This window comes from Saliphagus sp. GCM10025334 (assembly GCF_042663485.1).
Classification (GTDB): Archaea; Halobacteriota; Halobacteria; order Halobacteriales; family Natrialbaceae; genus Natronosalvus.
Genome location: NZ_JBHTAF010000001.1, coordinates 907,819 through 1,020,102 on the forward strand (window position 1 = coordinate 907,819; position 112,284 = coordinate 1,020,102).

Annotated in this window: 107 protein-coding genes and 1 pseudogene (2 of these 108 cut by a window edge); 44 read left to right on the plus strand and 64 right to left on the minus strand. The window is 64.1% G+C overall.

Features of this window, described 5'->3' with window-relative positions:
* Positions 1-690, minus strand: partial view of a transcriptional regulator gene (locus ACFQO4_RS04210; protein WP_500259722.1) — the 5' portion only. The gene continues 279 nt to the left of window position 1, outside the view; the window shows 690 of its 969 coding nt (coding positions 1-690); the start codon lies at positions 688-690; the stop codon falls past the left edge of the window.
* Between the two features lie 216 nt (positions 691-906).
* Here ACFQO4_RS04210 and ACFQO4_RS04215 point away from each other — a divergent pair, with 216 nt between their 5' ends.
* Positions 907-2,247: a TiaS agmantine-binding domain-containing protein gene (locus tag ACFQO4_RS04215; protein ID WP_500259723.1), complete on the plus strand. Its 1,341-nt coding sequence runs from the start codon at positions 907-909 to the stop codon at positions 2,245-2,247.
* A gap of 1 nt (position 2,248) precedes the next feature.
* Here the strand turns inward: ACFQO4_RS04215 and wecB are convergent, their stop codons facing one another.
* The 3 genes from wecB to ACFQO4_RS04230 all read right to left on the minus strand — a co-directional run bounded on the left by wecB (position 2,249) and on the right by ACFQO4_RS04230 (position 4,984).
* Positions 2,249-3,370: a non-hydrolyzing UDP-N-acetylglucosamine 2-epimerase gene (gene wecB / locus ACFQO4_RS04220; RefSeq protein ID WP_500259724.1), complete on the minus strand. Its 1,122-nt coding sequence runs from the start codon at positions 3,368-3,370 to the stop codon at positions 2,249-2,251.
* Positions 3,370-4,455, minus strand: coding sequence for a DUF354 domain-containing protein (locus tag ACFQO4_RS04225; RefSeq protein ID WP_500259725.1), 1,086 nt, complete (start codon positions 4,453-4,455; stop codon positions 3,370-3,372). The genes wecB and ACFQO4_RS04225 overlap by 1 nt, the downstream gene beginning before the upstream one ends.
* A 325-nt stretch (positions 4,456-4,780) precedes the next feature.
* Complete coding sequence (locus ACFQO4_RS04230; RefSeq protein WP_500259726.1) at positions 4,781-4,984, minus strand: VNG_1110C family protein; 204 nt, start codon at positions 4,982-4,984, stop codon at positions 4,781-4,783.
* Positions 4,985-5,157: 173 nt separating this feature from the next.
* Here ACFQO4_RS04230 and ACFQO4_RS04235 point away from each other — a divergent pair, with 173 nt between their 5' ends.
* A complete protein-coding gene (locus tag ACFQO4_RS04235) occupies positions 5,158-6,267 on the plus strand; it encodes an OBG GTPase family GTP-binding protein (RefSeq protein WP_500259727.1) in 1,110 nt (369 codons plus the stop codon).
* A 150-nt stretch (positions 6,268-6,417) separates the two neighbouring features.
* Here ACFQO4_RS04235 and ACFQO4_RS04240 read toward each other — a convergent pair whose 3' ends face one another.
* Positions 6,418-6,648: a DUF8151 family protein gene (locus ACFQO4_RS04240; protein ID WP_500259728.1), complete on the minus strand. Its 231-nt coding sequence runs from the start codon at positions 6,646-6,648 to the stop codon at positions 6,418-6,420.
* A gap of 26 nt (positions 6,649-6,674) precedes the next feature.
* Positions 6,675-7,571, minus strand: a complete 897-nt coding sequence (locus tag ACFQO4_RS04245; RefSeq protein WP_500259729.1) for a DUF8155 domain-containing protein — start codon at positions 7,569-7,571, stop codon at positions 6,675-6,677.
* A gap of 54 nt (positions 7,572-7,625) precedes the next feature.
* Here ACFQO4_RS04245 and ACFQO4_RS04250 point away from each other — a divergent pair, with 54 nt between their 5' ends.
* The gene (locus ACFQO4_RS04250) at positions 7,626-8,336 is read left to right on the plus strand and encodes a lipoate--protein ligase family protein (protein ID WP_500259730.1); all 711 of its coding nucleotides are present in this window, start codon (positions 7,626-7,628) and stop codon (positions 8,334-8,336) included.
* On the opposite strand, the gene ACFQO4_RS04255 is transcribed toward ACFQO4_RS04250, so the two are convergent.
* From ACFQO4_RS04255 to ACFQO4_RS04270, 4 genes are all read right to left on the minus strand, one after another.
* Entirely contained in the window at positions 8,333-9,037 is a 705-nt protein-coding gene (locus ACFQO4_RS04255; RefSeq protein ID WP_500259731.1) for an energy-coupling factor transporter transmembrane component T family protein, read from the minus strand. The genes ACFQO4_RS04250 and ACFQO4_RS04255 overlap by 4 nt on opposite strands.
* 6 nt (positions 9,038-9,043) lie before the next feature.
* Entirely contained in the window at positions 9,044-9,772 is a 729-nt protein-coding gene (locus tag ACFQO4_RS04260) for an energy-coupling factor ABC transporter ATP-binding protein (protein ID WP_500259732.1), read from the minus strand.
* Positions 9,773-9,775: 3 nt separating this feature from the next.
* On the minus strand, positions 9,776-10,357 hold the full coding sequence (locus ACFQO4_RS04265; RefSeq protein WP_500259733.1) for a biotin transporter BioY: 582 nt from the start codon (positions 10,355-10,357) through the stop codon (positions 9,776-9,778).
* Positions 10,358-10,575: 218 nt separating this feature from the next.
* Positions 10,576-10,866, minus strand: a complete 291-nt coding sequence (locus ACFQO4_RS04270) for a DUF7545 family protein (RefSeq protein ID WP_500259734.1) — start codon at positions 10,864-10,866, stop codon at positions 10,576-10,578.
* A 69-nt stretch (positions 10,867-10,935) separates the two neighbouring features.
* Between ACFQO4_RS04270 and ACFQO4_RS04275 the strand changes: the two genes are divergently transcribed.
* On the plus strand, positions 10,936-11,079 hold the full coding sequence (locus tag ACFQO4_RS04275; RefSeq protein WP_312912111.1) for a DUF7557 family protein: 144 nt from the start codon (positions 10,936-10,938) through the stop codon (positions 11,077-11,079).
* A gap of 45 nt (positions 11,080-11,124) precedes the next feature.
* Here ACFQO4_RS04275 and ACFQO4_RS04280 read toward each other — a convergent pair whose 3' ends face one another.
* The 6 genes and pseudogenes from ACFQO4_RS04280 to ACFQO4_RS04305 form a co-directional block, all read right to left on the minus strand.
* On the minus strand, positions 11,125-11,568 hold the full coding sequence (locus tag ACFQO4_RS04280) for a DUF5799 family protein (protein ID WP_500259735.1): 444 nt from the start codon (positions 11,566-11,568) through the stop codon (positions 11,125-11,127).
* 149 nt (positions 11,569-11,717) lie between these two features.
* The gene (locus tag ACFQO4_RS04285; RefSeq protein WP_500259736.1) at positions 11,718-12,758 is read right to left on the minus strand and encodes an NAD(P)-dependent alcohol dehydrogenase; all 1,041 of its coding nucleotides are present in this window, start codon (positions 12,756-12,758) and stop codon (positions 11,718-11,720) included.
* 84 nt (positions 12,759-12,842) lie between these two features.
* Positions 12,843-13,247 (minus strand): tRNA-binding protein, encoded by a 405-nt coding sequence (locus ACFQO4_RS04290; protein ID WP_500259737.1) that lies wholly within the window; start codon positions 13,245-13,247, stop codon positions 12,843-12,845.
* A 209-nt stretch (positions 13,248-13,456) separates the two neighbouring features.
* A complete protein-coding gene (locus ACFQO4_RS04295) occupies positions 13,457-14,722 on the minus strand; it encodes an outer membrane protein assembly factor BamB family protein (protein ID WP_500259738.1) in 1,266 nt (421 codons plus the stop codon).
* 247 nt (positions 14,723-14,969) lie between these two features.
* Positions 14,970-15,767 (minus strand): annotated as a pseudogene (thiD, locus tag ACFQO4_RS04300) (bifunctional hydroxymethylpyrimidine kinase/phosphomethylpyrimidine kinase); the annotation flags it as partial.
* Complete coding sequence (locus ACFQO4_RS04305; protein ID WP_500259739.1) at positions 15,764-16,861, minus strand: AIR synthase family protein; 1,098 nt, start codon at positions 16,859-16,861, stop codon at positions 15,764-15,766. The pseudogene thiD and the gene ACFQO4_RS04305, both read right to left, overlap by 4 nt.
* A 339-nt stretch (positions 16,862-17,200) precedes the next feature.
* Between ACFQO4_RS04305 and ACFQO4_RS04310 the strand changes: the two genes are divergently transcribed.
* Positions 17,201-18,697 carry an outer membrane protein assembly factor BamB family protein gene (locus ACFQO4_RS04310; protein WP_500259740.1) on the plus strand — a complete coding sequence of 499 codons (1,497 nt, stop codon included), beginning with the start codon at positions 17,201-17,203 and terminating at the stop codon, positions 18,695-18,697.
* Positions 18,698-18,791: 94 nt separating this feature from the next.
* Here ACFQO4_RS04310 and ACFQO4_RS04315 read toward each other — a convergent pair whose 3' ends face one another.
* Positions 18,792-19,832, minus strand: a complete 1,041-nt coding sequence (locus ACFQO4_RS04315) for an AIR synthase family protein (RefSeq protein WP_500259741.1) — start codon at positions 19,830-19,832, stop codon at positions 18,792-18,794.
* 212 nt (positions 19,833-20,044) lie between these two features.
* Between ACFQO4_RS04315 and ACFQO4_RS04320 the strand changes: the two genes are divergently transcribed.
* The 3 genes from ACFQO4_RS04320 to ddfA all read left to right on the plus strand — a co-directional run bounded on the left by ACFQO4_RS04320 (position 20,045) and on the right by ddfA (position 24,723).
* Positions 20,045-20,914: a dihydrodipicolinate synthase family protein gene (locus ACFQO4_RS04320; RefSeq protein ID WP_500259742.1), complete on the plus strand. Its 870-nt coding sequence runs from the start codon at positions 20,045-20,047 to the stop codon at positions 20,912-20,914.
* Between the two features lie 132 nt (positions 20,915-21,046).
* On the plus strand, positions 21,047-24,283 hold the full coding sequence (locus tag ACFQO4_RS04325; RefSeq protein ID WP_500259743.1) for a PAS domain S-box protein: 3,237 nt from the start codon (positions 21,047-21,049) through the stop codon (positions 24,281-24,283).
* A 119-nt stretch (positions 24,284-24,402) separates the two neighbouring features.
* Positions 24,403-24,723 (plus strand): DdfA family disk-determining factor, encoded by a 321-nt coding sequence (gene ddfA, locus ACFQO4_RS04330; protein WP_500259744.1) that lies wholly within the window; start codon positions 24,403-24,405, stop codon positions 24,721-24,723.
* 43 nt (positions 24,724-24,766) lie between these two features.
* Here the strand turns inward: ddfA and ACFQO4_RS04335 are convergent, their stop codons facing one another.
* A complete protein-coding gene (locus tag ACFQO4_RS04335; protein WP_500259745.1) occupies positions 24,767-25,462 on the minus strand; it encodes a helix-turn-helix domain-containing protein in 696 nt (231 codons plus the stop codon).
* A 180-nt stretch (positions 25,463-25,642) separates the two neighbouring features.
* Between ACFQO4_RS04335 and ACFQO4_RS04340 the strand changes: the two genes are divergently transcribed.
* Together ACFQO4_RS04340 and ACFQO4_RS04345 are read left to right on the plus strand one after the other, a co-directional pair.
* A complete protein-coding gene (locus tag ACFQO4_RS04340) occupies positions 25,643-25,843 on the plus strand; it encodes a hypothetical protein (RefSeq protein ID WP_500259746.1) in 201 nt (66 codons plus the stop codon).
* Positions 25,836-26,309, plus strand: a complete 474-nt coding sequence (locus tag ACFQO4_RS04345; RefSeq protein ID WP_500259747.1) for a DUF7384 family protein — start codon at positions 25,836-25,838, stop codon at positions 26,307-26,309. The genes ACFQO4_RS04340 and ACFQO4_RS04345 overlap by 8 nt, the downstream gene beginning before the upstream one ends.
* 70 nt (positions 26,310-26,379) lie before the next feature.
* Here ACFQO4_RS04345 and ACFQO4_RS04350 read toward each other — a convergent pair whose 3' ends face one another.
* The gene (locus tag ACFQO4_RS04350; protein WP_500259748.1) at positions 26,380-27,381 is read right to left on the minus strand and encodes a DUF3179 domain-containing (seleno)protein; all 1,002 of its coding nucleotides are present in this window, start codon (positions 27,379-27,381) and stop codon (positions 26,380-26,382) included.
* An 85-nt stretch (positions 27,382-27,466) separates the two neighbouring features.
* Here ACFQO4_RS04350 and ACFQO4_RS04355 point away from each other — a divergent pair, with 85 nt between their 5' ends.
* Positions 27,467-27,916, plus strand: a complete 450-nt coding sequence (locus ACFQO4_RS04355; protein WP_500259749.1) for a universal stress protein — start codon at positions 27,467-27,469, stop codon at positions 27,914-27,916.
* Between the two features lie 6 nt (positions 27,917-27,922).
* On the opposite strand, the gene ACFQO4_RS04360 is transcribed toward ACFQO4_RS04355, so the two are convergent.
* The 3 genes from ACFQO4_RS04360 to rocF all read right to left on the minus strand — a co-directional run bounded on the left by ACFQO4_RS04360 (position 27,923) and on the right by rocF (position 30,744).
* On the minus strand, positions 27,923-28,540 hold the full coding sequence (locus tag ACFQO4_RS04360; RefSeq protein WP_500259750.1) for a small multi-drug export protein: 618 nt from the start codon (positions 28,538-28,540) through the stop codon (positions 27,923-27,925).
* An 18-nt stretch (positions 28,541-28,558) separates the two neighbouring features.
* Positions 28,559-29,713: an NAD(P)/FAD-dependent oxidoreductase gene (locus tag ACFQO4_RS04365; protein WP_500259751.1), complete on the minus strand. Its 1,155-nt coding sequence runs from the start codon at positions 29,711-29,713 to the stop codon at positions 28,559-28,561.
* 110 nt (positions 29,714-29,823) lie between these two features.
* Positions 29,824-30,744, minus strand: coding sequence for an arginase (rocF, locus tag ACFQO4_RS04370; protein ID WP_500259752.1), 921 nt, complete (start codon positions 30,742-30,744; stop codon positions 29,824-29,826).
* A 142-nt stretch (positions 30,745-30,886) separates the two neighbouring features.
* On the opposite strand from rocF, the gene ACFQO4_RS04375 reads away from it, so the two are divergent.
* Positions 30,887-31,576 carry a metal-dependent transcriptional regulator gene (locus ACFQO4_RS04375; protein ID WP_500259753.1) on the plus strand — a complete coding sequence of 230 codons (690 nt, stop codon included), beginning with the start codon at positions 30,887-30,889 and terminating at the stop codon, positions 31,574-31,576.
* A gap of 123 nt (positions 31,577-31,699) precedes the next feature.
* Positions 31,700-32,233, plus strand: coding sequence for an Rrf2 family transcriptional regulator (locus ACFQO4_RS04380; RefSeq protein ID WP_500259754.1), 534 nt, complete (start codon positions 31,700-31,702; stop codon positions 32,231-32,233).
* 206 nt (positions 32,234-32,439) lie between these two features.
* On the opposite strand, the gene ACFQO4_RS04385 is transcribed toward ACFQO4_RS04380, so the two are convergent.
* Positions 32,440-33,351 carry a DNA-3-methyladenine glycosylase family protein gene (locus ACFQO4_RS04385; RefSeq protein ID WP_500259755.1) on the minus strand — a complete coding sequence of 304 codons (912 nt, stop codon included), beginning with the start codon at positions 33,349-33,351 and terminating at the stop codon, positions 32,440-32,442.
* 152 nt (positions 33,352-33,503) lie between these two features.
* Here ACFQO4_RS04385 and ACFQO4_RS04390 point away from each other — a divergent pair, with 152 nt between their 5' ends.
* Positions 33,504-34,025, plus strand: coding sequence for a DUF555 domain-containing protein (locus ACFQO4_RS04390; RefSeq protein ID WP_500259756.1), 522 nt, complete (start codon positions 33,504-33,506; stop codon positions 34,023-34,025).
* A 278-nt stretch (positions 34,026-34,303) separates the two neighbouring features.
* Here the strand turns inward: ACFQO4_RS04390 and ACFQO4_RS04395 are convergent, their stop codons facing one another.
* The 4 genes from ACFQO4_RS04395 to ACFQO4_RS04410 form a co-directional block, all read right to left on the minus strand.
* Positions 34,304-34,540, minus strand: a complete 237-nt coding sequence (locus ACFQO4_RS04395; protein ID WP_500260456.1) for a UPF0058 family protein — start codon at positions 34,538-34,540, stop codon at positions 34,304-34,306.
* A gap of 512 nt (positions 34,541-35,052) precedes the next feature.
* The gene (locus ACFQO4_RS04400) at positions 35,053-35,232 is read right to left on the minus strand and encodes a DUF7836 family putative zinc-binding protein (RefSeq protein ID WP_254159800.1); all 180 of its coding nucleotides are present in this window, start codon (positions 35,230-35,232) and stop codon (positions 35,053-35,055) included.
* A 96-nt stretch (positions 35,233-35,328) separates the two neighbouring features.
* Complete coding sequence (locus tag ACFQO4_RS04405) at positions 35,329-36,294, minus strand: transcription initiation factor IIB (protein WP_500259757.1); 966 nt, start codon at positions 36,292-36,294, stop codon at positions 35,329-35,331.
* Positions 36,295-36,501: 207 nt separating this feature from the next.
* On the minus strand, positions 36,502-36,786 hold the full coding sequence (locus tag ACFQO4_RS04410; RefSeq protein ID WP_500259758.1) for a DUF357 domain-containing protein: 285 nt from the start codon (positions 36,784-36,786) through the stop codon (positions 36,502-36,504).
* 115 nt (positions 36,787-36,901) lie between these two features.
* On the opposite strand from ACFQO4_RS04410, the gene ACFQO4_RS04415 reads away from it, so the two are divergent.
* Positions 36,902-38,266, plus strand: a complete 1,365-nt coding sequence (locus ACFQO4_RS04415; protein WP_500259759.1) for a DUF389 domain-containing protein — start codon at positions 36,902-36,904, stop codon at positions 38,264-38,266.
* Positions 38,267-38,290: 24 nt separating this feature from the next.
* Positions 38,291-39,655, plus strand: coding sequence for an FAD-dependent oxidoreductase (locus tag ACFQO4_RS04420; protein ID WP_500259760.1), 1,365 nt, complete (start codon positions 38,291-38,293; stop codon positions 39,653-39,655).
* 76 nt (positions 39,656-39,731) lie between these two features.
* On the opposite strand, the gene ACFQO4_RS04425 is transcribed toward ACFQO4_RS04420, so the two are convergent.
* Positions 39,732-40,154 (minus strand): thiol-disulfide oxidoreductase DCC family protein, encoded by a 423-nt coding sequence (locus ACFQO4_RS04425; protein WP_500259761.1) that lies wholly within the window; start codon positions 40,152-40,154, stop codon positions 39,732-39,734.
* Between the two features lie 268 nt (positions 40,155-40,422).
* On the opposite strand from ACFQO4_RS04425, the gene ACFQO4_RS04430 reads away from it, so the two are divergent.
* Complete coding sequence (locus ACFQO4_RS04430; RefSeq protein WP_500259762.1) at positions 40,423-41,916, plus strand: HTTM domain-containing protein; 1,494 nt, start codon at positions 40,423-40,425, stop codon at positions 41,914-41,916.
* Between the two features lie 1,050 nt (positions 41,917-42,966).
* Here the strand turns inward: ACFQO4_RS04430 and ACFQO4_RS04435 are convergent.
* Both ACFQO4_RS04435 and ACFQO4_RS04440 read right to left on the minus strand, forming a co-directional pair.
* Positions 42,967-45,423: a DUF7827 domain-containing protein gene (locus ACFQO4_RS04435; RefSeq protein WP_500259763.1), complete on the minus strand. Its 2,457-nt coding sequence runs from the start codon at positions 45,421-45,423 to the stop codon at positions 42,967-42,969.
* A 666-nt stretch (positions 45,424-46,089) separates the two neighbouring features.
* Positions 46,090-46,854, minus strand: a complete 765-nt coding sequence (locus ACFQO4_RS04440; RefSeq protein ID WP_500259764.1) for a VOC family protein — start codon at positions 46,852-46,854, stop codon at positions 46,090-46,092.
* Between the two features lie 109 nt (positions 46,855-46,963).
* Between ACFQO4_RS04440 and ACFQO4_RS04445 the strand changes: the two genes are divergently transcribed.
* The 8 genes from ACFQO4_RS04445 to ACFQO4_RS04480 all read left to right on the plus strand — a co-directional run bounded on the left by ACFQO4_RS04445 (position 46,964) and on the right by ACFQO4_RS04480 (position 55,810).
* Positions 46,964-47,584 (plus strand): non-canonical purine NTP pyrophosphatase, encoded by a 621-nt coding sequence (locus tag ACFQO4_RS04445; protein WP_500259765.1) that lies wholly within the window; start codon positions 46,964-46,966, stop codon positions 47,582-47,584.
* Positions 47,585-47,754: 170 nt separating this feature from the next.
* The gene (locus ACFQO4_RS04450; RefSeq protein WP_500259766.1) at positions 47,755-48,765 is read left to right on the plus strand and encodes an NAD-dependent epimerase/dehydratase family protein; all 1,011 of its coding nucleotides are present in this window, start codon (positions 47,755-47,757) and stop codon (positions 48,763-48,765) included.
* A 223-nt stretch (positions 48,766-48,988) separates the two neighbouring features.
* On the plus strand, positions 48,989-49,348 hold the full coding sequence (locus tag ACFQO4_RS04455; protein WP_312912037.1) for a hypothetical protein: 360 nt from the start codon (positions 48,989-48,991) through the stop codon (positions 49,346-49,348).
* 272 nt (positions 49,349-49,620) lie between these two features.
* Complete coding sequence (locus tag ACFQO4_RS04460; protein ID WP_500259767.1) at positions 49,621-50,136, plus strand: helix-turn-helix transcriptional regulator; 516 nt, start codon at positions 49,621-49,623, stop codon at positions 50,134-50,136.
* A 177-nt stretch (positions 50,137-50,313) separates the two neighbouring features.
* Positions 50,314-52,131 carry a DUF7282 domain-containing protein gene (locus tag ACFQO4_RS04465; protein ID WP_500259768.1) on the plus strand — a complete coding sequence of 606 codons (1,818 nt, stop codon included), beginning with the start codon at positions 50,314-50,316 and terminating at the stop codon, positions 52,129-52,131.
* A 177-nt stretch (positions 52,132-52,308) separates the two neighbouring features.
* The gene (locus ACFQO4_RS04470) at positions 52,309-52,614 is read left to right on the plus strand and encodes a MazG nucleotide pyrophosphohydrolase domain-containing protein (protein ID WP_500259769.1); all 306 of its coding nucleotides are present in this window, start codon (positions 52,309-52,311) and stop codon (positions 52,612-52,614) included.
* Between the two features lie 167 nt (positions 52,615-52,781).
* Entirely contained in the window at positions 52,782-54,305 is a 1,524-nt protein-coding gene (locus tag ACFQO4_RS04475; protein WP_500259770.1) for an MATE family efflux transporter, read from the plus strand.
* A 308-nt stretch (positions 54,306-54,613) separates the two neighbouring features.
* Positions 54,614-55,810 carry a tyrosine-type recombinase/integrase gene (locus ACFQO4_RS04480; protein WP_500259771.1) on the plus strand — a complete coding sequence of 399 codons (1,197 nt, stop codon included), beginning with the start codon at positions 54,614-54,616 and terminating at the stop codon, positions 55,808-55,810.
* An 82-nt stretch (positions 55,811-55,892) separates the two neighbouring features.
* On the opposite strand, the gene ACFQO4_RS04485 is transcribed toward ACFQO4_RS04480, so the two are convergent.
* From ACFQO4_RS04485 to ACFQO4_RS04535, 11 genes are all read right to left on the minus strand, one after another.
* Positions 55,893-56,972 carry a DUF354 domain-containing protein gene (locus ACFQO4_RS04485; RefSeq protein WP_500259772.1) on the minus strand — a complete coding sequence of 360 codons (1,080 nt, stop codon included), beginning with the start codon at positions 56,970-56,972 and terminating at the stop codon, positions 55,893-55,895.
* Positions 56,969-58,228 (minus strand): glycosyltransferase family 2 protein, encoded by a 1,260-nt coding sequence (locus ACFQO4_RS04490; protein ID WP_500259773.1) that lies wholly within the window; start codon positions 58,226-58,228, stop codon positions 56,969-56,971. The genes ACFQO4_RS04485 and ACFQO4_RS04490 overlap by 4 nt, the downstream gene beginning before the upstream one ends.
* 224 nt (positions 58,229-58,452) lie before the next feature.
* Entirely contained in the window at positions 58,453-60,276 is a 1,824-nt protein-coding gene (locus ACFQO4_RS04495; RefSeq protein WP_500259774.1) for a Na(+)/H(+) antiporter subunit D, read from the minus strand.
* Positions 60,273-62,189 carry a proton-conducting transporter transmembrane domain-containing protein gene (locus tag ACFQO4_RS04500; protein ID WP_500259775.1) on the minus strand — a complete coding sequence of 639 codons (1,917 nt, stop codon included), beginning with the start codon at positions 62,187-62,189 and terminating at the stop codon, positions 60,273-60,275. The genes ACFQO4_RS04495 and ACFQO4_RS04500 overlap by 4 nt, the downstream gene beginning before the upstream one ends.
* On the minus strand, positions 62,189-63,796 hold the full coding sequence (locus ACFQO4_RS04505; protein WP_500259776.1) for a proton-conducting transporter transmembrane domain-containing protein: 1,608 nt from the start codon (positions 63,794-63,796) through the stop codon (positions 62,189-62,191). Before ACFQO4_RS04505 ends, ACFQO4_RS04500 begins: the two co-directional genes overlap by 1 nt.
* On the minus strand, positions 63,789-64,151 hold the full coding sequence (locus ACFQO4_RS04510) for a cation:proton antiporter subunit C (RefSeq protein WP_497902832.1): 363 nt from the start codon (positions 64,149-64,151) through the stop codon (positions 63,789-63,791). The genes ACFQO4_RS04505 and ACFQO4_RS04510 overlap by 8 nt, the downstream gene beginning before the upstream one ends.
* Entirely contained in the window at positions 64,144-64,641 is a 498-nt protein-coding gene (locus ACFQO4_RS04515) for an MnhB domain-containing protein (protein ID WP_500259777.1), read from the minus strand. Before ACFQO4_RS04515 ends, ACFQO4_RS04510 begins: the two co-directional genes overlap by 8 nt.
* Complete coding sequence (locus ACFQO4_RS04520; RefSeq protein ID WP_500259778.1) at positions 64,641-65,180, minus strand: DUF4040 domain-containing protein; 540 nt, start codon at positions 65,178-65,180, stop codon at positions 64,641-64,643. The genes ACFQO4_RS04515 and ACFQO4_RS04520 overlap by 1 nt, the downstream gene beginning before the upstream one ends.
* Positions 65,177-65,518, minus strand: coding sequence for a monovalent cation/H(+) antiporter subunit G (mnhG, locus tag ACFQO4_RS04525; RefSeq protein WP_500259779.1), 342 nt, complete (start codon positions 65,516-65,518; stop codon positions 65,177-65,179). The genes ACFQO4_RS04520 and mnhG overlap by 4 nt, the downstream gene beginning before the upstream one ends.
* Positions 65,515-65,796: a cation:proton antiporter gene (locus ACFQO4_RS04530; protein WP_497902828.1), complete on the minus strand. Its 282-nt coding sequence runs from the start codon at positions 65,794-65,796 to the stop codon at positions 65,515-65,517. Before ACFQO4_RS04530 ends, mnhG begins: the two co-directional genes overlap by 4 nt.
* Positions 65,793-66,932, minus strand: a complete 1,140-nt coding sequence (locus tag ACFQO4_RS04535) for a monovalent cation/H+ antiporter subunit E (RefSeq protein ID WP_500259780.1) — start codon at positions 66,930-66,932, stop codon at positions 65,793-65,795. The genes ACFQO4_RS04530 and ACFQO4_RS04535 overlap by 4 nt, the downstream gene beginning before the upstream one ends.
* Before the next feature lie 276 nt (positions 66,933-67,208).
* Here ACFQO4_RS04535 and ACFQO4_RS04540 point away from each other — a divergent pair, with 276 nt between their 5' ends.
* Positions 67,209-68,273: a quinone-dependent dihydroorotate dehydrogenase gene (locus tag ACFQO4_RS04540; RefSeq protein ID WP_500259781.1), complete on the plus strand. Its 1,065-nt coding sequence runs from the start codon at positions 67,209-67,211 to the stop codon at positions 68,271-68,273.
* 36 nt (positions 68,274-68,309) lie between these two features.
* Here ACFQO4_RS04540 and ACFQO4_RS04545 read toward each other — a convergent pair whose 3' ends face one another.
* From ACFQO4_RS04545 to ACFQO4_RS04555, 3 genes are all read right to left on the minus strand, one after another.
* Positions 68,310-70,760 (minus strand): thermonuclease family protein, encoded by a 2,451-nt coding sequence (locus tag ACFQO4_RS04545; protein WP_500259782.1) that lies wholly within the window; start codon positions 70,758-70,760, stop codon positions 68,310-68,312.
* A gap of 239 nt (positions 70,761-70,999) precedes the next feature.
* On the minus strand, positions 71,000-71,413 hold the full coding sequence (locus ACFQO4_RS04550; protein WP_500259783.1) for a DoxX family protein: 414 nt from the start codon (positions 71,411-71,413) through the stop codon (positions 71,000-71,002).
* A 184-nt stretch (positions 71,414-71,597) separates the two neighbouring features.
* The gene (locus ACFQO4_RS04555) at positions 71,598-73,193 is read right to left on the minus strand and encodes an alkaline phosphatase family protein (RefSeq protein ID WP_500259784.1); all 1,596 of its coding nucleotides are present in this window, start codon (positions 73,191-73,193) and stop codon (positions 71,598-71,600) included.
* Between the two features lie 317 nt (positions 73,194-73,510).
* Between ACFQO4_RS04555 and ACFQO4_RS04560 the strand changes: the two genes are divergently transcribed.
* Positions 73,511-74,494: a polysaccharide deacetylase family protein gene (locus ACFQO4_RS04560; protein WP_500260457.1), complete on the plus strand. Its 984-nt coding sequence runs from the start codon at positions 73,511-73,513 to the stop codon at positions 74,492-74,494.
* Positions 74,495-74,663: 169 nt separating this feature from the next.
* Here the strand turns inward: ACFQO4_RS04560 and ACFQO4_RS04565 are convergent, their stop codons facing one another.
* Positions 74,664-75,626, minus strand: a complete 963-nt coding sequence (locus ACFQO4_RS04565; protein WP_500259785.1) for a glycosyltransferase — start codon at positions 75,624-75,626, stop codon at positions 74,664-74,666.
* Between the two features lie 291 nt (positions 75,627-75,917).
* Between ACFQO4_RS04565 and ACFQO4_RS04570 the strand changes: the two genes are divergently transcribed.
* Together ACFQO4_RS04570 and ACFQO4_RS04575 are read left to right on the plus strand one after the other, a co-directional pair.
* Positions 75,918-76,121: a hypothetical protein gene (locus ACFQO4_RS04570; RefSeq protein WP_500259786.1), complete on the plus strand. Its 204-nt coding sequence runs from the start codon at positions 75,918-75,920 to the stop codon at positions 76,119-76,121.
* A gap of 52 nt (positions 76,122-76,173) precedes the next feature.
* Complete coding sequence (locus ACFQO4_RS04575) at positions 76,174-76,920, plus strand: Lrp/AsnC family transcriptional regulator (RefSeq protein ID WP_500259787.1); 747 nt, start codon at positions 76,174-76,176, stop codon at positions 76,918-76,920.
* Positions 76,921-77,017: 97 nt separating this feature from the next.
* On the opposite strand, the gene ACFQO4_RS04580 is transcribed toward ACFQO4_RS04575, so the two are convergent.
* The 5 genes from ACFQO4_RS04580 to ACFQO4_RS04600 all read right to left on the minus strand — a co-directional run bounded on the left by ACFQO4_RS04580 (position 77,018) and on the right by ACFQO4_RS04600 (position 82,963).
* Entirely contained in the window at positions 77,018-78,535 is a 1,518-nt protein-coding gene (locus ACFQO4_RS04580; RefSeq protein WP_500259788.1) for an alkaline phosphatase family protein, read from the minus strand.
* Positions 78,536-78,760: 225 nt separating this feature from the next.
* Entirely contained in the window at positions 78,761-80,278 is a 1,518-nt protein-coding gene (locus tag ACFQO4_RS04585; protein WP_500259789.1) for a nucleotide sugar dehydrogenase, read from the minus strand.
* Positions 80,275-81,261, minus strand: coding sequence for a Gfo/Idh/MocA family oxidoreductase (locus ACFQO4_RS04590; RefSeq protein ID WP_500259790.1), 987 nt, complete (start codon positions 81,259-81,261; stop codon positions 80,275-80,277). Before ACFQO4_RS04590 ends, ACFQO4_RS04585 begins: the two co-directional genes overlap by 4 nt.
* The gene (locus ACFQO4_RS04595; protein ID WP_500259791.1) at positions 81,258-82,370 is read right to left on the minus strand and encodes a DegT/DnrJ/EryC1/StrS family aminotransferase; all 1,113 of its coding nucleotides are present in this window, start codon (positions 82,368-82,370) and stop codon (positions 81,258-81,260) included. The genes ACFQO4_RS04590 and ACFQO4_RS04595 overlap by 4 nt, the downstream gene beginning before the upstream one ends.
* Entirely contained in the window at positions 82,367-82,963 is a 597-nt protein-coding gene (locus ACFQO4_RS04600; RefSeq protein ID WP_425499336.1) for an acyltransferase, read from the minus strand. The genes ACFQO4_RS04595 and ACFQO4_RS04600 overlap by 4 nt, the downstream gene beginning before the upstream one ends.
* 395 nt (positions 82,964-83,358) lie before the next feature.
* On the opposite strand from ACFQO4_RS04600, the gene ACFQO4_RS04605 reads away from it, so the two are divergent.
* Positions 83,359-83,895 carry a DUF7344 domain-containing protein gene (locus ACFQO4_RS04605; RefSeq protein ID WP_500260458.1) on the plus strand — a complete coding sequence of 179 codons (537 nt, stop codon included), beginning with the start codon at positions 83,359-83,361 and terminating at the stop codon, positions 83,893-83,895.
* Between the two features lie 227 nt (positions 83,896-84,122).
* On the plus strand, positions 84,123-84,641 hold the full coding sequence (gene gvpH, locus ACFQO4_RS04610; protein ID WP_500259792.1) for a gas vesicle protein GvpH: 519 nt from the start codon (positions 84,123-84,125) through the stop codon (positions 84,639-84,641).
* Positions 84,642-84,722: 81 nt separating this feature from the next.
* Here gvpH and ACFQO4_RS04615 read toward each other — a convergent pair whose 3' ends face one another.
* Positions 84,723-85,226 (minus strand): DUF7344 domain-containing protein, encoded by a 504-nt coding sequence (locus ACFQO4_RS04615; RefSeq protein ID WP_500259793.1) that lies wholly within the window; start codon positions 85,224-85,226, stop codon positions 84,723-84,725.
* Between the two features lie 194 nt (positions 85,227-85,420).
* Positions 85,421-85,612, minus strand: coding sequence for a DUF7563 family protein (locus ACFQO4_RS04620; RefSeq protein ID WP_253433255.1), 192 nt, complete (start codon positions 85,610-85,612; stop codon positions 85,421-85,423).
* A gap of 473 nt (positions 85,613-86,085) precedes the next feature.
* On the opposite strand from ACFQO4_RS04620, the gene ACFQO4_RS04625 reads away from it, so the two are divergent.
* The 3 genes from ACFQO4_RS04625 to ACFQO4_RS04635 all read left to right on the plus strand — a co-directional run bounded on the left by ACFQO4_RS04625 (position 86,086) and on the right by ACFQO4_RS04635 (position 88,754).
* Entirely contained in the window at positions 86,086-86,463 is a 378-nt protein-coding gene (locus ACFQO4_RS04625; RefSeq protein WP_500259794.1) for a helix-turn-helix domain-containing protein, read from the plus strand.
* A gap of 197 nt (positions 86,464-86,660) precedes the next feature.
* Complete coding sequence (locus tag ACFQO4_RS04630) at positions 86,661-86,936, plus strand: PadR family transcriptional regulator (RefSeq protein WP_254159748.1); 276 nt, start codon at positions 86,661-86,663, stop codon at positions 86,934-86,936.
* 489 nt (positions 86,937-87,425) lie between these two features.
* Positions 87,426-88,754 (plus strand): DUF8471 domain-containing protein, encoded by a 1,329-nt coding sequence (locus ACFQO4_RS04635; protein ID WP_500259795.1) that lies wholly within the window; start codon positions 87,426-87,428, stop codon positions 88,752-88,754.
* 1,123 nt (positions 88,755-89,877) lie between these two features.
* Here ACFQO4_RS04635 and allB read toward each other — a convergent pair.
* A complete protein-coding gene (gene allB, locus ACFQO4_RS04640; protein ID WP_500259796.1) occupies positions 89,878-91,242 on the minus strand; it encodes an allantoinase AllB in 1,365 nt (454 codons plus the stop codon).
* A gap of 362 nt (positions 91,243-91,604) precedes the next feature.
* Positions 91,605-91,994: a hypothetical protein gene (locus ACFQO4_RS04645; protein ID WP_500259797.1), complete on the minus strand. Its 390-nt coding sequence runs from the start codon at positions 91,992-91,994 to the stop codon at positions 91,605-91,607.
* A gap of 341 nt (positions 91,995-92,335) precedes the next feature.
* Between ACFQO4_RS04645 and ACFQO4_RS04650 the strand changes: the two genes are divergently transcribed.
* The gene (locus ACFQO4_RS04650; RefSeq protein WP_500259798.1) at positions 92,336-93,226 is read left to right on the plus strand and encodes a mechanosensitive ion channel family protein; all 891 of its coding nucleotides are present in this window, start codon (positions 92,336-92,338) and stop codon (positions 93,224-93,226) included.
* 83 nt (positions 93,227-93,309) lie between these two features.
* Here ACFQO4_RS04650 and ACFQO4_RS04655 read toward each other — a convergent pair whose 3' ends face one another.
* Complete coding sequence (locus ACFQO4_RS04655; protein WP_500259799.1) at positions 93,310-94,509, minus strand: redox-regulated ATPase YchF; 1,200 nt, start codon at positions 94,507-94,509, stop codon at positions 93,310-93,312.
* Between the two features lie 65 nt (positions 94,510-94,574).
* Here ACFQO4_RS04655 and ACFQO4_RS04660 point away from each other — a divergent pair, with 65 nt between their 5' ends.
* On the plus strand, positions 94,575-95,036 hold the full coding sequence (locus ACFQO4_RS04660; protein ID WP_500259800.1) for a DUF7987 family protein: 462 nt from the start codon (positions 94,575-94,577) through the stop codon (positions 95,034-95,036).
* A 34-nt stretch (positions 95,037-95,070) separates the two neighbouring features.
* On the opposite strand, the gene ACFQO4_RS04665 is transcribed toward ACFQO4_RS04660, so the two are convergent.
* A complete protein-coding gene (locus ACFQO4_RS04665; protein WP_500259801.1) occupies positions 95,071-96,045 on the minus strand; it encodes an ArsA family ATPase in 975 nt (324 codons plus the stop codon).
* Between the two features lie 5 nt (positions 96,046-96,050).
* Positions 96,051-96,347 carry a DUF7990 family protein gene (locus ACFQO4_RS04670; protein WP_312911972.1) on the minus strand — a complete coding sequence of 99 codons (297 nt, stop codon included), beginning with the start codon at positions 96,345-96,347 and terminating at the stop codon, positions 96,051-96,053.
* 118 nt (positions 96,348-96,465) lie between these two features.
* Here ACFQO4_RS04670 and ACFQO4_RS04675 point away from each other — a divergent pair, with 118 nt between their 5' ends.
* Positions 96,466-97,746 carry a CobW family GTP-binding protein gene (locus ACFQO4_RS04675; protein WP_500259802.1) on the plus strand — a complete coding sequence of 427 codons (1,281 nt, stop codon included), beginning with the start codon at positions 96,466-96,468 and terminating at the stop codon, positions 97,744-97,746.
* Positions 97,747-97,783: 37 nt separating this feature from the next.
* Here the strand turns inward: ACFQO4_RS04675 and ACFQO4_RS04680 are convergent, their stop codons facing one another.
* The gene (locus ACFQO4_RS04680; RefSeq protein WP_500259803.1) at positions 97,784-97,987 is read right to left on the minus strand and encodes a hypothetical protein; all 204 of its coding nucleotides are present in this window, start codon (positions 97,985-97,987) and stop codon (positions 97,784-97,786) included.
* Between the two features lie 146 nt (positions 97,988-98,133).
* Entirely contained in the window at positions 98,134-98,451 is a 318-nt protein-coding gene (locus tag ACFQO4_RS04685; protein WP_500259804.1) for a hypothetical protein, read from the minus strand.
* A 57-nt stretch (positions 98,452-98,508) separates the two neighbouring features.
* Here ACFQO4_RS04685 and ACFQO4_RS04690 point away from each other — a divergent pair, with 57 nt between their 5' ends.
* Entirely contained in the window at positions 98,509-98,730 is a 222-nt protein-coding gene (locus tag ACFQO4_RS04690) for a DUF8107 family protein (protein WP_500259805.1), read from the plus strand.
* A gap of 87 nt (positions 98,731-98,817) precedes the next feature.
* Here the strand turns inward: ACFQO4_RS04690 and ACFQO4_RS04695 are convergent, their stop codons facing one another.
* Complete coding sequence (locus ACFQO4_RS04695; RefSeq protein WP_500259806.1) at positions 98,818-99,036, minus strand: DUF8007 family protein; 219 nt, start codon at positions 99,034-99,036, stop codon at positions 98,818-98,820.
* Between the two features lie 129 nt (positions 99,037-99,165).
* Between ACFQO4_RS04695 and ACFQO4_RS04700 the strand changes: the two genes are divergently transcribed.
* Positions 99,166-99,555: a cupin domain-containing protein gene (locus ACFQO4_RS04700; protein WP_500259807.1), complete on the plus strand. Its 390-nt coding sequence runs from the start codon at positions 99,166-99,168 to the stop codon at positions 99,553-99,555.
* The gene (locus ACFQO4_RS04705; RefSeq protein ID WP_500259808.1) at positions 99,552-100,169 is read left to right on the plus strand and encodes a DUF8052 family protein; all 618 of its coding nucleotides are present in this window, start codon (positions 99,552-99,554) and stop codon (positions 100,167-100,169) included. Before ACFQO4_RS04700 ends, ACFQO4_RS04705 begins: the two co-directional genes overlap by 4 nt.
* A 176-nt stretch (positions 100,170-100,345) precedes the next feature.
* Here the strand turns inward: ACFQO4_RS04705 and ACFQO4_RS04710 are convergent, their stop codons facing one another.
* The 4 genes from ACFQO4_RS04710 to ACFQO4_RS04725 form a co-directional block, all read right to left on the minus strand.
* Entirely contained in the window at positions 100,346-102,199 is a 1,854-nt protein-coding gene (locus tag ACFQO4_RS04710) for a carbon starvation CstA family protein (protein WP_500259809.1), read from the minus strand.
* 286 nt (positions 102,200-102,485) lie between these two features.
* A complete protein-coding gene (locus ACFQO4_RS04715) occupies positions 102,486-103,556 on the minus strand; it encodes a pyridoxal-phosphate-dependent aminotransferase family protein (protein ID WP_500259810.1) in 1,071 nt (356 codons plus the stop codon).
* A gap of 120 nt (positions 103,557-103,676) precedes the next feature.
* Positions 103,677-106,751, minus strand: a complete 3,075-nt coding sequence (locus ACFQO4_RS04720) for an oligosaccharyl transferase, archaeosortase A system-associated (RefSeq protein ID WP_500259811.1) — start codon at positions 106,749-106,751, stop codon at positions 103,677-103,679.
* Positions 106,752-107,035: 284 nt separating this feature from the next.
* Complete coding sequence (locus ACFQO4_RS04725; RefSeq protein WP_500259812.1) at positions 107,036-107,950, minus strand: NAD-dependent epimerase/dehydratase family protein; 915 nt, start codon at positions 107,948-107,950, stop codon at positions 107,036-107,038.
* 134 nt (positions 107,951-108,084) lie between these two features.
* Here ACFQO4_RS04725 and aglG point away from each other — a divergent pair, with 134 nt between their 5' ends.
* The 4 genes from aglG to ACFQO4_RS04745 form a co-directional block, all read left to right on the plus strand.
* Positions 108,085-109,005, plus strand: coding sequence for a glucosyl-dolichyl phosphate glucuronosyltransferase (gene aglG, locus ACFQO4_RS04730; protein ID WP_500259813.1), 921 nt, complete (start codon positions 108,085-108,087; stop codon positions 109,003-109,005).
* A 503-nt stretch (positions 109,006-109,508) separates the two neighbouring features.
* A complete protein-coding gene (locus ACFQO4_RS04735; RefSeq protein WP_500259814.1) occupies positions 109,509-110,219 on the plus strand; it encodes a glycosyltransferase in 711 nt (236 codons plus the stop codon).
* A complete protein-coding gene (locus ACFQO4_RS04740; RefSeq protein ID WP_500259815.1) occupies positions 110,219-111,733 on the plus strand; it encodes an alkaline phosphatase family protein in 1,515 nt (504 codons plus the stop codon). Before ACFQO4_RS04735 ends, ACFQO4_RS04740 begins: the two co-directional genes overlap by 1 nt.
* A gap of 29 nt (positions 111,734-111,762) precedes the next feature.
* Positions 111,763-112,284 carry the 5' portion of a polysaccharide deacetylase family protein gene (locus ACFQO4_RS04745; protein ID WP_500259816.1) on the plus strand. 240 nt of this gene lie beyond the right edge of the window, so 522 of the gene's 762 nt are visible here — the first part of the coding sequence; it begins with the start codon at positions 111,763-111,765; its stop codon lies beyond the right edge, outside the window.

Sequence of the window (112,284 nt, forward strand, 5' to 3'; positions counted from 1 at the left end):
GCGAAGCGTCGGGTGCACCCGGTAGCCCGCTCGCGTGAGGACCGCGACGACCTCCTCGTCGTCGGGGTCAGCGTCCGGCTCTTCGGGCGTCGCGTCGGGATCGCGCACGTCCTCCGTACCCTCGAGAACGTCCACCGGGCTGGTCAGGGGCGCGTCGAAGAGGTCCTCGAGCGCCATCGCGACCTCGATGGAGGCGTTCATGCCGTCTTCGTACTTCGAGACCGTCCGGCGGGATACCCCGAGTTCGTTCGCGAGCTGCCCCAGGCTCCACTCGCGAGCCTCGCGTTCGTCGGCCAGCAGGTCGCCGTCGATGTTGACGTAGAGACCGCCGGGGGCCGCGTAGATCAGCGGCGGGACGTTCTCGATGAACAGGTTGTACGCCGTGTCGGGGCTGAACACCGGAACGCCGTGGCGGAAGTAGACCACGTCGGGTTTCAGGTCCTCGTCGCGACTGCGCAGGCCGATGACCAGCGGCGTCGCCTCGAGGTAGGTGCCGAGTCGGCGCATCTCGTGGCCGGTCGCCTGGTTGAAGGCGTCGACGTTGCCGAGGATCTTCACGAGGATCAGATCCTCGCCGCGGCGGGCCGCGATGTCGAAGCTCTTCGGGCGAATTGCACACCGGTCGCTCACCGTAAAGCCCGCGTCTTCGAGCATCGCGGTGACGTTGCCGACCAGTGCGGATCGGGACATAGGGAAAGGTAAGTCACTCCTGGTATATGAGCGTTTCCCCGATGACTCCGTGCCGTCCGGTCTTTTTGGGTTTTGGCCGGATCGTCGCCACCCCTCGAGATCCGAGCACCCGGTTTTATAACTGGACGAACCAGTCCGGCCGATCGGAATCGACCCGATTGGCTCGTGAAATGACGAGACGAAACCGGTTAACGACTCGCGGTCCAACGAACAGCGATGACCGTCGTCGGCCTCGACGATACGGACTCGCGCGAGCGCGGGATGTGTACGACCTACGTCGCGACTGAGGTGGCCAGCCGCCTGGCCGAACGGACGAGTGCGACCGCTGAGCGCCTGCTCCTCGTCCGACTCAACCCCGCCGTCGAGCACAAGACTCGCGGGAACGCCGCCCTCGCGATCCACCTCGGCCACGACCAACAGTGCGATCCAGAGACGGCCTTCGAGGTCGCCCGGGCGACACTCGAGGACCTCGCAGAGACGGCCGACGACCGGACGAATCCGGGACTGGTCGTCGCCGACCACCACCCCGACGAGGTTCCCGACGACGTGAGTGCGTTCGCGCTGTCGGCGATCCGTGACCACCTGTCGATCGACGAAGCCACGACACTTGCCGACGACCGCGGCTACCGTCGGTGGGGTGCGGGCAACGGCCGCGGACAGATCGGCGCGCTGGCCGCCATTGGCGCCTGGGGTGCCCTCGAGGACTGGACCTGGACCCACGAGTACATCTCCTACCGCGACCCGGAACGGTGGGGAACGTCGCGAACGATCGACGAAGAGAGCGTCTTCGCGGCCGCCGAGGCGGGCTATCCGACCGTCTGGGACACCGTCGACCGCGTCGAGGGCGAGACGGTCTGCGTACCGCACACGCCCGGACCGATCCTGCACGGGATTCGCGGCGACGATCCGGAGGCCGTCCGGACCGCGTCCGAATCTATCGGAAGCGAACCGGTCGACCGAACCCAGGGGTTCGTGACCAACCAGGGAACCGACGTCCACCTCCGGGACGGATCGACCCTCGAGTCGCTATCGGCGGCTCGAGACGGCCGGGCCTACCGCCTCGAGGGTCGGGTTGCCAGCGAGCCCGAAACGCGACGGGGTGGGCACGTGTTCTTCGAGCTGGCCGATCCGAATGGCGATGGCAACACGGACACCTCGAGCGCGAACTCGACCGAGACGCTCACCTGCGCCGCCTTCGAGCCCACTAAACGCTTCCGCGACCGGGTTCGCGCCCTTCGGGTCGGCGACCGGCTCACAGTCTGCGGCGAGATCTCCCGCGGCACCCTGAAGCTCGAGAAGTTCGCAGTTCGCGAGCTCGTCGAAACCGAGCGCGTGACACCGACCTGCAAGTCCTGCGGCCGACGGATGAAGAGCGCCGGCCGGGGACAGGGTTACCGGTGTCGCGACTGCGGGACGACGGCGGCGGCGAAGGTCGACCAACCTCTCGAGCGCGACCTCGAGGTCGGGTGGTACGAGGTGCCCCCGTGCGCGCGACGTCACGTCGCGAAACCGCTGATCAGAGGAGGGTTCGACGGGCCGACGCACCCGGAGCGATAACTCAGGTCCGTCCGGCCGGCCGTCGGTCACCGACGAGAGTAGGTTCGTCTCCGGTACCGTGGACGGCGGTCTCGAGCAGGTCCGCGATTCGCTCGGCCGCGTTGCCGTCACCGTACGGTTCCGGCCTCGAGTCGTGAGAGCGATCCCGCTCGAGCGCGCGCTCGATTCGAGGACGGCTGGGACCAACGAGTTCGTTCCAACCGCAAGCTACCGTCTCCACCCACTCTGTCTCCCGCCGGAGGGTGACACACGGCGTCTCGAGGAAGAACGCTTCCTTCTGGACGCCTCCCGAATCGGTCGCGACTCGCTCGGCGGCCTCGACGAGTCGGATGAAGTCGAGGTAGCCGACGGGATCGATGACCTCGAGTTCGTCGGTCGTACGTTCCCAGAGGCCGAACGACTCGAGCCGCGACACCGTTCTCGGGTGCGCAGGGAACACGACCGGGTACGGGGCGCTCGCGAGGCCGTCGACGATCGACTCGAGCACGTCTCGGTCGTCGGTGTTGCTCGCCCGGTGAACCGTCGCGAGGACGAACGAACCGGGCTCGAGGTCGAGCGTCTCGAGCGCAGTCGAGCGCTCCCGTGCGCGGTCGATCGCCTGGAGGAGAACGTCGTACATCACGTCGCCGGTGACGTGGACGCCGCCGGTCACCCCTTCGGCTGCGAGGTTGTCCTCGGCTCGCTCGCTCGGCGCGAACGTGAGGTCGGTCGTGTGATCGGTGACGACCCGGTTGACCTCCTCGGGCATCTCCCGGTTGTAACTGCGCAACCCGCCTTCGACGTGGGCGACCGTGACGTCGGCCTTCGATCCGACGATGGCGCCGGCGAGCGTCGAATTCGTGTCGCCGTACAACAGGAGGACGTCTGGCGAGACACGCTCGAGAATCCGCTCGATGCCGGTGATCATCTCGGCAGTCTGTGCGCCGTGGGTTCCGGAACCCACACCGAGATTGTAATCCGGCGTCGGGATCTCGAGTTCGTCGAAGAAGACGTCGGAGAGCTCCTCGTCGTAGTGTTGTCCCGTGTGGATCAACGTCTCCTCACCCCGTTCCCGGACCGCAGGCGAGACGACGGCAGCTTTGACGAACTGCGGTCGAGCACCGACGACCGTGCAGACGTGCATCAGGCCACCACCTCCGTCACCTCCTCGACGGCGGACTCGGGAGACTCGTAACCTGCCTTCGAGAGCGCGAGGTCGGTCAACAGGTCGGTGAGATTGGTCATGTCCGCGACGTACTCGTCGCGGCGAGTCTCCCACTTCGTCGCCACGGAGTCGTCCGCGAGCAACGCCGTCGCTCGCTGGAGTACCTCCTCGAGGGCTGCACAGTTGTAGATGAGTCCGTTCGACTCGAGTTCGAGAAAGTTCCCCATGTCGTCGTCGCCGACGAACGAGTTCGATCGGATCGCCGGGGTTCCGAGTAGCGCGGCCTCCGTCACCATCGTCTGCGTGTCCGCGACCAGTAGCTCCGCCTCGGCCAGGGCGTCGTGAATCCGCGCCGGATGGAGCGAGAACGGTCGGACGTCGAGCCCCTCGAGGTCGGCATCTCCCCCCTCGTCCGAGACGAACACCGTCGCGTCCTCGGCGAGCCTGGAGAGCAACCGCCGGCGAGCGTCGCCAGTGAACCCCTGCTTGCCGATGTCGTGGTGCGAACCGAATGCGTTCAGCCGCACGATGACGTAGGGCTCGTCCCGGCCGACGCCGAGTTCGTCCCGGACCTCCGGGTCGGCCTCGAAGACGTCGGGGTGAAGGTACGCCGATTCCTTGAAGCCGCGAAATCGGTAGTGGTTCGACCCGAGGTCCTTCCGGAACGCCTCCGGAGTCAGGAACGTCGAGACGAACGGTCGCGAAAGCCAGTGGTCGATCGAGGTCGGTTCGGTGTCGAGCACGACCGTCACCGGCGTTCGGGTCATCGCCCCCGCGTGGGCTGCGTAGGAACCGATTCCGAAGATCCAGTCGGGATCGTACGCTCGAGCGAGTTCGAAGATGGTGCGATACTGCCGTGGGAGCTCGCGAAACAGCGATCCCTTGGTCGTGCCGCATCGTCCGTACATTTGGTACGGGAGGTCGTAATACTCGAGAAGCGGTTCGGTGCACGCGTACTCACGACCGAGGACGAGTACGTCGTGGCCGTGCGCTTCGAGTCGTTCGACCGTGTGCCTGTAGAGATGGACGTGTGCTGGCGTATTCGTGAAAAAGAGGTACTTCATGCGATTCACCTCGGCACTTGAGGTCGAGCAGCCGGTTCGAGGTCACGAGCGTATACAATCGGCGCCCGTCCTGGTACAGGGTTGTGTGGTCTTCGTCTCGACGTTGGTGGTTGTCTCGCCTTCATGACAACCACGAGTAGTTGAGTATTTTGTATTGTTATTCAGCGTGTACTTTCGAGTTGGTACTGGTTACCGATATCGATGGCGCGTCTCACAATTGAACAAGGGATGCGGTAGCGAGCCGATTTCAGCACCCGTTGGCGTTCATAACAGGAGCAACACGTGTCCAGGCGCGGTCGCTGATCCAGGGGACGAGTAGACAAGACTATGGCAAGCTAACGCCCTGGCGCACCAGAAACTGACTCGCTTCCTTGATCTCGACCGGACTGCCGATGATCCGGCAGTACCGATCGCCTTCGGGGAAAATGGTGATCGTGAACTCCTCGTCGAGTTGCGCCTCGAGGCCCGCGAGGGACTCCTGCGGGAGGACGATTTGTGTGCTGTCGCGCAGACTCGACGGATCTGGCATTCGTTCGGCTAAACGATGCGTTGCCGGTCGTTTATGTGTGTCGAAGTTACCTTCAGATCGATCCGCAATCGGCGGACCCGAGACGACCACTCACCGCCTGCCGTTGGGAACGCAAATCGCCACGCGCCGAGGTCGAAAGGGTTTTTCGCGACGCCCGGGTGAAACTAGGTAGAATGGGGCTCGAGGAGGACATCCAGGCAATCGAGGAGGAAATCGCCAACACGCCCTACAACAAGTCGACCGAGGCACACATCGGTCGGCTGAAATCGAAGCTCGCCGAGAAGAAAGAGAAGCTCCAGAACCAGTCCTCGGCGGGCGGCGGGACGGGCTACTCCGTCGAGAAGACCGGCGACGCGACGGTCGGTCTCGTCGGATTTCCGAGCGTCGGCAAGTCCTCGCTGCTCAACTCCCTGACGAACGCCGAGAGCGAGACCGGCGAGTACGAGTTCACGACGCTCGACGTCAATCCCGGGATGTGCAAACACCGCGGCGCGAACATCCAGCTCCTCGACGTACCCGGGCTGATCGAAGGGGCGGCGACCGGGAAGGGCGACGGCAAGCAGGTGCTCTCGGTCGTCCGGAACGCTGACCTCATCCTCTTCGTCCTCTCGGTATTCGAGATCGAGCAGTACGACCGCCTGCAGGAGGAGTTGTACGACATCAACATCCGGGTCGACAAGGAACCGCCCCGGGTGACCGTCCGGCCGAAGATCAAAGACGGGATCAAGATCACCTCGAGTGCCGACCAGGACTTAGACGAGGCCACAATCAAGGAGGTCCTGCGCGACCAGGGCTACGTCAACGCCGACCTCAACCTCGGCGAGAAGGTCGACATCGACCGCCTGATCGACGGCCTGATGGAGAACCGGGAGTACATCCCGTCGATCACCTGCGTCAACAAGGTCGACCTGATCACCCCGGAGTACAAGGAAACCGTCGACGAGCAACTCCGCGAGCGCGGCCTCGACCCTGAGGAAGTCACGTTCATCAGCGCCGAGGAAGAGAGGGGCCTCGAGGCGCTCAAGGACCGAATGTGGGACAACCTAGATCTGATCCGTGTCTACATGGACAAGCCGGGACGAGGGGTCGACTACGAGGAACCGCTCGTCATTCCGGCGGGGTCGACCATCGAGGATGCCGTCGACAAGCTCGGCGGCGAGTTCGAGGAGCGATTCCGGTTCGCACGGGTGTCCGGACCCAGTGCGACCCACGACAAACAGCAGGTGGGCGATCAGCACGTGCTCGAGGACGAGGACGTGTTGAAGCTAATTCTTCGCCGGTAGCGGCGTTGTCTAATCGGTGGAATTTCCGGACCGCGATCGTTCATCAGCGATGAGTCGACGGCGGCTCGACGGTGGCTCGAGGATGGCTCGACTCCGCCAACAACGCCGCCGCTGATTAGACGACGATCACCCGAAGAACTGACAGGCGCCTCAGATCACTCGAGTCAGCAACTTCTGGTAGCCGATGCCGTAGAGGCCAGCGTACAGCAGGACGAAACCGAGCACTCCCGCCCAGACGGCCACGGACAGTTCACCGGCGCCGAAGTTCTGGACGCTCAGCAACTCCGCGGCGGCCCCGGCCACCGTCAGGGCGGCCGCGATCAGTGAGTAAAGCAGTAGCGTCGCCACCTCGAGGACGACATCCGTATTCAGTGCAGCCATTACCGGCCACGAGTATCTCGAAGGACCTAACCCTTTCTGTTGGCGCCGAAACCACCATTTCGGATCTCGACTGCGACCCGGGATCCCAGGGCGAAGTCGTGATCCGGGCAGATGAGCTTCGCGCCGAAGTCGGCGTCGCGGGCACAGAAGAACGAGAGCCCGGTGATCGGCGTGCCGTCGACGGTTACCGTGAGTGGGCCCCATTCGACGGTTCGACCGCCGTCCTCGAGTGTGCCGAGTCGGGTTCCACCGAGTCGAACTTCGGACTTGGCAGCGGATCCGAGGACGCCTCCGCCCTCGTAGTGGGGCATCCCGCCGTCGAGGACGCCCCCGTTGTCCGCCGCGATTCCGACGAACTCCGCTCCAGGAGACGGGTGCGCCGGGGCGTCGAGCACCGCGTACGTCTCGCCGACGTCGACCACCGTACCGGCGCCGTCCCACGCGAGCGGCCGAACCTCCAGGCCGAGCGCCAGCGGGATCGACCCCGACGCCCGATAGCGGTTCTGGTCGGGTCGACGAAAGCCGACGTGGAGGTGGTTGTCAACCCAGGGGGCGAAGAAGCCGGCCCGGACGAGCCGACCCAGCGAGTCTCCGGCCTCGACCGTCTCGCCCGCCTCGACGGACGGATCGACGTGGAGGATTCTGGCGATCAATCCAGCGAACGGCTCGTCGCACTCGAGGAGGATCAGGTGGTCATGATCGGGCGCGTACGGTTTCGAAGGCGCTCGGACGGTTCGCGTCTCGAGGACGGTCCCCGAGACGGGGCTCGGCGCCGCGGTCGTCCGGCCGTCCCGGAGCGTCCCGGGATAGAGGTCGATCGCACAGCCCTGGTCGTGGGCGGGGTACGGCGAGTTGTACAGCGAGAAGCGAGCGTAGCCCTCGAGCACCGAGGGTCCGAGCGTGACCGGTTTCGGCGCGTCCATCGCCTGCGAGTCGGAGTCGCGAGGATTTAGATAGTTCGGCTCCACGCTCCGGGTATGCCAGCGACTCCGCCGGTTCGCGTCCTCCGAGGCCGGAAGCCGACGATCGACGCCGATCGGGCGGCGAGCGAACGCCTCCTCGAGGTCGCCGCCGATGGCCAGCGGGCGGTTCGCGTCTGGACGCCCCACCGACAGGTCGCGTTCGGCCGCCGCGACGCCCGACGCGAGGGGTACGAACGAGCCCGCGAGGCCGCCGACGAACGCGGGTTCCCACCGGTCGAGCGCAACGTCGGTGGTCGGGCGGTCGCCTACGACGGCGTCCAGGTGATGGCGTTCGCCCGCACCGAACCCGTCGCGGACTTTCGGCGAGGGACCGACGAGCGTTACGAACGGCTCACGGCCGACGTCGAATCGGCCCTCGCAGCCCTCGGCGTCGAACCGGTTCGCGGCGAGCCCGACGACTCCTTCTGTCCGGGGGCCCACTCCCTCTCGCTCGAGGCGGGCGGGGCGTGTCGCAAGGTCGTCGGCATCGCCCAGCGAGTGACGAGCGACGCCGCCCTCATCTCGGGCATCCTGCTCGTCGAGGCGACCGACGAAATCCGAGACGTCCTCGCGGCCGTCTACGACGCGCTCGAGGTGCCGTTCGATCCGAAATCAGTGGGTGGCGTCGCGGACAATTCGGGTGCGTCCGTCGAGACCGTCCGGTCCGCCCTCGAGTCGGCACTCGTCGGCGAGCGGGAACGCATTCTCGAGGAACTCGACGCCTAGAGGAACGCCGATACCGTTAGCGCGACGGCAAGCCCGAACACTGGCACGTCGAGTCGCGTGAGCGCGAGTTCCGGGAGCGTCGGGTTCCAGGCGAAACACCGCGCCTGCATCGCGATCGCCAGTCGGTCGGCCCGGAGAAACGCTCGCTCGAGGGCCGTCACCCCGAGGTGGGTCACCCGCTCGAGCAAGCCCCGTTCGGTCCCCAGTCGAGCCGCAGAGGCGTCCCGGATCGGCCGCAGATCGGCCCGGAGCACGGGGAGAAACCGAAAGACGAGCGCGACGCCCATTCCCAGCACCTGGCCGAATTTCCCCGGAATCGTTCGCTGGATAGCCGCCCGAGAGGCGCGAACTGGCGTCGAGCGCACGTAGGCAGCGCTGACGAGGACGATCAACAGGACGCGGTAACTCGCGAGCATCGGCTCGATCGCGTCGCCAGGCTCGAGCCACGGCGGGCCGAACGAGAGCGCGGCGACGACCGGGGCCGCGAGCAGAAACGGCAGCGCGAACCGGTAGGCGACGAGCGCACGAAGCGGCGAAACGTCCGCAGACCACAGGAACCCCAGCGCGAGGACGGTGAGTGCCGCGAGCGGTCGCGGCGAGAGGTGAGCCAGCGCCGCGACGGAGAACCCGATCTGGACGGCGAGTTTCGACCGCGGATCGAGGCGGTGGGCGAGCGTGTCGTCGGGTTCGTAACCGAGCATCGATCGTCAGTCCCTAACTCGCGAACCGCTGCCGGGCGCGCGAATGGCAAACGATTTGCCCTCGAGGGAGTCGCGAGCGTCGGCCGGTGGTTTATCGATCGCGATCGCGCCGTTTCGCATAACGATCACCCGGTCGGCCAGTTCGAGGACGTCCCGCAGGTCGTGAGTCGCGAGGACGATTCCGGTTCCCTGCCGGGAGAGGGCAGTCAGGCGCTCGAGGACGGCCGTTCGGGCAGGGTCGTCGAGGCCGGTGAACGGTTCGTCGAGGACGAGGTGGGTCGGCTCCATCGCGAGCGCGCCGGCGATGGCGACGCGGGACTGTTCGCCCCCGGAGAGGGTGTGGATTCGGTCGTCCTCGCGACCCTCGAGTCGGACGGCTTCGAGCGCGTCCGCTACACGGCGATCGATTTCGGCCCGCTCGAGGCCGAGGTTCTCGGGTCCGAACGCGACGTCCGCGCCGACCGTGGCGGCGACGAACTGGTCCCGTGGGTGCTGGAAGACCATCCCCACGGCCGTTCGTGCGGCCACGAGGTCGTCGGTGACCGGCGTGCCGTCGACGAGGACCGTCCCCGTCGTCGGCGTCAGCAGACCGTTGCAGTGACGCAGGAGCGTCGTCTTCCCGCTCCCGTTCGCCCCCGCGAGGACGACGAACTCGTCGCTCCCGATCTCGAGCGAGATGGACTCGAGGACGGTGACGCCCTCGATCTCGTAGCGAACGTCGCGAAATTCGATCATCGACTAGGCGACGGGAATCCGTTCGCTCCGAACGATCGCGATCGCGGCGGCGAGTTTCACGAGGTCGAGGGGGACGTAGTACGCCATGCCGATGATGGCCGCCTCGGCGAGCGAGAGGCTCTGGACCCAGGCGAGCCACGGGACGCCGAGGCCGTAGATGATACCGAGGCCAACCAGCAGCGCCGCGGCGAGCGTCGTCTTCTGCACCGTCGCGGGGTCTCGAACCCGCCAGCCCCGGTGGACGAGGAGGCCGATAACGAACGCCGCGATCGGGTACGACCAGAGGTATCCCCCGGTGTAGCCGAACAGGTGACCGACGCCGCCTACGCCCCCGGCGAAGACGGGAACGCCGATCGCACCGGCGGCGAGGTACAGCACCATCGAGACGGCGCCCCAGACGGGCCCGAGCACCAGTCCTGCGAGGAAGACGAACAACACCTGGAGCGTGAACGGGACCGGCGAGACCGGCAGTGGAATCGATACGTAGGCGCTCGCGCCGATCAACACCGCTAACAGGGCAGCTCGAGCGAACGAACGCACGACGTCGCCGCCGACGAGGTCGACGTTTTCAGTTGACGTAGCCATACCTCGAGTCACTCGTAAACCCGATTTAATGCTTCGGTTTACGTCCGTCGCCATACGAGTACCGTCTCCGAATCTCGGTCCCTCGAGACTCGAGCCGTCGGCAGAATCGCCGGCGACGTAGCTCGAGGTGGCGGCAGGACTCGAGGTGGCAACGCGGCTCGAGAGTAGCGTCGAAAACGCGAAAATCGGCTCGAGGCCGCCCGAGCTCGAGCGCCGCCTCAGTGGTGGTGGCCCGTCGCTTCCGCGAACGAGACGCCGAAGCGCTCCTCGAAGAGCTCCATGACGCGCTCCTCCTGGGCCTCGAGGTCCTCGCCTGGATCCTCGCCGTGGTGGACGAGGTGGTGGGCGCGGCTCGCGAACGAGAGCAGGGTGATGTCCGCGACGGTCTCGGCCTCGCCCTGACCCTCCTCCGCGAGGAGGTCGACCAGGCCGGTCGGGAGCGTGACTTCGTCGTCGTCGCCGTCGACGGCTTCGATCGAAAACGTGGTCGTCTCGATGTCGTCTGTCATCGATTGCCCCTTGGCGGGCCACGTTAAAGGTACTGTGCCTTTATTGCCGTCGGCGTCTAACGTTCGACCATGCCCCAGGTCGAACTCGACGAGGAAACGATCGAGCGACTGGACGCCCTGCGGATCGAAGACGAGTCCTACGACGAACTCGTGACCGAACTGATCAACATCTACGAATCGAGCGAGCGGACGCTGTTTCACGCGGGCGATTGATTCGACGGAGCGACGCGCGGGCTGAAGCGAGTCACTCGAGCGACGTCACTCCGCCGCGGTCGCACAGATCCCCTCCCAGCGGCCGTTCTCCTCGAGGCGGGCTTGCAGTTCCTCGGCGTACTCCTGGGTGAGCGCCTCTGCGGCCTCGCGCTCGGCGTCGTGAGAGCCACCACCGCCCATCCCGAGGGCACCCTTGATGGAGTCGAGGAACCCGCCGCTGGAGTCGTTACCGCCGCCGGGCGCGCCGCCCATCGCCCCCACCTGGGAGCGGACGTTCTCGAGTTCCGGCAGGATCTGGTTGATCTTGTCGGTGTTGGCGACCATGCGCGCGGTCTCGGGGTCTTCGGGATTCTCGATTTCGAACTCGGTCGCGGTCATGATCAGGCTCCACTCCTGGCTCGAAAAGCGCGAGCTCTGGACTCGCGTCGAGAACTCCCGGTCGACGGTCATGCGCTCGCTGACGATCCGGTCGGTCCACTCGGTTCCCATGCATGACGATTAGGCGACGGCAGTATCAGGGTTTCCCTCCTCCGGTCGTGCAGGGTATCCTCCGGCCGACGTTCAACCGCGCGCTCGAGGAGGACGACTTGGCCACCGACACCGACGTCGAACGCGTCGAGTCGCCACCGCGCGAGCGATCACGGCGAAATCACCGCCCGGCCCTCGATTTCGCCGTGCTCGAGGCGTTCGGCGACCGTGTTGATCTCCTCGAGATCGTAGTGTTCGGTGTGGAGCGATACGTCGCCGCGGTCGACGAGCGCGACGAGTTCCTGGAGTTCGGGGTAGGTCCCGACGAGGTTGCCCCGGAAGGAGAACTCGCCGTTGACCAGCGCCTGGGCGGGTTCGTGGACGTGACCGCCGTAGCCGACGATGTGGTGGTCTCCGCCGGCGGCCGTGATCTCGGGGGCCAGGGCCGTCGTGTCGTCGCGGCCGACGAAGTCGAGGACCTGCCGTGCGCCGACCGCCTCGGTGATCGAAGCGACGACGTCGGCGACGTCCGCCTCGCTCGAGTCGATCGTCTCGTCGACGCCGAGGTCGCGGGCCAACTCGAGCGCCTCCTCCTTCACGTCCACGGCGACGACGGTGGCGGCTGACATCGCTTGCAGGCACTGGACGCCGATGTGGCCGAGCCCGCCAATCCCGATGACGACCGCAGTGTCGCCGGGGACGAGTTCGTCGGCGGCCTTCTTCGCGGCGTGGTAGGCCGTGATACCCGCGTCGGCGTGTGGCGCGATTTCAGCAGGGTCGACGCCTTCCGGGAGCGGGATGACGGCGCGGTCGGAGGTCTCGAGGTACTCCGCGAAGCCCCCGTCGGTCGTGAGCCCGTTGAAGGCCGAGTTCTCGCAGTACATGTCCTCGCCGAGGCGACACGGGCGACAGATACCACAGGTCTGGACGGGGTGGCAGATGATCGGGTCTCCTTCCTCGACGACCTGGACCTCGTCGCCGACTTCGGACACGATTCCGGCGTTTTCGTGGCCGAGGGTCATCGGCAGCGTCTGCTCGACGTAGTCGGTCCACATACCCTCGACGATGTGGTTGTCCGTCTGGCACCAGCCGGCACCCGACACCTCGACGACGACGTCGTGCGGACCGTCCGCCGTCGGTTCGTCGACTTCGTCGATCGAGAGGGCGTTCGTCATATCGTCCGTGTACTCGTGGAGTCGTGCGGCGTCCATGTCTCGAGCTATCACACCCCATTCCATAATGGTGTGCCAGGCTGATTCCTGTTCGACTACGCTCGAGGCAACGGCCCTGAACCGTCAGTACAGGATGCCGCCGAGTGGCACGTCGGCGTCGACTTCGGTGTCGGGATTCACGAGCACTGGATACCCGTCGTCGCTGGGGACGCCGACGGTGAGCGCTTCCGATTTGAAGCCGGCTATGCGGACGCTTCCGAGGTTCGTGGCACAGAGGACCCGTCGGCCGACGAGGTCCTCAGGATCGTAGTGGTAGTCGTGCTGGCCGGCGGACTGGACGAGGTTGCTCTCGTCGCTCGAGTCGTCGTTCGCCCCGTCATCCTCCGTACCGTCGTCACCAGACCCGTCGTCATCAGCACCGAGGTCGATCCACAACTTCGTCATGTGCGACTTTCGCGCCTCGGGAAACGATTCCGCGCGGACGATCTCGCCGACCCGAATCTCGACGTCGAACGGACTCTCCGGCATTGGCTCGAGACAGGGGCGCCAGTCAGATATAGGTCGGTGGTCCGCTCGAGGCAGCGTGTGAAGTCGGGGTCGAAATCGAGATCAGGATCGAGGGAATCGTTGACGAGTCGAGGGTCAGGATCGAGGGAATCGTTGACGAGTCGAGGGTCAGGATCGATGAAATGGCTGACGAGTCGGGTTTGGAGGGATACGACGCGTTCTCGAGATCTTCAGCAGCCCTCCTCGGGCGCACCTTCTCTGAACGCGACCAGTTCCCCGTCGTGGTCGACGTACAGCGTGTCGCCGCTGATCGCTCGAACGTATCCCACTGGCGCCTCGTCCGTCGAAATCGCCCACTTTTCGCTTCCGTCGTCCTTGGACAGCGCGACGAGTTCCTGGTCGTAGTCGCCCCGGTCCCCCCTGGCCTGTCCGAAGTAGACGTAGATGGTCTCGCCGCAGATAACGGCCTGTCCGAGGTTGTACGCACAGGGGACTTCCCACTCGCGCTCACACTCCTCGACGGAGCCGCCGTAGAGGTTGAAGGAGTCACCGGTGATGTACACGTCCTCGCCGAGCGTTATCTCGTGGTCCGTCTCCGACGTGATGACGCCTTTCACCTCACCCGTCTGCGCATCGTGTACACCCTGGTCGATGTCGGACCACCAGTCGACGACGACCGCGCTCGCGTTCGCGTGAATTGGGCTCTCGACGTCCTGGTAGACCTCCTCGTTTCGCCAGACTTCGTCCCCGGTTTCGGGCTCCAGTGCGAGCACGGTCCGGGGGGTCGCGGCGTAGACCACGCCGTTCGCCACGGCGGGAGCCCTGGCGAATTCGAACGTCCCGTCCGGGCTAACGGGCGATTCGAGCGTGACCGACTCTCGTTCCCACCGAATCGAGCCGTCGTCGACCTCGAGGGCGTAGAGGGTTCCGTCGACGACGACGAACGTGGCGTCGTAGGCTACCGCATGGCGGGTAACCGAGTCCGCCGGATCGAAGGACGACTCCCAGCGGACGCTACCGTCGGACCGGTCGAGCGCCACGACGCCCGTGTCCGTGGTCAGACAGACCACTTTGTCGGCGACCGCGGGGTCGTGTGCGAGGATTTCCGTGTTCTCCCAGACGAGTGTCCCGTCCTCGGCGTCCAGCGCGACGACGCCGTCGGCGGTCGAGGTGTACACCGTATCGTTAGCGACGGCGACCGAGCCGTCGTGGTCGGCCGTCCAGACGGGGGCGAGTGCCTCGCCGTCGAAGTCGTGTCCGTCAACGACGTACCTGGTCTGTCCCGCGTCACCGCGGTAGGATGCCCAGTCTTCGTTCATAGTAGAGTTCGGTCGACGTGTCGGGTCTGGGAGGTCCGTATCGAGCGCTGCGTTGACATTGGAGGGTCCGTCACCGTCGCCGACATCGGCGTCTCCCGCCCCGCTCGAGGCGAGTCCGACACCGGTCGTCAGTGCTGCACCAGTTGCGAGGAAGGAACGACGTTTCCATTTTCCCATACCTGTTCAGGGTCGAATCATCCCATTACTATCGACGTACTATCCCACAGTTGTATGCTGAGCAACTGTTCAAACTGATCTAATGACTGGGTAAAGACGCGGCTGCCGGTGATTTCGAACGGCGCCCGCCAGCAGCAGTCGGCCCGCGCTCTCGACGGGACTCGACCGCTGGCACCGTCCGTCGAACGTCGGACGTCGCCCCCTCCCTCCTCCCGAGTCGACCTCCGTATTACACCCAAACTCACTCGAGTTCCGCGGTCGGGTTCACCGCACCCGCTCCGCGACCCACGTCGGCGTAGCGAGTCAGCGCGGCCTCGACGAACTCGATCCCCCCCTCGACGGCCGCCTCGAGGCCCTCGCCTCGAGCCAGGTTCGACGCGATCGCGGCGGAGAGCGTACAGCCGGAGCCGTGGGTCGCCTCCGTGTCGATTCGCGGGTGGTCGATCGCTACGATTCCGTCGTCGGTACAGAGGAGGTCCCGAACCGTCTCGCCGGGGACGTGACCACCCTTCACCAGTACGGCGTCGGTGCCGGTCTCGAGGAGCGCCCGTCCCGCTTCGCGCGCCGCGGCGTGGCTGTCGACGTCGATTCCCGTCAACACGCTCGCCTCGTCGGCGTTGGGCGTGACGAGCGTCGCCCGGGCGAACAACTCCCGGTAGGCGGCCTCCGCGTCGGCGTCGAGCAACCGGTCGCCCGAGGTGGCGACCATGACCGGGTCCACGACGAGCGGTGCCTCGAGGTCGGCCGCGTGCTCGGTCACCAGGTCGACGACGTCGGCGGTCGCGAGCATCCCCGTTTTGACCGCACGAACGTCGAAGTCGTCAAGGACGGCCCGAATCTGGGCATCGATTTCCTCGAGCGGGAGGACGTAACTCGACTCGACGCCGCGGGTGTGCTGGGCGGTGACGGCGGTGATCGCGCTCGTTCCGAAGACGCCGTGGGCGGCCATCGTCTTCAGGTCGGCCTGGATGCCGGCGCCGCCACCGGAGTCGCTGCCCGCGATAGTGAGGGCAACGGGTGGCGTCTCGGGCGAAGGAGCGATCATCGGTCGTCGCCTCCGTTCGTATCCCTTTCTCCCGATCCGTTCTCGCCTCCTACTCTCGATTCGTCTCCGCTCGAGGCCTCCTCGGCCAATCGCTCGAAAGTTCCCCAGAACGGGTCCGTCCCGGGGTGGTCGATCGTCTCGCCGTCGACGACCACACCCTCACCGTCCGTGACCTCGCCGACGACCGCCGCCGGAATCCCCTCGGCCTCGAGCGCCTCGAGCACCGCATCGACGCCATCCGGAGCGACCGTCGCGAGCAGCGTCCCCTCGCTGATCGAAATCCAGGGGTCGATTTCGACGGCCTCACAGGTCTCGCGGACGCCGGGCATGATCGGCACGCGATCGCGGTCGATCCGCATCCCGACGCCCGCCGAGCGCGCCATCTCGAACAACCCGCCGTAGACGCCACCCTCGGTCGCGTCGTGCATCGCCGTGACGGCGTCGCCGCCGACCTCTGCTGCGAGCATCGCCTCCCGGATGGGGCTCATGTCGTAGTAACGGTCTTTCGCGGCCTCGAGCGCGTCGAGATCCATCCGCTCTGCGAGCAAGGACTCGTACTGAATCGCTAGCAGGCCGGTCGTCTCGATGGCCGGCCCCTTCGTCACCAGGACGCGGTCGCCCGGTCGAGCGCCGTCGGGGCGAATCAGTTCGTCGTGATCCCCGACCGCGACGACGGTCGCGCCGCCGACCATCGGGTAGTTGCACCCGGCATAGCGAGCAGTGTGCCCCGTGACGACCGAGACGCCCAGGTCGCGAGCCTCCCGGTCGAACGTCTCCCAGACGGTGGCGAACTGCTCGTCGGTGATCTCCGGCGGGAGGTTGAAGTCGACGCTCAGGTACGCCGGCTCAAGCCCCGAGACGGCCACGTCGCTGAAGAGGATGTGGAAGGCGAACCACGCCGCCCGTTCGAAGCCCAGCGAGGGCATGAGGAAGACGGGATCGGTCGCCATCGCCACCGCTTGCCCGCCGACGTCGACGACGCCGAAGTCGACGCCGTGTTGCGGTGCGAGTCGCACGTCCTCTCGCTCGGCACCCAGGTTCGGGTAGAGGTACTCCTCGAAGAACTCGCGGTCGGCTTTGCCGAGGTCGTCCATACGTGTGGTATTCGTCGGTTGTACAAATGGATGTTGCTCGCTCGAGCGCGCAGACAGATCACGTCGAAAAATGGGACTCAAACGCTGCCTATCGCGTATGGGCTCGCTGATGTTGCATCCAGGCTAGAACGGACCAATACGTACACCAACGAGTGAAACGCCGGAAAGTCTATCAAGTACAGATAGTGCTCGGTGAGTCGTACTGAATACAAAGCGCGAATGTGGCACGAGCTTCGGGTTGATCAACGAAGGATGATAGATTTCGAGCAAGCCGTTCGTTGGTAGGATACTTGAAACCAAAGGAAGATTTTGGTCTTTGCAAGAGTTGACAGGAGTCCTATGAGACTGTTTGGAGGAGAAGAACTGTCTATTTACCTTCTAATAATAATCGACAATGATTTCTGCGAGCGTATGGGTGAACACGATAGTGGGTCACTCGGAGAACAGGCGTTCGAATCAACTCCTCGCCGCAGGTTCCTTGCCGGTGCTGCGGGTACGTGCCTCCTTTCGGGAATCGGCACCGGGATAGCTACCGGTGGCCAAAGTGACGGAAGCACGGAATCGAGTGCAGGTGAGGAACTGTGGCACGTCGATTACGAAACTCCAGATCCCCTTGGTAAACCGTATTTGTCATCCGTAGCGGATGGTTCCCTCTTTGTGAGTAACCTCGATACCGTCCATGCACTGTCCGCATCGACGGGCGACGAAGAGTGGCAATTCGGCGTTGACGACACGAGGTTTCACGAAGCGCCCATCGTGGTCGATGGCACCGTCTATGCTACGACTCACGTGTACTCCGATCGGGACGTAGAGGACACTGCAGTGTACGCGCTGGATGCAGACACGGGCGAACAGAAGTGGCAGTTCGACGACTACGATGAGACCGTCGCACCGATACACGTGGCGGAGGAAACCGTCTTCATCCCCAAGCAATTTTGCGTCACCGCAGTAGACGCGGACACCGGAGACCACCGATGGGACTTCAAGGTTGGGTACGGGATAGAAACCCAGCTCAAAGTCAAAATGGACTCTTTCGCCAAGACGGACTCCGGCACGTTCTACGTCGCTGATGGCGACGGGAACGTGTTTGCCGTGGACGTGGCCAGCGGCGAGGAAGAGTGGCGCGCCGACGTCGGCAGTCGAGTGTATACCGAACTCTCGGTGGTCGATGACACGCTGTTCCTCGGAGCGTTCGACAGTGAAACTGACCAGCCGGACAACTTCCAGTACTACGTTTCCGCGCTGGACACGACCACCGGCGAGGAACGGTGGCGGTTCTTGGTGAATCCGGATCCCGGTACCGAAAAGCCGAGACCCGAGTTCGTGACGGTTTTCGACGACACCCTGTATGTCGGGACGGACGATTGCTACGACCATCCGACGTGTGCAAACCTGTACGCCGTCGACGCGGCGTCGGGCGAGAAAAAGTGGCAATTCGAGGCGGACAATTCCGTCGACACAGTGACCAGGGCAGATGGCACGCTCTATGTCGGAACGGCGCTCGGGCAAGGCGGCGACGGCGTCGTTCACGCACTCGAGCCGGAGACGGGCACGGAACTGTGGAGTTTCCTCGCCGGTAATCTATTAGTCTCACCGATAACCGTCATCGAAGATACCCTCTTCGTCGCCAGCAGAACTGACACGGACTACGAGGACGCCTACCGGTTAAACGCACTGGATGCGACCACCGGCGAGGAGAGATGGAACTTCGTTACCGATTCCGACATAAGCGAGCCGAGATTCGCCGGTGGTTCCGTCTTCGTTTCAGCTGACCGTGCAACAGTGCACGCACTGGATGCGGGCGTAGAGGGGTCGAGCGGAGATACCTCGAACTGACTCGAAAACAACGTTCTATTCAGTGCGTTCTGTTGAACCGATCACTGGTCGAAGAGACTGTAAACCCATTTCGAGTGTTACTCGTCTGCGTGGCTCACTTCTCGGCGAAGCGTTCGAACGCTTCCCACGAGGAGTCGACGCCGGGGTGCTCGAGCACGGCGTCGTCGACGCGAACTTCGGGAGCATCGCCGGCTTCCTCGACGTGCCCGATTTCAGCGACGGTCGTTCCACGACTCTCGAGCGCCGCGACCACCGGCGAAACGTCCCCCGGATCGACCGCGATCACGAGCGAGCCACAGCTGGTCGCCCGCCAGGGGTCCATCTCGAGGGCGTCACAGACCGCCTGGACGGCCGGCCGGACCGGGACCGCCGACCGATCGATCTCGAAGCGAGTTCCCGAGCCCTCCGCCATCTCTACGAGCGCGCCCGCGAGGCCACCCTCGGTCACGTCGTGCATCGCGTGGACGGGGGCCGACGCGGCGGCGGTTAGCGCATCGCGGACGGCGAAGCTATCGTCGAGGCAGGCTCGGGCGTCCTCGAGCGTCGATTCGGAGACGTCGATCTGGTCGCCGAAGAGGGTGCTCAGGAGGGCAACAGCCTCGACGGCCGGCCCAGTGGTGAGCAAGAGTACATCGCCGGGTTGGGCGCCATCGGGGCGGACGACGGCCTCGTGGTTGCCGACGCCGAGCACCGTCGCGCCACCAACCCACGAGTACGAGATGCCGGCGTAGCGGGCGGTGTGGCCCGCCGTGATCGCGATTCCGAGGTCGACGCACTCCTCGTGGATCGTCTCCCAGATGGTCGCGAACTGCTCGTCTGTCATCTCCGGGGGCAGGGTGAACGAGATCGAGAGGTGCGACGGCGAGATGCCGCTGACCGCGACGTCCGTGAGCACGATGTCCAGGGCGAACCTGGCGGCGCGCTCGAGGCCCAGATCCGGAAGAATCGACACCGGATCGGTCGCCACCACGACGGCACGGCCGCCGACCTCGAGCACGCCGAAATCGACGCCGTGGGTGGGCCCGAGCACGACGTCGTCGCGGTCGGCACCGAGCCGGGGGGCGATCTGTCGCTCGAACACCGTCCGGTCGATCTTGCCGAGCGCGGGGTCGGAGTCGGGCGAGGGGTCGGTCACGGTCGAGCGTTCTCGAGGCGGGCGCTTAGACCTGCTGATGCTCGCTTGAGGCGTTCTCGATTCTTCTAATACGATAGATACTATAGTTATTCGATATAATTTCGATAGTAAATCACGGAGACGCGCTCGAGGCTCGACCACGTCGGCGCCCGTGCAGAATCACTGGCGTCCGAACGGCCACAGCTATTACCCGTCATCACTCAGGAACCGCCATGCACGGAACTGGCGTGCCGCTGGTGACGCCGATCGCCGACGATGGACGCGTCGATCACGACCGCCTCGAGGCCCTCGTGGACTGGTTCGCGAGCGCGGGCATCGACTTCTTCGTCCCCTGCGGATCGACGGGCGAGGCACCGCTGTTGACGGCCGACGAACGGACACAGGTCGTCGAGACGGTCGCCGACGCGACCGAGAAACCCGTCCTCGCGGGCACCGGCCACGAGGGGTACGAACCGACGCTCGAGGCGACCGAGGACGCGGCCGCGGCAGGTGCCGACGCTGCCCTCGTCGTGACGCCGTCGTACTACGGCAGCGACGACGCCGCGCTCGGGCGCTACTACCGCGACCTGGCCGAGGAATCGCCGATACCCATCTACCTCTACAGCGTGCCGAAGTTCACCGACTACCCGCTGTCGCCGCGACTCGTCGAGTCGCTCGCGACCCACGAGAATATCGCCGGGATCAAGGACTCGAGCGGCAGCCTCGAGTCGATCCAGCGCCTCGTCCGGTTCACCGCCGGTGCCGACTTCTCGGTGCTCGTCGGCCACGGCAGCGTCTACGCCCACGCACTCGACGCCGGCGCCGACGGCGGGGTGCTGGCGGTCGCGAACGCCGTCCCCGACCTGGCGAGCGAGATTTTCGAGACCCATCAAAGCGGCGACGATGCCGCCGCTCGCGACCTGAACGCCGCTATCGTGGAACTCAACCGGACGCTCACGGCTCGCTACGGCGTCCCCGGCATCAAGGCGGCCCTCGCCCACCGCGGCCTCGAGGTCGGGCCTCCGCGCCGACCGCTCGAGCCGGTGGACGATGACGCCGCAGCCGAGGTCACGGCGGTGCTCGAGGCTGCTTTCGAGGCCTAACGGTCGTTTGCCGCGCCCGCTCTCGACGCTCGAGGATCGTTCGCCACGAGGCGCTCGAGCTATGTTCGCTACAGGGCGCCCTCACGAGGAGCATGCCAGAGAATTTATCCCATCGAGCCCTCATTACGACGTATGAGCGACCGGTCGATAGGCACACGAACGACCTTCTGGGAGGGGGTGACCGACGACGTGGCGAGGGACCGATACCGGACGCTCGTCGACACGGTCGACGACGGGCTCTACCAGCTCGACGCCGACGGCCGCTTCGAGGCCGTCAACGAGGCGATCGTCGAGACGACGGGATTCGCCCGCGACGAACTCGTCGGCGAGCACATCTCGATGCTCCTCGAGGACGAAGACGTGGCTCGAGGGAGACGAGAGATCAGGAGACAGCTCGAGGAGGGAACCGACGACGTGTCGACGATGGAGTTCTCGATCCGGACAGCGGGCGGCGGCGCGGTTCCCTGCGACGTCCGGATGACGGTGCTGATCGAGGACGGCGAATTCGCCGGAACGATCGGCGTCGCGCGTGACGTCTCCGAACGCGAACGCCACCGCGAACGCGCCGAATCCGCCCGGGAGACCTACCGGTCGATCACGAGCGTCCTCGACGACGCCGAGATTGGTGTCATCGTCCTCGACGACGAGTTCACCGTCGCCTGGGCCGACGAAACGATCGAGGAGTACTTCGAACTCTCGCGAGCGGAACTCGTCGGTCGCGACAAACGCACCGTCGTCGACGACGTCAGTCAACGCGTCGCCGACTCCGAGACGTTCGCGGAACGCGTCCTCTCGAGCTACGAGGAAAACGACGCGGTCGAACGCTTCGAGTGTCGCGTTACCGAAAGCGGGGAGCGGACCGGCCGCTGGCTCGAGCACTGGAGCAAACCGATCGAGACGGGCCAGTACGCCGGCGGTCGGGTCGAACTCTACTCCGACATCACCGAACAGAAGCGCTCGGAGGGCGCCCTCCTCGAGAGCGAGGCCGAGTTTGCCTCGCTGGTCGACGCCGTCGAGGAGTACGCCATCTTCCGACTCGATCCCAAGGGGCACGTCGTCTCCTGGAACGAGGGCGCCTCGAAGATCAAGGGATACGACCGCGAGGAGATCGTCGGCGAGCACTTCTCGAGGTTCTACACGGCCGACGACAGGAGCGAGCGCGTCCCCGAACGAAACCTCGCTACCGCCCTCAAGCGGGGGTCGGTCGAGGACGAGGGATGGCGCGTCAGGTGCGACGGCACGACGTTCTGGGCCAACGTCACCATCACGGCGATCTTCGACGGCGACGGTACCCACCGGGGGTTCCTCAAAGTCACTCGCGACATGACCGACCGGCGCGAGCACGAACAGCAACTCCAACACGAGCGGGACCTGATAAACCGGGTCCTGGAGACGAGTCCGGTCGGGATCATGGTCGCGAATCCGGACGGGACGACCATGCGGGCGAACGACCGGTTGGCAGAGATCTTCGACCGATCGGTGAAGACGATGGAAGCCTACAGCGCCGGTCAGCGGGACATGTACGACGCGACCGGCGAGTACATCCCGCTCGAGGACCGGCCGATCAGCCGGGTGCTCGAGACCGGCGAGGCGGTGACGGGCACGGAAATCTGGATCGAAGACGCCGACGGCCAGCCCCGGTGGCTCTCGATCAACGCCGCGCCCGTCACGCGAGACGACGGCACCGTCCGCCACGTCGTCGCTGCAGTGACGGACATCACGCAGCTGAAAGTACAGGCCGAGCGCATCGAGCGACAGCGCGACGACTTGCGAACCGAACTCGACGACCTGTTCGAGCGGATCGACGACGCCTTCTTCGCGGTCGACACCGACTGGCACGTCATCTACGCCAACGAGGCGTTCGCCGACCTGGTCGACGTTTCGGGGCCGGAACTGCTCGGCGCGCCGATCTGGGATGCCCTCCCCGAACTCGAGGCGACCGCGTGTTCCGACGCGGCCCGCGAGGCGAAGCGGACCAGGACCACGGTTGAGTGCGAAGTGTTCTACGAGCCAGCCGACGCCTGGCTCCAGGTGACGATCTACCCCTCCGAGACCGGCCAGTCGGTCTACCTCACGGACATCACCGAACGCGTCCGGTCGCGAAATCGACTGCAACGCCGCGCCGTCCAGCAGGCGGTCATCGCCGACCTGGGACAGTTCGCCATCGAGACGAACGACATCGACGACCTCATGCACGAGGCGACCCGGCAGGTCGCCGACGCGCTCGAGGCCGACTACTGCAAGGTCCTGGACCTCGATCCCGTCGCCGACGAACTGCGCCTCCGACAGGGCGTCGGTTGGCAGGCGGGAATCGTCGGCACGGCGAAGGTCTCCGCCACCGACAACTCCCAGGCCGGGTACACGCTCATCGCGGAGGAACCCGTCGTCGTCGACGATCTCGGGTCGGAGACCCGATTCCAGGGTCCCGATCTGCTGACCGACCACGACGTCTCGAGCGGAATTAGTACCATCATCGGCTCCGCCGACGATCCGTGGGGCATCCTCGGCGTCCACGACACCGACCACCGATCGTTCACCGACGAGGACGTGAACTTCGTCCAGAGCGTCGCCAACATCCTCGCGGAAACGATCGAGCGCACCGACTACCGGGCGGAACTCGAGGGAACGATCGACCGCCTCGAGGACTCGAACGAACGCCTCGAGCAGTTCGCCTACGCCGCCAGCCACGACCTCCAGGAGCCCCTGCGGATGGTCTCGAGCTACCTCCAATTGATCGAGCGCCGGTACGGCGACGACCTCGACGAGGACGGCGAGGAGTTCCTGGAATTCGCCGTCGACGGCGCCGATCGGATGCGCGAGATGATCGACGGCCTGCTCCAGTACTCGCGTATCGACACCCAGGGAGCCCCGCTCGAACCGGTCGACGCCGGTGAGGCCCTCGAGGAGGCACTCGCCAATCTCGAGGTACGAGTCGTCGAGACGGACGCGGTGATTACCGCCGATCCGCTGCCGTGGGTTCGGGCCGACGGCAGTCAGCTCAGGCAAGTCTTTCAGAACCTGATCGCCAACGCGCTCACCTACGCTGGCGACGCCCCGCCACGCGTGCACGTCTCGGCCGAGCGCGACGAATCGGACTGGATCATCTCGGTGCGAGACGAGGGCATCGGCATCGATCCCCGGGAGGCGGATCGAATCTTCGACGTCTTCAACCGCGCTCACTCCCGCAAGGAAGATACCGGCACCGGCATCGGCCTGGCGATCTGCCAGCGCGTCCTCGAGCGCCACGGGGGCAAGATTTGGGTCGACTCCGAACCGGGCGAGGGCGCGACCTTCTCGTTTACCCTTCCGGCCGCAGCCGACGTCGGTGTCGATGTCGGCGGCGACGACGACGGCGACGTCGACGAGTGAAGAGAACCGGATACTCGGTGGACGGTTCGAACCCAACCGCGGCCCTCGAGATGTAGGGGCCGAAACTAAGACATCGCCCCTCGTCGTGTCCGGTAATCGATCACCACTTCTGTCCTCCAATGTCCTCAGACCACTCACCCGACGACAGGATTGGGTACGATCCGGAGACTGACACGTACACCGTCTCCTACGACTGGGCGAGCGACGAATTACCCTCGGAGGCGGTAGTCGAGGCGGTCGCCGCCGCCACCGGGTCGACGTCGGAATCCATCCCTCCGCTCTACGAGGTCGTCGACCCCGAGGCCCTCGATCAACTGTTCGTACCGACAAGCCAGGGGACATCGCTGCGAACGGGCGTCGTCGAGTTCCAGTTTCACGGGTGTGACGTGACCATCTCCACCTGCGGTCGGACGACCGTCACGGTTTCCGAGTGCGATTGACGACGCGTTCCGTCGTGTTCCGGATCGGCCCCAGGCCTCACCTTCACGAGCCGCCGAAAAGCATCGTGAGCAACTTTCGCTCGGCGGTGTGGATGTGCTCGGAGAACGTCGCGGAGGTAATGTCGAGTCGGTCGGCTACCTCCTCGCCGGTACACGTTCGCGGCCAGTCGTAGTAGCCCGCCTGGTACGCGACCTCGAGCACCTCGTGCTGGCGGTCGGTGAGCTGGGCCTCCAGAACTTGCTCGAACGATGATTCCGTAAAGAGGGGCGTGACGGACCCCGTTTCGCGCTTGGAGACGAGCGAGGCGCCGGCGGTCTCCTCGAGAAACGTCTCGATGACGTCGCCGGCATCGTACGGCGACGGAATTTCGGCGACGATCCGTCCTTCACCGTCGACGCTGCGAACCTCCCTGGGGAGCGCGCCGCACGTCGCCAGCGTCACGGCGGGACAGTCGGCGGAAACCAGAAATTCGAACAGCCCACCACGGTCATACGTCTCGAGAAGCGAAACGCTCACGGAGGCGTGGTCAGCAGCGAGGTCGTAGATTCGACTCGTCTCGGTGCCGGTAACGGTGAAGTACTCCGCGAACCGGCCGTCGTCCCGGGGAAGCAGTTTCGCTAACTCGATTTCACAGCCGTCGATGGTCGATGCTGCGACGAACGGGTACGAATCATCAGATATCGAAAATATAACTTCGACGGCGGAGGCGCTCTGTTGCGCGTTGGGGGACCGATGCATTTTTCTCACGGAAAATTACACATAGGTGAATTACAATTCTACCTCCTATATAATTTGGTTACTAACTGTCGAGATCGCTGCCTGGCTCGGTTCACCTCGAACTCAGCTCCCCTCGAGCAACCGCGACCGTCGAGCGCCGTCCCTCGAGAACTTTTGAGGCTCGACCCCCAACCTCGAGTGATGACCGAACGCTGGCAAGCGCTATTCGACCGGGGGGAGTCGTTCGCGGTCGACCTCGAGACGATTCGAAACGAGCTAGCGAGGCGACGCGAGTCGGCTGCCGACGATTCCGAATCGAGTTCGGGGTCGAAGCCGGACCCGGCCTCGGAATCGGAATCGGAACCAGCGCCCGAATCGACCCCGGAGGACGAAAATGCCTGACCGGCCGAATCCAGCGCGCATCGTCGCCGACGCGGACGTACTCGCGGCGGACCTCCTCGTCGGCGGGGCGGCCAGGGACGCCCTCGACCACGTGCGTCGCCACTCCTGGATGGATCTGGTCGCAAGCGACGAACTCCTCGAGGCAACCGAATCGCTCGTGGCCGCGCTGGCCGACACTGACCTCGCGCGAAGCCACCGCGACCGACTCGAGCGCGAGCGCGTTCGCGTCGAGCACCCGCCCGAGGACCATCCGGCACTCGCCTCGGCCTATCGGGGGAACGCGGCGCACCTCCTCTCGTTCGACGAGCGCCTGGGGTCGGCAAAAGCCGGGATGACCTTGCAGCCGCGGATCGCCGTGAGCGTGCGGACGCCGGACGCGTTCGCGACGGTGTTCGACGCCGAGAGTCTTTACGAGGCCGTCGAGGGCGGCACCTATCCGGGACCGGACCAGGATCCTCGAGCGTGAGGTAACGCGGCGTTCGTCGCCGAGCGGCGCGTTCACCGGCACCGGCGCCAGGGGTACACTCGCTGCCGACTCACCGATCGACGAGCGATTCCTGCCCGTGGTCGTCACACCAGGCGAACGCGAACAACCGCTTTGCGGGGACGGTCTCGAGGCGGCGCCCGTCCTCGCTCTCGCCGGTGATCGGGTCCCAAGTTGTGCCGTCGCCGACGAGTGGCGGGCCATCGGTTGCATCCGCGCCCACGTCCGCCGCTCGCGCGAACTCGAGGGAGAAATCGGGCGCCTCGAACGCGTGAACGCCGGCCTCGCCGGCGGCGACGACGACGTCGCTCTCGCCGACCGACGCCGTCAGGACGCCGCCCGCCTCGCGAACCCACGGGACGGGGATTCCGAGCGCGTCGCCGGCGCGCTCGATACCGAGGACGACCGCTTTGGGCTCGAGATCAGTTCGGTTCCAGGTCCGACCGCCGTCACTGTCACCGTCGCCATCGCCGCGAAGACCAGCGAGACCGATCTCGCCGCTCGCGAAGTATCCTGCGTACGGCCGTTCGTCGTAGTCGACCGGCACCGGGTCGTCGTTCTCGCTCGCGGCCTCGCTCTCGGCGTCGGGGACGGGCTGGAGGACTCGACCGTCGGGGTAGCGCTCGAAGAAGTAGTCGACCGTCGTCAGCGAGGACGCCCGCGGCGACAGTCGCGCTCCCTCGAGGGGGCCGTCGATGCAGACGCCCGCGGATTGTTTCCACTCCGAGTCCGTTTCTCGATCGTAGAGGACGAGGTCGTCGTCGGCGAGCTTTCCGCTCACGCCGAACGTGAGCCAACGACCGTCGACGACGGCGTCGTAGACGACGGCACTGGCACAGAGCGGACACCAGGTGACGGCTACCGGGGCGCCCGACACCTCGTCGTTGACCACCTCGTGGTAGTCGATAATCCGGAGCGGGTACGCCCGTGCGGGGCCATCCTCGGCCTCGAGAACCACTGCTTCGTCGGAAGCCGGTCCCCGGTGGTCCGGGCCGAACCGGGGATCGTCGATGCTGGGGATCGCGTCCCGGGGAATAACCTGTCTGACGTTCATACGAGGCCCTCGTCCGGATACGAGAAAAATCCAGGGCTCGATTCAGGGGGTGAATCTTCTTTCCGATCGGCCACCAAGGCCAGGTATGTACGAGTCGATCCTCGTCGCCACCGACGGCAGCGACACGGCCGAGCGAGCGGTGGATCACGCCGTTTTCCTCGCCGAGACGCTCGCAGTCCCACTGTTCGCCATCTCGGTGCTCGAGGACCGAACGGCCTACGATTCGGGAATCGTCGACCCAGAAGAAGTCAGAGCACGACAGCGGTCTCGCGCCGACGACGCCCTCGAGCGAGTCGAGGCGGCGGCGAGCGAGTCCGACGTCCCCGTCACGACCGCCCGGAAACGAGGGACGCCTCACGAAGAGGTCCTCGACTACGCCGACGAGCAGGGCTGTTCGGTGATCGTCGTCGGCGCACAGGGTCGGTCGGCGTTTCGCGACGCCCTGCTCGGGAGTACGGTCGACGCGCTGATTCGCCTGTCCTCGAGGCCGGTGCTGGTCGTCGGCGACGGCGAGGCAGACAAAGTGAGCCCGTAGAAGCGATTAGAAGGCGCCCGTGAGCGCCGACCGTCCGACGACGCTGACGAGCGTGATGAGGACCGTCCAGAGCGCGATGCTTCCGGTCATCCACGCGAGCGTGTCCCGGCCGCGGGCGCCCAGCGAGAGCGCGATGACGGCCGCGAGGTGGACCCCGGTCGTGATGGGCGAGAGCAGCGCTAGCCCCGGTAGCCCGTAGCGATTCCAGATGCGGACCGCCCGTTTTCGGCGCTTAGAAGGCTCGTCCGAGCGACGGCGCTCGAGCCACGCCGCGACCCGGTCGGCCGCGAGGACGATGCCGTAGATCGGGAGGACGTTCCCGGCGAACGCCGTCGCGGCGACCGCGATCGGATCGAGGCCGAGGGCGACGCCGAGTGGAATCACGACCAGGATCTCGAGCAGGGGAGTCGCCGCGAGCGCGAAGACGAGGGCGTACTGCCAGGGGCCACTGGCGGCGTCGAGGAGGTTTCGAGCCCACTCCTCGACGCTGGCGAGTTGGGCCTGAGCGAATCCTAAGAGCAGGTTTGGGTCTGGAACCAGAACGGCAGCCGAAACCGATCCGTCGGCAAGGCTACCGAGAGCGCCCTCGAGCGAAACTAACGCGTCGAAAACGATCGGGTCCACGGAACGCTCGAGCCTCGATCAGAGTACGGACCAGGCCTTGCGGGCCCGATTCCAGGAGGTCAGGTCGGCGATCCAGCGGGCGGCGATGAGCTTCTTGAGGTTCTTCGCGGGGAAGCCGCCGAAGGTATCGACGGGGAGCATCTTGACGCCGTGGGCGACGGCCTCGTCGCCGACGGAGACGACCGTCCCCTTGTCGTCGTACTCCCAGGTCTTGAGCGGGCGGTTGTCGATTGCGCGGGCGATGTTCTCGCCGACGACCTCCGCGGCCTGCCAGGCGGCCTGTGCGGTCGGCGGAGCGGGCTGGCTGCCCTGGTCGACGATCGCCGAGTCGCCGATGGCGAACACGCGCTCGTCGGAGGTCCGGAAGTTCGCCTTCGCCTCGACACGGTTGTGCTGGTTCTCGAGGTCGGTCCCGTCGAGGGCCTCTCGCCCCGTGATGCCGCCGGTCCAGACGAACACGTCGTACTCGAGGGGGTCGCCCTCGTCGAAGTGGATGACGCCGTCCTCGGCCTCGGTAATCGGGTCGTCGGTGTGGATCCTGACGCCGGCTTCCTCGAGCAGGTCGCGCAGGGCCTGCTGGATCTCGGGGTCGTTGCCGGGGAAGATCTCGTCGAGCGCCTCGACCAGGTGAATCTCGAGGGGCGCGCGGTTCTCGTCGCGGAACGCGGCAATCTCGCCGGCAGTCTGGATGCCCGAGAGGCCGGCGCCGCCGATGACGACCTGAGCCGGCTCGCCGCGGGTCGCATCGCGACTCGCCTCGGTGATCTGTTCGTTGATCTCGAGGGCGTCGTCGAGGCTCTTGAGCGTCAGGGAATGCTCCGCGAGGCCGGGGATGCCGTAGTAGGCGGTACTGCTTCCGAGCGCGACCAGCACGTAGTCGTACTCGACGTCCTCACCGTCTGCGAGTTCGACGACGCGTTCCTCGGTGTCGAGGCCAGTGACGGTGTCGGTGATGAACCGGGTCCTCGGGTCGGCGATGTCGGCGACCGGGATGGTGATGTCGGCGCGAACCGAGGGATCTCGAACGACGCGGTGGGACTCGTGCAACACGAGGTGGTAGTCGGTGTCGGAGATCCAGGTCAGTCGAGCGGTCTCGTCGAGTTCCGATTGGAGCGACTTGATCGCACCAGCGCCGGCGTAGCCGGAGCCGAGCACGACGACGTTCTCGGTCATATACGCCAACCTCCGTAACACACCGATACAAAGGTGTTGAAACCCGGATAGGCGTGCGCACCGTTCGCATGTAACAGAACTCGACAGAAATGATCAATTGGCCCACATATCTACAGAATCCGCTTTCCGAAGACGCTCGCCGCCAGTTCGGCGGCCAGTTCGGCCGTCTCGTTCTGTTCGTCGAGGATCGGATTGACCTCGACGACGTCCATCGACCGGAGGATTCCCTCGTCCTGGTCGCGTTCGTAGACAGTCTCGAGCGCCGAGTGGGCCTCCCGGTAGGTGACGCCACCGCGGACGGGGGTCCCGACGCCGGGGGCTGCGTTGGGGTCGAGCCAGTCCAGATCGAGGCTGACGTGGACGCCGTCGGTACCTGCCGTCGCCACGTCGAGGGCGTCCTCGACGACCGCCGTGATGCCCCGCTCGTCGATGTCAGACATGGTGAACGCGGTCATCTCGCTCTCGCGAACGAGTTCGCGCTCGCGTTCGTCGATACTCCGGAGGCCGACGTAGGCGATCGATTCCTCGCTGACCCGCGGGGCGTGAGCCCACTCGAGCCCCTCGAACATGCCGTGACCGAGCGTCGCGGCCAGGGGCATTCCGTGGACGTTCCCGCTCGGGGACGTCGCGGGCGTGTTGAGGTCGGCGTGGGCGTCGAACCAGACGACGCCGAGGTCGGCGTCCCTCGAGGAGCCGCCCATCGACCCGATGGCGATGGAGTGGTCGCCGCCGAGGACGAGCGGGAACGCGCCGGTCTCCAGGGTGGCCGCGACGGAACTGGCGACGCGCGTGGTCACGTCTTCGACCTCGCGGAGGAACTTGGCATTGCCCTCGACCGGCTGGTTGGCGTCGGGGTCGCGCTCCTCAGCGCGGGGCATCGGGAGGTCACCCTGGTCGAGAACCTCGACGCCGGCGTCGGCGAGTTCGTCGGCGAGGCCCGCGTACCTGATCGCGGAGGTTCCCATGTCGACGCCGCGTCGGTCGGCCCCGTAGTCCATCGGTGCACCGATTACGTGGACAGCTCGATCCATACCTGCAGTTCTCCACCCGACGTTTAGAGTGACCCGATTTCGGATTCGAGTACCCGATTCCACGAAACCGCTGAATACGTGGCGCTCGCGGTCGGATTCGATCGTCGGAACCTTTAGGAATAGACGCACCTAAATTCAGACGATGATGCTGAGTGACGTCATGGAAGACTACCTCAAGGCGATCTACCAGCTTCAGGCAGGACGCGACGAGCGGGTCAAGACCTCCGCTATCGCCGATTCACTCGAGGTCACCTCGCCGACCGTCACCAGCATGCTCTCGAAACTCGAGGAGCGCGGCCTCGTCGACCGCGAGAAGTACCGCGGCGTGGTCCTCACCCCAGAGGGCGAGACCGTCGCGCTCGAGGTAATTCGCCACCACCGCCTGCTCGAGGCCTACCTGACCGAGCACCTCGACTACGACTGGTCGGAGGTCCACGCGGAGGCCGACCGCCTCGAGCACCACATCAGCGAGGACTTCGAGGCCAGAGTCGCTGCCGCCCTCGACGACCCCGACGTCGACCCCCACGGCGCCCCCATTCCGAGCGCCGACCTTGAAGCACCGGAGACGCCGACCGGCGACGCCATCTCGGCGTTCGAGGCGGGCGACCGCGTCGTCGTCCGGGAAGTCGCCGATCACGACCCCGAGATCCTGTCGTATCTGGCCGAACACGGCGTCGAACCCGGGGTCGAACTCGAGATCGTCGAGGTCGCCCCCTTCGGGATGGTGACCGCACGGCCACTGGAGCCGGGAGATACCGAAACGCAAGTCTCGCTCCCACAGGAGGTGGCCCGCCACGTCCGCGTCGCGACCCCGGTGGATGTCCGGTCGTGATCCGTCGGTGAACGGACGGGCGGGAAGCGGAATTGATTACTACGGTCGTGAAGAAATTCGAGATAGCTATCGAAACCGTACCTGACCATCGGATTTAAGCAAATCAATTACCAAGGATTCACCATGTCATCAATCGAGCTTACCCCGAGCCAAAAGAAAATTTTGCGCGCGCTCACCAATCTTCACTCCGAGGACGAAGATGCGATCAAGGGCGAGGACATCGCCGAGCAGGTCGACCGCAACCCCGGCACCATCCGCAACCAGATGCAGAGCCTGAAGGCCCTCCAGCTGGTCGAGGGCGTACCCGGCCCCAAAGGCGGCTACAAGCCGACCGCGGCCGCCTTCGAGGCCCTCGAGATCCAGCAGATGGACGAACCGGCGGCCGTCCCGCTCACGCACGAGGGTACCCCGCTCGAGGGCATGATCGTCGAGGAGATCGACCTCTCGAGCGTCCACCACCCGGAACTCTGCCGGGCCGAGATTCACGTTCAGGGCTCGACCGGCGACATCCACGAGGGCGACAGCGTCACCGTCGGGCCGACGCCGCTGTCGAAACTGGTCATCGAGGGAGTACTCGATGGAAAAGACGATACGAACAACATCCTGATTCTGCGGATCGAGGACATGGTCGCGCCGGCGGAAGAGCCGGCCCACTGACGCCAACCCATCGTCTTCGACTCTCGCTGTAACTCTCGACTCACACTGTGGCTCTCGAGTCGCGGGTGACTCCCGACTCGCGTTGTGACTCTCGAGCAACCTCGAGAGTTCGTCGGCATCTCGAGAGACAGCATCACCACTCGTGTCACGCGTCGTCGCCAGCTCGAGGGGCCGAATCGGTTGCGGGACAAGTTTCTCGCGAACCGCTACGCGTCGACCGCACCCGTTCGCAGGTGATGGAAGAGGTACGTCTGGGCGTACCCGGCGTACTGACCGCCGAGTCGCTCGCGAATCGCTCGAGACGTCTCGCCGTACGATCCGCGGTCGCAATCGGGGTAGTACTCCGCGATCGCACTCCTGATCCACGTGTCGAGGGGGACGGCCTCGTCGAACCCCAGCGAGAAGAGCAGGACGCAGTCGGCCACCTTGTCGCCGACCCCGACGAACCGCGTGAGGTGCTCGCGGGCGGCCTCGTACTCGAGGTCGCAGGCGTCCTCGGGGCGGGCCTCGCCGTTCGCAACCATCTCGGCCGTGCGCTGGACGTAGGGGGCGCGATACCCCAGGCGCAGGTCCCGGAGGTCGGCTTCGGTGGCGGTCGCGAGCTGTTCGGGCGTCGGGAAGGCGTAGATAGTCTCGCCACCGAGCGCGTAGGCGTCGCCGTACTCCCTCGCGAGCGTCGAGACCATGCCGTGGATGCGCCCGACGCGCATCTGCGCCGAGCAGATGAACGAGATCAACGTCCCGAAGGGTGGGTCGTCGACCAGTCGCATCCCGTCGTGGGCCGCGTATGCCGCTCGGATCAGCGGGTCGTCGGGCGCGTCCGCGGCGATCGCCTCGAGGTCGTCCTCGAGACGCAACAGCTCGCGGATGAGCGGGTCGGCGTCGACCGTCGACTGCCACTCGAGGTCGCCACCGGGGCCGTCGGGCTGGCGCACCCGGATCGGAACGTCGTCGACGACAGTCCGGTACCACGCTTCGGGCGCTCGACGGTCCGTGTACATCTCGCCATCGCTTCGCGTCCAGAGGTAGCTCTGGCCGCTCTCGAGGGTGAGGTACAGGTCGAAGCCGCCCGAGAGGGCTTCGACGGCAATCGTGTCGCTGACAGTGGCTGTCGCCATCGCTCTGGTCGTGGCCTTCGTGGGTGCGGGTATGGGCCTTCTGATTTTGACCTGGTTCGAAAATCCGGTACGAGAGTACGAGCGAGAGCGAGACAACGCCTGTGGCCCACTACGGGCGAACCTTCATACCGAATGCGATACAATAGCTCACTATGCACTGCAGGGTTGTCGTCGAAGCTGCCGTGCCGGTGTTCGACGTCGAAACGGAAGACGAGGCAATCCGTATCGCCATCTCGAAAACTGGCGAGATGCTGAACCCTGACCTGAACTACGTCGAGATTAACATGGGCGAGCGCACCTCCCCCGGCGGCGAGGAACTGCCCCCCGCGTTCATCGCTGCCGACGAAGCCCTCGTTGCCCTCGAACTCGAGATGACCGTGTTCAACGTCGAACGCGAGGAACACGCCTCCCGCATCGCCCGCAAGGAGATCGGCCAGCGCCTCGAGAACATCCCGCTGGAGGTGCTTTCGGTCGAGGTGCTCGAGGACGAGGAGGACGACGACAGCGACAGCGACGCCAACGACGAGGACGACGACAGCGACAGCGACAACGAAACGTCGACCGACGAGTCGGCTCGAGACGACGACGAGACTCCCAGCGAAGACGTGGTTGACGATCAGACCTCCGAGACGGACGACGACGTCCTCCCAGAGTTCGAAGATTTGCTCGAGTGACGATCACGAACCGGACGCAATAGTCGACCAGTCATCGCACAAATACGAAGCCAGCGTACGCCTCGAGCGAAAGCAGCACAGTCCGTCGCCGAGAGCGCTCGAAGAACGAATTTGGGTAGTGAAACGGAAAGAGAGACGGCAAAACTGGAATTTGCGTCGAAGTCGGAGGTCGGGGTCGAAAACGAACGTCGAGAGTCGAAAACGAAATCGAAATCAAACGTCAGATAACGCCAGTCTTTCCAGTCGGTGGTGTCGTTGATCAGGGTATCGCAGGAAACTCAGTCGGCCGTGGCTGCGACTGCTTCCGCCTCCCCCTCTCGCATCGGTTTCGTAATTCCCCCAGCCAGCGCAAAAACAGCAGCTTTGTGATCGGTTTTCGATTTGTGGATCGATGTCGGTCGAATCCCAAGAGACTCGTACTCGTCGAGCGAAACCGAACAGTCCTCCCAGTTAGCACAGTGGTTCGATACTTCGGCAAGAAGGCCGTGAAGGTGAATGAGCTCTTGTTTCTTCATAACCATGCAATCATACCCACTGCAGGGTTATATTATTATCTTGAGTCTCGTTAACACGCTCCAGGTGACGATTGAACGAAATTTCGCCGTTCGAGACCATCTCGAGGGGAAATCGCTCGTCAAAAACCACTCGGAAGGATCGGCCTAACGAGGATTTGAACGACGTAATCTCCGGTTTCTGACGGAATCCAACGAGGTTTCCCACGGACGCCGATCGGAGTGGCTGTGTTGACGAAACTGGTCGCCAGTGGGGTGAAGAAACCGGCACGAACGACGGAACGTGTCGCTCGTTGACATCAAGTCGATACCCGAACAAATCGGTCGGAGACCGGGGTCGAAAACCGACGCGTGGTCGCGTTCCGGTCGTCGACGGTCGAGACCGGAGCCAACCCGGACTCGACGCGAACCCGGACTCGACGCGAACCCGGACTCGAGCATCGACTTCTCGTTCACCCTTCGAGCTGCGGCGCTCTGCACGAGCGCGATCGAAAAAAGCTCGACGGACGTCGCAGTCACCCGAGTTGTTTCAACGTCCGCAGATCGCGATCCGTCCGAGTAAATTCGGCCATACGCCGGGAAGCGTGGCAGTTAGGACAGTGAAACATCGAGGTGGAGTCGGGCAATTCAGCCGGCGTCAGTTGCCATTCTTTGACGCATTCAGGGCAGACGAGTTGGACGGTCGTTTCGACCATGCTATGGCAATACACACCCACCGTCAAAAACGTTACCGCGCAGCTGAAACGACGAGTCGATCGACACCGAACCGACGGACGCGCTGTCGACCGACCTTAGACCGTCATCGTGTCGCTGGCCTCGAGCAGTTCCTTGTACCGGTTTCGGATGGTCACTTCGGAGATGCTCGCGACCTCACTGACGTCGTTCTGGGTGACCTTCTCGTTGGTCAGCAAGGCGGCGGCGTACACCGACGCGGCCGCGAGGCCGACCGGTGACTTGCCGCTGTGGACGCCCTGGTTGCGGGCCGACTCGAGCAGGCTCCGGGCCCGGCGCTCGGTCTCGTCCGAGAGGTCCAGATCACTGATGAACCGGGGGACGTAGCTCTCGGGGTCGGCCGGCTTGATCTCGAGGTTGAGCTGGCGGACGATGTAGCGGTAGGTCCGAGTCAGCTCCATCCGGTCGACGCGGCTGACGGCGGCGATCTCATCGAGGCTGCGCGGCGTCCCGGCCTGTCGCGCGGCAGCGTACAGCGCCGAGGTGGCGACGCCCTCGATCGAGCGTCCCGGGAGCAGGTCCTCGTCGAGCGCTCGCCGGTAGATCACGCTGGCGGTCTCCCGGACGTTCTCCGGGAGGCCGAGCGCGCTGGCCATGCGGTCGATCTCGCCGAGGGCCTGCTTGAGGTTGCGCTCCTTGCTGTCGCGGGTGCGGAAGCGCTCGTTCCAGGTGCGCAGGCGCTGCATCTTCTGGCGCTGGCGACTCGAGAGCGAGCGCCCGTAGGCGTCCTTGTCCTGCCAGCCGATGTTGGTCGACAGGCCCTGGTCGTGCATCATCTTCGTCGTCGGTGCGCCGACGCGGGACTTCTTGTCCTTCTCGGCGGAGTCGAACGCGCGCCACTCGGGCCCGCGGTCGATCTCGTCTTCCTCGACGACCAGCCCACACTCCGAGCAGACCGTTTCGGCGTGCTCGCTGTCCGAGACCAGTCGGCCACCGCACTCGGGGCACTGCTCGTCCTCGCTGGCTCGTGGTTCTTGTTCCCGCTGTGTCTCGCCACTGTAGGTTCGAATTGTCGTATCTGTCATGGTGTATCGACTCGGTTACTCAGAGCTCCCGGGTGGGGGGAACCAGAAGAAAACCCGGACGCTCCAGCTAACATACGGTAAGGGCGAAAGGCATATAAAGCTTTTGCCTTCTTTATAAAGAGTCACGCGAGCAGTTATGTACGTTTCGGTTAGTACATGATCGTTCGTTGAGTATCGAACGGCCGAGCGCCGAGGTGGTCGGCGGCGTCAGACAGTGAAGAGGTGACCCTCGGTCGGCACGTCGAACAGGCCGATCCGGGCTCCGGCATCGAGCCAGGCGTGTCCGTAGGAGAACGCCGCGAGCGCGTTCACCAGGTCGTCTTCCTCCCGAAAGTGGCGGCCGTCCTCGAGGTACGACCGGGCCATTTCGTCACACTCCGCGGCGGCCTCGGCCATCGGGGTTCCCTCCGGCGGCGCGATGGTCGCCGCCTCGAGCGCTTCCGCCAGCAAAGTTCCGTACCGATCGGTCTTCTCCTCGAGATCAGCGGACATACGCGGTGGTCGGCGGGAACGGCCGTAAACGCATCGTCATCGATCCATGACGGTCCACTCACAGCGATTGTCAGGTCGATAAAGACGTAACTAGTGGGCCGTGGTATCGCCGGCGATGCGATTGATACAGGCGCTCGTCCCCTCCGCCGTCCAGGACGACGTGCTGTTCGCGCTCGACACCGAGGGAATCGACTACGTGACCCTCCGGGAGAACACCGACGGAGAAGACAGCGTCATCGTCCAGTTTCCGTTGCCCACACAGGCCGTCGAGGAGGTCCTCGACACGCTCGAGGACGCCGGCGTCGACGACGACTTCATCGTCGTCAGTTCGATCGAGACGGCACGGACGCCGGGCCTCGAGTCCCTCGAGAAGCGCTTCGTCAGCGGGAGCGAGTCCGACGACAGCATCTTCTACGAGGAGATTCGGACGCGGGCGCTGAACATGACGCCGAACCGCCTCACCTACTACGCGATGACGCTCTTGAGCGCAATCGTGGCGACGGCCGGCCTCCTGCTCGATTCGCCGGCAATCGTCGTGGGATCGATGGTCATCGCCCCGCAGGTGAGTGCCGCGCTGACCGGCACCGTCGGGATGGTGCTCAACGACCGCGGCATGATCGTCGACGGCATCTCCTCACTCGTCGGCGGACTAGTAGCCGCGATGGCCGGCGCGTTCGCGTTCGCCTGGCTCATCCGCACAGGGGCCATCGTCCCCTCGACCATCGAGATCACCGCTATCCACCAGGTGAGCACCCGGATCTCTCCCGACCTCCTCTCGCTGATCATCGGTATCTGCGCCGGTGCTGCGGGCGCGTTCGGCCTGGCGACTGCCCTGCCCGTCTCGCTGGTCGGCGTCATGATCGCCGCGGCGCTCATCCCCGCCGCGGCAGCCGTCGGCATCGGCCTGGCCTGGAACGCGCCCCTGGTCGCGGCCGGAGCGTTCGTCCTGCTGACGATCAACGCCGCGTCTATCGTCCTCTCCGGCCTCGCCGTCTTCTGGTATCTCGGCTACCGGCCCGGCGACTGGGTGCCAGGGGACCTGCGACAGAACCTGACCCGCGACCGCCTCGGCGCAATCGTTCCCGCCGTGCTCGTCCTCTCGCTCGTCTGCCTGCTCGCCGGCGGCGTCCTCTTCCATCACGTCTCCTTCGAGAACGACGTCAACGAGGAGATCCGTACCGTCCTCGACAACTCCGAGTACGACCGGCTCGAGCTCGTCGAGCTTCGAACGGAGTTCGCCGGGGGCGACCTGTCCACCTCGTACGAGGTGACCGCCGTGGTTCGTCGCCCCGACGGCGTCGCCTATCCGGACCTCGTCCCTACGCTCGAGGACGCGCTCGAGGATCGGACGAGCCGCCAAATCGAGGTGACCGTCGAGTACGTCGATCGGGACACCGGAGCGAACCGTGGTGACGCTCGGTTCGACTCGGTGAATCGACACGCGGTCGACCGCGGAATGCCAGGAACGCAAGGCGTTTAGGTCGCCTGTGCGTAGTACGGACACATGAGCGACGCCCCTCGAGTCGAAATTTACACCAAAGAGAACTGCCCGTACTGCGAGAAGGCGAAGGACCTCTTCGATGCCAAAGAGATCGCCTACGAGACCTACAACGTCACGGGCGACGAGGATCTGTTCGAGGAGATGGTCGACCGCGCCGAGGGACGCAAGACCGCGCCCGAGGTGTTCGTGAACGACGAGCTAATCGGCGGCTGGGACGAGACCAGCGCCCTCGACGAGACCGGCGAACTCGACGAAATGCTCGGCATCGCCCGCAACGACGACTGCGAGGTCGTCGAGCACCGTCGTCTGATCATCGCCGGGACGGGAATCGCCGGCCTGACGGCGGCTATCTACGCTGGCCGGTCGAACAACGAGCCCCTGGTCATCGAGGGCGACGAACCCGGCGGCCAGCTCACCCTGACCACCGACGTGGCGAATTACCCGGGCTTCCCCGAGGGGATCAGTGGGCCCGAACTCGTGAACAACATGAAGGAACAGGCCCGGCAGTTCGGTGCCGAGCTCAAAAACGGCATCGTCGAAAACGTCGAGCGGCTCGAGGATCCCTCGGTCGTGGAGGAGGCCACCGAGGACTCCTTCTGCGTCGACCTGACCAACGGCGACAGCTACACCGCCGACGCCGTCATCGTCGCCTCCGGCGCCAGCGCCCGGACCCTCGGCATCCCTGGCGAGGACGAGTTGATGGGCTACGGGCTCTCGACGTGTGCGACCTGCGACGGCGCGTTCTTCCGCGACGAGGACATGCTCGTCGTCGGCGGCGGCGACGCGGCCATGGAGGAAGCCTCGTTTCTCACGAAGTTCGCCGACACGGTCTACCTGGCCCACCGCCGCGAGGAGTTCCGCGCAGAAGACTACTGGATCGACCGCGTCCACGAGCACGTCGAGGACGGCAACATCGAGATCATGAAGAACACCGAGTTGATCGAGATCCACGGCTCCCAGGAGGAAGGCGTCGACCACGTCACCCTCGTTCGCAACGAGAAGGGCCACCCAACCGACCGCCTCGACGACCCCGAAACCGAGGAGTTCGACTTCGACGTCGGCGCCGTCTTCTTCGCCATCGGCCACACGCCCAACACCGACTACCTCGAGGGACTCGGCATCGAGACCGACGACGAGGGCTACCTCAAGACGAAAGGTGGCGACGGCAGCGGCCAGACCGAAACCGCCGTCCCCGGTATCTTCGGCGCCGGCGACGTCGTCGACTACCACTACCAGCAGGCCGTCACCGCCGCGGGCATGGGCTCGAAGGCGGCGATCGACGCCGACGAGTACCTCGAGGACCTCGAGCGAGAGCGCGAAGAAGCCGTGCTCGAAGAGAGCGAGGAAGTTCCGGCGGCCGACGACTGACGGCTGTCGGCTGACGTCCTACAACTGGCGGTTGGAGGCAGGCAGCTGACAACTGACGTCTATACGCTGGTTTCGATCACTCGAGGAACCGCGACTGCACGTTCCCCGTCGGCATCATACACTGCTCTTTCTTCCCGAACCAGCGATAGCGCCGGTTCGCGACGAAGTCGTACGCCCAGTCCCGAATCGGGCGCGGAACGAATCGAAACGGCGACAGGAGGGCGTAGATTCCACCAAGGTGACTCGCCGTGCGGACGATCGCCCCCGACTTGACGTAACTGTCCTCGCCCTCGATCAGAACGACCGACTCGAGTTCGTCGGTCGGGAGGCCGTGCTCGGCACACAGGGCCTTGCCCACGTCGGACTGGAGGGACGCGAAGTAGAACTGCTCCTCTGTATCGCGGGGCACGACGAACTGGACGAAGCCGTTACAGAGGTTGCAGACGCCGTCGAAGAGGAGGATCGGGGCATCTGCGGGAACCTCGAGGTCGACGCTCATTGGTCGATTTTCGTTCGGCGTGTAGTTCAGCATTCCGATGGCGGTGATCAGGGTCGATGGCCCCCGCTCGGGATTTTCGCGGATTCGCGGGTACAAGGACCTCCAATTCGAGTATGCGTCAGGAAGTTCCACGAAACCACGCCGATCGAAACTGAGCGAAAAAAGGAGACAACAAACTTATGCGTCATTGCGCGTGACACCTCGGAAACGGTCGACCCAAACGATGTCCTCGCAATCCACCTCCACTCTGGACCGGCTGTCAGCAGCCATGGATCGGTTCGCCGTCGCCCTCCAGCGGCGGTTCGAGATAGACCTCCGGGCGCTCGCCGCGTTTCGGATCGCGCTCGGGCTCCTCATCATCCTCGACCTGCTGAACCGCGCTCGCAACCTCCGCGCGTTCCACACCGATACAGGGGTCCTCCCGCTCGAGGCGTTGCACTCGGATTACGGCGACGTGTACTCGATACACGCGATTTCGGGAGACGCCTGGGTACAGGCACTCCTGTTCGGTATCGCGGGCGCGTTCGCGCTCGCGATGGTCCTCGGGTACCGAACTCGACTCGTAACGATCGTCTCCTGGTTCTTGCTCGTCTCCTTGCACGTTCGAAACCCGATGGTAACGAACGGCGGCGACATCCTCCTGCGCCTGCTGTTGTTGTGGGGGATCTTTCTCCCTCTCGGCGAACAGTGGTCGATCGACGCCAGGCGAATCAACCGGGAACGTTCGACGATTGCTAGCGAGGCGACGATGGCCGTGCTCTTACAGGTGTTCCTGATGTACTTCACCAACGCCATCCACAAGTGGCGAAGCGACGTGTGGATGGAAGGGGAAGCGCTCGTCCGTATCTTCCAGGCCGATCAGTTTACGATCTTGCTCGGCAACGTCCTCGCGGACCAGGTCTTCCTGTTGCGACTGTTTTCGTACGTTTGGGTCGCGCTGATTGTGCTCTCGCCGCTCCTGATCGCACTCACGGGCTACCGCCGCGCTCTGCTCGCGACGCTGTTCGTCGGAATGCACCTCGGCATGCTCGTCACGCTTCGCATCGGCCTGTTTCCGCTGATCGTCATCGCCGGCTTACTTCTGTTCTATCCACCAGTGATATGGGACCACACGACCGCCCTTGCCGCCCACGTTGGCATCGCGGCGCCGCTTCGTGCGCGACTAGCACGACTGCAGGCGGTCGTCCCGCGATTCCCTGCAGCGGACGTCCCGATGCCGTCGCGCTCGAGCGTCCTCGAGCGTGGCCGTGGTGCGTTCTTCTCGGTCGTCCCGGCGCTCCTCCTGCTCCTGGTCCTCTTCGCCAACGCCGAGGCCGTCGACTACACCGAGGTTCCCGACCCTGCAGATGAGGTCATCGACACTGCGATGATCGACCAGCAGTGGCGGATGTTCGCACCGAACCCCACCTCGAATGCCAAGTGGTTCGTCGTCCCCGGCGAACTCGAGGACGGGTCGGAGGTCGACGCCATGCGCGGCGGGGAAGTCGACTGGGATCGGCCGCCGAGCGTCGACGCGACCTACGACGATTCGCGGTGGCGGAAGTACCTCAGTAACATGCGCTACGCCGGCAACGAGAATCACCGCTCCTACACGGCGAACTACCTCTGTCATCGCTGGAACGACGAACACGACACCCAACTCGAGACCGTCACCATCTACGGACTGACGGATCGTGCCGACAGAGGAGAAGAGCCGGATATCGCCCGGTTCGAACTCATCGAGTACGACTGTTCGGGTGAGTTCATCCAGGAGCCCAGCTGAGACGTTCAGTTACGAGGTCCACGGTCGGAGACCGTTGAACTCAAGCGTTTTCGGTCGAGTTCGAATGCCATCTGCACACGTTTTTTCACTGTACGTGCCTCGAGCGACCAGTGGCTGTCTGACCGACTCGCACCTGGATCTGCCGGACTCGACCACGGATGCCCGTCGTCCGATTCGACGAATCGGCCTCGAGAAAGACTCGAGTACGAAGTACCACAGAATAGCGATGCCGTGATTCGCGAGCGGTGAGCCGGGTACGTCCAGAAGGGGTGAGGCCGAGAACGGGAGAGCAACAGCGACGAAAAACGCCGTTTACGCTGGCGACTGGTTGATCGAGCGGAGGCGGTGACCACCACTCAATCGTGACGAGGCGAAGCGCAGCGTCAGGTCCGAGTCGCAGTCGCCACGATTGGGTGTGGTGTGTGTCGAGCGCCGGACGTAGCCATCGATCGGCCCACGAAGGGAACCTGCGCGATCTCACAGAAACGATGCTGTTTGCGACGAGGTGAGACCGAGGAACGTTTTGATATGCTTCGTGGACGGCGCGCCTTCACCACCAGTGGTGTTGCCTATCGTCTCCCGAGTAGCGCCGTCTACGATGACGATTTCAGGACGGCACAGAATTGGCCGTGTGGTACCGGACGTTTTCGTGAGAACCGGACAGCCCCACCGTCAACTCTGACGACCAGCAGCGACGATCATCGAAGCAGGTCCTCACGTCGGCAGTCGTCGGCGTCGGTGAGGATGCAGTAGACGCAGTGGGACACAAGAGAGTAGAGAGGGACGACGCACGAGCTGGCATGGACTGTGACAGTGAATCGAAAGCCGTGGTAGCTGTCGAAGGGCCGCCAGGACGGCCGTGCGATCGTGGGGACTTTTCGTGGACGTGGAACGCGAGTGCTCGAGCGGTCGGCTACGTTCACGGTAGTGAAATCGATCGTCGCCTCGATTGGTTCTGAGCGAGGGTGGACGGAACGCCGTCGCTGGTCGGTGTAGCGTTCGATAAAATGAAAACCGCGGGACCGGAACTGCTCCGGTTAATTCAGCTGCTTAGTCCTGGCGGCGGAGTGCCAGCATCGCAGCGCCGAGGAGTGCGACGAGAGCGACAGCGACGCCGAAGCCGGGCGTACCGTCATCGCCTTCGTCGTCATCGTCTTCGGTGTCGTCGGTCTCGGTGTCGTCACCGTCGGTGTCGTCACCGTCAGTGTCGTCACCATCGGTGTCGTCACCGTCGGTGTCGTCACCGTCAGTGTCGTCACCATCGGTGTCGTCGCCGTCAGTGTCGTCACCGTCAGTGTCGTCACCGTCGGTGTCGTCACCGTCGGTGTCGTCACCGTCAGTGTCGCCTTCTTCGACAGTGAGTTCACCCTCATCGATCGTCGTGCCGTTCACGACGAGCGACCAGTTGTAGGTGTCAGCGGTGGCTTTCTCGTCCGTGCCTTCGAGCGTCACGGATTCGCCAACGCCAACGGTCTCCTCAGCGTCGATAACGTTCTTCCCGTCGAAGACGAGCTGAACGGTGGTCGTGCCTTCGGCGTCACCGTTGTTCTCGAGATCAACGGAGAACTCGAGGACGTCACCTTCGACAGCGTTCTCAGGGAGGGTTGCGGTTGCCTTCCAGGCAGCGCCGGACTCGTTGTCCTCGTCCTCATCGGTGCCTTCGGCAACAACTGCCTTGTTGTTGATCTGGTCGTCACCAAGCGTGGTTCGGATATCGAACTCCTCTCCAACATCGCGGTCGCTGAGGTCGAAGGTGTCCGAGAAGGAACCATCGTCGTTGACTTCTGCGGAGCCACGCATGACGGAGTCAGCGAAGCGGACACGGTAGTCGACAGAGTCGCCACCGGGTGCGATGTTCGTCTGACCAGCGATCACGGCCTCGTCGGACTGTTCGACGAGGAGTCGGTCGTCGTCGTCGGTGTCACCGACGAGTTCGACGTTACGCTCTTCAACCGAGAAGGAGTCAGCGGCTTCGGCGTCCTCCTCGTAGTAATCGTTGTTGTCAGCGGTGACGCTGAACGAGACGTCCCACGTCTCGTCAACGTCGATGTTGTTGCTAGCGGACTGGTCAACGACGACGTAGAACGTGCCGTTCTCTTCGTCCGTGTGGAGGTCAGCCCAGCCCTCATCGAGAGCCGTCTCGAGGGTTGCCGAGTCAGGCGAACCGAATCGCGGTTCCTCGGTGTCATTGAACGTCATCGAGAGTCCCTCGTCGTTCGGATCGAAATCGGTGCCGTCGGTGGTGAGGTAGCCGTAGAAGCCGGACGCCTCAACCTCGAAGACCAGGTAGTCGCCCTGGGCGACGTGGTTACGCTGGATGGAGTTACCGAGGATGTCCTCGATTTCATCGTCGCCAGCGGGTTCGGAGGTGATCCACGTGTTCAGGTCGCCAACCGAGCCGGTCTCGAGCGTGAGGAATGCGATGTCGTCCTCGTCTTCCGTCTCCGTGTCGGGGAAGACCTGCATCTCGTAGATGTCAGCTGGGAGGCGCGCTTCGACGTCGTATTCCGTCAGACTGTCGTCGTCCTCAACGGTAACGGAGTCCTGGCCGTCGGTGTCGGGATCCTGAACAGCGGAGTACGCGCCGTCTTCGTTACCCTGGCCAGCCTCGTAAGTGTTCAACTGGACAGTGACTTCACCGTCGTTGTCACCGTCTTCGACGGTAATGTTCGCGGTGTAGAACTCCTGTCCGTCGTCGAAGATCTGGACTGCGGCGGTGCTGCCACTGTTGATCTCGACGGTGAACTCAGCGTGGTCACCAGCAGTTCCTTCGTACTCGTCAGCGCTGAACTGAGTCGCGAAGTCAGCTGCCTCTTGGACCGTGATCGTCGCGGACGATTCAGCGGTCGTGTCAGCGACATCGATGGTGAACGTGTAGTCGCCTACAGCCCAGCCCTCGAAGTCAGTCTCGAGGTCTTCACCAGCGTAGCCCTCGATGAGGACTGCGTTGTCAACACCCTCGTGAACCTCGGCGCTGTCACCGAGTGCAGCGGAGAGGTCTTCGGCGCTGACAGCGTTGCCGTCAGCGTCCTCGGCACTCACGTACACGTCGACGGAGTCGCGGGGGATGTCGCTAACGTCCTCGTATTCGAGGGTAGCGGAGTCCCCAACGCTGATCGTGCTGGTGCTCCACGAAGCACTGATCTCCTGTTCGTTGACCCAAAAGGTGCTCGTCGATTCGTCTTCACCGTACTCGATGTAGTATCGACCTTCGTCGAGGCCTTCCGTGCTGAAGGTAGCGGAACCGTCAGAAACACGGAGGTTCTGGACCACATCGCCGCCCTGCATTAGGTCAGCGGGTTCAGAGAGTCCGGTCACTTCTACTTCCTGTCCAATATACGTGTCGTCCCCTGAGATGTCGCCCGCGTTCAGGGTAACGTCAGGTCCGTCGTTGTGCGCCGCGGTTGCGGAGCCCGCAAGGGCCGCGCCACCGATCGCGACAACGGAGAGGACCATCAGCGTAGCCATGAGGACTGCGCTGAACTTATCCTTGTAATTGCCTGTCATTGTTATCGTTGTATTCTGTTACGGCAACAGTATCGTTCCTGCCAATCACACATTACCGTGCGTGAGGCCATACTTACTACTGTCACCCTGGGTAGGGGTATTAGATACCGAAGAGCCATTGTTATAAATGCTTTGTGGTGGTCTCGGGGTATGCCAACCCGGCACAATCTCCCTCAGACCCCGCTCAGTCCGGTATTAGCGCCGAACGCGATCGACGTACAATTCGAGAATACATATAAAGGTCAGTAACTGTCACGGATTGGTGAGGGTCACGGTTTGGCGCAGGATCGACTCCAACACTGGTGGTTAGACCGAACTATTCGCGGAGAGTGAGTGTCCAGGATTGCCGAGAGGATGGAGTATTCGGGCGATCGTAAGACCGGATTACCGCGTCAACGATCCAACCAGTCACGGGAGGGGTGGCGAACGTGATGACGACACGACGACGATTTGGCCAGTTCGAAACGAGTCGTGCGCAGCGTGGTCACTGGGGCCCGGCTCTCGAGGGTCGCACTGCTTGAGTCGCTTGAGTCGCTCGAATCACTCTAACTTCTCGAACTACTCGAGCCAGACGAAACTGTGACACTACACCATCGATCAGCGAGAAGATTCGATACCGCGGAAGCACAAAAGGAGCGTCCGTGACTGTCGATCGCTCTCGAAAACTCAGTCTCGAGTCACGATCTCGATCTCGTGGCCATCCTGGTCTTTGGTAAACGCGTAGCGGTCGTCACACGACTCCGGGTCCCGGTAGTCCTCGGTCTCGCGCTTGAGCATCTGGTCCCAGGCGTCGTGCAAATCGTCGACGGAAACCGCGAGGTGGCCCCAGGCGTCGCCCATCGTGTACTCACGGCCGTCGTAGTTGTACGTGAGTTCGAGAGTCATCTCCTCCCGGGAGGCCCCCTCCCGCTGGACGAAGTAGTTCGCGAACGTGTCGGACTCCCAGCGACCGATCTCGTCGTACTCGAACTTCCGCGTCCAGTAGCCCAGCGCCTCGTCGGCGTCCTCGACGCGGATCATGGTGTGGTCGAGGCTCCACTTCGCCCCGTAGTCGCGCTTGACGATTTCGATCTCGTGACCGTCCGGGTCCTTCACGAACGCGTAGCGGTTCCCGCAGGACTCGGGATCGCGGTAGTCCTCGACGCCCTCGTCCATTAGCTGCTGGTAGCTCGAATCGAGTTCGTCCTCGGGAACCCGGACCGCGATGTGGCCCCAGGCGTCGCCCATCTCGTAGCTCCGGTCGTCGTGGTTATACGTCAACTCGAGGACCGCGCCGTCCTCGTGGTCGTCCTCGGGACCGAGGTAGACGTTGGTGAAGGTGTCGGCCTCCCAGCGTCCCTTCTCCTCGTAGTCGAAGTGGGTGCCGTACCACTCCAGGCTCTCCTCGAGGTCCTCGACGCGCAGCATGACGTGATCGAGCGTAGCGTCCATGCCCAGAAACTCGACCGCCGGGAGGAAAAGGCTAGCGGAGGCGGCGACCGGCGGGGGAGGAAACGGAGAAATCGACGGCGCTTTCCCGCTCCCGTGCGCGCCCACGCGTATGGACACACTCTATTTCGCCACCGGCAACGCGGGCAAACTCGAGGAGGCCCGCGAGTACCTCGACGGGCAGGCGACCCTCGAGCAGGTCGAGTACGACTACACCGAGATCCAGAGCGACGATCTGGGTGAGATCGCCGCGACGGGTGCTCGAGAGACCCACGACGCGTTAACGACTGGCGACGCGTTGGCCGGAGACGACGAGCTAGCGGGAGACGACGAGCTGGCGACCGAGAAAGCCGACATCGACGGCGTCCTCGTCGACGACACCGGCCTCTTCGTCGACGCCCTGGGCGGCTTCCCGGGGCCGTACTCGGCCTACGTCGAGACGACCGTCGGCGTCGAACGCATCTGGCGACTGCTCGAGGCCGAGGACGAATCCAACCGTCGCGCACACTTCCGCACGGTCATGGCCTACGCCGACGCCGAGGGTGTCGAGACCTTCGAGGGGTCGGTCGCCGGAACGATCGTGGCCCCGCGCGGCGAGGCGGGCTTTGGCTACGATCCGATCTTCGAGTACAACGGGCAGACCTTCGCGGAGATGACGGCCGCGGAGAAGAACGCCATCTCCCATCGCGGGCGTGCGCTGGCCGCGTTCACCGACTGGTACGCGGATCGGTAGCGCCTCGGAACCCGCTCGAGCGACGTGAACGACTTAGACGGTGCGAACGACTCAGGCGGCGTGAATGGCACGAACGACGCGAACAACTCGAGCACCCTGCTCTCGTAGGAATCGGATACGTTGGGGTACGTCGTCTATACTAAACCGCGGGCGACTGGTTGGCCTCCCCGATGGAGCACCACCCACTCGCCGACCGCCGCGTCCTCGTCACCGGTGGCGCCGGCTTCATCGGCAGCCACCTCGTCGACGCGCTGGCTCCCCACGCGGAGGTTCGCGTCCTCGACAACTTCGTCAACGGTACGCGCGAGCACGTCCACGACGACGCGACCGTGATCGAGGGCGACCTCCGCGATCCGATCGCCCTCCAGCGTGCGGCCCGCGGCGTCGACGTTATCTTTCACGAGGGCGCCATCGTCAGTGTCACCGAGAGCGTCGACGAGCCCCGGCACACGAACGACGTCAATCTCGAGGGGACCCTGGGCGTGCTCGAGCAGGCCCGCCTCGAGGATGCCCGGGTCGTCCTGGCCTCGAGCGCGGCGATCTACGGCCATCCCGAGAGCGTTCCGGTCGCGGAGACGGACTCCCTGCGTCCGACCTCGCCCTACGGGATCCAGAAGCTCGCCATCGATCACTACGCACGCGCGTACAACCAGTTATATGGGCTCGAAACCGTCGCCCTGCGGTACTTCAACGCCTACGGCCCCCGCCAGCAGGGCCCCTACAGCGGCGTGATCGCGACGTTCCTCGAGCAGGCTCGCGCCGGCGAGCCGATCACCATCGAGGGCGACGGCGAGCAGACGCGCGACTTCGTCCACGTCTCGGACGTCGTCCAGGCGAACCTGCTGGCGGCGACGACCGACGCGGTCGGGCGAGCGTACAACGTCGGAACGGGTACGCGGACGTCGATTCGAGACCTCGCCGAGACGATCCGGGACGTCACCGATTCGGACTCGGATATCGTCCACGTCGAGCCCCGTCCGGGCGACGTCCGCCACAGCGTCGCGTCCGTAGCTCGAGCGCGCGACGAGCTGGACTTTACGGCACGAACCGACCTCGAGTCGGGGCTCGAGCGCCTCGTCGAAGCGGGGACGGACTCCCGGGCGGTACAGCGGACAGAGGGTCGCCCGACGAACGAGGTCGGCGGCGAGCGGGGAACGAGCGGGAGCCGGCAGGACGCGTAGACACCTGGGACGACCGCGCCCACGATTTGGACTCGGTGTCCCTCTCGTGCGTGGTCTCTTTTTCGTCTCCGGTGACCGTCACGGAAGGGACGACTTACTGCGACGAGAATCCGGCGATGCTCTCACCTGAGAGAGACGCGAGACAGCCACGGCTTCTTGGGAGTCACGCTCGCGTGCGTGTAGGGCGCCGATAACTAACGAGGGAGCGGCCCTACTCCCTGGTATGGCTACAATCGACAGCATCATCGTGTTCGCCGTGAGCTTGCTCATCGGAGCCCTCGGAATTTACGTCGGGGCCAAAGTCATCGTCGACACGGAGGACTACACCTACGCCCTGGTCACGGCCCTCATTGGGGCGATCGTCTGGGGCGTCGTCGGGTTCTTCCTCGGCTGGATTCCCCTCCTGGGTCCAGCGATCGTCCTCATCGCGTACCTCGCGGTGATCAACGCTCGCTATCCGGGCGGCTGGATTCAGGCGGCGGCGATCACGCTCGTGGCCTGGTTGAGCGTACTGATCGTGCTCTACATCCTCGCGTTCCTCGGCGTGACGACGTTCGACGCGGCGGGGGTCCCGGGCGTCTGAGCCGTGTTCGTCGGGTCGAGCCATTGGGACCGTACCGTCAGACTCGAGTCGCCAGGGTCGACCCCTCGACCACACACCTCGACGAACGTCACGCGCCAGAACCCCGCGCTGGACGCGGGTATCGAGCCGACCTCTCGAGTCGCCTGAGTGTCGCCGAACACAATATCACTTGTACTCTTATAAAAACTACTTTAGCGCCGCGCGTCGATGATTGCTGACAGACCCCCACAGAACGGCGTTTCGACCAGTTGCAACCGATTTACACTCGTCGTATGAATCCAGCCACCATCTCCAACCCGGTCGTATCTGCCCCGGCCGAGTGGTCGACCCTCGAGTGGTCGGTCACCGGTATCGGTGTCCAGACACGTGCACAGGTGTTCGCGCTCCAGACACACCTCCAGGCCCAGACCCAGGGTGGCGAGGAGTCCCACCTGGCCGCGATCGTCGGCATCCTGGCGCTGGCGTTTCTGGCCGGTGGCCTGGTTCTCCGGAAGCGACTCGCAGTGGGCAAGGAAGCGGACTCGAGAGATTCTTCGGAGGGTGAATCGATGCTCACCGACCGCGAGCGGGTGTGCTCGCTGATCCAGCGAAACGGCGGGCGGATGAAGCAGTCGGCGATCGTCGACTCAGTCGACTGGTCGAAGGCGAAGGTGAGCCGCCTGCTGGCCGACCTCGAGGACGAGGGCGAGATCACGAAGTTGCGGATCGGTCGCGAGAACCTCGTGTGTATTCGGGGGAACGAGCCCACCGCGACCCGATCGCACGAGCCGCCGCGCGATCCCCAGTAGGTATCGAGTACACGACGCGGTGTCCGACGCAAACCCAAACGAAATGCCTCATTTCTGGCGCGGGCGCCGGTTGGAACGACGTCGGTAAGGAGCAGTTTGTCGTTTCCCGTCGAAAGCGTTGGGCCGGTTTATGCCCGCCTTCGTCAAGTTTCGTACGCCTTTACGGCACGAGATGACATGAGCACACGAAAACACGTAGTCGTCGTACTCGTCGCCCTGATGATGCTGACGAGCGGTGTTGCCCTGGTGGGGGCGGCATCCGCATCTTCGGGGACGAGCCTGTCAGTACAGGACGACGAGACGAACGACACAGAGAACGACACTGAGAACGACACGAGCGAGGCGGACGACGAAACAGCACAACCGTCCGCGAGCGTGACGTTCAGTGACCAGACTACCGACGGAACCTCCGTCGTCGTCGACGAGGTGACGATGGAGGAGGGCGGCTTCGTGACAATCCACGATAGCTCGCTGCTCGTCGGCAACGCACTCGAGAGCGTCCTCGGAACCTCCGAGTACCTCGAGGCGGGCACGCACGAAGACGTCGAGGTCCAACTCGACGCCTCGCTCGAGGAGAGCGAGACGCTGATCGCGATGCCCCACCTCGATACGAACGACAACGAGGCCTACGACTTCGTCGAGACCGAGGGCGAAGACGACGGTCCCTACCTCACCGAAGACGGTGAGCCGGTGACCGACGAGGCTGCAGTGACCCTCGAGTCGGCAGAAGAGCCGGCTAACGAGACCGACGACGTCGAGGACTCGGAAGCGGACAACGAGACTGACGACGCCGAAGCTGAGAAGCCGTCTGAGTGCCCCGTCGAGGAGGAGGATGACGGCGACGACGCCGAAGCCGAACCACCGGCCGACGATGCTGACGAAGAACCGGCCGACGACACCGATGAGGAACCGGCTGACCACGCCGACGAAGAACCAGCCAACGACAGCGACGACGCTCCCGTCATGGAGCCCGACGCTGACGCCGTCGAAGACGGCGTAACGATTATCAACGCGAACTTCTCCTCGGTGACGATCGAGCAAGTCACGATCGAAAACGTCTACATCCTCGTCCTCGACGACGAGGAGGCGCTCGACCGGCTCGAGGAGATGCTGGGAGACGATGAGAACGTGACCGTCGTCGACGGTGAAGACGAGATGGATGGCGTCGACGACAACGAGACCGACGACGACTACGACGACAACGAAACCGACGTAGGTGACGACGATGACATGGACGACAACGAAACCGATGCCGGTGTCGATGACGGTGTCGACGACAACGAATCCGACATCGGTGACGACAACGAGACCGACGTCGGCGATGACGACAACGAATCCGACATCGGTGACGACGAAACCGACGACGCAGACGACAACGAGACAGATACCGACGTCGGTGACGACGATGACATGGACGACAACGAAACCGACGCTGGTGTCGGTGATGGCGACGACATGGACGACAACGAGACGGATACCGGCGTCGACGACAACGAGACAGACGACAACGATACCGACGTCGGCGACGGCGACATGGAATCGTTCACCGTCGAAAATCTCGACGCACCGGAGAACGCGACCGTCGGTGACACCATCACGGTCAACGCGACCGTCACCAACCCCAACGACGAGGAGGCCACCCAGGACGTCGAGTTCAGGGTCGACGGCGACCTCATCGAGTCACAGTCGGTGACGCTCGACGCGGACTCGAGTGACACCGTCGAGTTCGAGGTCGAAACCGGCGAGCTGGAAGCCGGCGAGTACGTCCACATGGTCCTCACCGAGGAGTTCGGCGAGGTTGCCTTCCTCGAGCTGACGGAGGAAGACGAGATGGACGACACCGAGACTGACGGAGACGATGCGGACGATAACGACACTGACGACAACGACACTGACGAGACCGACGACTACGACGACAACGAAACCGACGACAACGAAACCGACGACACGGATACGGACTCCCGTATTCCGATCGGCGTCGTCGGACTGGTCTAGGCACGACCGGACGTCGAGTCGCTATTTTTCAGTCGCCCGTCACCAGACCCATAGACGTGCGCCCGCTCGAGTGACTGGCGAGGTGCTAAACGGACGATCGACGGAGGAGAACGAGCGACTCGCTCGAGTAGTCACGAAACCGACGCCTTTTTCGATCGATCGCCACACGTCCCAGTCATGGACGCCCAGGACGACGTCGCGGCGTTTCTCGAGCGACACGACCTCGAGACGGATCCGGCCTACCGCGCCCTCGACCTCGCTTCCGAGGTCGGCGAGGTGGCGAAGGAACTCACCGAGTCGACGGCCTACGGAGCTGACCCCGAGGCCGCCGCCATCGCTCGAGACGAACTCGGGGACGCACTCTTCGCCCTGCTCGCACTCTGTACCGAAGCCGACGTCGACGCCGGAGCGGCCCTCGAGGAATCGCTCACAAAGTACGAACAACGGCTCGAGACGTCCGGGAGCGCCGGCTCCGGGAGTTGACGGGCGAACGTAACGGCCGAGAGGTGCGATGAGCCAGGGCCAGGGTCGCGAACGAGGATAGAGTATGCGAGCCCCAGCCGTGGTAGATGGTTTCGATTCGAAACCGGTCGGCTATGCCGCGTCGGGAAGTGCTTTTAAGCGGAGGCTGCTAGGCTCGCGTGATTCCGGTGGTCCGTCGCGTCCCAAATCCGTTTCGATTGCTGATTCTCTGGATCGGCTTCGCCCTCGCTCGAGCGGGGCTGATCGAGCGCGAACGGGCCCGGCGGACGACCGACCTCGCGTGGCCGCGCATCGTCACCGGCATCGCCCGCATGTCCAAGAGCGCCGTCGACGTCGCGATGGTCGGTATCGCGGTGGGTTCGTCGGCCATCGCCGGCGTCGGGTTCGCCGGCCCGTTCTGGGGGCTCGCATTCTCGGTCGGCGGCGGAGTTGCTGGCGGCACCATCGCGCTCGTCTCCCAGCGCTACGGCGCCGAGGCCTACGACCAGCTCGGACAAGCCGTTCGCTCGAGCGTCTTCCTCGTGGTCGTCGTCTCGCTCCCCATCACGGCTACCTTCTGGCTGTACGCCGAGTCTTTCATCGGACTGATCACGGACAACCCGGACGCGATTCGGTACGGGTCCGCCTACCTGCAGGTCGTCGCCCTCGGCATTCCCTTCGCAGGGCTCAACCTCATCGGGAGCCGCGTGTTCGTCGGCATGGACGACGCTTGGACCCCGATGGTCGTTCGGGCCGGCGGCGCCGTCGCCAACATCGGGATCAACGCCGTGTTGATCTTCGGCCTCGACCTGGGCGTCGTCGGCGCCGCCCTCGGGACCGTCCTCTCGAACGTCGTCGTCACTGCGGTCTTCGCGGTGGGACTCACCGCCGGACGCCTCCCTGGGGCGAGGGCGTTCCCCGTCCGCGTCGATCCCGTCGGGAGCTACGTGGACGCCCCGACGCTGCGGGACCTGGTCACCATCGGCCTCCCCGTGTTCGGCACCAACCTCGTCTGGACCCTCGCCGAGTTCCCCATGCTCGCCATCGTCGACGTCTTCGGCGAGGACACCGTCGCCGCCTACGTCATCGCCCGACGCATCTGGGGCGTCATGAACACTCCCGGCTGGGGCTTCGGGCTGGCCTCCTCGAGTCTCGTCGGGCAGGTACTCGGCTCCGGCGACGAGGGGACGGCCGAGCAGTACGGCCGCGAGATCATCCGCTTCGCCGTCGCCGTCTACGCGGTCTCGGCGTTCCTGGTCTTCGTCTTCGCCGAGCAGATCACGCTGCTGTTCAGCAACGATCCGACGGATCCCGCGATTCCGATCGCCGTCTCGCTCGTCCACGCCGCCTGCGTGGCCGTCGTGCTTCGCGGCGTGTCCGGCGGTGCCTCCGGCCCGCTCAATGCCAGCGGCGACACCCGTTGGCCGTTCTACAGCCAGTTCCTCGGGATGTTCGGCTTCGCGATCCCGCTCGCGTACCTCGGCGCGAATGGTCTCGAACTCCCGCCGCTCGAGGCCGCCGTCCCCCTTCTCGACGCCACGGTCGCGGTCCCCGGCGTCTCGATACCCGCGATCGGGCTGATGGGGCTGTACCTCGCGTTCGTCGCCGAGACGGCCGTCCCCGCAGCGGTCAACTACTACCGGTTCTCGACGGGGAAGTGGAAACAGATCAGCCGGTCGTACCGCCCGGAGACGCCGACGGCGGACGACTGACGGCCGAAGCGGTAACTTTCTTTCCGTTTCTCGAGACCGAAACGCAGATGTACGAGGCGCGAGTAGGAAGCGACGAGAATGACGGTCGAGTCCTGCTCGGCAAGGGGTGACGTCGAGGGAGACGCGTCGATCGTCGCGTCCTCTGTCCAACTATTCCAAAGCCGTTTCTCGAGCGCTCGACGTCGCATCCAGCGTGAGGGGCGAGTGGTGTCCCGCGAGGGGGAAGAACGTGACCGATACGAGCGACCAGAGGAATGTGAGGAACGCGACGAATCAGACGAAGGCGACCGACGCGAGGTGATCGCCACGTGAGCGAGGTCCGCGTTCGCGTCGCCGACGCCGTCGATGCCTACCTCCAGCGCAAGGCCGTCGGGAACCCGGACGGACCCGGCGCCGGCACCTACGCCTCGAACGCCGAGTCCGTCCTCCGTCGGTGGGCAGAGTGGCTCGAGCGCGAACACGCCGTCGCCTCGCTGTTCGACCTCGACGTCGAACACATGCGCGCCTACGCCGAGGAACTCGACGGCAGAACACGCCGGGGCGACTACACCGCCTCGACGGCCGGCACTTACTTCGCCGTCGTCAGGGCCTTCCTCTCGTGGTGCGTCCGCGGCGGCATCCTCGAGACCAATCCGGCCGCGACCGACGCCGCCGAGGGAGCACTCCCGGTCGACGACGGCGCCGACGCCAGCGACCGGTCCTGGACCCGCGACCAACGCGACGCGCTCGAGGCGTTCGTCCGCGAGCGATCGCTCGAGGCCGAAGACGCCCCCAGAACCGAGCGCCTTGCCCGACTGCGCGAGTACGCGATGGTCGCCGTGCTGGCCCACTCGGGCGTCCGTGGAGCCGAACTCTTCCGGGTTCCGGAGGACGACCGTCGCACCGGTGCGACCTGGGCCGACGTCGACTTCTACTCCGGGACGATCCGCGTCCTCGGACGCTCCCAGCGACTCGAGGACGTCCCGTTACCGGCCTCCGCTCGAACCCCGCTCCGGCGCTACCGCGTCGTCCAGGACCCGCCTTCGAACGAGTGGCCGCTGTTCCCGACGCGACACGCCCCCTCGGTCGCCCGGCGGGTGCGGACGGTCCTCGAGGAACGAGGGTTCGGGGACGACGAGATCGAATCGCTCTGTGAGAAACACACGTCCGCGGAGCTCTCGCGACGGTTCGCTATCGCGCCGCCGGCGATCACCACCGAAGGCGCGCGTTCGATCCTGAAACGGCTGTGTACGGCCGCCGAGATCGACGTCGATGGCGACTACCTGACCCCGCGGGGAGCCCGGACGGGACTGGGCGAGCGAACCTATCCAGGCGAGCAAGCCTCGGTGGAGACGGCCCTCCGCCAGCAGTCCTCGGAGCAATCGATCGCCATCGTCGAGGATCGGCCCGACCTGGGGCTCGGCGGCGTCGACGATCTGGTGGACGTGGAGATGGGAGTGGATGTCGACGCGAACGCGGATACGGATGCGGACGTCGACGCTGACGCGGACGCAGACGAATCCTGATCGACCCGAACGGGCACCCCGAGCGCCCGGCGGCTCGAGGCTGGAGGCTGGAGGCTCAGGACTCGAGGTCCAATCCCCCTGATCAATCCGCCGAAACGGCCCGGTGCTCGACCGTTTCCACCGCCGCCCCGCCCTGCTCGCAGAGCAGTTCCGTGACGTACGCCGCGACGTCGATCTTGTCGTCGAACAGCCGTTCCCGGCGCGCTCGCCAGCGCGTCCTCGTCTCGGGATCCTGGACGATCTCCCGAACCAGCTCGAGTCCCTCCTCCTCGTCGGGCGTCGACCGGAGCAGGTCGTAGGTCTCCTCGAGTTCGACGAAGTTGGTCATGTCCTTCTCGCGGGCGGCAAACGACTGGATGCGAACGGTCGGCGTCCCGAGTAGCGCCGACTCGGTCGCCATCGTCGCCGAATCGCCCGCGTAACAGTCGGCGAAGTAGAGCAGGTCGTGGATCAACGTCGGCGGAACTGGCAGCTTGTAGGCCTCGAGGTCCGACGGAAGCGAATCCGTACTCGTGATGTAGACGTCGCCGTGCTCGTCGAGCATCGAAACGAGTCGACGCTTGCCCTCGAGCGAGAGGCCGCCCTCGCCGACGTCGTGGAGCGCGTCCCACCGGCGAAACCGGAGGACGAAGTAGGTGGCGTCGGGGTCGACGCCGTGGGCGACCAGCGCGTCCGGGTCGGGTTCGAAGTACTCCGGGTGGAGGTAGGCGAGTTCGTGGAAGCCCTCGTAGCGGACGTGGTTCGCGCCGTAGTCCTCGTCGTAGTGATGCGGCGTGGCGACCACGTGGGCGAACGGGGTCGTGATCCGGTGGGAGGTCGTCCCCTCGTTGTCGACGAAGACGACGCTTCGGGCGCCGACGAGCGGGGCGACGTGGGAAACCGCCACGCCGCCAATGGCGGTCATCACGTCCGGACCGATCGTTCGCGCCCGCCGGAGCAGGCGGAGTTCGTAGGCCAGTTGCACCTTCGCGAGTTCCGACAGCGAGTCCTGGGGGCCCGTCAGCACCTCGTGGGGGATGCCGTAGGCGTTGAGCAGCGGCACCGCCAGGTCGTTCTCGCGGGCGAAGACGAACACTTCGTGGCCCCGCGCCTCGAGTTCGTCGATGACGTGGCGGTAGAAGTGAACGTGGGCGGGGTGCTGGATGGTGACGACGGCCTTCATTCCTCGGTCACCACCGTCACCGTGCCGACGTTGGCCTCGTGGTCGAGCGTCATCGCGAACGCGAGACACATCGCCCCGAGGAAGGCGTAGAGGACGGTCCAGCCGATTCGACCGGTCCGCGTCTCGGCACGGGCGCGATTGGCCGCCGCCCACCCGAACGCCGCGGTTGCTAGCAGCCAGCCCGCGACGCCGAGCCCGTAGAGTACCACCAGCGGGTGGAACTCGCGGACGACGTACCGTCGGCCGAGACGGCGCAGAAAGCCCGTCAGGAGGAGTTTCGAGAGCCGCGGCACGAAGGTCCGGTACTCGATGTGGCTCCGCTCGTCGCCGTACACTGCCGGCATCGACACGTCCGCGATTCGGTAGCCGGCCGTGTTGAGTTCGACGAGCAGGTCGTTCGCGAAGCCGTACTCCTCGTAGAGGGCGTCGAGATCGACGGCCTCGAGCGCGTCCCTCGAGATGGCCGTGTAGCCGTTCTGGGGGTCCATCATCTCCCAGTAGCCGCTGGCGACCTTCGTCAGGACGGTCAGGGTGACGTTGCCGAAGAGCCGCCAGTTCGACATCGACTCGCGGTGGTCGTGGCCCGCGAGACGGTTACCCTTGGCGTAGTCGGCCTGGCCCTCGACGATGGGATCGAGTAGTCGGTGGAGCTGGTCAGGGTCCATCTGGGCGTCTCCAGCCATGACCGCGGTGACGTCCATTCCGTCCTCGAGAGCACGGCAGTAGCCCGTCTTGATCGCGCCGCCGACGCCACGGTTTCGCTCGTGGCGGATGGGGACGACCGTCGTCGAAGCGTCCTCGCTGGCCTCATCGTCACGCTGGCCCGAGCGGTCGGCGTCCCTGAGGGAGGCGTCGGACCGCTGTGCGTGGTCGTCCATCGGACGATCGAGTTCGCGTTCTCGCTCGATACTGCTCAGATCCGTCTCTGGGAGGCGATCCGTCTCGGCGTCGGTACTGGAGGCGACGCTCGAGCCGCCGTCGGGGGCCGTCCGATCGGGTTGGTCAGAACTGCCGGCCCGACCCCCTCCATCGCTCGAGGCCTGGACGACGCTCGAGGAACCGTTTCCATCCGTCACCAGTTGCGGGGTCGCCCGCTCGGCGTAGCGCGTGATCTCGTTCCAGGTGCCGTCCGTCGAGCGGTCGTCGACGACGTACACCCGGTCGACGAACGCGGGCATCGTCTCGATTACTCGGCCGACGAACCCCTCCTCGTTGTAGGCGGGCACCACGACGCCGACGCTGTGTGCTCGGTACACAGTGCTCACCTCTGTGCAGGCGACGTGCTCGGAGGGCGAGCGTCGGACTCGCGGGGAGCCGATATCGGTACGTGGGTAGAAGTGCGTCTCATCTACGACTGAGATTCGTCCGTTCGCCCATTGTTATGCGACGCTTGCGGGAACTGTAGTCTCGAGCTATCGCAATCGACGTTCCGGCGGGCCTCGAGCGTCGTCGATGGCCGCTCGGAATCGGTCGACTCCGGTCAGAGCACGAGCGCCAGCACGACTGTCAGGGCGAGCGTAATGAGGAGGACGCTGGTTCCGATGGTCGCCCGCAGCGAGAGCGTCGAGGGTCGGCCGCCGTCGGTTCGTCCCGTCTCCTCGAGGTCGACGAGCCACGACGGAAGACCTCGCGTCGCTCGCTCGACGGCGAGTACGGGGTTGTTTCCGACCCAGTAGCCCGACCGTACGAGCGAGACTGCGGCCCGGTCGACGGCGGCGAACAGTTCGGTGACGGCGAGGGTCGACCATCGCCCGACGGCGTAGCCGACGGGGTAGACGACCGTCGCGGGGTCCGCGAGGTCGAGTTTCGAGAGCGGCTTGCGAACGAGCGCGAAGCCGACGACCGAGATGCCCAGCAGCAGGGCCGAATCGGTCAGGTGACTCTCGCTGTAGGGGTGGAGGTGACTCTCGCCGCCCGGATACTCGAAGGCCGTCCCCTCGATCAGCGGCAGGAAGTCGACGAAGCCCTGCCACCAGACGCCCAGGACGAGACACGCGCCGCCTACCGACAGCATGGCGACGGTCTGGCCCGGTCGTGCATCGGCCACCTCGAGGTCGTTCTCTCCGTGGAGGAAGGCGTAGTAGCCGAGCTTGATGAACGAGAGGAAGGTCCCGATGGCGCCGAGCCAGAGCAGGTAGTACAGCGCCTGGTACTCGGGCGCGCCGTAGTAGCCCGGATCGGCCGCGTCGAGGATCATCCCCTTGCTGATGTAGCCGTTGAACCCGGGAACGGCGGTGATCGAGAGCGCGCCGAGGCCGAACGCGGCGGCGGTCAAGGGCATCTCACGCCAGAGGCCGCCGAGCTTGTACAGGTCCTCCTCGCCGGTCCGGTAGATGATGACGCCGACGGCCATGAACAGCAGGCTCTTGTAGAGGACGTTGTTGAACAGGTGGCCCATCGCACCCGCGACGGCCAGGTTCGAGGCGATGCCGATGCCGGCGACCATGTAGCCGACCTGGGCCTGGATGTGGTAGGACAGCAGCGCGCGCATGTCGTGCTGGAGGAGCGCGAAGGTGGCACCGTAGACAGCCATCAGCCCGCCCATGTACGCCAGCGCGAGGTCGCCGTCGCCGGGGAACGCCCGGTAGAGGACGTACGCGCTCGTCTTCGTGGTGAACACCGAGAGGAACACCGACGCGGCGATGTGCGGGCGGGGGTAGGTGTCGGGGAGCCAGGTGTGCAGGCCGATGAAGCCGACGTTGACGCCGATACCGACCATCGCCAGGATCGTCGGGATGCCGTCCGCGATGCCGCCCTCGTAGGCGAACGTCCCCGTCTGGGCGTAGTGGGCGGTGACGGCGAACAGCACCAGCACGCCGCCGATGCCGTGGAACAGCGCGTACCGAAAGCCCGCGCGGACGGCGTCGTCGCCGTGGAGCCAGACCAGCAGGGTGCTGGTCATCGCCATGAGTTCCCACATGAAGACCAGCGCGAGCCAGTCACCGGCGAACGCCGCGCCGAGACAGGAGGCGACGTAGAACAGCGCGAGTGCGAGGAGCCGTCGGCTGGCCTCGCTCGAGTAGGCGTAGACGACGGCCATGCCCCCGAGGAAGCCGATTCCGGTCCCGATCATCCGGCTGAAGTCGTCGACGAAGAACGGCTGGACGTCGGCGAACCCGAGGAACGTCGTCGTCAGGTGCTGGCCCTCCGGAACGAGCAGGGAGACGGCGAGGACGCCGAACAGCGAGAGCGCGCCGACGGCGTAGCCGAGGGCACGGGGCAGGACGAGCGCGAGCAGCGCCGCCGCCAGGATGAGCAGGGGCGGGTAGACGTAGACGAGCGTCTCGACGCTGGTGGCAGTCATCCGAGGACCACCTCCCCGGAGACGTTCTCGACGATGGTTCCCGCCAGCTCGAGGAAGATCGCGTAGTCGGGGACTACGCCGAGAACGACGGCCCCGGTGGCGATCACGGTGATGGGGACGAGCATGAGCCACGTGCTCTCGGTGAGGGGGGTGTGACGCGCCCAGCCGTCGGCGGGCGGGCCGCCGTGGTGGCCGTGGTCGTGGTCGCTATCGATGGGGACGGGTTCTCCGCGAGGTCCGCGCCGCGTTCCGGCCCCGAACGGCACGTCGGCGTCGCTCGGGTTCGCGTCGACGGCGTGGTTCGCGTGATCGTCGGCTTCGGCGTCGGTCGTACCCTCGCCCTCGAGGCTCCCGGCGTCCGCATCAACCTCGTTCCGGCCGCCGTCGGGCTGGATGGGATCGGCTACGCGCCCGGTGTAAGACCGGAACTGTCCGCCCATCGGGAACTCGACGAGCGGCTTTGCGTCGTGACGATCCTCGCGCTCGAAGAACGCGGTGTAGACGATAGGCCAGAAGTACGCGATGTTGAGCACGCCCGAGAGCAAGAGGGTGGCCGCGAAGAGCCAGCCCCAGCCGTCGATGTAGATCCACTCGGATCCCTCGAGTCGGACCGAACCGATCAGCATGTAGAACTTGCTGACGAAGCCGGCGACCAGGGGCATGCCGGCCATCCCGGCCGCACCGATGGTGAACGCCGACAGGGTGAGCGGCATCCGCTTGCCGATGCCCGCCATCTCGCTGATGTAGTCGGTGTGGGTCTCGACGTGGATGGCCCCGGCGCAGAAGAACAGCGTGAGCTTGCCGAACGCGTGGGCCGGGATGTGAAAGAGTGCGCCGAAGATGGTCCACGGATGGAGCAGGGAGAGCCCGAGGACGATGTACGAGAGCTGGGCCGTCGTCGAGTACGCCAGCCGTCGCTTGAGGTGATCCTTCCGCATGGCGATGATGCTCGCCGCGGTCAGCGTGAACGCGGCCATGATCGCCACGGGGATGTTGAGGCCCACCTCGCCGACGCCGGGGACCGACAGGGGCAGGTCGCGGATGGTCTCGGGGCCGTACACCTCGAGGATGACCCGGGCGACGCCGAAGGCGCCGGACTTGACGACGGCGACGGCGTGAAGCAGGCCGGAGACGGGCGTTGGCGCGACCATCGCGTCGGCGAGCCAGGAGTGAAGCGGCATCACCGCGGCTTTGACGCCGAAGCCGGCGATCAGCAGGTAGAAGGCCGCCTGTGCCATCGCGGGATCGGCCGCGGCGGCGTCGGCCAGTGCCGACATGCCGCCAGACTCGAACGCGAGCGTGGGTTCCCCGACCCCTGAGGTGAGCCAGTAGACCAACACCGTGCCCGCGAGCAGGAGGACGCCGCCGCCGAAGAACGTGTAGAAGAGGTACTTCCGGCCGGCGACCCGGGCCTCGTCGTCCTCGTTGTGCGCGACCAGCGGGTAGGTCACGAGCGAGAGGAGTTCGTAGAAGACGAAGATGGTGACCAGGTTGCCCGCGAACGCGATCCCGACGGCCGTCGAGAGGCTGGCCGCGAACGCGGCGAAGAATCGCGTCTGGGCGTGCTCGTCCAGCCCGCGCATGTAGCCCGCGGCGTAAAAGGAAGTGAAGATCCACAGGAAACTCGCGAGCAGGGCGAAGAAGAGACCCAGCGGGTCGGCCCGCAGGGTGAAGTCGATCCCCGAGACGAACGTGTGGCCCGTCGCCTCGCTGAGGCGCCACTCGTAGACGGTGCCGTCCATCACGCCGGGGAGCATGCTCGCGACGATGGCGAACTTCGAGAGGGCAGCTAAGACGGACCAGCCCTCGCGGACGTTCGGATGGCGATACGAGGCGATGATCAGGGCGACGGTGACGGCCGAGACGAGGACGGCCGCCAGCGGTCGCGGGTCGGCAACGGCATGTTCTACCATCAGGAAGACACCTCCAGAACGCTCTCGAGGAACGGCTCGAGCACGTCGACGAACAGTTCACCGGCGAACCCGAGCGCGACGGCCAGGAGCGCGGCGAAAACGAGAACCGCGAGGGTGCCGAGCGGGACCCACTTCCGGGTCGTGATCCCGGCGCGCTCGAGGCCGGGGCCGTGGTTGGATCCGGTGCCGGCACCGGCGTCGGAACCCGGGCGCCCCCCGTCGGTCGCTGCCGGGGTGTCGTGTGCGGGTTCGCTCGTCGAATCGAGGGGTGGCGTAACGTACATGGTCTCGAGCAACCGGGCGGCGTAGGCGAGAGTGAGCATAGTGCTGAAGAGGATGACGGCGGCGACGGGCCAGGCCTGGGCCTCGACGGCGCCGAGGGCGATGTACCACTTGCCGACGAAGCCGACCGAGGGCGGGATGCCGACGAGCGAGAGCAAGAGGACGGCCATCGCTCCGGCGACGAACGGCTGTCGACCGGCGAGTCCGGCGTACTCGTCGACCGTTCGCGCGCCGTGAGCGATAGCTATCCAGCCGACGGCGACGAACAGGCCGGCCTTCGTCAGGCCGTGACCGACGAGGTGGATGAGCGCGCCAGAGAGCGCCTGCTCGGTGAGCACGCCGTACGCGGCGACGATCAGACCGAACTGAGACACCGAGGAGTACGCGAGCAGTCGCATGACGTCGCGCTGGATCACCGCGAGGGTGCTCCCCGCGACGACGCTGAGACAGCCAATGGTCACGACGACTGCCGACGCGTTGGGCGTCGAGGCCATAAACTCGGGGCCGTAGACCCCGAAGAGGACGCGCCCGAGTGCGTACGCCGAGGCCGTCGAGACGAGCGCACCGATCACCGGCGTCACGCCGTCGGGGGCGTGCTGGTAGGCGTCTGGCTGCCAGCTATGGAGGGGCCACTGGGCGACCTTGATCGCGAAGCCGATCACGATGAACGCCAGCCCCGCGCGAGCGAGGGTGACGCTCTGGCCCTCGAGCGCCGGAATCGTCGCGGCCAGGTCGGCCATGTTGAGCGTCCCCGTCCCCATGAACAGGAGGCCGACGCCCATGAGGTACAGCGAGGCCGCGACCGTCCCCAAGATCAGGTACTTCAGGGCGGCGACCGCCGACTCGGGGCCGTCGCCGCTGGCGACCAGTGCGTAGGTCGCCAGGCTCGTGATCTCGAGGAAGACGAACAGGTTGAATACGTCGCCAGTGAGCGTGATGCCCAGCAGGCCGCCGACGAGCAGCAGGTAGGCGGTGTAGAACGTGTTCCCCCGTGGGCCGTTCGTCCGGGTGTGGAGGAGGACGCCGAACGCCGTTCCGGTGATCAGGAGGGCGATCAGGGTCGAGAGCGGGTCCGCGACGAGTTCGATCCCCACCGGGGCCTCGAAGTTCCCGAGGACGTGAATCCGGGCGACCTCGCGGTTCGTTCCCTCGGCGACGAAGACATCCGACGCCAGCGCGAGAGCGGCGGCGAACAGCCCCGCCGTCGTGATCGTCGCGACCGGCCAGCCGACGCGGTCGAACTTGAGACCGAGCGCGATCGGCGCCAGCGACAGCAAGATGGGCGCGACGATCAGCAGGACGACGACTGTCTCGAGACTACTCATCGCTGCGCACCTCCCGGAGGGTGTCCTCCCGAAGCGTCCCGTACTCGCCGTGGATGCGGACGATGAGCGCGAGGCCGACCGCCGTCAACGCGATGCCGACGACGATGGCGGTGAGCACGATCACCTGCGGGAGCGGACTCGCCAGCGGCGCGTCCGTCCCCGTTTTGAGAATCGGCGCCCGGCCGCCCTCGACGTAGGCCGTGGCGACGAAGAACAGGAAGATCGCCGACTGGAACAGATTGACGCCGATCAGCTTCTTCACGAGGTTCTGGCTGGCGATGGTCATGTAGAGCCCGATGCCGAGCACGACGAACACCAGGACGTAGGCGTAGTGGCTTGCGAGTAGCTCAATCATCGGTGGATCCCTCCGTCTCGTCGAACTCGTTGGCCGCGAAACCGGCCGCCGTCGCGAAGAACAGCGTGACGATCACGCCCGAGACGATCAAGGCGATGCCGCCGACCTCGATGGCCTCCATTCCCCACTTTTTGGCGATGCCGATCGACTCGAAGCGCGCGTACTCGAGGAACGCCCCGTCAAGCGCGATGGTCGCGAGGCCGATCCCGACGAAGACGGCGACGCCACCGGTCACGAGGGCGACGATGACGCTGTTTGCGAGCCACTGTCGGGTCGGCTCGATTCCGAACGCGAAGGCGATCATGAGGATGGTGACGCCGACGATGGCACCACCCTGGAAGCTCCCGCCGGGCGTGTTCGCCCCGTGGAGAGTCATGAACAGACCGTAGGTGAGCGTGAACGGGGCGATGATCCTGACTGCCACGAGGATCACCTGGCTCTCGGTGTAGGTGTCCTCGAATCCACCGTTTACGGGTTCCCGATCGCTCATCAGACGAACACCTCCCGTTTGAGGACGAGCAGGGTGGCGACGCCGGCCGCGAAGACGACGACCGCCTCCCCGAAGGTGTCGAACCCACGGTAGGCGGCCAGGACGGCCGTCACCGTGTTTTCGGCCCCCGTGTCCTCGTACGCCGACTCGAGGTACGCTTGGGTCACCTCGGTGTTCGCCCAGATGGGCGCCTCCTGGGAGCCGACGGCGTACATCTCGGGCAGGACCGCCGTCACGAGCACGAGGACGAACGCGCCGACGACGACGAGCGAGGGTACGTGAATCGACTCGAAGCGGTCCTCGGTCGTCGGGCGGGCCGTCCGAGCAATGGTGAGCAACAGGAGCACCGTCGTCACGCCGGCGCCGATGGCGGCCTCGGTCATGGCTACGTCGGGCGCGAGCAGGAAGGCGTACAGAATCGCCATTCCCAGGCTGTAGGCGCCGAAGACGACGATTACCGAGAGGACGTCCCGGAACAGCGCGGTCGCGACAGCCGACAGCAAGACGAAGACGGCGAGCGTGTAGGCGACGGTGCTCATCGTGAGTCACCTCCCGTGTCTTCGCGGGCGTCGTCGGCCGTCCACGGCTCGATACCGACGTCGGAGGCCGAGCGCGCGATGGCGTGGGCCGCCGTCGGGTTCGTGACGAAGACGAAGAACAGCAGGAGGACGGTGTACGCCGTCGCGTGTTGCCATCCCAGCGCCAGCGCGACCGCCGCGAGCGTGAAGCCTGCACCGAGGGTGTCCGTCTGGGAGGCCGTGTGCGCGCGCGAGTAGACGTCTGGAAGGCGGATGACGCCGACCGCCGAGACGAACGTGAAGAACACGCCCGCGCCGACGAGCGCGACGATGGCCCAGACGCGGATCGTTTCGATCACAGCACCCCACCTCGCTCGACGGTGAACTTCGAGATGGCGATTGCCATCAGGAAGTTCAACAGGGCGTAGATCAGCGCGATGTCGAGGTACCACGGCTGCTCGAGCGCCACCGAGAGGAGCGCGAGGATGACGACCGTGTTCGTCCCGAGGACGTTGACCGCGAGGAGTCGGTCCTGGGTCGTCGGGCCGGCGACCGCGCGGTAGAACATGACGATGGCGAGCACGACGAACACCGCGGCGGCGGCGAGGAAGATCTCGCTGAGGTCGGTCGGCATCATCGCTCGTCACCTCTTTCGGTGGAAGACCTGGAGTTCGAGTCCGAGTTCGAGTCTGGGTCAGCGTTAGTGTCCGCGTCAGCGTCCGCGTCGAGAGCAGACTCCGGATAGACGACCTCGGCATCACCCCGTTCTCGAGGCGACGCGATGGCCGCGGACCCCCGGCCGTAGAAGACGAACCGGATCGCTCGCTCGAGGCCGCCGTCGAACAGATCGTCCTGTGCGGCAGGGATCAGCGTGTGGACGATCAGCGACTGGTCGTTCGCCCGGACGGTCAGCGTCCCTGGCGTGAGCGTGATGCTGTTGGCCAGCGCGAGCAGCGGCAGGCCGCTCTTGACGCGGGCGTCGACGCGCGTCAACGTGGGCTCGATCGGCATCGAGGGCCGAAGGATGGCGATCGAAACCGCCACGTTGGCTTTGACGATTTCGTAGAGGAGGTAGGGAATGTAGAGGAGAAAGCGAACCAGCAACACAGGGCCGCGCGTGATCGACGGCTCGCGGATGAACGTGACGTGTGAGAGCGTCAGCGAGACGATTCCGGCGACGGCGACGCCGGTGACGAGGTCGAACCAGTAGGTCGGGTCGCCGAGGACCAGGTAGAAAATGAACGAGATGCCGAAGAGGCCGAAGAAGCGACGCCAGCCGCCGGTACTGACGAATCTCGCGTGCTGGGCTGGCCGGTCGACCGGCGCTTCGTCGAAGGGCAGGTCGATCCGTGTAAGTTCGCGCTCGAGCGGTTGCAACAGCGGCGCGGTCGCCCCGGGCTGGTACTCCGGATCGAGGACGAGTCGGTTCAGGTCGTGTGCTTCGGCGTAGGCCGCGAACGCGTCGGCGTAGTCCTTCGGGCCGAAGAGGTACTCGTCGGCGCCGATGATGGCCGTCTCGACGGTGACGGTCGCGTCGACATCCTCGGTGTCCTCGCCGACCCACGTCGCCGCCCGCTCGAGCAATCCCTCGGCGGCCTCGAGTTCCGCACGTTCCTCGGGGACGTCGGCCTCGAAGGGGACGGCGACCACGAGGTGACAGACGAGTTCCCCGGGGCCGGACGCGGACTCGAGACTCGACTGGACCGCATAGGCAACCGTCTGGCGGACGGTGGACGACTCAGAGAGCGGGACGAGCAGGCGGTCAGCCGCCACGGCGGCTCCCTCCGGTCGAGCGCACGTGCAGGTGACACGCTCGAGTCGCCCGGGTTCCGGCCCCCGATCCGCCTCCGAAAACGACGCTCGAACGCGTGCGATATTCGTTACTCATGGCGCTGGTGTCTGATAGTCGACTCAAGCGGTAGCCGCAGGAAAACTATTTCGTTATCCGCCAGATGGAACGGGGATTTTTTCGGGTTCCGGAACGCGTTTCCTGAATTGGGGTTTCGAGTCCTTTAGGTGTTTTCCCACTGGAGGACTAGGCGATACTCGATGACGCTGTACTCGCAGCTCCGGCCGCTGGCGTTCGCGCTGCCGCCCGAAACGGCTCACGACGCCGGGAAGGCGGCCCTCCGGGCGGCCCAGTCGACGTGGCCGACCAGATGGGCCCTCGAGGCCGCCTACCGGTACGAACACCCGGCCCTCGAGGTCGAGCGGTTCGGGACGACGTTCCCCAGTCCCGTGGGCGTCGCCGCGGGCTTCGACAAGAACGCGGAGTGTACGCACGCTTTGGCCGCCCTCGGATTCGGCTTCGTCGAAATCGGGACCGTGACGCCGTACGCCCAGACCGGCAACGAGCGCCCGCGCCTGTTCCGCCTCCAGGAGGACGAGGCGATGGTCAACCGAATGGGATTCAACGGCGACGGGATGGATCGAGTCCGAAAACGGCTAGAGGCTGACGGCACGCCCCGGATTCCCCTCGGCGTCAACGTCGGGAAGATGAACACCTCGAGCGAACGCGAGGCGATCGAGGACTACCGCCGCGTGTTTACCAGACTGGCGCCGTTCGCCGACTACGTCGTCGTCAACGTCTCCTGTCCGAATACACCCGACGAGTTCGACGAGAGTTCGCCCGGGCACCTCGAGGCCATCTTCGAGACCCTCCACGCCGAGAACGACGCCGACGTCCCGCTCCTGGTGAAGATCGGCCCCGATTCGCCCGAGGAATCGGTCCTCGAGTTGCTCGAGATCGTCGAGGGCCAGGGGATCGACGGGATCATCGCGACAAATACGACGACTGCGCGCGAGGGCCTGCGCTCGCCCGCGCACGACGAGTGGGGTGGGCTGAGCGGCGCGCCGCTGCGGGATCGCTCGACGGGCGTGATCCGGTTGCTCGCCGAGCACAGCGGGGTGCCCATCGTCGGCGTCGGCGGCGTCGACTCCGCCGAGCGCGCCTACGAGAAGATCCGCGCCGGGGCCTCGCTGGTGCAACTCTACACCGGATTCGTCTACAACGGGCCGTCGACGGCGAGGGAGATCAACCGTGGACTCCTCGAGTTGCTCCGCGAGGACGGGTTTTCGTCGGTCGAAGAGGCTGTTGGGGCCGACCTCGATTGACGCCGGTCATCGCGAACGGGTCACTCTAGAGGCCGACTAGTCCACGACGAATTCGGCGTCCACGGAGAGGTAGTCCTCCCCGTCGAGCGTCTCGTTGGTGACGTACTCTCCTGAATCGGGATTGGTCACACCGTCGATCTCGACACGAACCTCGCCCTCGACCGACGTATTGTAGACGCCGTTGAGGTCGAAGGTCGTCGCGCTTCCACCGTACTCGTCGGAGTTGACGGCGATCTCATCGACCGTGCCGTCGCCGTCGCGATCCAGGTAGACGGTCACGTCGTCGTTCGTGAGGCCGTCCAGACTGGTTCCGTCGGGGTAATCGACAGCGATGGTGTCCACCTCGCCGTCGAAGTCACTCGAGGGGTCCGCGAGCGTCCAGGTGTGATAGGACTCGGCGCCGGCCGTGTTCGGATCGGCCTCGAGGACGTCGGACCGAACGTCGCTCTGGGCTGTGAACGACCGCACGGAGCCGTAGGCCGTGTAGCCGTGGTTCGATTCGACGACGGCGCGGAACTCGTACTCCCGACCGGCCTCGAGACCGTCGATATCTTCGCCGAACGATCCCGTTTCCTCGAGTAAGCGGGAGGGAGTGGTGTTCACGAAGTCGCCCGCCGGCCCCCACTCGAAGTACACTTCGCCCCAGTCCGCGCCGTCGAGGTCGTCGAGCGTTCCGTTCAGCGTCGCGGACGTCTCACCGACACGGGTGGCCGAATCCGTCGCGACCCGCAACTCGGTGACGTTGTACTCGACGTCGACCGAGAGGGAATCGTCGCCCTCGAGCGTCTCCGTCGCGACGTACTCGCCCGACTCCGGATTCGTGACGCCGGCGATCTCGACGCGAACCTCGCCCTCGACCGAGGTATTGTACCGACCGTCGAGGTCGAAGGTAGCGGTGCTCCCAGCGTAGGAACCGGAGTTAACCGGAATCTCGTCGACCATCCCGTCGCCGTCGCGGTCCAGGTAGACGGTCACGTCGTCGTTCGTGAGGCCGTCCAGACTGGTCTCGTCGGGGTAGTCGACGGTGATCGTATCGAGCTCGCCGGCGAACTCGTCGGCGGGGTCCGCGAGCGTCCACTCGTGATCTGCGTCGGCGCCGGGATCGTTCGGCGATGCACGCAAGACGTCCGTTCGAATGCCCTTCCCGCTCTCGTAAGCCGACCAGAGGTCGAAGTCGGTGGTGTTCAGCTGACTCGTTTTGAGAAGCTTTCGGCTATCGCCGGCGTAGTTCGCGTCGTCGCGAACGTCGTCGTAGTTGAGCCGAAGGTCCGACCCGAGACCCGCGGCGAGGTCGTCAAGGTTGGCTCGCTCCCCGGCGGTCTCGCTGCCGCTGCCCATCAGGAGGACGACACCGCCCTCGTCGACGAACTCCTGGACGACCGATATCTCGTCGGCGGTCCACGCCTCCGGGCTACAGGAGGCGACGAGCGCGCGGGCCTCCGACAGGCTGTACCCGTATCCGTTCCCGTACCAATTGATGCTGTGGAGTTCGATACCCAGCCCCTCGAGGTGGCGCTGGTAGTACGCGGTGTCCTCCGCCGAAACCGCGTTGTCCTGCTCGAAGGTTCGGTGGCCGCCATCGACGAGCACCGGCCCCGAGGGCTCGTCGCTCCCGTGCAGGTGGTCGATCAGGTTCGTGACGAACGTAAAGTGGTTCAGGTCGGCCGACTCGCCTTCCCAGCGCTCGTTGATCGTACAGCCCCCGAAGTACGCGAGGTTGCACGACTCGTCGACGCCAACCATCGGGATCGCGTCGTAGTCGACGGTGCTCGCGGTGGTATTTTCCTGCACGGCGGTGTCCTCGGCCCAGACCGGCACTCGCGAGTCGGGAACGGGGCCGTCCGTCGTCCTGACGCTCGAGGTGTGCGGGTGAAACGTCGCCGCGACGTCGTCGTTTCGCCACTCCGAGACGTAGCCGTCGTAGGCGACCCAGAGTCCGCGCCCGGCCGCCCGGGCGGCCTCCTGGGCCTCGAGGTACTCGTCGGTGTTCGTCAGGCTCGCGGCGTACACACGGGCGTACCCCTCCTCGAGGGTGAGTTTGTTGTACACCGTGTAGGCGCCGTCGCCGTTTCGATCGTACCGGATCTTCGCGAGGAGACGGCCGAACTGGTCGATTTCCTCGGAGGCGCAGTCGACCTGCACCTGGCAGGCCGAACCCGCCGGGAGTTCCGTCTCGGCAAAGTTGGTGGCTTCGTTACCCCAGTGCTCGAGGTGAGTCTCGTCCTCGATGAACTCCCACTCTTCGATCTTCTCGTAGCTCGTGTTGCCGGTTTTTTCGGGGGTATCGTGCCCGAGCGTACGGACGTTGTACTCCTCACCGGTCTCGTAGACGTAGACGTCGAAAGTGTCGCCGTCGACGACGCGGGTGATCTCGGCGTCGTACCAGACACCACAGTCGAGGGCTGAATCGGCAGCCTGCGTCGGTTGCGTCGCCGCTAATCCCGCGAGGGAGCTCGTGACAGTTTTAATGAAGGTGCGCCGTTTCACTGTGTAACACGATAGTGATTGTCTGACGGCCAAGCATCAATATTCCGCCAGATAATACTGTGTTGTTAAGTATCGTTCTTATTTAATCCGCATACAGTCACTCCTGAATTACTTCTAGAGCAGCGTGAGAACAGGTGTCAGTTACCCATCAATATGGCTCTGCTCGAGTTCGGCGGACGTGCTCGGAACGGGATCGACCAGCACATCCGAGGAACGTCGTACCCGTCGCCCTCGAGTGCCTAGAACCCGACGTTCAGCGCGTAGGGCCAGGCAGCGTTGCTGACCGCGAGGAACGCGAGGGCCGCGCCCGCGCCGTAGACGTTCTTGAGGAACGCCGTCATCTCGTTCTGAGCTTCTTCGCCCTCGGCGTTCCAGAAGTCGTGCATCTTCAGCGCTGAGACGACGAGGAACACCGCGAGCGCGCCGGCGCCCACCGCAGGGAACACGCCCACGATGAGCGAGAGTCCGCCGAGAACGAGGAGGACGCCGCTCAGGACGACGGACGCCTTCGGTGCTGGCAGGCCCTTGAACTCCGCGTAGCCGGCCATCCCCTCGACGTCGAGGAAGTGGTTGAATCCCATGAACGCGAGGACGCCACCGAAGATTACGCGAGCGAGCAGGAACGCCACGTCGGCGCCGGCAGACTCGAACATCAGGCGCTCACCTCGAGGCCGCGGGCGGTCGTGGGGCGATTCGATTCGTAGCTGCAAACTGGTTTCATTGCGTTACCAGGTACGAATTGGAACCTATATATCGGTTCCCGGACATGCATGCAACCGGGTTACGGTGACGTTACCGACGTTACGTTCCGATGACTCGATTCGATTCCGAGACCGGTCACTCCATGTAGCCGAGGCCCTTCAATCGGTCCTCGACGCCCGAAAAGTCGTCGTCGACGCTCTCTTGGTCGCGCTCGCTCGTGACGTCTCGGCGGGCGACCTTGGTCCCGGTGGGTTCGGCGTCCGGTCGGAATGCGTCGAAGAGAACCCGACCGTCGGCGTTCGTGGGAACGGGCTTGCCGATGCCGTGGAGCAGCGTGGGGGCGACGTCGACGACCCGCGCACCTCGCAGCGTCGCCCCGGGTTCGATCGAGGGGCCGCGACAGAGCATGATCCCCTCGGGGCGATGGCTCGCGGCGGTGGGCGACGGGTCGCCGAACGGTTCGTCGGTGATGGCATTTCGACCCTCGTAGCGGTTCGTCCCGTTGACGATGAGGTCCGGCGAGTCGGGGTCCGTCGGGAAGAGATCGTCGCCGTCGTAGACGACGAAGACGCGCTCGCCCGCGTCGTCGGTGATCGACTCGAAGAGGTCGGTGAGTTCGGCCTTGAGCGCCGGGATCTCCCGCGGCGAGACGACGCCGTGGTCGAACCGATCCGAGTCGTTTACGTAGAGGTTGCCCGCGTCGTGGACGAACGCGACGGTTCGCTCGTAGTCCACGTCGTAGAGGGCGTGCTGGCCGGGGATCTGCTCGGCGACGGAATCGAGTAGCTGGCGCGGCACCTTCGAGACCAGAAACTCCTCGGAGATGCCGATCCGGTTCAGCGCACTCGAGACACGTTCCCGGGAGATACCTAGACTGGCGAGCGCGCCGCGAGTTCCGTCGTCTTCCTCCTCGAAGAGGTACCCTTCCCGCTCGAGGAAGTGGTTCGGGTAGGCGAGTTCGTCGATGGGGCCGAACCCGTGATCGGAGACCACGTAGAGGTCGGCGTCGTGCTCGTCGGTGTAGTCCATCACCTCGCCGAGAATGTCATCGAGCGCGCGGTACTGCTCGAGAATGCGGTCTTCGTCCCAGATGAGGTGCTGGAAACGGTCGGGGGCGGTGTAGACGAAGAAGAACAGCTCCCAGTCGTCTCGACGCTCCATCAGCAGCCGCATCAACTCCCGGCGCTTCCGGAGGATGTCCGAGACCGCGACCTCGAACTCGTCAAGGCGGTCGGCATAGTCGGGGTAGTTGAGACTGATCTGGTAGTCGGGAATGCGGTCGACGATTTCGTCGGCGAGTTCCGGCGGATGGGTGAAGTCGTGCTCCAGCGAGGGCGTCATCATCCCCGAGACTACCTCGCCGTCGATGGCGATCGCCGGATACGTCATCGGGACGTTGCCGACGACCGCGGGGCCGAGTTGCTCCCACAGCGGCGGCTGCTTGCAGTCCCGGCTGGTGTACATCCGGTGTGAGTACGACGAAGAGAGCTGTTGAAAGCCGTAAATGCCGTGTTTGTCGGGCCAGACGCCGGTCGCGATCGACGGCCACGCCAGTGGCGTCGTCGCCGGGCGCGTGCTGTCGAGCGGGCCCGACGCCCCCTCCTCGCGCAGCCGGGCGAAGTTCGGGAGCTCGCCCTCGTCGGTCCAGCGTTCGATCAAGTTCCAGGGGACGCCGTCGAGTCCGAGCACGAACGCTCGCTCGGACGCCGTCGTCGATGTAGATCCGCTCATGATGGTACTCGAGGCGTTGGTGACGCCTGCTGTCGCTGACAAGGCGGACGGAGGCCTTTGTTATCCAACGGCTGACCCCTGGAAACCGCCACGAACGGAACACACTCTCCCGCTCGAGACAGTCATTTTCGCCGTCCCCGTCCCGGGATTCGGCGGGAAACGGATCGAGCGGAGACGTTTCCGTTCCACGAGGGCCGGATCGATACGAAGCGACGGCAGGCCATCCATAACAAAACCATTACGGGAGAATCCACCAGCTATGTTCGCTCCCGTCGACGCCACGAGTCGCGACCGCGAGCGGGTGGCAGGTGACCGTCGTGGGTAGCGTCGTCGTCTCGGTCGACGCCGAGCTCGGCTGGGGATTTCTCGACCTCCACCCACCACCGGCCGACCGCATCGAGCGCTGCCGACGCGGCTGGCACGCCCTCCGCGAGGCCTTCGAGGCCTACGACGTCCCTGCGACGTGGGCCGTCGTCGGCCACCTCATGCTCGAAGACTGCGACGGCCGCCACGTCGACCACCCCGCCCCGGCGGGCTGGTTCGAGCGCGAGCGAACCGACTGGAAGGATCGCCCGGACCTCCGGTTCGGTCCCGACCTGGTCCGGTCCGTGCTCGAGTCGCCGGTCGACCACGAGTTCGCGAGCCACTCGTTCTCCCACGTCCTCTTTGGCGCACCGAGCACCGATCGGGACCTGGCTCGCGCCGAGTTCGAGCGGGCGCTCGAGTTGGCCGACGAGTGGGGCCTCGAGTGCTCGTCGTTCATCTACCCGCGAAACGACGTCGGCCACCGGGCCGCGCTCGCCGAAGCGGGGTTCACCGCCTACCGGGGCCGAACGTCGACGCCGGAGGGGTTCCGGGCGGTCCTCGAGACCGGCCTGGGCGGGCGCTCGGTGCTGGTCGAACCGACGGTGGACGAACACGGCCTGGTGAACGTGCCGGCCTCGCTGTTTTGCTTCGGGTTCGAGGGCGTCGCCCGCACCGTCGCCGAGTCCGTCTGGACCGATCCGATGGTCGTCACGGCTCGTCGAGCGATCGATCAGGCCGTCGCGGCCGACGACGACCGGCTCTGTCACCTCTGGCTCCACCCGAACAACCTCACGACCGACCGCGACGACGAGCGAATGCGGGCGATCCTCGCCTACATCGACAAGCAGCGTCGAGAGACCGACCTCACCGTGGAGACGATGGACGAGGTCGCCGCTCGAGTCGGCGAGTCGACCGAGAACGCCGATGAATACGGGAACACGGACGAGGACGGACTCGAGACGAGCATCACGCAAACCGTCGGTGGCGACGACTAATCAGGTCCGCGAGCGGTATCGGGAACGACCACGTCGTTCCCGTGACGTGGACGGCCTGTCGACGATATGCGGACTATAGCTATAGAAACAATAGTTTTGGGCTTCGGTTAGGGACCGCTTACGCGTGCAGGGTCGCCTGTGTTCAGAATCGCCTACGATCACCCTGCGTTCAAGACCGCGCCACTCGCGTTCGCTGCTGGTTTACTCGCTCGAGCCCCGTCACCGACTCGTAGACCTCGAGGACGGCGTCGGTCGTCCGCTCTAGGCTCACTTCGCGGGCGGCCTCGCGACCGTTCGACCGGGCGCCCGACTCGAGGATCGTCGCCAGTCCCTCGACCAGGACGTCGTCTGCATCGGCCACGCACGACGGGGAGACGCCCTCGAGGCGTTCGCGCACGTCGCCGACGTCGACGGCGACCACCGGGAGGTCGCAGGCCATCGCCTCCTTGACCGCGTTGGGCGAGCCCTCGCTGTGGGAGGTCACCAGGAGGGCGTCGGCGGCGTTCATGTAGTGGGGCATCTCGTCGTGGTCGACGCCCGAAATCGTCCGCAGGGAGACGGGGCGCTCGAGTCGACTGTCGACGCGGTCGACGATCCGTTTCGCTCGTGGGTAGTTCTTCACCGACCGGTCGGGCGCATAGGGGAACAGGACCGCGTGCTCGGCAGTGGGCCAGCCGACGCGGTCACGAGCGGCCGCCTGCGACCCCGGCCGAAAGGTCTCGAGGTCGACCCCGTCGGGGATCACGCGACACTCCCGACCGAGGGCATCGGCCATCGCCTCGGACATGACGATTACCTCGTCACAGAAGGGTGCACAGAAGCGACTCACGGGCGCGACGGGGCCGTGGACGTCCGATCCCCAGAGGGAGCAGACGACTGGAACCCGTCGCTGGGCGAGCGCCATCGGGGCCGTGAGCCCGTAGTGGGCGTGGACCAGGTCGTATTCGCGATCCAGTTCGCGGCGCACCGTCCGGAAGAACCGGAGGTACTCGAGCGGCCCGCGAGCGTTCTCACCGGTCGCGTCGCCGGCGACCGACAACGTCTCGAATCGAACGCCGCGGCGCTCCAGGGCAGCCTGTTGCTGGTTCAGAAACGGCGCGTCCGTGGCGTTCGTCAGCGTGAGTACGTCCATTCGACCGAGAGACCACCGGGAACGCGCTTTGTTAGGGACGGCCTTCGCCTCGAGGTGGGCACCTGAACCGAGTCGCTCCCCGGTTTAAGGCTCGACCGGGCACGACTCGAAACGGGTTCGTCGACGTCGAACGTCGAGCGACGTCCGTCAGACGCAGGTCACACCCAGGCCGGTTGACGAACTCGAGGGTATCAGGATTTTTGGTTTCAACAACGTTATATAAATACCACTTATCGATTGTCGACGAAACGCTTATACTGGTGAACATTGAAGCGGCTGTCAGGACGATCAATGTCACTCTCCGATATATTCACTGGACTTCTGCCGGGGACAGACGCCGAGCCGGAGTCACCTGACGCGCCACGCGGCGCCCACGTGGACGGGCCGACGACGGTCGTCTACGAGTGTCGAAACTGTGGAACGACGGTCGATCCGAAGACGAGTCAGTGTCCCCACTGCGACCACGACGAGATCGTCGAGTACCCCATCGACTGAACTCGAGGAAGCGAAACGCAGTCTCCTTAATACTGTCGCGTGAACGGACCGTATGGACATCCGTCTGGACGAGGTCAACAGGCGCATCATCCACGCCCTCATGGAGGATGCACGGTCCACCTCAGCGCCAATGATCGCCGACGAGGTGGGCGTTTCGGCAGCGACGATCCGCAACCGAATCGGGCAGCTCGAGGAGGCGGGCGTGATCGAGGGCTATCACGCGAACGTCGACTTCGAGCGCGGCGACGGCCGGTTACGTAATCTCTACCTCTGTAACGCCCCGGTCGACGACCGCGAGCGCATGGCCCACCAGGTGCGGCTGATTCCCGGCGTAATCAACGTCCGCGAGCTCATGACCGGTCGGCGAAACCTCCACGTGCTCGCCGTCGGCACGGACACGAACGACCTGCGCCGAATCGCCCGCGAGATCGCCTCCCTTGGGATCGACATCGAGGACGAGGACTTACTCCAGGCCGAACACTACCAGGCCTACCGCCCCTTCGGCCCCGACGACCGGACGCCACAGCCCCTCTCCGATTACATCAGCCTGACCGGCGGCGCCGAGGTCGTCGAGGTGACCGTCGCCGAATCGGCCCCCATCGCGGGGTTCTCCCTCGAGCGCGCCGCCAGGGAGGGAGTCCTCGCCGACGACGTGCTCGTGATCGCCATCGAGCGCGACGACGCCGTTTTGACCCCCCGCGGCGACACCGTGATCGAACCCGACGACCTTCTGACGCTGCTCTCACGGGAGGGCGTGACCGGGGACGCGCTCGAGGCGTTCGAGGCGGGCGACCGGTAGCTCGACGGCCAGGGTAACCGGCCTCGAGCGATAGTAGCCACTGCTCGTCATTTCATCCCTGATCGCCAGAGGTATCGGCGACAGTGTGGAAACAGTTTCAGTTGTTTCTAGACCGGTAATTGAACTCCTCGAGGCGCTCTCCCAGACGCGCGTCGTCGAACGTGGGGTCGTCGCAGGCCGTACCGTGAGCGACGTTCGCGTACGTGCCGTAGCCGACGGGGACAGTCGTCAGTGGCGACGGATCGCGCCCGGTCATCAGATTGGGAATCGGGCGACCCAGCGTCGCCATCACCAGCGGCGCGACGTCCGTGGCGGTGAGGATACTCGGTTCCGGGGACTTCCGGATCGTCGGCCCGGACGCGAAGAACGTCCCGACGTCCGTTCGCGTCACGCCCTCGAGCCGCGTGAACAGTCGCTCCGCGGGAGCGGCCGACACCGTGCAGTCCGTCCCCGCCGTGGAGACGAGGACGTCGGGTGCCTCGCGGGCGAACGGCCCCTCGTAGAGGTGCTCGCGTCGGCAGGCGAACTCGAGGGCGGAGTTCCCGTCCGGGTCCGTGAGATCGCTCAGCGCCTCGAGCACCCGCGAGCGAGTCTCCTCGTACGTCGAGTTGACGATCCGACCGTAGCGCTCCCGTCCGGCGACGTTGAGGCGGACCCCTGCACCGGTCGCACTGGGGAAGAACGCCTCTGAGGTCGCCCACCGGTACCCATTGGCGTCCTTCCTGCTCGCGTGAAAACCGCCACCGAGCGCTCCAGAAACGACGCTGAACACCGATTCGAGGACGTCGAGTCGCCACCTGTAATCTCGCACGTTCCGCTCGAGCAGGTCGTGATCGGCGAGCACCTCGTTGACGTGGACTTGATACCCTCGCGAGCGCTCGACGCCGAGCGGCGAACACCCGATGACAGTCGTTCCCTCGGGTGCGACCTCGAGGACGTCCCGGACGAGTCGATCCGCGGCCCGGCACGCGGCCTCGAGAGCACGGTCGCCGGCGTCCGCGTCCACCGCCCCGAGGAGGTCCGGATCGGTGACCGGAACGTGGACGAGTGCCAGTTCCCAGGGCTCGCCGTCGAGCAGGTCGCAGGCGAGGCGACGTCTCGTGTCGAGGAGCGTCGGCACCTCGGCCGGATCCTCGAGGTCCCGGAGCGTCCACGGCGAACCGGGTGAGCCGGACGGGAGCCTCGCGTCCGCGGGATCATCCGACGGATGGCCGTCGACCGACCCCGCGGGGCGCCGTCCGGGAACCACGACGCCGCTCACCGGCCCCGGCGGATCGGTCATCGGTAATCCACAGGCCACCGTGGAGCCCCCCTCGCCGGTGAGGTACGCCCAGAGCGTCGGCCGGCGGACGTCGATAGCGGAGGCTGGCCGACAATCGTCGTCGGGATAGCTCGCGCGGACGGCGTCGTCGAAGACGCCGTGATAACTCGGGTCGGTCCCCGTCAGGAGCGACGCCCAGGCGCTCGCCGGACTGGCCGGAACGGTCGACTCGAGCGACCCCGAGACGCCGCTGGTTCGAAGGCCGGAAACGGTCGGCATCGCGTCGGCGAAGCGCTCGAGGTGTTCGTTCGTCACGCCCTCGAACGCGAAGACGACGGTCTTCACGTCGACCACTACCGATCCCTCGAGGTCGAGGCCACGCGCCGGCCACTGGCCCGCTCGAGCGCGAACAGTTCGGTCATGAACGGACGGACGACTGGCGGTGGTTTCGTTATTCTTCGGCTTCCAGCGAGTCGGGACCGGCTACGATGGCTCGCGGTCGGCTAACCGGTGCCTGTCGGCTCGCTCGCCGTTGACTAACCAGTCCTTGCATCGCTCTCGACCGACGAAAAGCGTGAGCTACCGTCCGGCCGCGTCGAACGCCGCCGGACGGCCGATCGTCGACGTGCCGGTATCGGTCGGCACGTCGCCGTCGACGACCGTCGGCCGGCCGTCTCGTGCGCCGCCGAGCGTGACGACGCGGTGGTCCGTGTTCGACAGCGAGAGCACGTCTCGGCCGTCGAGGACCACCATCGGCTCGAGGTCGGCCCACGGAATTCGCTCGAAGACGTCCTGCGGCGTGACGAGGATCGCGGCGTCGAACGCCGGGCCCGACGCCAGGTCCTCGACGTCGATCGCTCGAGCGCCGAAGTCGGCCGGGTCGACCAGCGGATCACAGCCCCAGACCTCGGCACCGCGCTCGCGGAGGGCGTCGACGACGCCGATGGCGGGGGAGGCCCGCGTCTCCTCGACGCCCGGTCGGTAGGTGAACCCGAGGACGAGGACCGTGGCGTCCTCGAGGCTGTCGGCAGGTTCTGCTCCGTGGCTATCGCGTTCGCGTTCGTTTTCGCTTTCGTCCGTACCCGCATCCGTGCCTGTACCGTCGAGCGCAGCCTCGAGCATCGACACCGTGCGCGCGGGCATCTCGCGGTTGATCTCGCGGCCCAATTCGACCATCGAAAGCGGGGCCTCGGTCTGGGCGAGCAGGAAGTGCGGGTAGTAAGGGATGCAGTGGCCGCCGACGCCCGGCCCCGGGTCGTGCAGGTGACACATCGGGATGTGGTTGGCCGTCTCGATCGCCTCCCGCACCGAGATCCCGAGGTCGTCGGCGGTGCCCGCGAGCTGGTTCGCCAGCGCGATGTTGACGTCGCGGTAGATCCCCTCGAACACCTTGACGGCTTCCGCCGTCGTCGCGTCCGAGACCAGGTGGACCGCGTTGTTCGAGAGTTCGTCGTAGATCAACGCGGCCGCCCGCCCGCTCGCCTCGTCGACGCCACCGACGACCTTCGGGTACTGCCCGCGGATGTCCCGCAGGGCCGTCCCCGAGGCGGTTCGCTCCGGGCAGAACGCGACGCCGAAGGAGCCGGGCTCGAGCCCGCTTCGGGCCGCCAGGTGCGGGGCGATGACGTCCCGGCAGGTTCCCGGCGGCAAGGTCGATTCGGCGATCACGAGATCGCCTGGCTCGAGCCCGCTGGCGACGTCCTCCAGGACCGCCTCGATGGTCGAGAGGTCCGGTTCCGGTTCGTCGCCTTCGGTGATCAGCGTCGGGACGATGATCACGTGGACGCGCGCCTCGCTGGCGGCGGCCCCGTCGGTCGTCGCCCGCAGTCGACCCCGCGAAACCTGCTCGGCGACGAGGTCGTCGAGACCGGGTTCCCCGCCGACGTGGCTTCGGCCGGCGTTCACCGACTCGACCACGCTGGGATCGACATCGACGCCGGTGACGGCGCCCGTCCCCTCAGCGAAGACCGCGGCGAGGGGGAGTCCCATCTTGCCGAGGCCGTACACCGCGACCGGAACCGATCCGTTCGTCAGCGCCCGTCGCTTCGTGGCTTCGTCCTCCGGCCCGCCATAGAGGGCCGTCGTCGCCCGACTCATCGAGCGACCACCTCCTGATCCTCGTCGGCAACGAACCGGTCGATCCGTTCGACCGTCTCAAGGGCGGCCACGCCGCCGTCGCCCGTGACTGCCGGCTCGCCGCCGTTCCGTACGGCATCGACGAACGACTCGAGTTCGCGCTTGAGCGGTTCCCCGTTCTCGACTCGCGGACGCTCGACGACGCTCTCGTGTCGGTGGCGGTTCGTCCCCTCGTCGGTGACGTACTCGGGGTAGGAATCCCGGTGGATCAGCACCGACTGCTGGAGGTAGTCGACTTCGACGAGGCACTCGCTGGCGGTCACCGTGAGTCGTCGCACCTTCTTCTGGGTGCGGCGACTCGCCGTCAGCGAGACGATCACGTCGTCGGCCATCATCGTCGCCGTCGCGTACTGGCCGTCGTCGGTGCTCGTCGCCGAGACTACCTCGGGACGGGACTCGAGCAGCGAGCCGACGACGTCGATGTCGTGGATCATCAGGTCGAGGACGACGCCGTCGGTCGCCGTGCGGTCGACCGGCGGGCCGAGACGCTCGGCCTCGACGGCGATCACGTCCAGGTCGGCGATGACCGACTCGAGGGTGTCGACGGCCGGGTTGAATCGCTCGATGTGACCGACCTGCAGGACGAGGCCGGCCTCCTCGGCCTTCCGCGCGAGGGAACGGCCCTGCTCGACGGTTTCGGCGATCGGCTTCTCGACCAGCACGTGCACGCCAGCCTCGAGACACGCCGAGACGGTCTCGTAGTGAGCGTGGGTGGGCACCGCGACGGTGACGACGTCGCAGTTCGCGAGCAGGTCGCCCATCGGTACGGCGGCGGTGCCGTAGCGGGCGGCGACCGTCTCCGCGAGCGCCTCGTCGAGGTCGCTGACGCCGACGAGGTCGACGTCCCGGCACTCGCTGTAGACACGCGCGTGGTTCTCTCCCATCGATCCGACGCCGATGACGCCGGCCCGTACCGTCTCCGTCGAAGTAGTCTGTCGAGTCATTGTGAGTCGTAGTAGTCGGTAATCGCTTGCACGACCCGCTCACGGTCTGCGGGCTCGAGGTTCGGGTGGACGGGGAGCGACAGCACGCGCTCGGCGGCCCGTTCGGCGTTCGGGAGCGTCGCTGCGGCCGTACTCACCGTCTCGTAGGCCGGCTGGCGGTGGATCGGCGTCGGGTAGTAGATACCCGTACCGATACCGTGGTCTTCGAGCCAGGCGGCGAGGTCGTCGCGGTCGTCCGCCGCGACGGTGTACTGGTGGTAGACGTGGGTCATCCCGTCGGGGACGGTCGGCGTCTCTACCGGCACGCCGGCCAGCCCGTCGTCGTAGTACGCCGCGTTCGCCCGCCTCGCCTCCGTGAAGTCCGGCAGGCGCTCGAGCTGGGCTCGGCCGATGGCGGCAGCGAGGCTAGTCATGCGGTGGTTTCCGCCGAGGGAGACGTGGTCGTAGCCCCGCGTTCCGGTCACGTCCCGGCCGTGGTTGACGTAGCTCGTAGCGGCGGTCGCCACGTCCTCGCGGTCGGTCGTGATCATGCCGCCCTCGCCGGTCGTCATGTTCTTCGTCGGGTAAAACGAGAAGCAGGCGGCGTCCCCGAGGCTGCCGACACGCTCGCCGTCGATGGCCGCGCCGTGGGCCTGGCAGGCGTCCTCGAGGACGAACAGGTCGTTCGCCTCGGCGATCTCGCGCAGGGGCCCCATCGCTGCGGGCAGCCCGTAGAGGTGGACCGGTAAGATGCCGACGACGTCCTCGCGCTCGCGTACGACCGCCTCGACGGCCTCGGGGTCGATCGTGTACGTCTCGGGGTCGACGTCGGCGAACACCGGCGTCGCTCCAGCAAGCCTGATCGCGTTCGCGCTAGCGACGAACGAGAACGGCGAGGTGACGACCGCGTCGCCCGCTTCGACGCCCAGCGCCTCGAGGGCGGTCACCAGCGCCGTGGTCCCGTTGGTCGTCGCGACGCCGTGCTCGGCGCCGCAGTAGTCGGCGAACTCGGACTCGAAGCGTCGGACCTCGGGACCGTCTGCGAGCTGGCCGCTCTCGAGAATCGCGTGAACTCGGTCGTAGACCCCCTCGCCCAGGTCGGGGTCGGCGATGGAGATGTCGCCGGTCATGCGATTCGGTTCGGCCCCTCGAGGGGTGCCGGGAGGGCTCTTGATTCCGCCGGCGCGCCGATCGCGAGCGTGTCCGGGGGGACGTCCTCGGTCACCAGCGCCCCCGCCCCGACGAACGCGTTCTCGCCGATCGTGACGCCAGGGAGGATAGTCGCGTTCGCGCCGATCGAGGCGCCGTCCTCGACGGTCGGTCCCTCGAGGTCGACCTCGGTTCGGATGGGGTACTGGTCGTTCGTGAGGACGGCGCCGGGGCCGACGAACACGTTGTCCCCGATCGTCGTGTCCGTTGGAACGTAGACGGCCGACTGAATGCTCACGTGCGAGCCGATGTCGGTTCGCCCGTCGACGATCGTCTTCGTTCCCAGGAGGACGTCGTGGCCGATCGTCGTCTCCTCGCGGACGAGAACGTCGTGGCCCGTCGTGAAGTCGTTCCCGACGACGACGTCGCCGTAGACGATCGATCCCCGACGGATCGTCGCGTCGTCGCCCAGCGTGGTCGGTTCGAACGCGTCGTCGACGCCGTAACCGACGGTCGCCCCGTCGTCGATCGAACACCGATCGCCCGCCGTGTAGGTCGCTTCGGTTACCGCCACGACCGGTCACCTCGCGTCGTCGATGCCGTTCGGTCGTCCGTCCGTCGATATCGGTCAGTGTACATGGAGATCGAATACCCGGTTGGGTAATCACGTAGGATCATCCGGTAATCGGGCTTTGTTATCCCCGGCCTGAGCGCCGGTAGCGCGCCACTACGAACGAGCAGGCACTGGCTCGAGACCGAGGAGACGACCGACCTTTCGGCGACGAGAGGGAGGTTTCGCGTTCACGCGTGCGTGACAGTTCGAGAGTGGTGAGAAACACCGAATCAGATCGGTACAAACCGATTTCGAGACGGTAGCCGCGAGATAGTAAAGTGTCACTCGGTGGCACCTGAGTGCGTGAGTCTCTCGACGACGGGTACCTGGGAGCGGTTTCGAGGACATCGATGACCATGACCGATGGCACGCTTACGCAGGCCGAGCTGTTCGACGTGTTCAGCAACGCCAGACGACGACAGACGGTACAGTACCTCAAACGCCATCACGGGACCTGCGATCTGGCACCGCTGGTCGAACAGGTCGCCGCCTGGGAGAACGACACGACGACCGACGAGGTGACGCGCGCCCAGCGTCGGCGCGTGTACATCTCGCTCTACCAGACGCACCTGCCGATGCTCGAAGACCACGGCATCGTCGACTGGGATCCCGACGCTCATCGCATCGAGTTGGTGCCGAACGAGGAGACGTTCGAGCCGTACCTGGATCGGGACCTCGAGGATCAGCGACCCTGGCACTGGTACTACGCGTCGGTCTCGGTCGTCGGTGCCGTCGTCGCCGTCCTGGCCGGGTTTTCCGTCGGCACCCTGTCGTCGGGGCTCGTCCCGTTCGTCGCACTGGGGCTTTGCATTCTCGTTTTGGTCCTCGCAGTCGCCCAGCGCGCGTCCAGTCGGTCCACGTTCCGCCTTCCGTTCGCGAGCAGACGCCTTTAACTTCCGTCTGAATAATCTCCCCGCAGAACGGGTACGCAGGACGCGAAGAAGATCAGGTGGAGTGGGGCTGACGTGATCAAACTCGAGCAAAAGTCCCTTTTAGCAAACCTTCGTCTCATTGGTCCCCACATCGTCCCCGCCCAGTGGTGCACGCCACTTATCCCGTTCGAGGTGTTAGCACACGACACGTGCCGTGAGACAGGCTCACGGTCTCGACACACACACACATGAGCGAAGAGGACACAGACGACTCAAACGATCCGAACTCGAGCGAATCCGAAGTCCGGCCTCGCGCGTTCCGACTGAGAGCCGGGTTGCGGTCCCTGTCGACCCTGCTCGGCAACCTGGTTGAGGTCTCCACGGGGGATCCACCCCCAGTGAACTCGGCTGACAGAACGACCGTCGAGGACGACGGGGAGTACCGCCGACGCCAGGAAGCCCAACCGGAACGCACCCGAGTCAAGCGGGTGCGGAAGACGACGACCGACTACCTGATCGACACCCGCCTCGACGGCGACGAGTTCCTCGTCACCGCCGACGTCCCCGGGGCGAGCAAAGACGACCTCTCGGTCGGAATCGACTCGAGAACGGACCAACTCGTAATCAGTCGCGAGGGAACCGTCCTCGAGCGCGTCGAAATTCCCTGGCGATCGCCCGAAACGACCGAAGCCTGGTACAACAACGGCGTCCTCGAAATCCGCGCCCGCCGACCGAGAACGAACCGACGTATCGACTCACAGCGATAGACCGCGAGCAACGGTTCCGGATCACCGGTACGATTCGGGACGTGGCATCGACGAAAAGGGGACTCCAGCCTGACCGATTCCTCAACTCAACAGCCGATACAGACTGCTCGCCGCCACCGCGAGCAAGACCAGCACGCTCGAGAGGACGGGATCGATACTCGAGACGAGCGGCGCCTCGAGGCCGGACACCGCGATCAGGACCAGACCGAAGACGCCCACGAGGAGGTGACCGATCAGGACGGTTCGATCCGTCGACTGGTCGCCGTCGACGTAGCCGTAGACCGTCTCGAAGGTCGGTCCCGGCGTGATCGTCTTCGCCGTCGAGTCGTACTCGATCACGCCGTCTTCCTCGAGTTGGGGCAGATGCGTCTGCTGTAAGGAGACGTAGACGCTCTTGTAGAGGTTGTTCGGAACGGAACCACCGTCGGTTTCCGCCGAAGCGATCTCCGAGGCGACGTCGGAGACGTCGAGTCGGCCGTGTTCGTCTGCGAGCAACTGAACGATCGCTCGTCGTCGATCGTTACCCAGAATGTGAAAGACGTCACTCTCGGCGAGCGATCCCGTTCGGCTCTGCTGTACCGACATGATTCAGCTGCCTCGACAGCGGATATCGCTGGAAGACGTTCCACCACCTACCATCGTATTACCTCTCAATTCGCGTACTGCACCCTTCAATCTGATGTAAAATGTGCTAGACGTTGTGGGCGAACGAAACGTACACGGCGTGACACGTACCGACGATCGCACTACCGTTCCGTGGAACAGGCTCGAAAACGGTGTTACCGAGATGGGAGATGGCCGCCCGATTGCATCTCGCGGTAGGTCGTACACGCGGGACAGCCGTGTACGACGTCGCCGTTGTCGCCGAAGACGCGAGCGAACTGCTGAGTCACGTGCGTTCCGCAGTTCTCACACCGCGTACCTGTCGCCGACGATTCGTTCGGAGTCCAGTTGAGTCGAGTCGTTGTCATGGATTGGGAAGGGGGATTCGATGCAGTCGTCCTGGCTGTACACGCACTCGAACGAGGGAGCGCTCGAGCAGTACTCAACCGAGGTGTTCAGATCCGAATAAAAGAGGCCGACCGTTCAGTCCGGTCAGGGCGGGTAGAACCGGTTAATACGCTGTTTTCACGGTGTTTGAGGCGTTGTCGGCCGATCTGTGTGGGTGTACTGGCCGACGACTTCCGTCCGGATTTACCCGGGTTCGCTCGAATTCACCGTTTAGGAGGCCGATATCGGGCACCGAAATTCGAACTTTCCATCGGGAAATTCCAGCTTTCGTGACGGAACGGGCGCCCTTCGCCGAGTAAGGCTGTCCGTTATAAAATACTAGTCCTCCTTACGGGTTAGATGGTTAGAACGTACCGATGGCCTGTCACTGTCGACAGTTGACGTCGGTGCTGCCCCACGACCCGATCACAGTCTCACAACGGAGATTCCACACATGTCCACTCACGTAAACGACACGGCGACAGAATCGACAGTCAACCCGGCGGCTCAGCTCGACGTGCTCGGCGACGAGTGTGCGCGAACGATCCTCGTCGCCGCCAGCGAGGGACCACGGACCGCGAAAGAACTGACCGAACGAACCGACTGCTCGTCGGCGACCATCTATCGACGGATCAACAACCTCCTCGAGAGCGAGTTGCTGGCGGAGTGCATCCGGTTCGAACCGGACGGAACGCACACGACGGCCTACGAGTCGACCGTCGACTGCGTGCAGGTCGAGATCGGCGAGACGGGGATCACGGTTTCGACCGGGTCGGGCCACGACACGGAAACGGAGCCGAGCGTGAAGGCGCGACGTGGCGGTAACCGGTAGATTCGCGACCCGGCGTCGCGATCAGATCGGGGGAACACGACGGGTGGCGCTCTCGGGGGAGTTGGCCCGAGTTTACGCGAGAAAGACGAGCAAAGCGTAAAAACAGTATATTCAGTTGACAAAACCGAGAGCGAGCAACGGCTGTATGATGCGGATAACAAATATCCAATCTACGGAACGGTCCATGTGATTGAGCAATGCACGACCTGACCGGATTCCAGCGAGACCTGCTATACGTAATCGCCGGCGCGGACCGCCCGTCCGGACAAACCGTCAAAGAAGAAGTCGAACAGTACTACAGCTCCGAGATCAATCACGGACGGCTGTACCCCAACCTCGATACGCTCGTCAATAAGGAGCTGGTCGAAAAGGGACAACTCGACAGACGAACGAACTATTACGCGATTACCGACGAGGGGCTCGATCGGATCAGCGAGCGCCGCGACTGGGAGGCCCAGTACGTCGACGTCTAGGGGGACGGCGGCCGTGACCGATCGACGTCGAACGGCAAGTGACGAGCTGCGCCCAGGACGATCGCCGACACTATTTTCCGATCGTCGGTGAGCGGGGAGCGACGAACAGCGAGCGACGCGACCACCGTCGACGAGCAACGTTGCCGTCGAACAAACGCCTGAACGAGGTCATTCGCGGCGCCTGAACGAAGCTACTCGAGCAGATCGCGCGCTCGATCCCATGCCGGGCCATCGCTGGCGAGCGCTATCGCGCCACCCGGTCGCTCCAACCCGAACGACCGGGCGGTGCTGCAGTCGGCGGGTGACGGTCGACGGTCGACGGACGGCGGCTGACCGTCGAAAGTCACAATCACGTTTTACGTCGGGAACGACCGATGAATACCGACTTGAGGACGGTAATCCGGCCATAACAAAGGCCGGCTACCGCTAGCAATTCACTGATTCGAGTATGTCCGGTGTCCCTGACCGACTCCCGTGGAGGCGGAATCGATGAGTCTCACCACGAAGACCCAGAACACCGTCGGAGCGGTGGGTCGGTACCCGACCGACCTCGCCTTCGTCACGCTCGCGACGGTCCTCGCGTACGTGCTCGTCACGAACCTGCCGCCGGGGAGCGGCCTCCGCCTGCTGTCCGCGCTGGCGTTCGTCTCGTTCCTGCCGGGCTACGCGCTCGTCTCGATGCTCTTCCCGGTTCGGGCCCGGGCCCGGGCCCCGGGACCACAGGCGACCGCCGAGGCCCGCCCAGGCGGTATCGACGCCGTCGAACGACTGGCGCTCGGTCTGGGACTCTCGATCGCGGTCGTGCCGATCGTCGTGCTGGCGCTCCCGCTGACACGCTGGGGCCTCACGGTCGGTTCGACCGTCGGCGCGCTCGCGGCAGTGACCGTCGTGGCCGCCCAACTCGCGGTGGTCCGCCGACTCCGCGTCCCGCCCGCGGATCGCTTTACGGTGTCGCTGGCCGGCCTGCGAAACCGGTTCTCCAGTGCGAACGAAACCGGAGCGACCCGCGCCTCGTCGCTCCTGCTCGGACTCGCGGTCATCGCTGCCGTCGGCGTGTTGTTGTACTCGTTCACGGCGCCGATGGCCGCCGGGGGGTTCACCCAGCTGGCCATCTACACGGCCGAGGGCGACGGCGATCTCCAGGCCGAGATGCCCGACACGGTCGCCCCTGGTGATCCGATCTCGATCACCTTCCAGATCCACAACGAGGAGGGCCGCGAGATGGAGTACACCGTGGTGATGCAAGAGCAGGTAGTCGCTGACGGCGAGGTCGTCGAACGGGAGACTCACCAGGAGGTGACGGCGATCAGCCAGTCCGAGGACGGCGGACAGATCACCGCCGAGCGATCGGTGACGCCGACCGCCGGAGACGGCGAGACGGTTCGCATCGCGGTGATGCTCTTCGAGGGCGACGCCCCCGAGACGGCCACGATGGAGGAAGCCATGGAGTACACGTACTTCTGGGTCACGGTGGAGACGCCGCCGGACGCGCCCGGCTCGAGCGGCGAGGCCGACGGCGGCGAGGAATCGGGTGCCGACGCGGATGGCGCCGACGATAGTGACGGCGGTGACGGCGAGGGTGCTGACGAGGACGGCGGCGACGACGAGAGCGACGAAGCTGAGTCCGACGAGGACTCGAGCGAGGAGGGAGACGAGAGTGAAGACGATGAAGGAGACGAGGACTCGAGCGAGGAGAGCGGTGATGAGGACGAAGGCGACGAGGGCGGCGATGAAGACGAGACTGAAGATGAAGACGACGATGTTGCAGATGAGAGTGAGGACGAAGATGACGACGATGCAGACGAAGAGGAGGAGTGACACTCGCTCGCCGTGACGGCGGAACTCCCACACGCGGAATCGTGGTGAGTACTAATAACCAACACCGGCTCGATCTTGCCGATCCCTCAAAAGGGGCACCTCGAATCGAGAATCTGCCACAACGCCGCCAACCCAGCAGTCCCGAATCGATACGGCAAGCATGACTGCGGTCTACCCTGCAGAGTGGCTTCGAGAACTGTTATAGCCGTCTTTCAGATGACTCATAATTGGGCTATACGTCCGGAAGATGTGTGTAGTGGGTGTTTTAGAGGGCATCTAGGAAGAGGCGCACTGCGGAGTTGCAAAATCGAGATCGCGCTCGAGAACACGCTTAATTCCACAAACATTGGGTAGAGAGCCTCTCAAGTAGAGTTATTGGCGTCTGGGCGAATAACAGAGCTAATCAGAATCGGCAGATGAGCACGGTATGTCTCATCGTCGTCATCCGATCATCTGATGCCTTTCTCGAAGCGTTCTCCTTGAATAACAGATCGAGACGCTCTAAGAGAGTTGTTTTCACTTCTTGTGTTGAAGGTCTATCTCCGCAATTATCTTCGCAGATGAAATTCCCAAAATCGATAGCAGGAAACCGATTATGAGCTTATAGGTAGCATACTCTGGGAGGAGATTGGTTACTCGAGGTGGCGGCTCAAATCACTGCGTAGACGCCGTTAGACCGCTGAATTCGAATCGGGATAGCAGACTCGAGCCAGCATTTCGGTCCATCGTCTATCGATCGTCGCTCAGGACTGAAAACGCCATACTAAAACCGATTATGAACTCTTTGAGAGCGTGATTTATCCCCTCTTCACATCCCTTCGGGTTATTCTTCCTCTCTTCTGTTCAAGCCTAACGCCGCTTTGAGCGCCATCTCGAGCAAACACTGCCCACGCAAGTCTCCGTCTTCCTAGTTTCGTTCTCAGACCACCATACCACGTACCTTCCGGACGATTACAGCGATTATGATCGTCGAATTTGGTTGGTATCCTCGACGGATGACTGGTTGCAACTATCTTCCCGTAGTCAATACAGGTGAGGTGAACAAGCGCTTGCTTTTGTCTACTATCAAACCTGGTCCTCAGGTCGATACGCGTTCTGCGCTGAACCCCTCGAGTCCACCGACTCAGTTCGGCTCGACGCGAGCCCCGTACCCCGACTCCCCGACGACTTCGCCGTCGTCGCAGACGACCTCGCCGCGGACCACCGTCGTCACCGCCTTCCCGGTGAAGGTCTCGCCCTCGAACGGCGTCACGCAGTTCTTCGAGTGTAACTCGGAGGGGTCCTCGAGCGTCCACTCCAGATCGGGGTCGACCACTGTAATATCGGCATCCGTGCCCACCTGCAGCGACCCCTTCTGTGGGTACAGCCCCCAGACCTGTGCGGGGCGCGCCGCGTGGTGGTAGGCCCACTCCTCGAGCGTGAGCCGTCCCTGCTCGACGAACGAGAGCAGCGCAGGGACCTCGGTCTCGAGGCCGACGAAGCCGGAGATGGCGTCCCAGGTGTTCCCGAAGGGGTCGTCGACCAGTTTCTCCTCGGGGGTGTGGGGCGCGTGATCGGTGGCGACGCAGTCGATGGCACCGGTCTGGAAGGCCCTCCAGAGCCGGTCGCGCTGGTCGGCGTCCCGGATCGGTGGCTGGATCCGGGCGACGTTGCCCTTCTCCTCGAGGACCGACTCGGTGAACCAGAGGTAGTGCGGGCAGGTCTCGGCGGTCACGTCGACGCCGCGCTCCTTGCCGCGGGCGACGGCCTCCGCACCGGATCCCGAGGAGACGTGGAACATGTGGATCCTCGCGCCGGTTTCCTCGGCGAAAGTGACCATGCGCTCGATGGCCTCCCGCTCGGCGATGACCGGCCGGGAGTGAGCGTGGTCGATCGGTCGGTTCTTCCCCGCATCCTGGAACTGGCTGGTGTAGTGATCGATGATCTCGCCGTTCTCCTCGTGGAAGCCGAGACGCTTGCCCGTCTCCCGAATCTTTTTCATCGCCTCGAGGATCTCGCCATCGTTCGGCGGGGGGACGTCCCCGACGGTCGAGCCGAGGAAGATTTTGTAACCAGTAGCACCTGCCTCGTCGAGGGCGGCAATGCGGTCGAGGTTCTCCGAGGTGACGACGACGTAGCTCCCGAAGTCGACGTGGGCGCTCGCGTCGCCGCGCTCGAGTTTCAACTCGAGGTGCTCGGGCCGGTCGATGACGGGGTCGGTGTTGGGCATGCCGACGACGGTGGTAACGCCGCCCGCGGCGGCCGCTCGGGTAGCCGACTCCCAGTCTTCCTTGTACTCGAGGCCGGGTTCGCGGTTGTGAATGTGGCAGTCGACGACGCCGGGGGCGATGACGTTCCCGTCGGCGTCGATCGTTTTTCGTGCGTTCGGAAGCTGATCGCTCCGGCCGACGGCGACGATTTTCCCGCCCTCGACGGCAATACCCGAGTTCGGGCTTCGGCCCGCAGGTGTGAGGACGGTCCCGTTGTGAATAACGAGGTCCACGGTCATGACTCGAGGTTCCGAAGCCGCGGGGAAATAGCTTCTGTTCGGGCGGGTTTCGTCGGCCATTTTCGACGAGCGGTGGCTCGAAGGTGACGAGTTCGAGTGGCCGAGATTGGGTATGAATCACGTTGGGGAGATTCGAAGGCGCGCTCGAGACGGCCGACGCGAAAATCGACCGTTCCATCGAAGCTCGATATTACTATAGAAAATGAAGTTTATGTTGGAACTCTTGATTTGAAGTGGGTTTCAGAAGACGTGCTGAATACAGAGCGCGAATGCAGAATGTGGTGAGAGTCAATCAACGAGGAGTGGTGATTGACCAGTACAGGTAAAGGACTTACCGCATCGATATGCTCAGTTCAGAGTGTTTATCGGTTCATCTGTTCCAGAAACTCGTTAACGGGTTTCTTTTCCAATGTTTTGATGGTTTCGAGAGCAGATGTTAGATCGTCGCAAATTGGAGTCGGTGTTATCGCTTTAGTCTCCTGATCGTGGTCGATCAGATGGAAATCAACTAGCCGTGGGACAACTGTGTGATGAAGCATCATTTTGTCACTACTACTGTCAAAATAGTCATTGATCTCTTCTAGATGAACAGTCCCTCCCCTTTCCGTTAGGAGATACAGTACGTAACGAGTTTGTTCGTTAGCAAGGTGCTGGAAGAAATCATCAAGATCTATCGGAAGATCAGTTGAGGACATGGAACCCGATACAATGGCGCCGACAGTACCAGCGTTTGACTCGTCATCTGTTCCCATAGCATAAGACAGGCGACGTAAAAATGGTAAACGCTTTTCCAAACAGGTTTGGCTGTGAGGATACGGGTGAATCGGAGGAGAGATTTAACCTGATCAGTTCGCAGGTTTACTGAACAGGTGGTTTACTAGTTTAAGCGCGGAACAAACGAATCCGTCGTGCTGAACTTATCCTCTGTATCGGTCACAGCGTTTCTGACAGAATTAGAGTAGTTCAGCCACCTGTACTGAATTCACAGCGCGAGTCTTGCACAATGGCCAGAAAAACGGCATGACCTGAATACGCGTGATAGCATTGAGCAGCCAGCAAGTGTGTTTTTATTCGCATACCCTAACCGTAGAGCATGATCGGCCAGACCTCTCCACCAGAATGGGTGACAGATTTACTGTCAGCATACGACCAGGTGTTGTCAGAATTGTTTTGGTTCCTCGTGGGCCTCGGGATCGTCTATTTCATCGGCCGGATCGTTCTTATTCCTCTTGCCACTGGAATTGTCAGATCGCGTAATCGCAATAACCCCACGATCGAGACTGCAACGAAGACATACCTTCGGGTGGTTCTGATCGGGTTTGCGATCCTGACGGGCATAATTGCCGCTGGATACGGAAGGGTGTTTTCCGAATCGGCGGTCATCATTGCTGCCATCACGTTTGCCCTCGGTATCGCCGGGCAGCACGTGTTCGGTTCGCTGATCAGCGGGATGTTTCTCGTCGCTGATCCCGACTTTAACGTTGGCGACTGGATAGAGTGGCCGGGTGGGGAAGGCACCATCGAAGCAGTCGACTTTCGTGTCACGCGAGTTCGGACACTAGACAACGAAACGATCTCGGTCCCGAACACTGAACTCACGAACAACGCGCTCACCCGGCCCTACGGTCGGGACCAGTACCGGATTACAGAACAGGTGTCCGTCGCCTACTACGAGGACACCGAGCGGGCGATGATGGAGATTCAACAGATTGCCGTTAACTATGATTCGATCCTCGATGATCCAGCGCCGAACGCACGGATTCTCGAACTCGGGGAGAACGCGATCACGGTGCAAGCAGAGTTGTGGATAGAAGATCCGAATAACAAGGACATCTTGACGATTCGCTCGGACTTCCGTCGATTAGTAAAACGACACTTCGATGAGGAAGAGATCTCGCTTGCTCCGCCCTCTGAACAGTTGCTCTCGGGTGAAGTTACCGTGAAAGATCGGAAGAGCGAGTCACCAGCCTCAAACGACGTATGAAACGGGCTATCAGAGCCAAAATAGAGTCTAATGTGATGGTCGAACCAGACCGAAGTCAACTCGAGACGCGCGCTGTTCGAGACTCAGTTCGTCGTCACGATCTCGATCACGTCCCGAGATTCGACGGGGTAGTCCTTGCCTAACTGGCGGTTGCTCCGGCAGTCGATGGCGTAGAGGAAGCCGTCGCCGATGTCGGAGTGGAGGCTGTAGGCGAAGTCCTCCGCGGTCGACTCCGGCGGGATCAGGAAACAGTCGGGGAGCACCTCGCCGCGTTCGTTCCCCAGGCCGTTGGCACCGCCGGGAAACACCGGCGTGACGCCGAGCACGTCGAACAGGGCCGTCTCGAGCGCCGCCTGGACACCCGTCGCGCCGTAGGATTGGAGGAAGTCGCGGATCTGCTCGAGGCCCTCCTCCTGACTCTCGGAGATGTCGCCCGTGATCTCGAAGTCGTCGTCACCCGGCTGATAGTCGACGACGCTGGCCTTGTCAGCCGACTTGAGCGCCTTCTCGGCGTGGGCACTGCAGGGAACGATCGTCAAGTGCTCGTAGTCGGGGTCGCTCGTGATCTCGTCGTAGTTGGCCTGGGCTGCGGGCGTGTCCATCTTGTTCGCCGCGATCACCATCGGCTTCGTCGCCTTGCGAATCTCGCGGGCTAGCTCGAGTTTATCCTCGTCGTCCCACTCCTCGGGGTCGAAACCGATGTCGACGCGCCGAATGAGAAGCTTGAGTTCGTCCTCGTTCGTCTTGAACGCGCTCATCTGTTCGGCCAGGTCCTCCTCGATGGCGTCGTCCTCGGTGACGTAGCCCGACGAGTAGCGGTTGATTCCCTTCTCGAGCACGCCGAGGTACCACTGGTCGAGTTCGGTCTCGAGGAAGTCGATATCCTCGCGGGGATCGTGGCCCTCGGTTGGTTCGCCCTCGAGGTCCGTCTCACCGGCGAAGTCGACGACGTGGACGAGCACGTCGGTTTCGTTGAGGTCGGTCAGGAACTGGTTCCCGAGACCTTTCCCCTCGTGGGCGCCGGGGATGAGGCCGGCGACGTCGACGAGTTTCGTGGGGACGAAGCGAATTCCGTGCTCACAGTAGCCGACGTTGGGGGTGCACTCCTCGTCGAACTCGGGAGCGGCGCACTCGACGCGGACGTAGGCCTCGCCGACGCTGGGGTCGATGGTGGTGAACGGGTAGGCCCCCTCGGGGACGTCGTTCATCGTGGCGGCGTTGAAGAAGGAGGACTTGCCGACGGAGGGTTTGCCGACGAGTCCGATCCGGTAACTGCTGGTCATTACCAGTCGTGAGCGCGGCCCGGCTAAACGGCTTTTGCTCTCGTCGCCGTGTGAAAGGAGACGGCATGCCACGGTCTCGGATCGAGGACTCGAGCGACCGCGCCGGTACGTATTTTGTCCTCCAGTGTCACGTTGGGAACGTGAATGCTCCGTCGTCCGGAACGGACGCCGATCGCTTCTTCGACGGGCGAGGCGGTCCGGTAGCGCTCGGACTGTCATACGTCGCGGTCGGCATCGCGCTGTTTTACGGGCTGGCGACGAACTCCATCGAACTTGTGATGGCCGTTCTCGTCGGCGTGGTCGGATTGCTACTCCTCTCGCTGTACATCGTCGTCAGACGGGAAGGGCTGGTCACTGCCGAAAACAGGCTCATCGGTACTTTCGTTCTGGTCGCGATGGGACTGCTGTACGGGCTCTACGAGTTTACCGCACTCTCGTCGGAAGTCGTCTTTGCAATCGTCTTCGTGGTCGGCGTCATCCTGCCGCATCTGCTCCTCGAGCATACTGACTACGGAACGACGGAGTGAAACCGTCGAGACGGGCTCGAACCCCGCTCGAGTATCAAACGTGCGTCGGCGGTTCGACCGCCGTCTCGATGGCGAGTTCGTCGGCGACGTCCTCCAGGAGGCCACCTTTGACCTCGGCCGGTCGCCAGCCGATTTCGGCCACCAGCGGCGGCCCGAACGTCTCCCGAATCGTCTTGAGGTGTGCGCGTTCGGTTTCGACGCGCTCGCGAAGGTAGCGCGCGCCGCGGCCGTTCTCGTCGGCGTCGGGTTCGGGCGTGAGTTTGTTGGCGACGAGGCCGCGGACCGGGAGGTCCTTCTCTTCAAGGTCGGCGATCGAGCGCTCGGTCTCGTTCAGCGAGAGTTCGTCCGGGTTGACTACGAGGAAGAAGGCCGCATCGTCGCCGAGAGTGTCTCCGGCAAACCGGAAGAACTCCTTTCGCTCCTCCAAGCGGGCGAGGACGGGGTCGCCGTCCATCACGCGGCGCGGTTCGTTGTTCCCGATGGCGGCCTTCTCGAAGAGATCGATGCTCGTCCGACGTTTGTACATGAGCCGGTCGATCCAGCCCTCGAGCAGCTCCGGCAAGCCGAGCAGGCGGAGCGTGCTACCGGAGGGAGCGGTGTCGAAGACGACCCGGTCGTATCCCTCCGAATTGCGCATGACGTCGATGAATCGGTCGAACAGAGCCGACTCGTAGGCGCCAGGGGTCCCGTGAGCCATCTCGAGCTGGCGGTTGATCTCGTTGACCATCGCCGCCGACACCTGCTCGGAGAGGTCACGTCGGATGTCGTCGAGGTGTCGCGTGACCTCCTCCTCGGGGTCGAGTTGCATCGCCTCGAGGCCGTCGACGCCCTCGACGGGGGTTGGATCGTCGTCGAAGGGCTGGTCGAACACGTCGGTGACCGAGTGGGCCGGATCGGTCGAGACGACGAGCGTACGCAGCCCGTCGCGAGCACACCGCAGGCCGTAGGCACAGGAGACGGTGGTCTTGCCGACCCCGCCCTTGCCGCCGAAGAAGACGAACGGTTCCATGGTGGTCAGAAGTGGTACTGCTGGCCCTTGCGCTCGATGAGGGTGTCGCGATCCCACAGGCGACGCTCCCAGGCCTCGAACTCGGTCTCGAGGTAGGGCAGGAGTTCGGCGGTGTAGTACGACACGGGCGAGGGGATGCCGAACGCGTCGGGGAAACACGCGAGCATGAACGCGTCCTCGAGGTCCTCGGCTTCCTTCTCGATCTTCTCGTAGGCCGGGTGCGTGATCATCCCGTGATAGAGCCCGCGGAGCCACTCCTCGAGCGTTTCTCGAAACCGTTCGATGCGATCGGCCAGGTCCATGGCCCGATATGCGGGTCCGACGGCTAAAAGGTATCGCGGCGGTGGGGGATTCGAGCCAGAGCCGGATCTCATCCTCCTCGAGGATCGGATTCAAGGGACCACGGCACCAGTAGCCGGTATGAACGGGCAGACCGAACAGATTCCGGTCACGATTCTCTCCGGAAGCCTGGGGGCTGGAAAGACGACGCTGCTCAACCACCTGCTGACGACCGCCGAGGACCGGTCGCTGGCGGTGCTGGTCAATGACATGGGCGAGGTCAACGTCGACGCCGAACTGATCGCCGAGGGCTCCGAACTCGACCTCGAGGACGGCGTCGCGGAGCTCTCGAACGGCTGTATCTGCTGTGAACTCCAGGACGACCTCGAGACTGCGGTCGTCCGCCTGGCCCGCGATCGCGATTTCGACCACCTGATCGTCGAGTCCTCGGGCATCTCCGAACCCGCGCCCGTCGCGCGACTGTTCACCACCGAGTCTCGCGTCGCCGCCCGCTACGCCGTCGACACGCTCGTGACCGTCCTCGACACGCCCGCGTTCCTCGAGGCCTTCGCCGGGGACGAGGTCCCGGAGCGTCGCGGCACTGAGGACGACCGGCCGCTCTCGGATCTGCTGGTCGAGCAGGTCGAGGTCTCGAACCTGGTCCTGCTCAACAAGGCGGACCTGTGTAGCAAGGGCGAACTCGAGCACGCCGCCGACCTCGTCCGGGCACTCCAGCCCGACGCGGAGACGATTCGGACGGAGTTCTCCGCGGTGGACCCGGATCGACTCCTGGAACGGGGACTGTTCGGTCCCGACCGACTTGTCGACCTGCCGGGCTGGAAGCGGGCGCTCGAGGAGGGCTCGGAGACCCGCGATGACGACGAGGAACGTGACTCCGATCACGAGCATCACGAAGGGGGAGGCCACGATAACCACGGAGATGGGGGCCACGGCCACGGCTACGGCCACGACCACCGCCACCCCGACGAAATCTACGGCGTCTCCTCGTTCGTCTTCCGCCGCCGCCGTCCCTTCCACCCCGAGCGGTTCGCCGACGTTCTCCAGGATCTGCCGTCAGAAATCGTTCGATCGAAGGGCACTGCCTGGATCGCTGGCAACGAGATGCGGGTGACGGTCGCCCAGGCCGGCCCCTCCGTCAGGGCCACCTCACAGGGCCCCTGGATCGCCAGCCTCCCGGCCGTCGAGCGCGACATGCTCCGCTCGAACCGACCTAACCTCGAGTGGCACGACGAGTACGGTGACCGCCGCACCGAACTCGTGTTCATCGGTACCGACTACGACGAAGAAGCCCTCCGAGCGGAGCTCTCGGACGCGCTCGTAACCGACGAGGAGTGGGACGAAAGCGTCGACGGACCGTTCCCCGACGCCCAGAGCGAAGAGGTCGTGCTGAGAGGCGGCTGACGACGGCCGGGGACCCGAAGGACAGAGAGCGAGCCCGTCAGCAGGCGCAGCTACGGCCGCTCGAGCGCTCGAAGCGCATCTCCTCGCCGCAGTCCGGACAGACCGGTTCGCCCTCGAGGTCGACGTCCCTGACCCTGACGTCGCAGTCGTCACACCAGTACGCCCCCTGCGAGCCGTCCGTGAGGCGGTCGTTCGGCCCGGACGACGCGAGCGCGGCTTTCACCGAATCGATGACACCCATACTCGAGTGTTCTGGCTCCAGCACTACCAGACCTTTGTGAGTGTGTATCAATGGCGCACGACCGTCGAATGGCTTCGAAACCACCCGACCCTCTTCACAGCCGCTCGAGCGTCTCAAATCGCTCGAACGGCGCATATCGAACCACCTTAGAGGATCAGCGGGATCGCGAGGCCAACGATGAGCGCTGCGAGGACGACCATGAGATAAAATAGCCGCTCGGCGCGAATTCCGGCCGGAACGGTCTCGAGGAGTTCCGGGCGGACGGTCCACACCTGCCGGTAGTACGCTCCGACGGTGGTCGCGAGCGAGATAACGATGGAGCCGGCGGCCGAACGCTCGAGGCCAGCACCCAGGGCTTGCCCGTACAGCGGGCCGAACGAGAGCACGAGCATGCACGCGAGTCCCGCGACGACGAAAAACGGGACGGGATCGACGGGCACCCCCTCACGATTCCGAAATCGCATACGGTTCGAACGCTTCCAAGCGACAAAAGCTAAGTGGGAAACCGTCCGTTGTCCGGTATGACTGACGCCGAGGAGCCAGAGGGGTTCAGCGAGGGCGTATCGTCGTCACGGGGAGACCCTCGCGTGCTCCTCGCGATGAACCTCGTCCTGTCGACGCTGTTCGCCGTGTCGATCATCTGGGGGCTCTCGTTTATCGGAATCGTCGAGTACACCCTGATCAACATAGCGACGGCGGCGATACTGTTGTTTGCGGCGACGTACGCTGTGACGATGACCTGACCGGTTCGACTCGAGGCGGGGCGACCAGAACTCGAGGTAGCATCGGGCACGGACTCGAAGCGGCGTCCGTCGGCCGAGCGCTACTGACTATCGACCGTAGATAACGCGTCGAGCGGCGTCGTCGATTCGATCGGTCACCCGTTCCAGCCACGCCGCGGGCGATACTCGACGGAGCGTCGCGTCATCGACCTCGATCCCCGCGTCGCCGAACGGATCGTTGTCGGTGTTCTCACCGTCCGATCCGACGACGTCGACGACCGACGACATCGCACACCGTCCGCAGGATTCGGTTTGTTTCCCTCCCATGTGAGTCTCTGTCACGAGTTACCGTCTCCAGGGGCTAAAACGTACCGCCCGGACGCTCGAGGCGTTCACGCCCGTCTCGAGACCGTCGTCACCGACGCCTATTTGCTCCCCCGGTCGGTACGAGGTGATATGGGATACCGTATCGTCGATCCGGGGAGCGTCGACCCCGCGCCCGATCGACCGAGCGAGTGTCGAAAACTGTCCGAGTCGGGCGGTCTCGAGACCATGGCTATCAATCGGTTTCGCGCCGAGCCGGGGGAGGAGCTACCGCTGGCCTACCACTACCACGAGACCCAGCAGGAGGCGTTCTACGTTCTCGAAGGAACGATGGCCGTGGAGACGCCCGAGGACACCTACGAGGTTCCGACCGACTGTCTGTTCGTCGTCGATCCGGGAAGCCCGCAACGGGCGTACAACCCGGCCGACGCCGAAGGGCCGATAACCGTCCTGGCTATCGGCGCACCGGCCACGGACGGTGACGCCCGCGCGTACGACCCTGACGACGAAAGCGACGCATGAGCGACAGCGAACAATTCCCCGAGGCCGACGAACTCCCGGCGGAGATCCGCGAGGCCGTCCCCGACTGGGACGACGAGTACCTCGATCGGGTTTCCGACCGGCTCATGTACAGTTATGACCTCGAGAAGGACCATCATGCCGCCGGCGAGCGGTGGGACCTCTACGGCGAGATGCGGGTGCTCAACCAGAAGCAGTTCTTCCACCCAGCGCTGAGCTACGCCGACCACGAGGCCGAGGAGTACCTCTTCGCCCGCCGTGAGCCGCGCCCGACGGTCGCCGAACTCGAGCGGTTGGTCGATCTGGGCCACGACGTGGCCGACGAGAAGGTCGTCGCCGACGAGGAACACTTTGGAACGGACGTGAGTTTTGTGCTCGTCGCCGACGAATTGCCAAGTGACGTCCGCGAGTACGTCTCGGGCTTTCGCGACCGGACGCTGTTGAAGTTCGGCTACTACGGTCACTACGACGTGAACCTCGCCGTGGTGGTGCCCGACGAGGAAGATCACGTCGCCAGCGAGGCTGCCGACGTCGCCGAGGCGTTCACCCTCTGGGACGACGTCAGCGAACCCGACGAAGGCGTTCTCTCGCGATTCGCGAAGCGCTTCTGGCGGTAGACGGGCGTCGATCCGCGTCGTTCATCGCCTGATAAACGGGATGGGGCGAGCGAGACTCGAAACGATGACGATCTGTGACGAGTGGCTAATTGTAGAGAAGCTACGTCAAACGATCTCGTACTCGAGAGCAGCGTACGGCAAAAAAGTTCGTCCGGCGTTCGGCGTTCCGGCCGTCGTCAGTCGTCGCCCGGTGCGGCGGGCGTTTCAGGCCCGCGACGGACTCTGCTGATGTTCTTGTACCCCAGCCTGACGAGCATCAGTGCCAGTGTGATGAGCACGATAGCGAGTACCATCTGGACGGCCGAGGAGACGACCGCTTCCGTCGTCTCTGCACCGCCGTTCAGCAGGTTGACGTAGAGATTCTCGTAGAACGCCAGCCACGAGAGCCCGAGAACGGTGATCGTCACCATGATCGCCATCGGGACGCCGGTGGAGACGAGCTGTTTGCTGTCGTCCCAGTTGGCGAGCCAGACGGTCGCGGTGAGCAGCGCCAGCGCCGCGAGCAGCTGGTTTGCGCCGCCGAACAGTGCCCACAGCGTGACCCACTGGCCCGAGACGACAAGCAGGTACGCGGGAATGGTCTGGACGATCGGGTTGGTGTATCGTCCTCGAGCGATCGAGCCGATGTCGGCGTTCAGTCCCGTGTCGGTTCGGCCCGCGGGGGTGCCGACGATCTCTTCCATCATGTACCGACCGAGTCGGACGGCCGTGTCGGTCGAGGTGAGCAGGAAGCTACAGAGGACGAGCGCCATGAACACGGCGCCGACCGTCTCGGGAATGCCGAGGCTCGTGAGGATGAGGCCGCCGCCGGAAGCGAAATTCGGCAGTGCCGCACCGATCCCGCCACCGGGGCTGGCGAAGCCCCAGACGGCGAGCGTCGAGAGTGCGACGGCGGCGAGCAGTCCCTCGCCGAGCATACCGCCGTAACCGATCAACCGGGCGTCGGTTTCCTTGTTGAGTTGTTTGGCGGTCGTCCCCGAGGAAACCAGCGAGTGAAACCCGCTGATCGTCCCGCAGGCGATCGTGATGAACAACAGCGGGAACAGGGGCAAGAAAACACCTTCGACGCCCCAGAAGCCCTGGAACGCGCCGATGGACTCGTCGATGACGAGCGGTTGAGACGACGTCCCGAGGAGCGTGCCGACGATGATTGCGACGATCGCCCCGCCGACCCCAGTGTACAGCAGGAACGACGAGAGGTAATCACGCGGCTGGAGCAACACCCAGACCGGGAGTGCACTCGCGATGGCAGCGTACAGCATCACGACGGGAATCCACGCCGCGGTGTTCCCGCCGAGGTCGGCCGCGCCGGGAACCCACGATCCGTCGCCGCTCAGGAGCGTGATCGGGGTCAAATCGGGGTTCTCGACGACCCGCTCGGCGGTCGGTTCGAAGATCGCGACCGGGAATTGGATTCCGACCCACACAGCGCCGAATACGCCCAGAACGAACAGGATCGTCCCGGGAATGAACGGTCCGTTGAGCTGGTAGAGGTACACCCCGAACGCCAGCGCGAGCAGGATGTAGATGAACGACGCCGTCGACACCTCCGGATAGGCGTTGAAGACGATGCCGACGACCAGCGCGAACACGGCCACGACCAGTATAATCGTCAGGAACGCGAACCACAGGAGCATGTCTTTCCCCTGTTCACCCACGTACTCTCCGATCATGTATCCGATCGACTTCCCTTCGTGTCGAAGACTGCCCGACAGTGAGACGAAGTCGTGAACCGCACCCATCAACGGATTGCCGATGGCAATCCACAGTAACGCGGGCACCCAGCCCCAGACCGCACCGGCTGTAATCGGACCGACGATTGGCGCCCCGCCGGCGATGCTCGAATAGTGATGTCCCAGTAACACCGGTTTCTTCGACGGGACGTACTCCTGGCCGTCCTCGTACTTGTGCGCCGGTGTGATTCGATTCGAGTCGAGTTCGACGAACTGTGCGAGGTACCTCGAGTACCCCACGTACCCCACTGTAAACGTTACCAATACCGCGGCAACGATCCAAATTACCTGTGTCATGACAAGCCCACCCACACAGAGTGTGGGCGATACTCTTAATACTTGGTTATATTCACACCATCGATGGTGAAGTTATTATATCCGGGTGGTTATTCAATTCGGAAATATGGCAGTCAAGCGATGATTACGGCGTAGATCAGATGATTACCGTGGTAATCGGTACTCCCAGCGCGGCACGCGCGAAACGAGGACTTCGACGTGAAAACCCTCCTCGTGTCAGTTAATCTAGTAGCGGCCTCCTCGAGAGTTGGGGAGAGTAACCCATTGTGTGCGCGCGGGCGAGCGCTCACTCGAGCGCGGCCTCCAGCGCGTCCATCGTTCGCTCGACTCGGTCGATCCGGGCGTTGTGTCCCATGTGCCCAATCCTGAGGATGTCGTCTTCGAAGTCGCCCAGACCCGTCGAGAGGACGATACCGTGGTCCTCGCGAATCTGCGCCTGTAGTTCCGTCGCGCGCCCCTCGAGGTCGAGCGCCGTCACCGTCGGCGACGCGAGCGAGTCGTCGGGATACACCTCGAGGCCCAGTTCGTCGGCCCGCTCGCGACACTGCCCGGCGGCCGCCTCGTGGCGCTGGTAAACGGAGTCGATACCCTCCTCGAGCAGCAGGTCAGTCGCCGCGTCGAGCGCCTGCAGGTTGGCCGTGAGGTGGGTGTAGGGGAACCACTCGTCCTCGATCACGGTCTTCCAGGGCTCGAGACTCGCGTAGAACGACTGCGATTCGACGGTTTCGATCCGCTCCCAGGCACGGTCGCTCACTGCACAGACGGTCAACCCCGGCGGCGCGCTGAAGCACTTCTGGGTCGCCCCCAGGACGACGTCGATGCGGTCGGTCGGCACCGGAGTGCCACCGAGTGAGGAGACGGCGTCGACGACGCTGATCACGTCGTGCTCGGCGAGACGGTCGAGCACTGGCTCGAGGTCGTTGAGCACGCCCGTCGGCGTCTCGCAGTGGACCATCGTCGCGACGTCGTAGTTGCCGGACTCGAGTTCCTGCTCGACCGCGTCGACGTCGATCGGTTCCCGCCAGTCGCCGCCACAGACGGTCGCCTCGCCGTCGTACAGGTCGACGAAGTCCGCAAAGCCCTCGCCGTAGAGCCCATTGGCGATACACAGCACCTCGTCACCGGGGTCGATCAGCGAGGCCACTGCGGCCTCGAGCCCCAGGATGCCCTCGCCACCGAGAATGGCGACGTCACCGTCGCCGTAGATCGGCTCGAGTTTCTCGGTCAGTTCCCGGTAGAAGTCGACGAATTCGGGTTCGACGTCGGGATTCCGGCTCGGTTCGGTCATGCGTTTGCGGACGCGTTCGGGGACCTCCGTGGGCCCGGGCGTCATCCGAAGCAGGTCGTGATCGTCCATGTCCGACTTCTCGATGCGCGTCACAAAAGCGTGGGCGGTCGACGTCGACGAAAGTTTGCCTCTGATTCGAGTGTCCGTCTCGAGTCGATAGCGCGCGATTCGAGGAGAATTGTGACCGAATCAGCCCGCTCGAGGCGCCACCGGATCTATCAGGGCGGGAGCCTCCGGCGTGTCGTTCGTTTCGTTCGTCTCGTTGTCGTCCGAACCCGTGTTCGTCTCGTTTCCGGCATCTGAATCCGTATCCGTCTCGTTGTCGTCGTCCGTGACGTTCTCCGATCCGTCCTCGGTTGATTCGTTCTCGTCGGCTTCGTCATCGTCGGCACCGTCGGCATCGTCCGTCTCGTTCCCGTCCGCACCTTCGGACGGCTGTGGCTCCGCATCCGGATCTGGTACGACCTCGCCGTCACCCTCCTCGAGCGTCACCTCGAGGATCTCGCCATCCACGACAGCCGTTTCGGGAACCGCCGTGGTCCCCAGGTACTGGCGCTCGATCTCGCCGTCTTCGGGCGTTCCGACGAAGATTTCGTACTCCTCGTCGATCGCCTCGACCGCGCTATCGGTGTAGCCGTCTTCCGGTCCGAGCTCGTCGTTCGTCGCGTACGGGACCGTCAGCTCGAACGTGCCGTCGTCGCTCACGTTGGCCTGTTGCGTGTAAGTGAACGTTCGTCCCGGCTCCGTCTCGAGTTCGATCTGCGCGTAAACGCGGTCGGAGTCGGCGACTTCGCCGTCGATCGACCCGGTGATGTTCGCCCCCTCGACGCGCTCGAAGGTCTTGACGTCCGAGACCAGATAGGCGTTGTAGGCGTAGGCGGGATAGTACCGGCCGCCGAGTTCGACCGCGTATCCGTTGAACATTGTCGGGCGGTTCGACGCCCGGGCCTCCTCGAGCCTGGCGGAAACGTCGTCCGGTTGCTCTCCGAAGAACGTTCCCGAGCGCGTCGTCACTGGATACAGCCCGTTCGGCGTCTGGAGCAACTGCGTCCCGACGACCGAGTACGAACTCGATTCGTGGACCAGTCGGTAGTGGTCCATGCCTTCCGCGTCGTGGAGGTACAGCGAGGCGAGCATCGTGTCGTGATAGGCCTCGCTCGTCGTCGGCACATCGAACTCTTGGCCGCTAATATTTGCCGTCTCCTGGGTCTGGAACCGACTGTACGCCGGGTCGGTCCACTGCGTGATTGCACTGAACTTCCCGCCGGCCATCTCGTTGTCGATCATGACGTACCGCATCTCGCCCTCGTCGGCATTGTCGGCGTTCTCGAGTTCCGTGGTGATGGTCTCCTCTGGCTGATTCACCACCGGCACGCCCGCAGCGATACCGTCGAGGATCGCCTCACCGTGGGACTCCTCCTCGGCCAGCAGGTACCACGAGGACGACTGCGCGTTCTGCTGGAACGGGTTCGAGTGCGGGATCCGCTCGCCGTTGGTCGTGATCAGGTGGCCGTAGTCCCACCAGGACATCACGCCGTAGGCGCCGCCCGGATAGTCGAAGTCGCCGTCTGCGGGTCGGTCGTAGGTCCCGTAATACTCGAGTTCACTCTGGTTGCCTGCGCCCGCCCAGTTTCCGGGTTCGGGCGTACTCTCGAGGAGCCACTGGGTCGACTCGTCCCAGGTCATCGCGTCGCTGCTCGGTCCGACGTTCTCGCCACGCTCCCAGGTAGTGGCGCCGTCGGCCGCGATTGGCGGGAGCAAGGGCATGAACAGCATCAGGACGACGAGAACGATCGCAATCACCTGGTAGGTCTCGACGTCGCGAATCGAATCTGCTGTGCGGTGGAAATCCAGGCTGAGAAGGCGGGCGATGTCCGCGACGAACACCGCGTTGACGACCGCGACCGCAATCGCGAGATAGTAAGAGAACCGAGTCTGGGTAGCCGCCATACTGATCAAGAATAGTGACCAGACGATCACGAGGGTGTACTCGGCGCGCCACTCGCGACCGAACAGCGGGCGAAGCATGAGGAACGCAAGTCCGCCGAGCATGGTGAAGAAGGCGGCTCCGAACTCGTTGAAGACGTACTGGGTGAAGTCGTCCGGGGGCTGCGCCTCCGAAACGGTGAGTGCCCCCGTCGAGGGGTCGAGCGGCAGGAGTCGGCTCGTGAGGTTGTTAATTACGGTGCCGTAGAGATCAGGGACGAGAACGGCCATCGCACCGAATCCGACGATTAGGAGGCCGGCGATCGCAGCCGGGTAGTACTGCCGGTTGACATCGAGGTCGTCCCACTGACGGGCAAGCCAAGCCATGAACACGCAGCCGAATGCGACAGCCAGCGCGAGCGTTGGCTGGAGGTAGCCGAAGTGGGAGACGTTGCCGGACCACTGTTCGAACAGTAGAATAGATCCGAGTGCCGTTACGCCGAGGCTGACGGCTCCGACGAAGGCGACGTGGTCGGGAGAGATCCCTCGAACGTAGTCAAGGCTGAGTTGGATGCAGAAGAAGACGCCGAAGATGCCGATCAGCAATACTGCAGAAGGCCACACCCAGATGTAAAGCGTGAGCGCGAGACCGGCAAGGAACGAGTAGATCGTCGGGCGACGAAGGGCGTCCCAGTCGCGATCGGCGACGAGTTCGTAGATCGGCCGGTCGCGTTCGCCAGCTCGGACGGCGACCATCATCGCGAGGACCGCAATCGCCATGAACAGCGCTTCGCCGATGTGGTGGTCGAGCTGACCGACGGCTGAGCGGTAGAAGAACGAGCCTGGCACGAGCGCGAGGAGGACTATTGAGACGAGTCCACCGATGGTCCCACCGAGTCGACGGCCCATGTAGAAGACGGGAATCGCAGTGAGCGCGCCCATCAGCGGGATGGACACGAGGGCGACCATATAGAGGGTTTCAGGAGAAGGATTTCCGAGACCGACGATCATCGCCGCCGTGACGATGAGTTGGTCGAACAGGGTCCCGAAGTGGCCGACGTAAGTTCCTGTAGGGTAGCCTGTGTAAACCTCGTAGGGCATCGTGAACGGATAATTCTCGGCGGTCCACTGGATCGTCCGCCAGTGGTACCACGAGTCGACACCGGACAGGCGTGGTGAACCGTCGTCAGCGATGAAGTTCTCGTAGGACCGGAGGCGAGTCCACAGCATGAACAGTATCACCAGCCCAAGCAGGGGGAGGTGATACCACTCCTGCCACGTCTCGAGGGCGGAGGGTGTTTCGGTCCCCTCGTCGACGTGTTCAGTGTCAGTACTCATTACGTCCCACCAGTGCAATGTGGTGAATAAACTTTGTTATCTGCTATTGGAAGCCTTTGGTGAGGCTGTTTTCATACGTAGTTTGACCGAATAAGAATCTGACCGTACTCAAAATGGCTCGTCCTAGTGACACAAGGTGCGTATTGGTCGATAGATTACAAAAACGCGAGCGGGTGCGCCGCATCGACCGATGAATGCCGGTGTTCAACTCGGCTTAGCAAGTTCCCAAGTGTGCTCGAGAAGTAGGCCGTATCAGTTCTCAAGTTCCAGGCCAACTCACGGACTCAGTCTAGGTAGGGCTGGCACACCAACTTCACTCCATCCTCAAAGTCGATCGAAGGGGTCCAACCCGTTGCTCGAGAGAATTTCGATGGGTTGGCACACGTGTGCTCGACGTAATCGTCAAAGGGACAGTCAACGTACTCTGGCTCGATATCTGTGCCGAGTTCGTCATTGATCAGTTCGATCATCCTGTTGAAACTGTAGGCATCGCCCGTTCCAATGTTATATACCCCACTCAGTTCGTGATCTGCAGCGAGTTCGAACGCTCGTACGACGTCATCGACGTGCGTGAAATCCCGTGTCTGTGTACCATCGCCGAACACTTTTGGCGATTCATTGGCAGCAATTTGGTCGGTGAACTGGGCGACGGTATTTGCGAATTTACCTTTGTGTTCCTCGTTGCCTCCGAATCCTTGATAGACAGAGAACAGACGAAGGCCAGCCATCGAGAGTCCATGGTGATTGGCATAGTATTCAGCGTAACGTTCGCGAGCCAATTTCGACGCTTCGTACCCCGTGTGTGCCTCGACATCCATGCTTTCAACCGATGGATCAGTCTGGCTGCCATAGATGGACGACGTGGAGGCGTAAACGACGGTTTCGCAACCCTGTTTGCGAACCTGCTCAACCGCATTGACGAAGCCCTCGACATTAATACGACATCCACGCCGAGGATCATCTTCGTGCATATTCCGAGAGGAGAATGCTGCGAGGTGAAACAGGATATCAACATCGGACGGGAGATCATCATCAAGGACGCTCACGTCGTGGAATTCGACTTCGTCGATAAGATTGTCGGTGGTCCCCAGATAGAGATTATCGACGACAACCACCTCGTTTGTAGATGCAAGATAGTTTGCGAGGTTAGAACCAATAAACCCAGCACCGCCCGTGATGAGAACGCTTTTTCCTTCCATACACCAATGGTCTGCTCGTTTCATTAAATAACCTGATGTTCCGTTTGTTGCCTTCGACAGTCCAAGTACCGCCTGTCCCGCGCCCGAGGCCGTTTACCGAAATAACTAACTCTCTCAGTTTCGCAGGCCCGTACATGCGCGTCTCGGTGGTCGTTTGTGAACACACGCTGGACCGGTATCAGGACCTTCGAGATGCAGTCGATAGCATTCTCGCCCAGAGCCACAACGACATTGAACTTGTACTGGTAGCCGACGGGAACGAAGACGTCTGCCAACAATTCTATGAGGACTACAACGACCACGAAAGCATTTCAATACACTGCAATGAAAACAATGTCGGGCTTCTCGCAAGTCGAAATAACGGAGCCAGAGTGGCGACCGGAGACGTGGTCGCGTTCATCGACGATGATGCCGTAGCCGACCCCCAATGGGTAGCCGAACTCGTCGAAGTGTATGAGAATTTGGACGCACTCTCTGTCGGCGGGAAAATGGTTCCACTCTGGGTGGCTGGACGGCCGAGATTCCTCCCTGAAGAGTTCTACTTTCTCGTTGGGGTCACCCAGCGCGGGTTTGCGGATGGCAAGGGTGAAGTTCGAAACACTTTCGGCTCGAATATCTCCTTTCGCCGCGAAGTTTTCCTCGAGCTGGACGGGTTCAATACAACAATTGGCGGCCGTCAGGGGGACGAGAACCTACAGGGTGGCGAAACGGAACTGTGTGCCCGGCTTCGTAGCGAGTACAACCAGAGCGTCTACTACAACCCCGAAGCGGAGGTGGCCCACAAGGTGTTCGGTTACCGAACGAAACTGCTGTGGTTGCTCGACCGCGCCTTCTGGCAGGGGTACTCCAAGCGAGGAATGGAAGTACTGGTCCCCGAATCGACCGGCGAGGAGTACGATTTTCTCGGCCGACTCTTCCGCAAGTTCGTCCCGGCACGTACGAGGAACCTCGTTCACAACCCCTCTTTGGAGAAGGCCGTTCAATTCATCATGTTGTTCGCCTTTACCGGCGCTGTTGGGTTTGGTTACTTATATGGAATGACGAAGTGGCGTTGACGTGAACGCTTGCCGATACGCTTATACAGCCGACTTTGTTCGGTAGAAATATGAGTGACTCTTCAGTGGACGAGGACACAGACTTGCGCCTCCATGATCTCGACATCGCTATCGCCCACTGGAGAATCAACGCCTGGGGAGGCGCAGAATACCTTGCAACGATTCTTGCGGATGTCCTGGACGTGGACCGGATATATACAATCGGGGAACCCAAACCAGATGATCCAAATCCGTATGGAAACGTACAGTTCGTGGACGTGACGGAGGATCTCTCTCCCCGCCTGCTTCGGAAGGTTCAGGCACACGTAGGTCGACCTTTTGAATACGCTCTCTGGGAAGATGTCGATTGGCGTGAGTACGGATCTCCCGACGTATTGATCACGTCGGGGGCGACGACTCGTTCGGTCATTACGCCGGCCGAGACCTTGCATCTGAACTACTGCCACTCACCTCCGCGCTGGTTTTACGACCTATATCACGATCGAAAAGACTCCCCGACTGGGGTGCTCGCCAGACCGCTGATTCGATACCTCCGGATGCGCGATCACACGATCGACCCGCGCGTGGACGGCTACTTCGCAAACAGCCCGATTATCGCTCAGCGCTTACAGAAATACTACAAACGTGATTCGGAGGTGCTGTATCCGCCTGTCGCTGTCGACTCCTACCACGAAGACGACGACGACGGGTTCTATCTTCATCTTGGCCGTCTCGACGAGGAGAAAGGCGTTCCGGAGGTGGTCGAAGCGTTCGCGGGGCTCGACCATCAGTTGATACTGGCTGGGGGCCGTGGCGACGTCGAAGACTCGGTCGTCGAGAAAATAAAACGAAGTGGGAACCTCGAGTACCGCGGATTCGTCGATGAAGACGAAAAACGAAATATATTGGCGAACTGTCGAGCTGTCGTATTCAACGGTCGTAATGAAGACTTCGGGATCGTTCCGATCGAAGCGAACGCCAGTGGAAAGGCCGTTCTGGCGCGTAACGACGGATTCCCGGGAATCTACGTCAAGGACGGTGAGAACGGGTACCGTCATGACGGGACACCGGCAGGGATTCGGGCCTCCGTCGAACGGTTCGAGTCGACCGGGCTGGACGGTGATCCTCGGTCTGAAGTCGAAACGTTCTCAACCGCTGTGTTCGAGAAGCAACTGAAATCGGCTGTCGTCGATCGGTACAAGGCGTTCGTGACGACAGCGAGAGGGAACCACTGATGACTGAAACAATTGTACTCGGTCTCGATGGGGCGAACTGGTCGCTACTCAAGCCGTGGCTGGAAGAGGGGCGCCTTCCGAACATCGAAGCGCTCCGATCCGATGGCGTCTTCGCAGATATGGAAAGCTGTCTCCCTCCGGTCACGTGCCCGAATTGGCGGTGTTACTCCACGGGAAAAAACCCGGGAAAACTGGGCGTTTTCTGGTGGGAGCGCATCGACACGGACAGGCGAACGCTCACGACGCCCGACTCGCGATCGTTCAAGAGCGCCAACTACTGGGACTACCTCAACGAGCAGGGCCGAACTGCGGGAATACTCAACCTCCCGATGACGTACCCGCCGTTCGAGGTCGATCGATTTCTCGTTGCAGGTGGGCCAGGAAGCGAGCAGAACGAGTACGCCTATCCCCCAGATCTGGGTGCGCGACTCGACGACGAGGGATACACGCTCCATCCAGATCGACCAGTCACCGCAAAAGGTGATCTCGATGAGGCCGATAACATCGTCGACCTCATCGAACGCCGACTGGAGACGTTTCGCGGCCTTCTCGACGAGGAAGACCCGGACGTAGCACACTGTACGGTGTTCTACGTCAACGTTCTCCAACACTTCTTCTGGCGCGGTGAGCCGGCCCGCCTAGCGTGGGAGGTCATCGACGAGCATATCGGACGGCTTCGGGAGGAACATCCAGACAGCAACCTTTTCCTGATGTCGGACCACGGTTGCAAGAACGTCGATACGGTGTTTTACGCCAACAGCTGGCTCGAGGCCGAAGGATACCTAGTTACCGAAAGCGAAACGTCGGATTTTCTCACGAAGTACGGCATCAACAAGAAGCGAATCTCGAAACTGGCCCACAAACTCGGCGTCCACGACCTCGTAACGCGGCTGGCACCCGACCGTTTGACGGACTCGATCCCGGAAGACGAGGAAGGGTTCAAACGCGAGCAGAAGCTCGAGAAGGTAGATTGGGAACGGTCACGGGCCATCGCCAGCGGACAGGGTCTCATCTACGTCATCGATAAGGATCCCGAGACGGTCGATGCCATAATCGACGATCTGTCCGCACTTACCAACGAGAACGGCGATCCGATCGCTCGAGAGGTGATGCGCAGTGACGAAGCCTATAACGGGTCATACACTGACGAAGCGCCGGACATCGTCTTCGACCAGCGGCCGGGCGTTCACACGAGTGGAGCGATCGGGTCGAACCCGGTATTCGACGATGTCGGACAGTGGGAAGCCGAGAACGTTCGAACGGGGCTCTTCCTCGCAAGCGGTCCGGATATCAAGGTATCAGCCGTTGATCGCGACGTGTCGATCACGGACGTCGCTCCGACCGTCCTCCACAGCGTTGGCTGCGCAGTTCCGACGGACATGGATGGCACGCCACTCCCCCTGTTCGGCGACGACGACTTCGATGAATGTGACCCGTTACCCTTCGAGAGCGTGGATTCGGCGGGCCGCCAAAGCGTTCAGAACAGACTTGAAGACCTCGGGTATCTGGAATGACGGTCTGTCTCACCGGCGACGTCCACCACATGTCGCTCGAGACACGCGACCAGGCGTATATGGACCGTACAGAAGTCGAAGCGGCTATTGGCTATGCAGAAATCGCTGCAGCGTATGATATTCCAGTGACGCTATTTGTGACGGGGAAAGCGGCTGTCGAGGAACCAGAAATGGTGCAAAAACTGGCATCAATGGATAATGTCGAAATTGGAGGACACAACTATTATGCGTTCGACACACTCGTACACAAGGCATGGCGTGGGTTGACCGGTTCATGGAATGGGCCGCGACAGTTCCAATCGTGGGAAATTCGAAAGACAATCGAGACGTTCGCACAATTGGGTGTTAAGATCACCACTTGGCGGGATCATGCCTATCGGCATGATGCAAACACTGCTTCGCTACTCACTAAACATGGTATCACCCACTTCTCCGATACTGTCGGCCCTGATGAATGCGTACGAAAGGAATCAGGGGTCACGATCGTACCAGTAAACACGCCACCTGATCACGAACACATTTATCACGCCTTTCGGACACCGGAATTCGTC

Coding starts and splice junctions, on each gene's coding strand:
- ACFQO4_RS04630 (WP_254159748.1), top strand. CDS start 86,661: ATGCACGACCTGACCGGATTCCAGCGAGACCTGCTATACGTAATCGCC.
- ACFQO4_RS04595 (WP_500259791.1), bottom strand. CDS start 82,370: ATGACCGGCGACATCTCCATCGCCGACCCCGACCTGGGCGAGGGGGTC.
- ACFQO4_RS04435 (WP_500259763.1), bottom strand. CDS start 45,423: ATGACAGGCAATTACAAGGATAAGTTCAGCGCAGTCCTCATGGCTACG.
- allB (WP_500259796.1), bottom strand. CDS start 91,242: ATGACCGTGGACCTCGTTATTCACAACGGGACCGTCCTCACACCTGCG.
- ACFQO4_RS04655 (WP_500259799.1), bottom strand. CDS start 94,509: ATGACCAGCAGTTACCGGATCGGACTCGTCGGCAAACCCTCCGTCGGC.
- ACFQO4_RS04380 (WP_500259754.1), top strand. CDS start 31,700: ATGTCATCAATCGAGCTTACCCCGAGCCAAAAGAAAATTTTGCGCGCG.
- ACFQO4_RS04410 (WP_500259758.1), bottom strand. CDS start 36,786: ATGTCCGCTGATCTCGAGGAGAAGACCGATCGGTACGGAACTTTGCTG.
- ACFQO4_RS04375 (WP_500259753.1), top strand. CDS start 30,887: ATGATGCTGAGTGACGTCATGGAAGACTACCTCAAGGCGATCTACCAG.
- ACFQO4_RS04720 (WP_500259811.1), bottom strand. CDS start 106,751: ATGAGTACTGACACTGAACACGTCGACGAGGGGACCGAAACACCCTCC.
- ACFQO4_RS04240 (WP_500259728.1), bottom strand. CDS start 6,648: ATGGCTGCACTGAATACGGATGTCGTCCTCGAGGTGGCGACGCTACTG.
- ACFQO4_RS04665 (WP_500259801.1), bottom strand. CDS start 96,045: ATGGAACCGTTCGTCTTCTTCGGCGGCAAGGGCGGGGTCGGCAAGACC.
- ACFQO4_RS04265 (WP_500259733.1), bottom strand. CDS start 10,357: ATGGCTACGTCAACTGAAAACGTCGACCTCGTCGGCGGCGACGTCGTG.
- ACFQO4_RS04670 (WP_312911972.1), bottom strand. CDS start 96,347: ATGGACCTGGCCGATCGCATCGAACGGTTTCGAGAAACGCTCGAGGAG.
- ACFQO4_RS04235 (WP_500259727.1), top strand. CDS start 5,158: ATGGGGCTCGAGGAGGACATCCAGGCAATCGAGGAGGAAATCGCCAAC.
- ACFQO4_RS04495 (WP_500259774.1), bottom strand. CDS start 60,276: ATGACTGCCACCAGCGTCGAGACGCTCGTCTACGTCTACCCGCCCCTG.
- ACFQO4_RS04685 (WP_500259804.1), bottom strand. CDS start 98,451: ATGCGATTTCGGAATCGTGAGGGGGTGCCCGTCGATCCCGTCCCGTTT.
- ACFQO4_RS04740 (WP_500259815.1), top strand. CDS start 110,219: ATGACTGAAACAATTGTACTCGGTCTCGATGGGGCGAACTGGTCGCTA.
- ACFQO4_RS04230 (WP_500259726.1), bottom strand. CDS start 4,984: ATGCCAGATCCGTCGAGTCTGCGCGACAGCACACAAATCGTCCTCCCG.
- ACFQO4_RS04620 (WP_253433255.1), bottom strand. CDS start 85,612: ATGACAACGACTCGACTCAACTGGACTCCGAACGAATCGTCGGCGACA.
- ACFQO4_RS04625 (WP_500259794.1), top strand. CDS start 86,086: ATGTCCACTCACGTAAACGACACGGCGACAGAATCGACAGTCAACCCG.
- ACFQO4_RS04690 (WP_500259805.1), top strand. CDS start 98,509: ATGACTGACGCCGAGGAGCCAGAGGGGTTCAGCGAGGGCGTATCGTCG.
- ACFQO4_RS04260 (WP_500259732.1), bottom strand. CDS start 9,772: ATGATCGAATTTCGCGACGTTCGCTACGAGATCGAGGGCGTCACCGTC.
- ACFQO4_RS04615 (WP_500259793.1), bottom strand. CDS start 85,226: ATGTCGGTACAGCAGAGCCGAACGGGATCGCTCGCCGAGAGTGACGTC.
- ACFQO4_RS04710 (WP_500259809.1), bottom strand. CDS start 102,199: ATGACACAGGTAATTTGGATCGTTGCCGCGGTATTGGTAACGTTTACA.
- ACFQO4_RS04270 (WP_500259734.1), bottom strand. CDS start 10,866: ATGACAGACGACATCGAGACGACCACGTTTTCGATCGAAGCCGTCGAC.
- ACFQO4_RS04250 (WP_500259730.1), top strand. CDS start 7,626: ATGCCAGCGACTCCGCCGGTTCGCGTCCTCCGAGGCCGGAAGCCGACG.
- ACFQO4_RS04505 (WP_500259776.1), bottom strand. CDS start 63,796: ATGAGTAGTCTCGAGACAGTCGTCGTCCTGCTGATCGTCGCGCCCATC.
- ACFQO4_RS04390 (WP_500259756.1), top strand. CDS start 33,504: ATGCACTGCAGGGTTGTCGTCGAAGCTGCCGTGCCGGTGTTCGACGTC.
- ACFQO4_RS04575 (WP_500259787.1), top strand. CDS start 76,174: ATGGACATCCGTCTGGACGAGGTCAACAGGCGCATCATCCACGCCCTC.
- ACFQO4_RS04650 (WP_500259798.1), top strand. CDS start 92,336: ATGATCGGCCAGACCTCTCCACCAGAATGGGTGACAGATTTACTGTCA.
- ACFQO4_RS04215 (WP_500259723.1), top strand. CDS start 907: ATGACCGTCGTCGGCCTCGACGATACGGACTCGCGCGAGCGCGGGATG.
- ACFQO4_RS04590 (WP_500259790.1), bottom strand. CDS start 81,261: ATGACTCGACAGACTACTTCGACGGAGACGGTACGGGCCGGCGTCATC.
- ACFQO4_RS04305 (WP_500259739.1), bottom strand. CDS start 16,861: ATGGACGACCTCGGCAAAGCCGACCGCGAGTTCTTCGAGGAGTACCTC.
- rocF (WP_500259752.1), bottom strand. CDS start 30,744: ATGGATCGAGCTGTCCACGTAATCGGTGCACCGATGGACTACGGGGCC.
- ACFQO4_RS04455 (WP_312912037.1), top strand. CDS start 48,989: ATGGCTACAATCGACAGCATCATCGTGTTCGCCGTGAGCTTGCTCATC.
- ACFQO4_RS04285 (WP_500259736.1), bottom strand. CDS start 12,758: ATGGACGCCGCACGACTCCACGAGTACACGGACGATATGACGAACGCC.
- ACFQO4_RS04420 (WP_500259760.1), top strand. CDS start 38,291: ATGAGCGACGCCCCTCGAGTCGAAATTTACACCAAAGAGAACTGCCCG.
- ACFQO4_RS04310 (WP_500259740.1), top strand. CDS start 17,201: ATGAGACTGTTTGGAGGAGAAGAACTGTCTATTTACCTTCTAATAATA.
- ACFQO4_RS04290 (WP_500259737.1), bottom strand. CDS start 13,247: ATGCCGGAGAGTCCGTTCGACGTCGAGATTCGGGTCGGCGAGATCGTC.
- ACFQO4_RS04385 (WP_500259755.1), bottom strand. CDS start 33,351: ATGGCGACAGCCACTGTCAGCGACACGATTGCCGTCGAAGCCCTCTCG.
- ACFQO4_RS04705 (WP_500259808.1), top strand. CDS start 99,552: ATGAGCGACAGCGAACAATTCCCCGAGGCCGACGAACTCCCGGCGGAG.
- ACFQO4_RS04660 (WP_500259800.1), top strand. CDS start 94,575: ATGCCACGGTCTCGGATCGAGGACTCGAGCGACCGCGCCGGTACGTAT.
- wecB (WP_500259724.1), bottom strand. CDS start 3,370: ATGCACGTCTGCACGGTCGTCGGTGCTCGACCGCAGTTCGTCAAAGCT.
- ACFQO4_RS04555 (WP_500259784.1), bottom strand. CDS start 73,193: ATGAGCGGATCTACATCGACGACGGCGTCCGAGCGAGCGTTCGTGCTC.
- ACFQO4_RS04510 (WP_497902832.1), bottom strand. CDS start 64,151: ATGATTGAGCTACTCGCAAGCCACTACGCCTACGTCCTGGTGTTCGTC.
- ACFQO4_RS04365 (WP_500259751.1), bottom strand. CDS start 29,713: ATGACCGAGAACGTCGTCGTGCTCGGCTCCGGCTACGCCGGCGCTGGT.
- ACFQO4_RS04400 (WP_254159800.1), bottom strand. CDS start 35,232: ATGGTCGAAACGACCGTCCAACTCGTCTGCCCTGAATGCGTCAAAGAA.
- ACFQO4_RS04280 (WP_500259735.1), bottom strand. CDS start 11,568: ATGGGAACCGAGTGGACCGACCGGATCGTCAGCGAGCGCATGACCGTC.
- ACFQO4_RS04340 (WP_500259746.1), top strand. CDS start 25,643: ATGACCGAACGCTGGCAAGCGCTATTCGACCGGGGGGAGTCGTTCGCG.
- ACFQO4_RS04635 (WP_500259795.1), top strand. CDS start 87,426: ATGAGTCTCACCACGAAGACCCAGAACACCGTCGGAGCGGTGGGTCGG.
- ACFQO4_RS04320 (WP_500259742.1), top strand. CDS start 20,045: ATGCACGGAACTGGCGTGCCGCTGGTGACGCCGATCGCCGACGATGGA.
- ACFQO4_RS04325 (WP_500259743.1), top strand. CDS start 21,047: ATGAGCGACCGGTCGATAGGCACACGAACGACCTTCTGGGAGGGGGTG.
- gvpH (WP_500259792.1), top strand. CDS start 84,123: ATGAGCGAAGAGGACACAGACGACTCAAACGATCCGAACTCGAGCGAA.
- ACFQO4_RS04295 (WP_500259738.1), bottom strand. CDS start 14,722: ATGGGAAAATGGAAACGTCGTTCCTTCCTCGCAACTGGTGCAGCACTG.
- ACFQO4_RS04430 (WP_500259762.1), top strand. CDS start 40,423: ATGGATCGGTTCGCCGTCGCCCTCCAGCGGCGGTTCGAGATAGACCTC.
- ACFQO4_RS04425 (WP_500259761.1), bottom strand. CDS start 40,154: ATGAGCGTCGACCTCGAGGTTCCCGCAGATGCCCCGATCCTCCTCTTC.
- ACFQO4_RS04715 (WP_500259810.1), bottom strand. CDS start 103,556: ATGGACGATCACGACCTGCTTCGGATGACGCCCGGGCCCACGGAGGTC.
- ddfA (WP_500259744.1), top strand. CDS start 24,403: ATGTCCTCAGACCACTCACCCGACGACAGGATTGGGTACGATCCGGAG.
- ACFQO4_RS04460 (WP_500259767.1), top strand. CDS start 49,621: ATGAATCCAGCCACCATCTCCAACCCGGTCGTATCTGCCCCGGCCGAG.
- ACFQO4_RS04540 (WP_500259781.1), top strand. CDS start 67,209: ATGACGCTGTACTCGCAGCTCCGGCCGCTGGCGTTCGCGCTGCCGCCC.
- ACFQO4_RS04645 (WP_500259797.1), bottom strand. CDS start 91,994: ATGGGAACAGATGACGAGTCAAACGCTGGTACTGTCGGCGCCATTGTA.
- ACFQO4_RS04245 (WP_500259729.1), bottom strand. CDS start 7,571: ATGGACGCGCCGAAACCGGTCACGCTCGGACCCTCGGTGCTCGAGGGC.
- ACFQO4_RS04700 (WP_500259807.1), top strand. CDS start 99,166: ATGGGATACCGTATCGTCGATCCGGGGAGCGTCGACCCCGCGCCCGAT.
- ACFQO4_RS04335 (WP_500259745.1), bottom strand. CDS start 25,462: ATGCATCGGTCCCCCAACGCGCAACAGAGCGCCTCCGCCGTCGAAGTT.
- ACFQO4_RS04725 (WP_500259812.1), bottom strand. CDS start 107,950: ATGGAAGGAAAAAGCGTTCTCATCACGGGCGGTGCTGGGTTTATTGGT.
- ACFQO4_RS04415 (WP_500259759.1), top strand. CDS start 36,902: ATGCGATTGATACAGGCGCTCGTCCCCTCCGCCGTCCAGGACGACGTG.
- ACFQO4_RS04695 (WP_500259806.1), bottom strand. CDS start 99,036: ATGGGAGGGAAACAAACCGAATCCTGCGGACGGTGTGCGATGTCGTCG.
- ACFQO4_RS04515 (WP_500259777.1), bottom strand. CDS start 64,641: ATGAGCGATCGGGAACCCGTAAACGGTGGATTCGAGGACACCTACACC.
- ACFQO4_RS04570 (WP_500259786.1), top strand. CDS start 75,918: ATGTCACTCTCCGATATATTCACTGGACTTCTGCCGGGGACAGACGCC.
- ACFQO4_RS04520 (WP_500259778.1), bottom strand. CDS start 65,180: ATGAGCACCGTCGCCTACACGCTCGCCGTCTTCGTCTTGCTGTCGGCT.
- ACFQO4_RS04445 (WP_500259765.1), top strand. CDS start 46,964: ATGGACACACTCTATTTCGCCACCGGCAACGCGGGCAAACTCGAGGAG.
- ACFQO4_RS04565 (WP_500259785.1), bottom strand. CDS start 75,626: ATGGACGTACTCACGCTGACGAACGCCACGGACGCGCCGTTTCTGAAC.
- ACFQO4_RS04355 (WP_500259749.1), top strand. CDS start 27,467: ATGTACGAGTCGATCCTCGTCGCCACCGACGGCAGCGACACGGCCGAG.
- ACFQO4_RS04470 (WP_500259769.1), top strand. CDS start 52,309: ATGGACGCCCAGGACGACGTCGCGGCGTTTCTCGAGCGACACGACCTC.
- ACFQO4_RS04440 (WP_500259764.1), bottom strand. CDS start 46,854: ATGGACGCTACGCTCGATCACGTCATGCTGCGCGTCGAGGACCTCGAG.
- ACFQO4_RS04675 (WP_500259802.1), top strand. CDS start 96,466: ATGAACGGGCAGACCGAACAGATTCCGGTCACGATTCTCTCCGGAAGC.
- ACFQO4_RS04530 (WP_497902828.1), bottom strand. CDS start 65,796: ATGATGCCGACCGACCTCAGCGAGATCTTCCTCGCCGCCGCCGCGGTG.
- ACFQO4_RS04255 (WP_500259731.1), bottom strand. CDS start 9,037: ATGCTCGGTTACGAACCCGACGACACGCTCGCCCACCGCCTCGATCCG.
- ACFQO4_RS04465 (WP_500259768.1), top strand. CDS start 50,314: ATGAGCACACGAAAACACGTAGTCGTCGTACTCGTCGCCCTGATGATG.
- ACFQO4_RS04585 (WP_500259789.1), bottom strand. CDS start 80,278: ATGAGTCGGGCGACGACGGCCCTCTATGGCGGGCCGGAGGACGAAGCC.
- ACFQO4_RS04550 (WP_500259783.1), bottom strand. CDS start 71,413: ATGTTCGAGTCTGCCGGCGCCGACGTGGCGTTCCTGCTCGCTCGCGTA.
- ACFQO4_RS04680 (WP_500259803.1), bottom strand. CDS start 97,987: ATGGGTGTCATCGATTCGGTGAAAGCCGCGCTCGCGTCGTCCGGGCCG.
- ACFQO4_RS04350 (WP_500259748.1), bottom strand. CDS start 27,381: ATGAACGTCAGACAGGTTATTCCCCGGGACGCGATCCCCAGCATCGAC.
- ACFQO4_RS04225 (WP_500259725.1), bottom strand. CDS start 4,455: ATGAAGTACCTCTTTTTCACGAATACGCCAGCACACGTCCATCTCTAC.
- ACFQO4_RS04485 (WP_500259772.1), bottom strand. CDS start 56,972: ATGAAGGCCGTCGTCACCATCCAGCACCCCGCCCACGTTCACTTCTAC.
- ACFQO4_RS04605 (WP_500260458.1), top strand. CDS start 83,359: ATGACCGATGGCACGCTTACGCAGGCCGAGCTGTTCGACGTGTTCAGC.
- ACFQO4_RS04500 (WP_500259775.1), bottom strand. CDS start 62,189: ATGGTAGAACATGCCGTTGCCGACCCGCGACCGCTGGCGGCCGTCCTC.
- ACFQO4_RS04275 (WP_312912111.1), top strand. CDS start 10,936: ATGCCCCAGGTCGAACTCGACGAGGAAACGATCGAGCGACTGGACGCC.
- ACFQO4_RS04405 (WP_500259757.1), bottom strand. CDS start 36,294: ATGACAGATACGACAATTCGAACCTACAGTGGCGAGACACAGCGGGAA.
- aglG (WP_500259813.1), top strand. CDS start 108,085: ATGCGCGTCTCGGTGGTCGTTTGTGAACACACGCTGGACCGGTATCAG.
- ACFQO4_RS04450 (WP_500259766.1), top strand. CDS start 47,755: ATGGAGCACCACCCACTCGCCGACCGCCGCGTCCTCGTCACCGGTGGC.
- ACFQO4_RS04345 (WP_500259747.1), top strand. CDS start 25,836: ATGCCTGACCGGCCGAATCCAGCGCGCATCGTCGCCGACGCGGACGTA.
- ACFQO4_RS04395 (WP_500260456.1), bottom strand. CDS start 34,540: ATGAAGAAACAAGAGCTCATTCACCTTCACGGCCTTCTTGCCGAAGTA.